Annotated in this window: 91 protein-coding genes, 19 pseudogenes, 3 riboswitches and 1 other annotated feature (1 of these 114 running past the window's edge); of the genes and pseudogenes, 29 read left to right on the top strand and 81 right to left on the bottom strand. The window is 39.9% G+C overall.

The genetic code is table 11. The features are described from left to right. The 13 genes and pseudogenes from JCM19043_RS05450 to JCM19043_RS05380 form a co-directional block, all read right to left on the bottom strand. A protein-coding gene (locus tag JCM19043_RS05450; protein WP_231631414.1) for a carbohydrate ABC transporter permease crosses the window boundary here: on the bottom strand, nucleotides 1-268 show its beginning. It extends 698 nt beyond the left edge of the window; 268 of the gene's 966 nt are visible here — the first part of the coding sequence; the start codon lies at nucleotides 266-268; the stop codon falls past the left edge of the window. A gap of 12 nt (nucleotides 269-280) precedes the next feature. Then, nucleotides 281-1,144 carry a carbohydrate ABC transporter permease gene (locus JCM19043_RS05445; protein WP_062320678.1) on the bottom strand — a complete coding sequence of 288 codons (864 nt, stop codon included), beginning with the start codon at nucleotides 1,142-1,144 and terminating at the stop codon, nucleotides 281-283. Further along, a pseudogene (locus JCM19043_RS18105) lies at nucleotides 1,145-1,671 on the bottom strand (DUF5696 domain-containing protein). Further along, nucleotides 1,668-3,404, bottom strand: coding sequence for a DUF5696 domain-containing protein (locus tag JCM19043_RS05430; protein WP_062320672.1), 1,737 nt, complete (start codon nucleotides 3,402-3,404; stop codon nucleotides 1,668-1,670). The pseudogene JCM19043_RS18105 and the gene JCM19043_RS05430 overlap by 4 nt, the downstream one beginning before the upstream one ends. Next, a complete protein-coding gene (locus tag JCM19043_RS05425) occupies nucleotides 3,397-5,418 on the bottom strand; it encodes a YIP1 family protein (protein WP_062320670.1) in 2,022 nt (673 codons plus the stop codon). The genes JCM19043_RS05430 and JCM19043_RS05425 overlap by 8 nt, the downstream gene beginning before the upstream one ends. A 12-nt stretch (nucleotides 5,419-5,430) precedes the next feature. Continuing rightward, nucleotides 5,431-6,309: a carbohydrate ABC transporter permease gene (locus JCM19043_RS05420; RefSeq protein ID WP_062320668.1), complete on the bottom strand. Its 879-nt coding sequence runs from the start codon at nucleotides 6,307-6,309 to the stop codon at nucleotides 5,431-5,433. Nucleotides 6,310-6,331: 22 nt separating this feature from the next. Further along, nucleotides 6,332-7,222 (bottom strand): carbohydrate ABC transporter permease, encoded by an 891-nt coding sequence (locus JCM19043_RS05415; RefSeq protein ID WP_062320665.1) that lies wholly within the window; start codon nucleotides 7,220-7,222, stop codon nucleotides 6,332-6,334. Further along, complete coding sequence (locus tag JCM19043_RS05410; RefSeq protein WP_062320664.1) at nucleotides 7,219-8,355, bottom strand: ABC transporter substrate-binding protein; 1,137 nt, start codon at nucleotides 8,353-8,355, stop codon at nucleotides 7,219-7,221. The genes JCM19043_RS05415 and JCM19043_RS05410 overlap by 4 nt, the downstream gene beginning before the upstream one ends. Before the next feature lie 2 nt (nucleotides 8,356-8,357). Next, nucleotides 8,358-10,142, bottom strand: coding sequence for a hypothetical protein (locus JCM19043_RS05405; RefSeq protein WP_062320661.1), 1,785 nt, complete (start codon nucleotides 10,140-10,142; stop codon nucleotides 8,358-8,360). 30 nt (nucleotides 10,143-10,172) lie between these two features. Continuing rightward, nucleotides 10,173-11,558, bottom strand: a complete 1,386-nt coding sequence (locus JCM19043_RS05400; RefSeq protein ID WP_062320658.1) for an ABC transporter substrate-binding protein — start codon at nucleotides 11,556-11,558, stop codon at nucleotides 10,173-10,175. Between the two features lie 31 nt (nucleotides 11,559-11,589). After that, nucleotides 11,590-12,411, bottom strand: coding sequence for a hypothetical protein (locus tag JCM19043_RS05395; protein WP_062320656.1), 822 nt, complete (start codon nucleotides 12,409-12,411; stop codon nucleotides 11,590-11,592). 174 nt (nucleotides 12,412-12,585) lie between these two features. Then, a pseudogene (locus JCM19043_RS05390) lies at nucleotides 12,586-13,934 on the bottom strand (beta-galactosidase). An 11-nt stretch (nucleotides 13,935-13,945) separates the two neighbouring features. Then, the gene (locus JCM19043_RS05380) at nucleotides 13,946-14,914 is read right to left on the bottom strand and encodes a LacI family DNA-binding transcriptional regulator (RefSeq protein ID WP_197274746.1); all 969 of its coding nucleotides are present in this window, start codon (nucleotides 14,912-14,914) and stop codon (nucleotides 13,946-13,948) included. 300 nt (nucleotides 14,915-15,214) lie between these two features. Here JCM19043_RS05380 and JCM19043_RS18100 point away from each other — a divergent pair, with 300 nt between their 5' ends. From JCM19043_RS18100 to JCM19043_RS18675, 6 genes are all read left to right on the top strand, one after another. After that, nucleotides 15,215-15,484: an efflux RND transporter permease subunit gene (locus tag JCM19043_RS18100; RefSeq protein ID WP_062320647.1), complete on the top strand. Its 270-nt coding sequence runs from the start codon at nucleotides 15,215-15,217 to the stop codon at nucleotides 15,482-15,484. After that, the gene (locus JCM19043_RS18095; protein WP_082394437.1) at nucleotides 15,448-16,344 is read left to right on the top strand and encodes an efflux RND transporter permease subunit; all 897 of its coding nucleotides are present in this window, start codon (nucleotides 15,448-15,450) and stop codon (nucleotides 16,342-16,344) included. The genes JCM19043_RS18100 and JCM19043_RS18095 overlap by 37 nt, the downstream gene beginning before the upstream one ends. A 20-nt stretch (nucleotides 16,345-16,364) precedes the next feature. Beyond that, nucleotides 16,365-18,242 carry an efflux RND transporter permease subunit gene (locus JCM19043_RS18090; RefSeq protein WP_062320642.1) on the top strand — a complete coding sequence of 626 codons (1,878 nt, stop codon included), beginning with the start codon at nucleotides 16,365-16,367 and terminating at the stop codon, nucleotides 18,240-18,242. Nucleotides 18,243-18,456: 214 nt separating this feature from the next. After that, nucleotides 18,457-19,539 (top strand): AI-2E family transporter, encoded by a 1,083-nt coding sequence (locus JCM19043_RS05360; protein ID WP_062320640.1) that lies wholly within the window; start codon nucleotides 18,457-18,459, stop codon nucleotides 19,537-19,539. A gap of 591 nt (nucleotides 19,540-20,130) precedes the next feature. Continuing rightward, complete coding sequence (gene recQ, locus JCM19043_RS05355; RefSeq protein ID WP_369813777.1) at nucleotides 20,131-21,885, top strand: DNA helicase RecQ; 1,755 nt, start codon at nucleotides 20,131-20,133, stop codon at nucleotides 21,883-21,885. Nucleotides 21,886-21,893: 8 nt separating this feature from the next. Continuing rightward, nucleotides 21,894-22,208 (top strand): helix-turn-helix domain-containing protein, encoded by a 315-nt coding sequence (locus JCM19043_RS18675; protein WP_369813776.1) that lies wholly within the window; start codon nucleotides 21,894-21,896, stop codon nucleotides 22,206-22,208. 62 nt (nucleotides 22,209-22,270) lie between these two features. On the opposite strand, the gene JCM19043_RS16740 is transcribed toward JCM19043_RS18675, so the two are convergent. The 12 genes and pseudogenes from JCM19043_RS16740 to cls form a co-directional block, all read right to left on the bottom strand. Further along, nucleotides 22,271-22,612 carry a hypothetical protein gene (locus JCM19043_RS16740; RefSeq protein WP_197274745.1) on the bottom strand — a complete coding sequence of 114 codons (342 nt, stop codon included), beginning with the start codon at nucleotides 22,610-22,612 and terminating at the stop codon, nucleotides 22,271-22,273. Further along, complete coding sequence (locus JCM19043_RS05345; RefSeq protein ID WP_062320635.1) at nucleotides 22,605-23,672, bottom strand: glycosyltransferase family 2 protein; 1,068 nt, start codon at nucleotides 23,670-23,672, stop codon at nucleotides 22,605-22,607. Before JCM19043_RS05345 ends, JCM19043_RS16740 begins: the two co-directional genes overlap by 8 nt. A gap of 3 nt (nucleotides 23,673-23,675) precedes the next feature. Further along, on the bottom strand, nucleotides 23,676-24,737 hold the full coding sequence (locus tag JCM19043_RS05340) for a HEAT repeat domain-containing protein (RefSeq protein WP_062320633.1): 1,062 nt from the start codon (nucleotides 24,735-24,737) through the stop codon (nucleotides 23,676-23,678). Beyond that, nucleotides 24,734-26,788, bottom strand: a complete 2,055-nt coding sequence (locus JCM19043_RS05335; protein WP_062320631.1) for a hypothetical protein — start codon at nucleotides 26,786-26,788, stop codon at nucleotides 24,734-24,736. Before JCM19043_RS05335 ends, JCM19043_RS05340 begins: the two co-directional genes overlap by 4 nt. A gap of 20 nt (nucleotides 26,789-26,808) precedes the next feature. Next, nucleotides 26,809-28,248, bottom strand: coding sequence for a CotH kinase family protein (locus tag JCM19043_RS05330; RefSeq protein ID WP_062320629.1), 1,440 nt, complete (start codon nucleotides 28,246-28,248; stop codon nucleotides 26,809-26,811). Nucleotides 28,249-28,251: 3 nt separating this feature from the next. Further along, the gene (locus JCM19043_RS05325) at nucleotides 28,252-28,929 is read right to left on the bottom strand and encodes a DUF4956 domain-containing protein (RefSeq protein ID WP_062320627.1); all 678 of its coding nucleotides are present in this window, start codon (nucleotides 28,927-28,929) and stop codon (nucleotides 28,252-28,254) included. Nucleotides 28,930-28,960: 31 nt separating this feature from the next. After that, on the bottom strand, nucleotides 28,961-29,686 hold the full coding sequence (locus JCM19043_RS05320) for a polyphosphate polymerase domain-containing protein (RefSeq protein ID WP_082394436.1): 726 nt from the start codon (nucleotides 29,684-29,686) through the stop codon (nucleotides 28,961-28,963). After that, nucleotides 29,679-30,539, bottom strand: a complete 861-nt coding sequence (locus JCM19043_RS05315; RefSeq protein WP_062320625.1) for a hypothetical protein — start codon at nucleotides 30,537-30,539, stop codon at nucleotides 29,679-29,681. The genes JCM19043_RS05320 and JCM19043_RS05315 overlap by 8 nt, the downstream gene beginning before the upstream one ends. Before the next feature lie 307 nt (nucleotides 30,540-30,846). Continuing rightward, nucleotides 30,847-32,091, bottom strand: a complete 1,245-nt coding sequence (locus tag JCM19043_RS05310; protein ID WP_062320623.1) for an aminopeptidase — start codon at nucleotides 32,089-32,091, stop codon at nucleotides 30,847-30,849. Nucleotides 32,092-32,165: 74 nt separating this feature from the next. Further along, nucleotides 32,166-32,405, bottom strand: coding sequence for a hypothetical protein (locus JCM19043_RS18670; protein WP_369813773.1), 240 nt, complete (start codon nucleotides 32,403-32,405; stop codon nucleotides 32,166-32,168). Next, entirely contained in the window at nucleotides 32,402-34,045 is a 1,644-nt protein-coding gene (locus JCM19043_RS05305) for an ABC-F family ATP-binding cassette domain-containing protein (RefSeq protein WP_369813771.1), read from the bottom strand. The genes JCM19043_RS18670 and JCM19043_RS05305 overlap by 4 nt, the downstream gene beginning before the upstream one ends. Nucleotides 34,046-34,186: 141 nt before the next feature. Next, nucleotides 34,187-35,628, bottom strand: a pseudogene (gene cls, locus JCM19043_RS05300) (cardiolipin synthase). A gap of 358 nt (nucleotides 35,629-35,986) precedes the next feature. On the opposite strand from cls, the gene JCM19043_RS05295 reads away from it, so the two are divergent. After that, nucleotides 35,987-36,997: a sugar kinase gene (locus JCM19043_RS05295; protein ID WP_062320621.1), complete on the top strand. Its 1,011-nt coding sequence runs from the start codon at nucleotides 35,987-35,989 to the stop codon at nucleotides 36,995-36,997. Nucleotides 36,998-37,208: 211 nt separating this feature from the next. Here JCM19043_RS05295 and JCM19043_RS18085 read toward each other — a convergent pair whose 3' ends face one another. The 12 genes from JCM19043_RS18085 to JCM19043_RS17355 form a co-directional block, all read right to left on the bottom strand. After that, nucleotides 37,209-38,087 (bottom strand): hypothetical protein, encoded by an 879-nt coding sequence (locus JCM19043_RS18085; protein ID WP_255349941.1) that lies wholly within the window; start codon nucleotides 38,085-38,087, stop codon nucleotides 37,209-37,211. An 8-nt stretch (nucleotides 38,088-38,095) separates the two neighbouring features. Then, nucleotides 38,096-38,650 carry a family 43 glycosylhydrolase gene (locus JCM19043_RS18080; protein WP_082394441.1) on the bottom strand — a complete coding sequence of 185 codons (555 nt, stop codon included), beginning with the start codon at nucleotides 38,648-38,650 and terminating at the stop codon, nucleotides 38,096-38,098. Between the two features lie 2 nt (nucleotides 38,651-38,652). After that, nucleotides 38,653-39,453 carry a glycosyl transferase gene (locus JCM19043_RS17385; RefSeq protein ID WP_369813780.1) on the bottom strand — a complete coding sequence of 267 codons (801 nt, stop codon included), beginning with the start codon at nucleotides 39,451-39,453 and terminating at the stop codon, nucleotides 38,653-38,655. Then, nucleotides 39,351-39,668 carry a glycosyltransferase gene (locus JCM19043_RS17380; protein WP_304438233.1) on the bottom strand — a complete coding sequence of 106 codons (318 nt, stop codon included), beginning with the start codon at nucleotides 39,666-39,668 and terminating at the stop codon, nucleotides 39,351-39,353. The genes JCM19043_RS17385 and JCM19043_RS17380 overlap by 103 nt, the downstream gene beginning before the upstream one ends. A gap of 12 nt (nucleotides 39,669-39,680) precedes the next feature. Next, a complete protein-coding gene (locus JCM19043_RS05280; protein WP_062320620.1) occupies nucleotides 39,681-40,319 on the bottom strand; it encodes a hypothetical protein in 639 nt (212 codons plus the stop codon). Nucleotides 40,320-40,507: 188 nt separating this feature from the next. Continuing rightward, nucleotides 40,508-43,366 carry a glycoside hydrolase family 3 N-terminal domain-containing protein gene (locus JCM19043_RS05275; protein WP_062320618.1) on the bottom strand — a complete coding sequence of 953 codons (2,859 nt, stop codon included), beginning with the start codon at nucleotides 43,364-43,366 and terminating at the stop codon, nucleotides 40,508-40,510. 76 nt (nucleotides 43,367-43,442) lie between these two features. Beyond that, entirely contained in the window at nucleotides 43,443-44,873 is a 1,431-nt protein-coding gene (locus JCM19043_RS17375; protein WP_231631413.1) for a glycoside hydrolase family 3 C-terminal domain-containing protein, read from the bottom strand. Then, nucleotides 44,864-45,520, bottom strand: a complete 657-nt coding sequence (locus JCM19043_RS17370) for a glycoside hydrolase family 3 protein (RefSeq protein WP_231631412.1) — start codon at nucleotides 45,518-45,520, stop codon at nucleotides 44,864-44,866. The genes JCM19043_RS17375 and JCM19043_RS17370 overlap by 10 nt, the downstream gene beginning before the upstream one ends. Continuing rightward, the gene (locus tag JCM19043_RS17365; protein WP_231631411.1) at nucleotides 45,517-45,843 is read right to left on the bottom strand and encodes a hypothetical protein; all 327 of its coding nucleotides are present in this window, start codon (nucleotides 45,841-45,843) and stop codon (nucleotides 45,517-45,519) included. The genes JCM19043_RS17370 and JCM19043_RS17365 overlap by 4 nt, the downstream gene beginning before the upstream one ends. 200 nt (nucleotides 45,844-46,043) lie before the next feature. Beyond that, nucleotides 46,044-47,351, bottom strand: a complete 1,308-nt coding sequence (locus JCM19043_RS05265; protein ID WP_062320616.1) for a GHKL domain-containing protein — start codon at nucleotides 47,349-47,351, stop codon at nucleotides 46,044-46,046. Beyond that, nucleotides 47,348-47,635, bottom strand: coding sequence for a LytTR family DNA-binding domain-containing protein (locus JCM19043_RS17360; RefSeq protein WP_231631410.1), 288 nt, complete (start codon nucleotides 47,633-47,635; stop codon nucleotides 47,348-47,350). Before JCM19043_RS17360 ends, JCM19043_RS05265 begins: the two co-directional genes overlap by 4 nt. A 22-nt stretch (nucleotides 47,636-47,657) precedes the next feature. Beyond that, the gene (locus tag JCM19043_RS17355) at nucleotides 47,658-48,059 is read right to left on the bottom strand and encodes a LytTR family DNA-binding domain-containing protein (RefSeq protein ID WP_231631409.1); all 402 of its coding nucleotides are present in this window, start codon (nucleotides 48,057-48,059) and stop codon (nucleotides 47,658-47,660) included. Nucleotides 48,060-48,289: 230 nt separating this feature from the next. Here JCM19043_RS17355 and glf point away from each other — a divergent pair. From glf to JCM19043_RS05230, 6 genes and pseudogenes are all read left to right on the top strand, one after another. Further along, nucleotides 48,290-49,395: pseudogene (gene glf, locus JCM19043_RS05255) on the top strand (UDP-galactopyranose mutase). Next, the gene (locus JCM19043_RS05250) at nucleotides 49,385-49,813 is read left to right on the top strand and encodes a NusG domain II-containing protein (protein WP_062320614.1); all 429 of its coding nucleotides are present in this window, start codon (nucleotides 49,385-49,387) and stop codon (nucleotides 49,811-49,813) included. The pseudogene glf and the gene JCM19043_RS05250 overlap by 11 nt, the downstream one beginning before the upstream one ends. A gap of 109 nt (nucleotides 49,814-49,922) precedes the next feature. Next, a riboswitch (SAM riboswitch) is annotated at nucleotides 49,923-50,027 on the top strand. 140 nt (nucleotides 50,028-50,167) lie between these two features. Then, entirely contained in the window at nucleotides 50,168-51,844 is a 1,677-nt protein-coding gene (locus tag JCM19043_RS05245) for an O-acetylhomoserine aminocarboxypropyltransferase/cysteine synthase family protein (RefSeq protein WP_062320612.1), read from the top strand. Between the two features lie 211 nt (nucleotides 51,845-52,055). Further along, entirely contained in the window at nucleotides 52,056-52,328 is a 273-nt protein-coding gene (locus JCM19043_RS05240) for a hypothetical protein (protein ID WP_062320609.1), read from the top strand. Continuing rightward, nucleotides 52,286-52,987 carry a GDSL-type esterase/lipase family protein gene (locus tag JCM19043_RS05235; protein ID WP_082394434.1) on the top strand — a complete coding sequence of 234 codons (702 nt, stop codon included), beginning with the start codon at nucleotides 52,286-52,288 and terminating at the stop codon, nucleotides 52,985-52,987. Before JCM19043_RS05240 ends, JCM19043_RS05235 begins: the two co-directional genes overlap by 43 nt. Nucleotides 52,988-53,012: 25 nt before the next feature. Continuing rightward, complete coding sequence (locus tag JCM19043_RS05230) at nucleotides 53,013-53,654, top strand: YpmS family protein (protein WP_062320605.1); 642 nt, start codon at nucleotides 53,013-53,015, stop codon at nucleotides 53,652-53,654. A gap of 178 nt (nucleotides 53,655-53,832) precedes the next feature. Here JCM19043_RS05230 and JCM19043_RS05225 read toward each other — a convergent pair whose 3' ends face one another. Continuing rightward, nucleotides 53,833-54,417 (bottom strand): hypothetical protein, encoded by a 585-nt coding sequence (locus tag JCM19043_RS05225; RefSeq protein WP_062320604.1) that lies wholly within the window; start codon nucleotides 54,415-54,417, stop codon nucleotides 53,833-53,835. A gap of 220 nt (nucleotides 54,418-54,637) precedes the next feature. Here JCM19043_RS05225 and JCM19043_RS05220 point away from each other — a divergent pair, with 220 nt between their 5' ends. Then, on the top strand, nucleotides 54,638-55,138 hold the full coding sequence (locus JCM19043_RS05220) for an AAA family ATPase (protein WP_062320602.1): 501 nt from the start codon (nucleotides 54,638-54,640) through the stop codon (nucleotides 55,136-55,138). A gap of 88 nt (nucleotides 55,139-55,226) precedes the next feature. Here JCM19043_RS05220 and JCM19043_RS05215 read toward each other — a convergent pair whose 3' ends face one another. Together JCM19043_RS05215 and JCM19043_RS05210 are read right to left on the bottom strand one after the other, a co-directional pair. After that, nucleotides 55,227-55,847 carry a DUF2628 domain-containing protein gene (locus JCM19043_RS05215; protein WP_062320600.1) on the bottom strand — a complete coding sequence of 207 codons (621 nt, stop codon included), beginning with the start codon at nucleotides 55,845-55,847 and terminating at the stop codon, nucleotides 55,227-55,229. Between the two features lie 131 nt (nucleotides 55,848-55,978). Beyond that, nucleotides 55,979-57,259 carry a helix-turn-helix transcriptional regulator gene (locus JCM19043_RS05210; protein WP_062320598.1) on the bottom strand — a complete coding sequence of 427 codons (1,281 nt, stop codon included), beginning with the start codon at nucleotides 57,257-57,259 and terminating at the stop codon, nucleotides 55,979-55,981. Between the two features lie 355 nt (nucleotides 57,260-57,614). Here JCM19043_RS05210 and JCM19043_RS05205 point away from each other — a divergent pair. Both JCM19043_RS05205 and JCM19043_RS05200 read left to right on the top strand, forming a co-directional pair. Then, a pseudogene (locus JCM19043_RS05205) lies at nucleotides 57,615-59,233 on the top strand (ABC-F family ATP-binding cassette domain-containing protein). A gap of 594 nt (nucleotides 59,234-59,827) precedes the next feature. Further along, nucleotides 59,828-61,167 (top strand): annotated as a pseudogene (locus JCM19043_RS05200) (FAD-dependent oxidoreductase). A 61-nt stretch (nucleotides 61,168-61,228) separates the two neighbouring features. On the opposite strand, the gene trpA reads toward JCM19043_RS05200, so the two are convergent. The 9 genes and pseudogenes from trpA to JCM19043_RS05160 all read right to left on the bottom strand — a co-directional run bounded on the left by trpA (nucleotide 61,229) and on the right by JCM19043_RS05160 (nucleotide 68,892). Then, nucleotides 61,229-62,008: a tryptophan synthase subunit alpha gene (gene trpA, locus JCM19043_RS05195; protein ID WP_062320596.1), complete on the bottom strand. Its 780-nt coding sequence runs from the start codon at nucleotides 62,006-62,008 to the stop codon at nucleotides 61,229-61,231. Beyond that, nucleotides 62,001-63,200 (bottom strand): tryptophan synthase subunit beta, encoded by a 1,200-nt coding sequence (gene trpB / locus JCM19043_RS05190; RefSeq protein ID WP_062320595.1) that lies wholly within the window; start codon nucleotides 63,198-63,200, stop codon nucleotides 62,001-62,003. The genes trpA and trpB overlap by 8 nt, the downstream gene beginning before the upstream one ends. Next, the gene (locus tag JCM19043_RS05185; protein WP_062320593.1) at nucleotides 63,181-63,813 is read right to left on the bottom strand and encodes a phosphoribosylanthranilate isomerase; all 633 of its coding nucleotides are present in this window, start codon (nucleotides 63,811-63,813) and stop codon (nucleotides 63,181-63,183) included. Before JCM19043_RS05185 ends, trpB begins: the two co-directional genes overlap by 20 nt. Then, nucleotides 63,806-64,567, bottom strand: coding sequence for an indole-3-glycerol phosphate synthase TrpC (gene trpC / locus JCM19043_RS05180; protein ID WP_062320591.1), 762 nt, complete (start codon nucleotides 64,565-64,567; stop codon nucleotides 63,806-63,808). The genes JCM19043_RS05185 and trpC overlap by 8 nt, the downstream gene beginning before the upstream one ends. Then, nucleotides 64,564-65,334 (bottom strand): anthranilate phosphoribosyltransferase, encoded by a 771-nt coding sequence (gene trpD, locus JCM19043_RS05175; RefSeq protein WP_369813770.1) that lies wholly within the window; start codon nucleotides 65,332-65,334, stop codon nucleotides 64,564-64,566. The genes trpC and trpD overlap by 4 nt, the downstream gene beginning before the upstream one ends. Next, on the bottom strand, nucleotides 65,331-65,588 hold the full coding sequence (locus JCM19043_RS18665) for a hypothetical protein (protein ID WP_369813769.1): 258 nt from the start codon (nucleotides 65,586-65,588) through the stop codon (nucleotides 65,331-65,333). The genes trpD and JCM19043_RS18665 overlap by 4 nt, the downstream gene beginning before the upstream one ends. Continuing rightward, nucleotides 65,585-66,172 (bottom strand): aminodeoxychorismate/anthranilate synthase component II, encoded by a 588-nt coding sequence (locus tag JCM19043_RS05170; protein ID WP_062320588.1) that lies wholly within the window; start codon nucleotides 66,170-66,172, stop codon nucleotides 65,585-65,587. The genes JCM19043_RS18665 and JCM19043_RS05170 overlap by 4 nt, the downstream gene beginning before the upstream one ends. Continuing rightward, nucleotides 66,169-67,589 (bottom strand): annotated as a pseudogene (gene trpE / locus JCM19043_RS05165) (anthranilate synthase component I). The gene JCM19043_RS05170 and the pseudogene trpE overlap by 4 nt, the downstream one beginning before the upstream one ends. Before the next feature lie 104 nt (nucleotides 67,590-67,693). Further along, nucleotides 67,694-67,914: a binding site (T-box leader), on the bottom strand. A 432-nt stretch (nucleotides 67,915-68,346) separates the two neighbouring features. Continuing rightward, on the bottom strand, nucleotides 68,347-68,892 hold the full coding sequence (locus JCM19043_RS05160) for a 3-dehydroquinate synthase II (RefSeq protein ID WP_062320587.1): 546 nt from the start codon (nucleotides 68,890-68,892) through the stop codon (nucleotides 68,347-68,349). A 114-nt stretch (nucleotides 68,893-69,006) separates the two neighbouring features. Here JCM19043_RS05160 and JCM19043_RS16290 point away from each other — a divergent pair, with 114 nt between their 5' ends. After that, nucleotides 69,007-69,153, top strand: a complete 147-nt coding sequence (locus tag JCM19043_RS16290) for a hypothetical protein (RefSeq protein ID WP_156321340.1) — start codon at nucleotides 69,007-69,009, stop codon at nucleotides 69,151-69,153. Nucleotides 69,154-69,231: 78 nt separating this feature from the next. On the opposite strand, the pseudogene JCM19043_RS05155 reads toward JCM19043_RS16290, so the two are convergent. From JCM19043_RS05155 to JCM19043_RS18070, 3 genes and pseudogenes are all read right to left on the bottom strand, one after another. Beyond that, nucleotides 69,232-70,666: pseudogene (locus tag JCM19043_RS05155) on the bottom strand (glycoside hydrolase family 1 protein). 214 nt (nucleotides 70,667-70,880) lie between these two features. Then, the gene (locus JCM19043_RS18075; protein ID WP_062320585.1) at nucleotides 70,881-71,150 is read right to left on the bottom strand and encodes a nitroreductase family protein; all 270 of its coding nucleotides are present in this window, start codon (nucleotides 71,148-71,150) and stop codon (nucleotides 70,881-70,883) included. A gap of 8 nt (nucleotides 71,151-71,158) precedes the next feature. Then, nucleotides 71,159-71,437 carry a nitroreductase family protein gene (locus tag JCM19043_RS18070; RefSeq protein ID WP_062320583.1) on the bottom strand — a complete coding sequence of 93 codons (279 nt, stop codon included), beginning with the start codon at nucleotides 71,435-71,437 and terminating at the stop codon, nucleotides 71,159-71,161. 266 nt (nucleotides 71,438-71,703) lie between these two features. Between JCM19043_RS18070 and JCM19043_RS05140 the strand changes: the two genes are divergently transcribed. The 4 genes and pseudogenes from JCM19043_RS05140 to JCM19043_RS05125 all read left to right on the top strand — a co-directional run bounded on the left by JCM19043_RS05140 (nucleotide 71,704) and on the right by JCM19043_RS05125 (nucleotide 76,486). Beyond that, entirely contained in the window at nucleotides 71,704-72,870 is a 1,167-nt protein-coding gene (locus tag JCM19043_RS05140; protein WP_062320581.1) for a galactokinase, read from the top strand. Nucleotides 72,871-72,939: 69 nt separating this feature from the next. Continuing rightward, a pseudogene (gene galE / locus JCM19043_RS05135) lies at nucleotides 72,940-73,931 on the top strand (UDP-glucose 4-epimerase GalE). A gap of 2 nt (nucleotides 73,932-73,933) precedes the next feature. Continuing rightward, a pseudogene (gene galT, locus JCM19043_RS05130) lies at nucleotides 73,934-75,408 on the top strand (UDP-glucose--hexose-1-phosphate uridylyltransferase). Nucleotides 75,409-75,518: 110 nt separating this feature from the next. After that, nucleotides 75,519-76,486 (top strand): annotated as a pseudogene (locus JCM19043_RS05125) (aldose epimerase family protein). A gap of 83 nt (nucleotides 76,487-76,569) precedes the next feature. Here JCM19043_RS05125 and JCM19043_RS05120 read toward each other — a convergent pair. The 6 genes and pseudogenes from JCM19043_RS05120 to JCM19043_RS05095 form a co-directional block, all read right to left on the bottom strand. Continuing rightward, complete coding sequence (locus JCM19043_RS05120; RefSeq protein ID WP_062320579.1) at nucleotides 76,570-77,607, bottom strand: methyl-accepting chemotaxis protein; 1,038 nt, start codon at nucleotides 77,605-77,607, stop codon at nucleotides 76,570-76,572. A 265-nt stretch (nucleotides 77,608-77,872) separates the two neighbouring features. Further along, nucleotides 77,873-78,499, bottom strand: coding sequence for a hypothetical protein (locus JCM19043_RS05115; RefSeq protein WP_062320577.1), 627 nt, complete (start codon nucleotides 78,497-78,499; stop codon nucleotides 77,873-77,875). Then, nucleotides 78,492-79,691, bottom strand: a complete 1,200-nt coding sequence (locus JCM19043_RS05110) for an ROK family transcriptional regulator (RefSeq protein ID WP_062320574.1) — start codon at nucleotides 79,689-79,691, stop codon at nucleotides 78,492-78,494. Before JCM19043_RS05110 ends, JCM19043_RS05115 begins: the two co-directional genes overlap by 8 nt. 400 nt (nucleotides 79,692-80,091) lie before the next feature. Beyond that, on the bottom strand, nucleotides 80,092-80,388 hold the full coding sequence (locus JCM19043_RS05105; RefSeq protein WP_062320572.1) for a hypothetical protein: 297 nt from the start codon (nucleotides 80,386-80,388) through the stop codon (nucleotides 80,092-80,094). A 199-nt stretch (nucleotides 80,389-80,587) separates the two neighbouring features. Next, nucleotides 80,588-82,375 carry an adenine deaminase gene (gene ade / locus JCM19043_RS05100; protein ID WP_062320570.1) on the bottom strand — a complete coding sequence of 596 codons (1,788 nt, stop codon included), beginning with the start codon at nucleotides 82,373-82,375 and terminating at the stop codon, nucleotides 80,588-80,590. Between the two features lie 185 nt (nucleotides 82,376-82,560). Continuing rightward, nucleotides 82,561-82,662, bottom strand: a riboswitch (purine riboswitch). Beyond that, a pseudogene (locus JCM19043_RS05095) lies at nucleotides 82,660-83,483 on the bottom strand (HAD family hydrolase). (Overlaps the previous riboswitch by 3 nt.) 166 nt (nucleotides 83,484-83,649) lie before the next feature. Next, nucleotides 83,650-83,754: riboswitch (TPP riboswitch) on the top strand. 25 nt (nucleotides 83,755-83,779) lie between these two features. On the opposite strand from JCM19043_RS05095, the pseudogene thiW reads away from it, so the two are divergent. Then, nucleotides 83,780-84,324 (top strand): annotated as a pseudogene (thiW, locus tag JCM19043_RS18660) (energy coupling factor transporter S component ThiW). A 50-nt stretch (nucleotides 84,325-84,374) separates the two neighbouring features. On the opposite strand, the gene JCM19043_RS05080 reads toward thiW, so the two are convergent. Together JCM19043_RS05080 and JCM19043_RS18655 are read right to left on the bottom strand one after the other, a co-directional pair. Next, nucleotides 84,375-85,397, bottom strand: coding sequence for a hemolysin family protein (locus JCM19043_RS05080; protein WP_369813768.1), 1,023 nt, complete (start codon nucleotides 85,395-85,397; stop codon nucleotides 84,375-84,377). 124 nt (nucleotides 85,398-85,521) lie between these two features. Then, the gene (locus tag JCM19043_RS18655) at nucleotides 85,522-85,743 is read right to left on the bottom strand and encodes a CNNM domain-containing protein (RefSeq protein ID WP_369813767.1); all 222 of its coding nucleotides are present in this window, start codon (nucleotides 85,741-85,743) and stop codon (nucleotides 85,522-85,524) included. Between the two features lie 282 nt (nucleotides 85,744-86,025). Between JCM19043_RS18655 and JCM19043_RS05075 the strand changes: the two genes are divergently transcribed. The 4 genes from JCM19043_RS05075 to nagB are packed head-to-tail and all read left to right on the top strand — an operon-like array spanning nucleotide 86,026 to nucleotide 88,799. After that, nucleotides 86,026-86,853, top strand: a complete 828-nt coding sequence (locus JCM19043_RS05075; RefSeq protein ID WP_062320565.1) for a MurR/RpiR family transcriptional regulator — start codon at nucleotides 86,026-86,028, stop codon at nucleotides 86,851-86,853. A gap of 16 nt (nucleotides 86,854-86,869) precedes the next feature. Continuing rightward, the gene (locus JCM19043_RS18650) at nucleotides 86,870-87,118 is read left to right on the top strand and encodes a hypothetical protein (protein ID WP_369813766.1); all 249 of its coding nucleotides are present in this window, start codon (nucleotides 86,870-86,872) and stop codon (nucleotides 87,116-87,118) included. Further along, the gene (gene nagA / locus JCM19043_RS05070; protein ID WP_369813779.1) at nucleotides 87,019-88,020 is read left to right on the top strand and encodes an N-acetylglucosamine-6-phosphate deacetylase; all 1,002 of its coding nucleotides are present in this window, start codon (nucleotides 87,019-87,021) and stop codon (nucleotides 88,018-88,020) included. The genes JCM19043_RS18650 and nagA overlap by 100 nt, the downstream gene beginning before the upstream one ends. Continuing rightward, the gene (nagB, locus tag JCM19043_RS05065; protein WP_062320563.1) at nucleotides 88,020-88,799 is read left to right on the top strand and encodes a glucosamine-6-phosphate deaminase; all 780 of its coding nucleotides are present in this window, start codon (nucleotides 88,020-88,022) and stop codon (nucleotides 88,797-88,799) included. The genes nagA and nagB overlap by 1 nt, the downstream gene beginning before the upstream one ends. Before the next feature lie 61 nt (nucleotides 88,800-88,860). Here the strand turns inward: nagB and JCM19043_RS05060 are convergent, their stop codons facing one another. After that, nucleotides 88,861-89,700, bottom strand: coding sequence for an aldo/keto reductase (locus JCM19043_RS05060; RefSeq protein ID WP_062320561.1), 840 nt, complete (start codon nucleotides 89,698-89,700; stop codon nucleotides 88,861-88,863). Nucleotides 89,701-89,812: 112 nt separating this feature from the next. Beyond that, a complete protein-coding gene (locus JCM19043_RS05055) occupies nucleotides 89,813-90,643 on the bottom strand; it encodes an aldo/keto reductase (protein ID WP_369813765.1) in 831 nt (276 codons plus the stop codon). Nucleotides 90,644-90,858: 215 nt separating this feature from the next. Here JCM19043_RS05055 and zupT point away from each other — a divergent pair. Further along, a pseudogene (gene zupT, locus JCM19043_RS05050) lies at nucleotides 90,859-91,669 on the top strand (zinc transporter ZupT). A gap of 54 nt (nucleotides 91,670-91,723) precedes the next feature. Here the strand turns inward: zupT and helD are convergent. Continuing rightward, nucleotides 91,724-94,063 carry an RNA polymerase recycling motor HelD gene (gene helD, locus JCM19043_RS05045; protein ID WP_062320557.1) on the bottom strand — a complete coding sequence of 780 codons (2,340 nt, stop codon included), beginning with the start codon at nucleotides 94,061-94,063 and terminating at the stop codon, nucleotides 91,724-91,726. A gap of 303 nt (nucleotides 94,064-94,366) precedes the next feature. Here helD and JCM19043_RS05040 point away from each other — a divergent pair, with 303 nt between their 5' ends. Next, nucleotides 94,367-95,548 carry an MFS transporter gene (locus tag JCM19043_RS05040; protein WP_062320555.1) on the top strand — a complete coding sequence of 394 codons (1,182 nt, stop codon included), beginning with the start codon at nucleotides 94,367-94,369 and terminating at the stop codon, nucleotides 95,546-95,548. A gap of 101 nt (nucleotides 95,549-95,649) precedes the next feature. On the opposite strand, the gene JCM19043_RS05035 is transcribed toward JCM19043_RS05040, so the two are convergent. Continuing rightward, complete coding sequence (locus JCM19043_RS05035) at nucleotides 95,650-96,027, bottom strand: RidA family protein (protein ID WP_062320553.1); 378 nt, start codon at nucleotides 96,025-96,027, stop codon at nucleotides 95,650-95,652. 112 nt (nucleotides 96,028-96,139) lie between these two features. Between JCM19043_RS05035 and JCM19043_RS05030 the strand changes: the two genes are divergently transcribed. Next, nucleotides 96,140-96,541 (top strand): secondary thiamine-phosphate synthase enzyme YjbQ, encoded by a 402-nt coding sequence (locus tag JCM19043_RS05030; RefSeq protein WP_062320551.1) that lies wholly within the window; start codon nucleotides 96,140-96,142, stop codon nucleotides 96,539-96,541. A 39-nt stretch (nucleotides 96,542-96,580) separates the two neighbouring features. Here the strand turns inward: JCM19043_RS05030 and JCM19043_RS05025 are convergent, their stop codons facing one another. The 17 genes and pseudogenes from JCM19043_RS05025 to argC all read right to left on the bottom strand — a co-directional run bounded on the left by JCM19043_RS05025 (nucleotide 96,581) and on the right by argC (nucleotide 115,201). Beyond that, nucleotides 96,581-96,775 (bottom strand): hypothetical protein, encoded by a 195-nt coding sequence (locus tag JCM19043_RS05025; protein WP_156321339.1) that lies wholly within the window; start codon nucleotides 96,773-96,775, stop codon nucleotides 96,581-96,583. 26 nt (nucleotides 96,776-96,801) lie between these two features. Further along, nucleotides 96,802-97,215 (bottom strand): YesL family protein, encoded by a 414-nt coding sequence (locus tag JCM19043_RS05020; protein WP_062320547.1) that lies wholly within the window; start codon nucleotides 97,213-97,215, stop codon nucleotides 96,802-96,804. Between the two features lie 136 nt (nucleotides 97,216-97,351). Beyond that, entirely contained in the window at nucleotides 97,352-98,194 is an 843-nt protein-coding gene (locus JCM19043_RS05015) for a carbohydrate ABC transporter permease (RefSeq protein ID WP_062320545.1), read from the bottom strand. A gap of 45 nt (nucleotides 98,195-98,239) precedes the next feature. Continuing rightward, nucleotides 98,240-99,156, bottom strand: a pseudogene (locus JCM19043_RS05010) (carbohydrate ABC transporter permease). Between the two features lie 181 nt (nucleotides 99,157-99,337). Beyond that, a pseudogene (locus tag JCM19043_RS05005) lies at nucleotides 99,338-100,691 on the bottom strand (sugar ABC transporter substrate-binding protein). Nucleotides 100,692-101,085: 394 nt separating this feature from the next. Further along, nucleotides 101,086-102,570, bottom strand: a complete 1,485-nt coding sequence (locus JCM19043_RS05000) for an alpha-N-arabinofuranosidase (RefSeq protein ID WP_062320543.1) — start codon at nucleotides 102,568-102,570, stop codon at nucleotides 101,086-101,088. Nucleotides 102,571-102,679: 109 nt separating this feature from the next. Continuing rightward, complete coding sequence (locus JCM19043_RS04995) at nucleotides 102,680-104,185, bottom strand: alpha-N-arabinofuranosidase (RefSeq protein WP_062320541.1); 1,506 nt, start codon at nucleotides 104,183-104,185, stop codon at nucleotides 102,680-102,682. Between the two features lie 167 nt (nucleotides 104,186-104,352). Then, nucleotides 104,353-104,793: a lipocalin-like domain-containing protein gene (locus JCM19043_RS04990; RefSeq protein WP_062320539.1), complete on the bottom strand. Its 441-nt coding sequence runs from the start codon at nucleotides 104,791-104,793 to the stop codon at nucleotides 104,353-104,355. Next, the gene (locus JCM19043_RS04985; protein ID WP_062320537.1) at nucleotides 104,787-105,659 is read right to left on the bottom strand and encodes an arabinan endo-1,5-alpha-L-arabinosidase; all 873 of its coding nucleotides are present in this window, start codon (nucleotides 105,657-105,659) and stop codon (nucleotides 104,787-104,789) included. Before JCM19043_RS04985 ends, JCM19043_RS04990 begins: the two co-directional genes overlap by 7 nt. 192 nt (nucleotides 105,660-105,851) lie before the next feature. Further along, the gene (locus tag JCM19043_RS04980) at nucleotides 105,852-106,907 is read right to left on the bottom strand and encodes a GntR family transcriptional regulator (protein ID WP_231631406.1); all 1,056 of its coding nucleotides are present in this window, start codon (nucleotides 106,905-106,907) and stop codon (nucleotides 105,852-105,854) included. Between the two features lie 237 nt (nucleotides 106,908-107,144). After that, nucleotides 107,145-108,628, bottom strand: a pseudogene (gene araA, locus JCM19043_RS04975) (L-arabinose isomerase). A gap of 48 nt (nucleotides 108,629-108,676) precedes the next feature. Continuing rightward, nucleotides 108,677-109,366 carry an L-ribulose-5-phosphate 4-epimerase gene (araD, locus tag JCM19043_RS04970; protein WP_062320535.1) on the bottom strand — a complete coding sequence of 230 codons (690 nt, stop codon included), beginning with the start codon at nucleotides 109,364-109,366 and terminating at the stop codon, nucleotides 108,677-108,679. A 360-nt stretch (nucleotides 109,367-109,726) separates the two neighbouring features. Then, nucleotides 109,727-110,721, bottom strand: a pseudogene (locus tag JCM19043_RS04965) (acryloyl-CoA reductase). A 226-nt stretch (nucleotides 110,722-110,947) separates the two neighbouring features. Then, nucleotides 110,948-112,123, bottom strand: a complete 1,176-nt coding sequence (locus tag JCM19043_RS04960) for an aspartate aminotransferase family protein (RefSeq protein ID WP_062320533.1) — start codon at nucleotides 112,121-112,123, stop codon at nucleotides 110,948-110,950. Next, nucleotides 112,116-112,904, bottom strand: coding sequence for an acetylglutamate kinase (gene argB / locus JCM19043_RS04955; protein WP_062320531.1), 789 nt, complete (start codon nucleotides 112,902-112,904; stop codon nucleotides 112,116-112,118). The genes JCM19043_RS04960 and argB overlap by 8 nt, the downstream gene beginning before the upstream one ends. 13 nt (nucleotides 112,905-112,917) lie before the next feature. Continuing rightward, nucleotides 112,918-114,139: pseudogene (gene argJ, locus JCM19043_RS04950) on the bottom strand (bifunctional glutamate N-acetyltransferase/amino-acid acetyltransferase ArgJ). A gap of 24 nt (nucleotides 114,140-114,163) precedes the next feature. Further along, complete coding sequence (gene argC / locus JCM19043_RS04945; RefSeq protein WP_062320529.1) at nucleotides 114,164-115,201, bottom strand: N-acetyl-gamma-glutamyl-phosphate reductase; 1,038 nt, start codon at nucleotides 115,199-115,201, stop codon at nucleotides 114,164-114,166. Nucleotides 115,202-115,343 lie beyond the last annotated feature (142 nt).

Here is a 115,343-nt window from a genome sequence, read left to right as displayed (position 1 = left end):
AGGCTGTTTCATAGTTTTCAAGATAAAACTGTGAAGGTAACCAAGTAATCAACGGGTTAAGTAAATCTTCTAAAGTCATGAAACTATATGACCCCATATGAATCATCGGGTAGAGATACACAAAACCAATGCCAACAAGCAAACTATAGATAAACAGACGTGTGATTATGCCTGTCTTTACATTTGACCCAAGGAGGAGATGTTTTATTCCTTGACGATAATTATGTTTCTTCGGCATTTTTTGACTAACAACTTCAATTCTTTTCAAATCTCTCACTCCTTAGCTATATTTTTTATTTGTTCTTAACGTTAGCAAACCAACAACGATAAGCAATACCAGTGCTATTACTCCAAAATAAATCCAAGATAATGCCGAAGCATATCCGAACCCTGTATTAATTTGAAACATATTACTCTGAATGTGATTTACAACAGGGTTAAGCGCAAAAATAGAATAGGTTACGACGGTATAAATAACATTGATGATAATGATTGGAGATAAACTTGGTAAAGTTACTTTCCAAAAACATTCCCAACTAGATGCCCCATCAATTTTTGCAGCCTCATATATTTGACGATCAATCTTTTGCAGCGCTGCTAAGAAAATCAATATTTGAACACCCGAAAACCATAAGATGAAAATTAGATTGTCCATCAAATAGATGATTGTTGAGTTAAAATAACTTTCGCTATTGTTTAAAATGACATTAAATATCGCATATTCCTCAATCGAGGGTATAGCGGTAACACCTTGGGCCATTAATTCCTCAATAACTGGCCCTGATGTAATAATAACCGGTAAAAAGAAGATTGTTCGAAATAGCCCTCTGAACTTAATGTTTTGATTTAACAGTAAACCAATAATGAGTGAGAATACTAAAATAATTGGTACTGAGATAAATAACTCTTCGAGATAAGTTAATAATTCTTGGGTAAATAAGGCGTCTACTGTAAAAGCATAACTGAAATTATCAAAGCCTACGTAATCAGTTACAATACCTTTAGGTGTAATTCGCACTTGTTGAAAACTCAGAAATATTGAATACCCTAAAGGGAAAACAGTAAATACCGCAAATCCAAGAAGCCAAGGAAGAATAAACGAAGTACCGATTAATTGTTTTCCGGTTTTTAGTGATACTTTCATTTATTCTTCACCTCCTTCTATAACAATAAAATCTTTCGGTGCTATACTTCTATTACCAACTGACATCTGAGAATCATTATAGTTGACGATAATAGCTGTGCCATTCGAGTATTCTACTTCAACTAATCCTGTTGCGTGTACTATTCTATTCATAATTGTTTCACCTTGGACTGGTTCTAACGCTTCAGCGATTAAGTGATAACTCATAACAATCTCATCTTTCCAGTCACTGAATTCAGAAGTATATAAATCTTTTGATCCAGAATTTATTAATAAGTTTGATGGTGCTTCCGTTAAATAATAAGATGGATAGGCACCGTATTCAATCATTCTTAAAAGGTCGTCTGTTCCGTTCGCATTAAAATTACTAAACGGAGCGTAGTAAGGGATATACCTTTTAATACTGTTTGTAAAAACGGTACGGTATCGGTAGTAAAAAAATACCCTGATGAATAAAGTGAAATATCTAGATAACGTTCTGTCGCCTTAAACAAATAATCGTTTGGCTTATATAACGCTGTCTTCATCCTTGTTGTTCAACACTTATTAACATGTCTTGCCAGATTTTTTGATGGTCCAGTCTTGTAAAGTAATCATCATTAAAATCAGAGTATAGCGTCGATGCATGAGCAATCGCTAGATGTTCTATCCCTATCGCCTCATACTCTTCTAGGTCTGAATCTAACATTTCTTTACTTTTCTCAGGGGATAAATAAACATAACGATAATCTTCATCTGTTCCATTAATTGTTTCAGCATTAATTTTGCGAGCCACATCTTGTCGAGGTGAATATCCACCTGCGTTTCTATAAGCCTTTAAATAATCGGTATGAAAATACATGGGAATATCTTTATCATCTAAAAATGCTAAAGTTTCTTCAATTTCATCATCCGAGGCAACCTTGTCCTCTACTGGGAACTTTTCTGGCAAGGCCCCCGTTAAACCTTTATCAAACCATCCTTTATATATGGTAAAAATATCTGCGACACCTTCACTCTCGAGTTGTGTCACCATTGACTGGATTGAAGTAATGGGTGTCATTTCGAATACACTATCAAAAATCAGACCCGGTTTATGTTCACTTCCTAAAAACTCTAATCTCACATCAAATTTGTCTTCTTTTTCCTCAAAAATATTTTGATCGATGAGTTTATCTTGATAAACTTTTGCTAATCCGGTATAAGAAGCTTTTTCACCTTCAACAAATGATATACGTTCTGTTATATCGAATTGATTACGGTCTTCTTGAATCGTATTGTAGCCTTCCATACTTTGATTGGTTGGCTGGAAATAACTATACCGATAATTATACCTTGCTGTTATCCAGTTGAAATCTGTTGATACACCAGCTGGATAGACAAGAAGATTTGCGTATGAGGCACCTGATTCAATCACATTAAGAAAACCATGTTGACTTACTCCATGAACTATCCCATACAAAGGTAAAGATAAGTGATTTGTTTCATTAATTACTCCTGCCTCTTCTTGTTTTTGCCTTGAAAAACCTAAGTCCTCTCCATAAAAAGCAGCGCTGAAGTGATTGCTCACCCCTGAATACTCATCCTTGAATCGCATTAATGCCCCACTGCCATCAGGTATTACCGCATAACCCGGAATCGCATCATTTTCTACAGCACCTAAGAATGGATAAGCCATAAGCGTCACTAATTTATTCTCATTTTCACTTATTTTCTCATTAGGAATATGCACGATAACATCATCATTTTCCAATGTCACTTCAATCGCAAGTGATATATCTGATGCAGCAAAATCAACGACAGCTGCAAAACCATCATCAATAAGTGATAGTGTAACTTCTGATGATTCAGACAAGATACTTTCGGTGTCACTCCCACCATCTGCAGTTTGATAATCAATAGTCAAGGCTGATTGAGCTTGATTTGTCCAAGTCGTGTTAAGGTTATATTCCTTATCTGGTGAGAGACCTGACTCGAATACGTAGCCAGATTGTTTATTTTCAACTTTAATTCCTAAAGATTCTTTTTCTACATAAAGTGCTAATTGATCGTTTTCCGCAACTTTTTCATATCCATCGTAGTTAATTGATTGTTCAATTTTTTCAACTTCTGGTTCTTTATCAGTATATTGAATTGATTCATAGCGCAATGATTGGTTTGACATCACAGGTGAAGAATCAGTGATGATAGGTTTGTCTTCATCATTTGCTAATAATGTTAGTGATAATGCGAATAAAACAAATACACCTAAACTGATCATTACCTTTTTTGACTTAAACACGTAACATCACCTCCTGAATCATCGTATAAACAAAGTTGAACACTTGGTCAAATAAAACATATAACACAAAGAAAACTAACACAGCGATAAACATAGTAAAGAATGTAAGTAAAATGTTACCGATTGTTTTTGTTACCGTAAAATCATGAACTTCTTTGATCATGATAAACAACATAACTAGTGACCAACCTACCATAACTTGTAAAGCAAAATAATAGATAAACCCTTCGTTCAGCGTTAGAATATTTGATACTATCGTAATAGGTAGAAGTAATACAAGAACTGGAGATAATGCGTATACTGTTCCAGTAAATACTTGTTTGAATCGTCCTTCACCATCTGTAATCGTACTTACCATATAGTTAGCAACAATAAATAAGCCGAATGGTAAAATTAATAAAGCTAAGTCTAATAATAGGTTTATGTCTTCTATTCGATTTGTATTAAAAATAAAGCCAGTAAATATAAACCAAATGAAGTATAAAATAACGAGTACCATAAATAATAGCGATGCTGATTGCACTGATACGCGTTTATTTTCTTTTAAGTAGTAATAACTATCAATAGGTGATTTTAAAAACTTTTTGAAATATAACAACTCATTGATCAAGCGATACTTTTTCAACCGATGATGAATACTTAAAGCTTGATTAATTTTCGTAGAACGTTTTCTTAACTTATTAAGAATAGTTTTAAGAACAAAAAGTAACGCAAGAATGAAAATAAACCATTGTAAATTTTGTTCCATCCATTGGTACCTTACTTCCCAAAAAGCATCTGAATATCCTGCACGATTATTAGCTAATCGAAATTCTTCTAACGCTTCATCGTACTGTTGCTGTTTGTATAAAGCTTCTCCTTTTGCACTATGTGCAAGACCGAATGCAGAATTTAATCGGATGACCTCATCCCAATAGGCTTCACTTTCAATGTAAAAACCATCTCCATATAGCGATAAAGCTTGGTGTAACAAACCAGTAAAAGCCGTCGGTTCGTACATTTGTATGTTTCCTTTTTCTCGGTCACTAATAAATATGCGCCCAACTGAATCAACCTCTATGCTTGTTGGTTGCTGTAGAAGACCTAATCGATTACTACCGTCATCCTTACCACCGAAAGTAAATAGTAAATTCCCGAAACGATCATATTCGTAAATTAGACCATCATTATCCACTGTGTATATATTTCCAATCAATCCTACTGTTAAATCTTTTAAGTTCGATACAGTCGAAATATCCGCTGGTAACATATTGTCACCAGCGACATTTAATTTCCTGATAACTTCCCATGAAGACCCTGACGTAACTGTATGGATTAAACCTTGATTACCTATCGATACATTGTTTGGCGCTGATGGTACACGATTAAAGAGCGATTCACGCTGAGATTGAAAAGCAAGAAGTTCTTGGATAACGTTACCAATAGAAGGCCGAGTTGTTCCTACTCCATAAAACCCTAAAAAGTCTCCAGAGGCATTCAATTGGATAATACCGTTTGTTGTCCCTTCACTGACAATATAAAGATTACCACGTCGGTCCACAGCTAATTTTTGTGGTTTGAAAGGAGTTGAGCTGCCGAATAACGGTGTATCAGGCTTCTCAAATGTCATTAATTGTTCACCCGACTGATTATATTTCACAATTATTGCTTGCTCGTAATCAGCTATAAAAATATCTTCACGATGATCGACAAATACACCTTGAGGTGATCCTAAAGAATCACGACCGTATACTTGTTCGATTTCACCAGTTGGACTAAACTTTATAACTTCACCCGTACCTGAATCAGCAACATAGACATAATCATTTTTGTCAATGTAAACATCTTCCGGTGTTTCAAAGTTGTAGTTTTTTCCAAACAATCCAATCGGTGTGTAGGCTGATTGTGTTTCAATAACGTCACCGGTTGAAGTCAATGTTTCTGTTTTATAGGCAACAGACTCATGGGCAGCTATTTGGATTGGAAACTTCACTAAGAACATCATGATACATATGAGCAAAAAAGTTTTTTTCATTAGTTTCCCCTCCTATTTAATACCTGAGTGTGCCATTGTATTCATTACTTGACTTTGTAAGATAATGAAAATAATTAAATTTGGAATGAACATTAATAATGATGCAGCAGCTGCCATACCTTGTCCTGCTACACTATTTCCTGTTTGACTAGCTAGTGTTGACATAAAGAATGCAAAAGTCTTCAAGCTTTCATCATTGACAAACAATGTTGATGTTTCAACATTATTCCACACAGCTTGAAACGATAGTATGGCAATCGTTGCTATAGCCGGTTTGACTAAAGGTAAGATTATTTTCCAATAAATAATATAGTCTGATGCACCATCCATTCTGGCTGATTCTATTAATGAATCAGGTATCTGGTCAATAAATTGTTTTACTAAAAACAAACCAACAGGCATGGCTAACAATGGCAAGATATGTGCCCAAAAACTATCCAGTAAACCGATATTATCTATTAATAAATATCTAGGAATTGCTACAGCAATTGGAACGAACATTAATGCAACTGTATTGATTTCGAAAAGAAGCGCTTTTAATTTGAACTTCTTTTTCGATAGAGCGTAAGCTGCAGCTGTACTCATAACGATCGTTAGTGCAACGACAACAACTGTTACGATGATGCTATTAAACAAATATCTTGACATTGGTACACCTGTCGTATCAGACATATTAAATAGATCTACAAAGTTGGCAAGTGTCGGTTTCTCCACAAAAAAACGTGGAGGGTATGCAAAAAGTTCATCAATAGGCTTAAATGCATGTGAAAAAATATAAACAATAGGTAGCCCCATAAAGACCATCATTGGAATTAGAAATAAAAAGAATTTAATCTGACTGCGATCAAATCTATCTGGATTAATTTTCGATCCATGAAATGATGATGCCATTTCCCTTCCCCCTTTACATTATCTAATCGTTGTCACCAAATAAACGCCACGCTAGTTTAGAGAATAAATATATAAATAGTAGTAGCAACACTGATATAGCAGCGGCATATCCCATTTCATATCGAATAAATCCATAATCTTCTATATGATTCACCATTAACTGTCCGGCATTTTGTGGTGTAGGGTTAGCACCAGAAAGTTGAACCCCTATTGCTCCGGCTTGAAAGGTTGTTACAATTGCCATCACGGCACCAAATAACATTTGTGGGCGCATAGATGGAATCGTAATATATATAATTTCTTGGAAGCGGTTTTTAATGCCGTCAATATAACCTGCTTCATAAATCTCTGAATTTATATTCAACACTCCTGAAAGCATGGCCAAAAAACCAACACCCATACTCCCCCATAACGTTACAACAATCATGATTGTCATAAGGTAATTGGGAGACTGTAAGAATTGTAAAGGTTCATAAATAACACCTAGGTTAATTAGCAATGCATTCAAGTAACCCGTTTGATCACCACTGAAAATAATTCGCCATACAACTGCCATAGCTATACCCGCCGTCATAGACGGTGAATATAAAACTAAAGCAAAAACAATTCTTGGTAACCGGGGTATTTGTGCTAACATCCATGCAAGAATAAATGATAAAATGTATCCACCTGGCCCAACAACAAGAGCGAAAATTAATGTGTTAGGTAAAACATTTCTCATAAATACATTATCCTGCGTTAGTACATTTACATAATTCTCTAAACCATTGAAGCTTGGTGGTTCTATGGCATTAAAATAAGAAAACGATAGCCCAATTGCAATTGCCACAGGAATGATAATGAATAAAGAAAACATTAGCACATATGGCATTAAAAATACGAGTGTGCTATGGTGTTTTTTTAAAAATGTCATTCTTCTAACCACCCTTCAATAAGCTCTATTGTTGGAATTCGATATGATTTGACCTTTTCTCCATCTTCGATATATCCAAATTCCTCTAATTTCCGTCTGAGTTCTCGATTGATATTGACTATACTATCATCCACTGAAGATCGTGTTATTTCACCATCGAACACAACACTATTCCATACATTACTAATTTCTCTTTCAACCATGTAAGAGTATGGTGTTTTCGGAACTTCTAACAAGTAATCCCACTGCTCCAAAATAACTTCCTTATGTTCTTCTGGCCAAGGCAATTGTTTAAATGATTCCACATTAGCTGTATTCCACATATATTCTGGACCATATAGCGTTTGTAGTGTAGCTGCAAACTCTGTTTGAGTCTCAGTTGCTCCCCACCACTTCATTAATTCCCAAGCTTCCTGTTTCTTTCCACTACCTTCAAACATCATCATCGATTGACCTGATCCGGTAGCAAATCTTTCAACCGTTCCATCTTCTTGTTCGACTCCAGGGTGTGGAGCGATATCCCACCAACCTGATATTTCTGGAGCAGCGGCGGTGAGTTGAACATACGTACCAAACTCAGCTATACCAATAGGTAAAGTCGTATACCTAAAATGGTTATAAAAGTTTGGCACTTGAAGCGGCATACTATATATGGTATTTAAATCTGTCATAAGCTGAATACCTTTGAGAGATTCTTCACTATCAATTTGAGTGCCAAATCCATCTGGGTCATATAGATCTCCACCATGTTGATATATATAAGGTGCTGTTGTCTGGAAAGGCTTAAAACCTTGTGCCCCTGCAATAGGCGTGTAATAATTCATACCAAAACGCTGCAATTCGGGCAAAATATCGATGACATCATCCCATGTACTTGGTACAGGAATATCTAAAGATTCTAAAATGTCAATCCGATAATATTGTACATAGAAGTCTTGCGTCTCAGGTAAAGCATATACACCATCGTCAACAACAAGTGGTAAAAACGCCCCTGGAGAATAATTTTGACCGACTTCCTTAAAATCCTCAAATTGACGTAAGTCTACAGCAGCACCACGTACAGCGAGTTCATAAGGTAACCAGTTGCTAATTCCTAAGGAAATATCTGGTTGTGAGTCAGCAGCATTAGCCAAGATTAATTTTGCTCATCAGGCATTAGTGAGTACTGAACTTTTATTCCTGTTTCGGGCGTAAAATACTGATCAGTCATTTGCTGCAGTAACTCTAAATATTGTCGTGGGCGATTGACCCATACCTCTAGTGTTTCGTCATCTACTTCTGATACTGAATAATCATTATTAGTAAAAGAATTAAAAAAACGTTTCACGTTATCTGACAATTTCGTAAACCAACCAGCCATAGCATTTGGTAAATCATTGTCTTCACCATGTAAATATAATTGATCTAACAGTAGTGGCTGATCTTGCAAATCAATCATAATTGTTCCTAGCATCTGTGTAGCTGAGCTAGTTCCTTCTGATAACTCGTGGATACGGTTAGGAATTTCATTTGGTTCATCTGCAAGTGATCGCAAACGGTCCGCAGCGATCCTAAGAGAGACAACCGTAGTTGTTTCATTTTCATTATTTAAAGCTAATAAGTAATCTAATTCATTCTCAAGGGCTTTTGCCCATTCTATTAGCGTATCTTCAATCTCAGGAATGTACTCGACAATATCCCAATCGCGATTCGGGTCTTGGTTATTTCCCGTTAGTTGTCTGATTGATAAAGTCAAATCTTCGATTTCTTTCATCATTTGGTCTATTGTTCTTACTACTGGTGCATACGGCGAGACATCAACTGTCATATTAACTTCGTTATTACCTTTTTCTAAATATATATAGAAAGGTTCTTCTTTACCGAAGGTTTCAATATACCATTCATCGTTTAATTCAAAAGGATAATGCTTCACTTCATCAAAAGGAACATCTCCATTTACAGATAATGTTCTAAAAACCGTATCTCCTGAAGGGTTAGATTGCATCACTTTAGCACTCAAATTATATAAACCACTTTTAGGAACATCAATATTCCATGTTACTTCTTGGCCTGGTTTAGACCATGACTCTCCACCAAACGTATTTAAGTAACCTACACCTGTTTCGTATGGTGTTACGGATGGACTGTTTGTACTGATTGGCCTAATATAAGAACTATTTTTATATGCTGGTAATTCTGCCTCTAAAATAATCGTATCATCAATTTTTTCTTCTTCCCTGTATTGTTCAAGATAATCAACATAACTAATGGCTTCTTTTTTAGATGATATAGTAATATCACCTAATAACAACTTTCCTCTTAAAGAGTTAATTTCAATAGTATTCTTTCCTTCTTCAAGTAAGAATTCCAAAGGTTCATCTTCATAATAGTTTGCATCTAAAGCATAAGTGTTGTACCACTTTTCAATAGCACTTTGTTGAGGAACGACCTGATTATCACGACGGTCTAATACAACTTCATCGCTCTGACTTTCCCAATCTACAGGAAAAACAATACGGCGACTTTCTCGATATTGATATTCACCATTGACCATAATTGCACCTTCAATAGAAACAAGCGGGTCACTTAATGGATAGTAATCAACATTCAATTGGTATAATCCTTTTTTTGGTGCATTCACTTCGATAACCGCTGATTGACTATCGCTCCATTCTAAAACATCACTATGATAACCTTCACTATTTCTTTGACTTAATAAATTCTCGTTGTTTTCTTCAACAATAAAAGCAGAGGGGGACACGCGTTGTTCAAATGAGTCAACGCGTGTAATGCTTTCTGATTGCCACTCATCACTTATAACGTGATAACCAGACTCAATAACGTCCTCTTGTAAACCTAAATCTATTTCCTCATTCGCTTTTACTGTTGTCGGAACTAACAGCAAGCCAATTACAGACCACTTTATGATTGACTTTATCATGCTTTTTCCCCCTTTGCTCCATTACATTATTTATTGAATCGATGCTTGACCTTCTTCGTATTGTTGATTCGCAAGCTCATTCATTTGGCTTACATAATCTTGGATATTCAAGTTTCCTCGGATAGCGGCATCAACAAGACCTGCCATATTTGCATTAGGATTGTCTCCCACTTCAACACCTGTTGGTGCATCCCATCTCGCTAAGTTATAACCTGGCACTGTTTTAACTGGCTCTACAACAGCTTCATCAATATTTTCATAAGCTTGACGTAAGCCTGGTGCATCAAATCTCTCGAAATATACATCCAATACTTCTTGGTCAGCTGTTACAGGCATACTTGCAATATTTAAATTCTCACTTGAATCAGCAATTTCGATTTGTTTAAGGAAACCTTCTGAACTGAATGACATCCACTTAGCTAACTCATACGCTGCTTCTGGATGCTGTGTTGCACTTGAAATACCATAGTAATCATGTGTCATAACAACACGTTCTCCTGGAATTCCGATAAAGTCCCATTCAAAATCTGATTGACTATCAAGGTGACCGGTAATCCATGTTCCATCCCACTTAATCCCAACCTGACCATTTAACCAAACTTCTTCAGGGTTTTCACCATTAAAGTTAGCTTGTTGGTCTTCTGATAACGTTTCATAAGCATAACCATTTGTTAGCATATCTTGCGCCAAATTAACCCCACTAATAAATTCATTGCTATCTAGTTGGAATGATCCATCAAGATAAGTGAACCAACCCATATCTTGATTTGCCGCAATTGGATACCAATCAGGAATAGTAAAAGGATGATTCAAACCAACTCGACCATCATTTACATCTGTTACGTCACGCACCGCCTTAACAAATTCATCAGTGGAAACTCCCATTGCTGGAGCATCTAAATTCTGCTCATTAAATAAATCTTTATTTACAAAGTAACCAAGTAAGTGTTGGCCAGCAGGTAGAGCATAAATGCCTTCACCATAAGTTACAGCATCAACAACCGCTTCAGGCACTTGAGAAAATTCTTCATCAGCAGTTGCAATATCAGAAATGTCATAAAGCCAATCATTCGCTAAACCTGTAGGGATTTGAGCTAACATGAATACATCTGGCATAACACCGCCACTTGCGGCTGCAGCTAATGAACCATTCCAATCTGATGAATCAATAGATTCATCGATTGTGACATTAATATCTTCATGCTGTTCATTAAATGCATCAACCATTAAACGATTAAGATTTTCATCTCCTTCAGCGCCAAATCCCCAACTTGCAATCGTTAGTTCTACAACTTCTTCCGATTCGTTACTATCTTCATTTGAGTCATTTCCTGCATCCTCTGACTCATCACTCCCACATGCCGCTAAGCCAAAAATAAATACAACTGATAACAACAACGTTAACCATTTTTTCATCACTCTTACACTCCCTTTTTTATTTTATATATCACTCACTATTGTGAGGTGAACACTGTTGGATGATTACCTTTGATGTATCATTAAATGTTTCTGCTAATGTGACGAAATATTGACCATGTTTCTTTTGAATATTTACACCATGTTGTTCAACAATTTCTCCATAGCTAAGTTCAATTACCATAAATTCTTCAACGAGCTTTCTATCAGCTGTTAGAACTTTTTGTCCTTTTTCAACATTATTACTTATAATTTCAACTGTTGATGAGATAATTTTTATTTGATTGTCTAATGTGATGTTTATTGGCAACATTAACCCTTTTAATGCTGGTACCTTAATATTACCTTGTTGATAAACAACCACATCATCTACTTTAATTTCAGGATATTTATCATAATGATCAAAGTTATGCAAATGAATGAAATATGCATCCTTATCAATCACTCGTAACGCACTATCAATATCATCAGTGACTTCAAGACGAGGTTGAACCCCCATTAAAACTGCCACTTTTCTAAATTCATCTTTTTTACAATTAAAGTTGAGCTGCATATGCGCTCCAAGAATCAGCATTTTAGCTTTTCCGTATTTTTGACTTAACCCACAAGCATATCCTTGATCCGTTTTACAGAAGACATCGGATTTAGAACTGTAGTGTTCCACTTTATCACATTCAATTGATTGAATATCATCTAATTCAACAAAGCTCTTAGTCTCTTTAACTTTACGAATGATAAAAGCTTGTTTCAAAACAATGCAAGGTTGTCCGATTAAATCCTCTTCTGGTATTTGTGGATATAGTAATAGCTGACCACCTCGTTCAACATAATTAAGTAGTTTTTTCCTGGACACTTTTCGCCATTCTTTTTAGTGAAAACATCCACAGTATAGGAATTTGATTCGGGTCGAGCTTCTCTTCTCTTTGAACATTAATAGCATTAAAATTTATATTATTATACTATAATCCTTTAACCATACCCTTGTAAAGATACTGGTCTGATTACTTTTGAAACGATTCAAAAATACTTAATTTTTTATTACCCTTATAGTTGATTCCGTAGTAGTCCGGATAAAACCAATGGTTAAATCGTGGTATGGCTTTGTTTGTAACAGTTCTTCTTGAAACGTTTCAATCGTATGCCCAACTTTACTAATTGTTTCATATTGTGATCTAGTTTCACCATTTAATTTAACAAGAGCCTGCCATTCGTGTCTTTCACCTAACAAACCGTATTCTTTACTATTTATTCCTGATTGAAACATATAACAGTTAACGGCATTCACACCATTCGAAATACAAAGTTTTGTCGTTAAATCAAATGTCGTTGGTTGTAATCTTGGAACATCTTTCGCTTTTCCACCTTGGAACTCTGCTGAGAATAGCGGCTGGTGTTTAGCTTGGATAGATGAGCTAAATGCATTTGCTAACACGATATCGGTATAGTTATCATAGTGTATATTCCCAATATAATAATCCCCTGCAAGCATTGTATTCTCTAACTCAGAGACTTTGAGTAATTGAGATAGCCCTATAGGATACATCGACCCACTACCCAATACATCAATTTCATGAAATCCGTGTATATTCACTACAAAAGGTACATTTATGCCATCCTCTATTGCCATTCGTTGTAATGTTAAAAGATAGTTGTAAAAATAATGTCGCATAAACTTTTGATACGCCAATTCTATTTCACTATTCTCCATTACTGTTGATATATCCTCATATTTATTGCCCAATGTAGAAGATATCAAATTATTATAAGCCTTTGAAGTTAAACAATCTTTAGCAAAGGTTTTGAAAAAATTCCATACAACTGAACTAAAATCACCCTTTTCGGTAACCCAATGAAACATTCCTACCTCATTATCTAGCTGATAAGCAATAACAGGTGCACCTTCTAAGAAATCAGAGATTACACGATTTACTTGTTTATACCATAACCGTACTTTTTCTAAATAAAGGGGGTGATTATAGCTAACAACGCGCGTTTCATGATGTAGACCAGAAATATCTCTGGCTATAATCTCTGGATAACTATCTAATAACCAAGTGGGTATACCATGATCCACTAACTCTGCCATATTATATGGACCAGGTCTAACTAGACAATACATATTAGCCTCTTTAATTAATGTTAAAAAGGTAATTAAATCTCTCTCACTTTTGGTTTCACCATTGAAATCATAAGCTCTTTCTTTGTATTCATGAAAACTCCACGGTATGTACTAATCATATTCATACCTGCTTCTTTCGCTTTCATGATACTTTGTCTCCACTGATCTTTTGGCACTCTAAAATAATGAATTTCAGCGCCAAAAGGATATATTTTCTCATTATTTATGAGTAAAGATTGATCTTTAAAAGTAATCATGTTTCACCTCCTTATGTTGAATCTCGTTCAATAAACTCCATTGGTGGTTGCATTAAATGCTTTGTATCAGAACCTGTTAGAATATCAAGCATTGCCTCAGCTACACTCTCTCCCCATTGTTTTTTATGGACGCGAACTGTCGTTATACTCGGTTGGAAATATTGTGCAATAATGATGTCATCAAAACCAACTACTGCTATGTCCGCAGGAACTGATAACCCTTTTTCTTCAATTGCTCTAATTGCACCCATTGCCATTTCATCATTTGCCGCGACAAACGCTGTCGGATAGTGATGACTGTTGTTTAAAAAAGCTCTCATTGTGTCATAACCACTGTCTTCCGTGAAGTCAGCACGTAGAATCTTGTTTAGTCCAGTTGTTAAATTATGGTTCTTAATATATGTTTTGAAAGCGTTTAGACGAGCTTCTCCATCATAAGAATCGGTTGATCCTGCTATAAAACCAATTTCTTTATGCCCCTTGTCTTCTAAATGTTTTAACGCTTGGTTGATGCCTTTTTCATTTGGAAGTAAAGCCGTATAAATATGCGGGTGCTCAATGTCTCTATCCAATACGATTAGAGGCATTTTCTCGCTAGCAACAGTTTTTAAAAGTTCTGATTCAATATGGTAATTCAAAATAATTGCGCCATCTACCAATCTTTCTGTCAACATTCGATGGCGTTCGTTAGAAGCACAGACAACTAATTCATAGCCATGACTTACCACAACATCTTGAATACCTTCTAATAACTGATTAAAAAACGGACCAGTAAAACCACTAATGAAAAGACCTATCATTTCATTTTTGCTTCTTTTTAAATTTTTAGCGTTACCGTTTGGGTGGTATCCTAATTCATTAGCTGCTTGAAGTACTTTTTTTCTAGTTGATTCTTTTATTAATTTGTTACCGTTTAGAGCATAAGAAGCCGTTGACACTCCAACATTGGCTAATTTTGCAACATCTTTTAAAGTTGTCAACATTATTCTCTCCTCTAGATTATTTTTGAAACGATTCAACTCCCTCTAAAAAAATAATTGAATCGATTCAATAAATATATTATATATTAAATTGTTAACGTTTTCAACATCTTTTTTTATTTTTAAGTCTTATTACTTTCAAATTATGCTTATTAGTTATACAATACTTATACAAAGTAGATGTGATAACGATTCGTTACATAACTATTATCATGTTGCTTTCGTCTGCTGAGTATAAGCGCTGCAAGTATCGCGCCACAACATCAGTCATATACTAAACAACGAGAAAGGATGACTTTTATGCAAACATTACTGAAATATCGGAAGATCCTTTGGATCCTCATTCTCTTACTCGTGTCTGTCGGTATCTTTACCTACATTCAATTACCGAAGCGCGATATTCCAGAGATTAATCAACCGCTTGCTTCTATCCAAGTGATTTACCCAGGTGCTGCACCTGAATCAATGGAAAAAGCCATTACGACACCACTTGAGGAGGAGTTACTCACGATTGATGGCATTGACGAGATTCAATCAGCCTCACTGAACGGCTTCGTCAATCTGACCTAGTCTTATTAGATGACGTTGATACGAATCAGCTGTATCAAAACATTAACCAAAGCGTCAGTGCAGTAAGAACGAGCTTTCCTGATGATGTGAGGGCTGTCAACATTAACACAGATTTGATTCAGTCAAATGTGGAAACCTTCCACATTGCGGCTGATAACTACGATACCTTACTGAATAATCGCGAAGCGATTCATCAGTTTGCGGATAACTTAACCGCAATCCCAGGGGTAAAATCCACAGACATCCGCGGATTACCTGGTGAAACATTGTCAGTTCAAATGGAACCAGACGCGTTAGCACGCTATCAATTACAACCAAATCAAGTCATTGAAACCATCTCGCGAACGATCGCACCTATACCACTTGGCACCGATCAAGGTGATGATACCATCCGAACATTGACTTTATCTTCTTATCAAGATTTAGATGATTTTAAAGCCACTCTTATCACCAATACAAACGGAGAAAATGTGACACTTGAAGATGTTGCTTCGATTGAGGTGATAACGGATGCGCCGTCGAGTTTAATTCACGAAGACGGACAGTCTGTCGTATCAGTCACCGTCCAAGCTGATGATGGCATTAATATTCTTAATTTAGACACACCATTAAAAGAAGCGCAAGCTGAAGCTGATACATTATTCAGCGACGATGTCACCATCAGCTCTTACTTTAGTCAATCAACGATTATTGATGAGGTTTACTCAAGTTTACTAGAATCTCTCATCATTTCATTTATCGCTGTCCTTGTGATTATGGTCCTTGGGTTACCTATAACCTCTGCCATTTTAGTTGCTCTAGCGATTCCTTTATCGATTATTATCGGTCTTATTCCACTGCCTTATAGCGGGTTGATTTAAACCAAATTTCGGTGATTGGGATGATTGTGGCGATTGGGATCTTAGTCGATGATGCGATTGTCGTCAATGATAATATTGAACGCCGCTTCTTACTTGGTGATTCACCACTTGAAGGCGTCATTAACGGCGTGAAAGAAGTACGCGTCTCAATTATCACCTCGACGTTACTCATCGTCTTTAGTTTTATCCCGTTAACGTTCTTATCAGGTAGTAACGGCGACTTTATTCGCGGCTTGCCACTGGCACTTGTGTTTACCGTACTAGCTTCTACACTGTTAGCACTCAGCTTTATGCCAGCCTTCCGCTACCAAGAACAAAAACTACGGACAAAGAAAAAACAGAGACGGTCCGGTTTACTGAACCCCGTCTTTGAAAAACTCAGCAATGTCTATGCGGATCACATCGTACCGTTTAGTTTAAGACGTCCACTCATTACGATTATCAGCGGTCTCGTTATTATGGTTGGTTTCTTAAGTCTTATTTTACTTGTCCCAATCGAGTTTTTCCCGGCGGCAGAGCGTGAGGAAGTCACAATAACGGCAACGCTCCCAGCGGGTACACCGATTGAAGAAACACAAGAGACCTTGATCGCGATCGAAGATTACTTTAAACAAACAGACGTTGTAAAAGAAACAGCGAGTTACGCCGGCGAAGGCTTACCAGGTATTTTCGGCGCGTCGATTCCAAATAGCGGTAGCAACACCGGACATGTCGTTGTCCGAATTGATCAAGATAAAACAAAAGTATTAGACTTTATTACTACGTATGAAGGAGATGTGAGAGACCAGTTCCCTGAGGTGACGATGCAACTTGAAACGATTGTTTCAGGTCCTCCTGCTTCTGCTGACGTGAGCTTAACATTAAAAGGTGAAGACTTATCCGAACTCCTTAACATATCAGAAGACATCAATGAAAAGTTAAAGGCATCAGATGACGTTTCTTTTGTCTCATCAAACTCACAGACAAAACCCTTTACTGAAATCACGATTGATGAAGAGGCAATGTTCGCTTATGGTTTCACCGAAACACAGGTCACAAGTTTAATGCAATTGGCCTCCATTGGGGCACCACTTGGTACGTTTGACGATGGTAACACTCGACTTCCGATTAACTTGAGCTATAACGATAATGACCCGAACGGTCTAGCGTTAGACAACTTAGAACTGGCGAGTTTCTCTAGTGACAGTCCTATGCCAATGATTGTCTCACTCGATCAATTCGTTGAAAAAACAACGATCGAACAAGTGAATGCGATTAATCATTTAAACGGGGACCGATTCATTTCATTTGATATTTTCACGACCGAAGATGGCGATATTTCATCGATCATAGAAGACGTGAGAAGCGACTTACCTGCAGGCTTTAGTTTATCTGAATCAGGTGAACAAGATACTCAAACCGAATTCTTCTTAGAGGTCGGTAAGTTATTCTTAGTCGTTTTATTCTTAATCTATACGACACTGACGATTCAGTTTAATTCACTCACCACACCGATTCTCATTAGTTTTACGATTCTCTTAGCCCTTAGTGGTGCGGTTGTGGGTCTATTTATCTCAGGTGAACCACTCAGTTTCTTAGGTGTCTTAGGGATTGTGGCATTAAGTGGGGTTATCGTGCGTAATGCGATTCTCTTAATTGAGTTTATTGAACAAAACCGCGACAACTATAACTCACTGACCGATGCCTTTATTGAAGCCGGTCGCTTACGTTTAAAACCAATCTTACTCACGACGCTCACATCAATGGCAGCATTAATCCCCATCATTATTACGGGAGATGTTCTATTTAAACCATTAGCTGTAGCGATTGTGTACGGTATTTTCTTTGCGACACTATTAACCCTTTTCTTAATTCCACCGCTTTACTTAGCGTTATTGAAATTAAGAAAAGAAGCGTAAAACAATCCATGATCTAACCATTGAACTACCCCCACCTAACATTCTCACGAATGTTTGAGGAAGGAGTCTTCTCGCCCTAAAACGATCAAATTTATTCCAAACGAACAGCCATAGAGGCTGTTCGTTTTATTAAGGATATCTTTACCACGTGGCACATCTCCTATGGTATGATAAGGACACATACATATTGTTTAAACAAATGGAGGAATCTTTCATGACTACACAAAAACCGTTTCGCATTTTAGTCTATCTCATCTTAATCTTTTCCCTTGTGTACTTAGTACACTTAACTGACTTTATTTTTGTTCCTATCGGTCTATTACTCGCCTCTATCGCCGTACCGATTGTCGGAGCTGGCTTATTCTTCTATATTACGAACCCGCTCGTTGATTTGTTAGAACGCTATAAAGTAAAGCGTATATTTGGCGTGTTGATCGTTTTTGCTGCGATTGGACTCGTCATCTATCTCATTAGTCTGTTTCTCATTCCACCACTCCAAGAACAAACCGCGCGACTCGTTGAAAATGTTCCAGCGATTGCGAAGTGGGTTGAAGATTTATGGGAGCTTTGGCAAAACCGTCAAGAATACTTACCCGTTGCCTTTGAAGACTCGATTCAAAATGTGATCGATAACTTAGATACGTATGCTGAACAAGTGCTAACCAACCTCTTTAGTATGATCAGTTCTGTGTTTAGCTTTTTATTCTCATTTATTATGATTCCATTCTTCCTCTTCTTTATGTTGAAAGACGGTAAGAAATTGACACCCTTTATCACGCAGTTCTTTAGTGAACAGAAAGCTAAAAGTATTGAGACGCTATTAAAAAACATTAACCAAACGTTAACATCATTTATCCAAGGACAAGTACTTGTCAGTATTTTTGTTGCGGTTATTCTTCTCATTGGTTACAGCATTGTCGGCTTAAATTATGCGCTTGTTTTAGCAATCTTTGGCTTATTTATGAATTTGATTCCGTTTATTGGCCCGTGGATTTCCGCTATTCCTGCCGTCATCATTGGGTTCTTCCAAGACCCGATGATTGGTGTGTGGACCGGCGTGATTATGCTTGTCGCACAACAAATCGAAGGTAATTTAATTTCCCCTAATATCATGGGAAAAGCATTAAATCTCCATCCTTTAACGGTCATTACGGTTATTTTAGCGGCGGGTGCGATGTTTGGCTTTATCGGTTTACTGTTTGCCGTCCCAAGTTATGCGGTCGCCAAAACGATTCTCACGCATTTGTACCGCGTTTATACGAACTCACGGCCAGTGGGACAGAAGAATATATTTTAAATCGTTAAAATTGATTAATCGATTAATCAATGTCATTTTTAAAGAGACGCTATCCGACGGCTCAATGAAACACCATTTTTAAAGACAGGCAGACATTCTCTGAATCTGTAGCGGTAAGTCATATGAATACGTGTCGATATTTAACGGGATACCCCAAGTCTTTAATAGTCTTGAACGCATCGAAAAAGAAAGTTGTAACACTTCAAATGAATAGACCAGACGGAAAATAGCACCTAATGATTTTTGGTATCTTTGCTTAAAATATTATTTATCAAGCCGTATAATCTGTTGTAGCAATTTTTAAATCAGCACAAAATACTCACGACACGTGCACTAATAGTGTACTTAGACAAAAGTTAAAGCTCAACATGGTAAAAAATCAAGAAAAGACGAGCGGCTAAATATATATTTAATTAAATGACACGGCTTTTCGTGTCATTTTTTGTTTCTCTATTCCTTTTTTTCTGTTTGATTTGTTCTGTGTATGTTTTTTCTATTATGTCATTTTGAGCACTTACGAAGAAGCTCTCTCAAACAAGCAAAATTATGTTAGTATAGACTTCTTAGAACTTTAAAAAGGAACGGTGAACGATGGCAACTTTTACAGAAAGTTTAGATATATTAAAACGTTACTTCGGTTACGATCAATTCAGACCAGGACAAGCGGAACTCATTAAGCGTAGTCTACAAAAAGAAAATAGTCTTGGCATTATGCCAACCGGTGGGGGAAAGTCACTGTGTTATCAGATTCCTGGCATGCTTGATACGGGGACTGCCCTGATTATTTCTCCACTCATTTCACTTATGAAAGACCAAGTCGATAGCCTTGAAACGATTGGGGTTAAAGCAACCTATATCAACAGTACCCTCACGAAAGATGACTACATTGAGCGGATGAATAATATGCGCCGCGGGGTCTATGACTTTATTTATATTGCCCCTGAACGATTTGATCATGACGGCTTTTTTAGTGCGGCCAGTCAGTTAAACATTAGTTTCATTGCCTTTGATGAAGCGCACTGTATTTCGCAGTGGGGACATGATTTTAGACCGAGTTATCGGTCAATTGTTGAACGCATCAAACAACTGCCGAAGGTACCGTATGTGATGGCCCTCACCGCCACCGCTACACCTGAAGTCATTCGCGATATTCAATTGTTGTTACATATTACAGATGAGAATACGATTAATACTGGGTTTAAACGCGATAACTTACATTTCCACTTGTTAAAGGGGCAAGACAAGCAAACCTTTATTAAAGATTATGTCACTAATCACGCTAATGACTCTGGGATTATTTACTGTCCAACGCGTAAGACGGTTGAACTTGTGCACGGCATGCTCTTAAAAAAAGGCGTGAAAGTCGCGTATTATCATGCGGGCCTTAGTGAAACAAAGCGGGTAAAAGAACAAAATAAATTTATTGCCGATGAAGCGATGGTCATGGTGGCGACCAATGCCTTTGGAATGGGAATCGATAAATCGAACGTGAGGTTCGTCATTCATCATTCGATGCCGATGAACATCGAATCGTATTACCAAGAAGCCGGACGCGCGGGTCGAGACGGGGAACCGAGTGATTGTGTTCTGTTGTTTTCACCACAAGATATTCAGTTGCAGAAATTCTTAATTGAACAGTCGAACTTAGATGATGATAAAAAACAACAAGAGTACAAAAAACTCCAAAGTATGACAAGTTATTGTTATACCGATCAATGTCTTGTCCGTTATATGTTACAGTACTTTAAAGACACACACGCCTATGATGACTGCGAGATGTGTACCAATTGCACATCAGGCACCGAAAAAATCGACCGTACCGTCGATGCTCAAAAAGTGCTGTCTTGTGTGATGCGGATGAATCAACGGTTTGGTGCGACCCTTACCGCCAAGGTGTTAAAAGGTTCCAAAGACCAAAAGATAAAACAATTTAATTTTGAGACATTATCCACCTATAGCTTGATGAAACATCTAACCGAAAAACAGATCACGCAGTTTATTCACTTACTCGTCGCTGAAGGCTACCTCGAAACGGGAGATCAGCGCTTTCCAGTCCTGTCTTTAACGCAAAAAGGCGTGGATGTATTAAAAAACAAAGAAAAAGTATGGCTGCGTGAAGCGGTGATGAAAGAAGCTGAGGTTAAGGACTATAATGCTTCTCTATTTGAAACATTCCGTAACATTAGAAAAGCGATCAGTGAAGAAGAAAATGTCCCACCTTACGTCATTTTCTCTGATGCAACTTTACGTGATATGGCCAGACACTTACCCGAGACGAAACAAGCAATGCTACAAATTAAAGGGTCGGTGAACGGAAATTTGACCAATACGGTGACCTTTTCTTAGCGGCGATTATGAAAGACACGAGCGATTTAAAAAGTCATGAACTGACGTTACACTACTATAAACAAGACATCGTCCCAGAGAAAATTGCGAAGATGCGGAACATTAAACTTGAAACGGTTTACGACCATCTTCTGACAGCTTATGAAGACGGTGAAGCAATTGATTTTAATGGCCTATTAGACGAAGAAGTAGAAGCGCATATTTTGGAAGCCTATGAAGAAGTAGGTGAAGCCAGGCTTAAGGCGATTAAAGATATGGTGTATGACGAGGTAGAGTACTGGATGATTAAACTCACACTCGCAAAAGTTGGTGTATTGGATTAAAATAACAAACCACCGGATGTCAACAGTCATCACTTTGACATCCGGTGGTTTTCTTTTTTAGCTTATACATTTGTTTGCTTTACGCGCTTAATCGAACCCCAACTCTTACCTTTTTTATTATAGCCGATGAACGATGTCACCCGAACAAATGATAGTAAATAACGATAAAAAGCATTCTCAAAAGTAACCATCACAAGAGCTTTTATAATATCAAGCACATGTAATTTCACCCCTTGAGTAAAGACACGTTGAAAGAAAGCCGTTAATGATAAAATGATCCCAAAACCTGTATAAATCAAGAACAATTCAAGCATATACGGCACATTAAGTAGACCGAAAAAGTAGGCAATAGCAATCGTAACAATACCGAATACTTCTATAAAAGGCGCTAATAACTCAAACACCCAGTGATACATATAAGACACAAAGCCCACCGGCTTTTTGATAAACCGGGTAAACATTTCTGGGTAGGAGATGAGCGACTGGAATAAGCCTAAATACCAGCGGCGTCTTTGTCTCATAATATCTTTTACCGACAGGTGCCTGAGACCAACAAATAGCTTCAGGGTGATACTTCACTTTATATGGCCGATTATTATTCAACATAAACGTATGCAGTCGCATCACAAGCTCCATATCTTCCCCAATCGTATCGGTCCGGTAACCCCCTGTTGATAAGACAACATCTTTTCTAAATAAGCCGAAGGCCCCTGAGATAATTAAATTACCACTAAATTGATCGAGTAAGATCCGGGAGGCTAAGAAAGAACGGTCATATTCGACAACTTGCATGCCGATGATCGGTTGCCAAGGCATATGATAATCCAACACTTCCCCATCGGTCATCTTCACACATTGGGCAATTCTAACCATCCCACCTACCGCAATGACACTTTCATCAGCAAGAACGGGCTGAATAATCTTTTCAAGCGCATTCTTTTGAAGCAATGAATCGGCATCAAGGGTCACGAAATATGGGTAGCGACTAGCATTAATGCCAACATTTAAAGCGTCGCCTTTTCCACCGTTTTCTTTACGAATCAACATAATTTTTATGCCATTAATTTTTGCTTCATACACCGCATCAATCGCTTTTGTTCGTAATTTCCGCTGAATCGGTCGATCGGTCTGGTGGAATCGAAACGCCCGCAAGAGTTCATCGGTCGTTTCGTCCGCCGATCCATCATCCACAATAATGATCTCATACAGTTTATAGTCTAAATTGAGTAAACTCTTCACACTATCAACAATGGTAATTTCTTCGTTATACGCTGGCATAATCACCGAAACGGGTAAATAATAATCATGTTTTAATTCATTATTAAGCCGCATCATACGGTCTTTATCATAGAGACGAATGGCGCCAAACAAGACCGAGAGAAATAAATACGTTGTATACAACACCATATAGCCGATAAAGAATATCGCCACGCCGTTCATGAATTGTTGAACGATGAGATTCATACGTTACCCTCCTTCCGTTTCAAGATAATACCTGAGCATCGCACGAGCATATCGGTCATGTCCTGTCAATATATCCATTAAGTCATCAATCGTGACGTCTGTCTTAAGCAGTGACCGACTAGCGTTACGTCTGACAAACCAATTGGGATCTGACACTGCCGTTTTCAACGCTTGAATCACATCATCGCAACCATACTCAGCTAACACATCCGCTGCGACAATACGCTTTTCATCTTGCGGTGCTTTTATCGCCGCTAAGAGATGCGCTTTCACCTGTTCTGTGGGATACTTTTTAAAATAACGGTACAATTTCAATTCAACTTCTAACGGGACTTTCTTCTCTTTAAGCCAGTCGGCAAATTTTTGTTGATAGTCACTTGTTTCATAGGTGATAAAACCAATCACCCCTAATAGAATAGATTCACTAAAGCTGTGACGTTTATTAAACAGTTGTTCCATCAATAGCTGTTTGTCATAAGGATAGCGCATTAAGCCATCTTGAATCAGCTTTTGATGGTGGTCGATATGCTGGCGGGACAATGTTTCATACGCTTTCGTAATCCACTCTGGATTGTTTTGTTGATACAAAGCTTTTAAGACATTTTCTCTTAAATAGACGTTTGGTTCATCTAAATAATGAAACAGGGTGCGGTAGATGACCTCATCTTGCCATACCCCGCCGGCATGACTCGCCACAAAATAACTAAAGTAAGCTTTCTCCATATCATCACGCTTCTCATAATAGGTGGCCAGCTGCTTGATGACTGGTTCAACTGCGCGCTTATAGTCTGTAACTTCTTCATGGTCTTGAAAACTAAATAACGCATCATGATACGCCGTTAAATGGTTCACATGTTTCAACTTATCAATCAAATACGTTCGGTGCTTCTCGGCTAGGGGGCGATGTTCGTGAATGATGTTTAATTGTTTTTCAATTATTTGCTTAAACAACACGACGCGTTTTTTAAAGGTACGCCGGCGATAATATTGATACATAATATAACCCACGGTAAACAGCATAATTAATAAACAAATAAAGAAATAAATATAGGTGACAACAATCATTCATCTTCACCTCCCCAGTAGCTTTTTACTCGTTCGTAACTCGGCTTGACGACCTCTTCAACAGCAACATCACCCGATAAAGGATCCAGCGGTACCCAAACAGAATCGGTTGTAACACCGTTACTTGTCATCATACTTAAATGAAAACCATCAATAGGCACCGGTTCAACACCATAGTGCGTGTAATAATCATCGTGTACGGTTGGTTTAAGTGGATCGTACATATTTAAGAGACCGTATGGAATTCTTAGTTCAACTTGATCTTCCCCTAAATAAATATCTGTCTCGGCACCTTCCCCATTTAAGACGAGTGGATACACATCCTTAAAGGTGTACGGATACGTATACGATGTCGCATTTTCTTCAGTGATTTTCGGATTTCTTTCCGCGACTTTAAACCGTTCAAATCCTAGAGGTGCTTTCGGTAGCTCGACGTAAGGGTTGACACCATTCACTCTTTCTAAAAACTGTTGCCGTGATGCTTGATAATTTTCAATAACGCGCATCACCCCTCCTTGTCCTGGGAGAATACCTAAGAAAAATTCAATCGGCTCAGTTAATGTTGCGTCTATTTGGTTAATGCTTGTTGTTCCTAGTCCCGGATGTAAATCAAAACCAAAGTAGAGCGGGGCATTTAACTGAATGGCGTCAGAGTTAACTAGGATATAAAGATAGCCATGGTCTCTGGTTACTTTTATCGTGTTATTATTTGTCTCGCTTACCATCTCTACATCTTCCCAATCTATTTCGTCACCATCCATCGTCATTAAGACGTCTTCACGGTAAGGGCGGTAGCCAATGAGACCGTAATGTTGATTGGGCGTTAAGACATCTGAGAACTCATGAATGCTTTGAAGGTCATACATAAAGGCCGTTGTTAGATTTCTTCGGTCCCACACATCTTGGAAGGATCGAATAATCGTACCATTAAATCCACTCTCTTGAAACATGGTTAGTCCCTCGATTAATTGATCACCTTGATTATAGTCTTGGTTAATATACGTCTCACTCGGGTAACCAAAGCTACTCATAATAACCGGCATATCATGGGCATCATTTAACTCACGTAAATAATCATGGATGGTCACTCTACTTGAATCTGTTTCAATAAACTGTAGCGCTTCTTCTGGCCATTCTTCATAGCTATAGCTTGCGAATAAGCCTGAAAGATGTTCATCTGTAGATAAAAGATGATCCATCGTAAAGTGATTAATTTTACCGATTTGTTGTTTAATATGTGACGGGTATTCAAATGGATCCATTACAAAGGTGCTGTTTACAGCAATGGGTCGCTGCGTTCGATACTTATTTGATTCATAACGCAACATGTCATCAACGAGTGCAGCCATGAGCTTTTCAAAAGATGTTGCTTCAGGCACCGTTTGGATATAATCACCATTAAAACGGGTGTCATCTTCGTTTAAAGTATGATCTAAATAACTAATCATATCTTGATTCCACTCATCACCAATCAAGTAACCAATCACATAAGGTGACACATCAAAACGATAGAAACCACTTCCTCTTTGATCATTGGTGAATATAAGATTTCTCCCGTGAATGATATCAATCACATCTCGCGCATCTTCCTTCAATAAGGAATAAAACCGCATCCTTTCACTGTTTTCATCTCCATTTACTTCATCGTAAGAGACACGGATTCCTTGAATTAAATAAAGCGGATTATCACGGGCTTCGTTGTAATCGTATAGCGCATTATAGAAGGTCGCATTCATCACGGTCGATACACGAATCGTATTCGCACCCATATCGTTAATCATGTCAAACCAATCTTGCCACTTCTCTTCTTCAATAGGAAAATCTGTCCCACGATGCGGTCCATAGCTACTATCTAACTCCACTCCTTTTATTTCAAAGGCCTTATCCCCCTCTTTATCTCGCGCAAAGAATTGTTGATCTGCCGTATAAAAAGGGGTGGTGATCTCACCTTCTGATAGAAAGGCGACGTAGATGCCTTCAACGAAGTATAAGTAAAGACCAATAAAGATCAGCACGGACACACCGATCGCTATCATTAAAAATCGCTTCATTTATAGTCCCCCTTTCTTCGTTATTTGATAGAATGAAAGTTATGTCTGGATGGGTGACTGTATTGATTTAACACATGGATATGTTCATCCAGCCACTTACTACGGGCAAATAAATAATCTTCCATCTGAGAAAGTGCCGATTCATATGATGTTGGATTACGCTCAATCGGCTGTAAAAAGTCATCCGTATTATACTGACTTAAATCAAAATATAATCCCCAGCGGGCATTATTACGTGTGACAGCTTCTCCAAGATAGTCAACACTATCATCAATCAAACGCTTTAATCGGTCATCACTCAGTTTAGACGCTCTTAACACATGGTAACGATCAATCAACCCTTCCACAAAGCGTTCCTCAATCAACAGTTGCTCAAAAAGAGGCGCTTCGACTAAAGAAAAACCTGTTTCATCAAAGGTGACTTCTTGGTAGTTATTTAAGCTGTTATTGAAATCCCATACAACAGGTGTCAACTTCCCTCGTAAATTCCGGTAAAAATAGGTGGAATAGTAACCAGCATCAACATTACGAAAGAGTTCATTGATAATAAAGTAATCGTAAAAAGCCGTATCATCCACCCAGTTTTTGTAGTCATTTTTTTCTGTTGCATATGGAATTTGATACAACTGCTTTGTCAGTTTTGAATAATCTTCATTAACGAATTTGAAGCGTTCTTCTGAATATTGTTGATCGGTTGGATACGTGAGTTCTGTCGCCGACGGGTAAACACGGTAAGTGTCGACTAAAAAATCATTGAGTGGAAATTCTAACTTTTCTGCACGATCAATCTCTACAATATAACTGGTCATCGGACTATTTGGTTCAGGTGTTGGGATATCAACGCGCCCTTCACCTTTTGATACCGTTTCCATCATAAGATAAACCCCTTCATAAGACCCGTCAATAAATAACTCAATAAATCTGACGTCTGGGGCATAGGGCATCAGTTCTCCAGATAGATTCATGGCGAGATAGTTTCTCAGCAGCGTTCGGTCAAGCGCTGGTCCATGTAGTGCCCAGTTATTATCCGCCTCCATTCCAAACACTTGAAGTGCCCGTTCGTTGCTGTTATCATCGACAAATGACAGCGCATAAGATTTCTTTTCAAACAGTCGCGAAGAGTTCCCGCGCACACGAAGCAGGGCTTGTGACGTTGTTGGTTTTTCATCGAATAAGGTGACATCGACTGTAATCTCTGATAAACCATCTTCTGATAACTGAATATGTCGTGCAGGTGTAAGAATGACAGCGCCCGGGATACGCTGATTATTTGTTGTGACCGATACGACCGGTAAATGCGTTGTAAACTGGGTGTTATCTAACGGTACACGACGTTCTTCTTTTGGTTGTTCATGTTGATACACCCGGTTGTAATACTGTTCCGATTGAATGAATGAAACACCTATAGCTAAACTAATGATCATCACCGGTACGAGTAAATAGATGATACGCGCTTTCATGAGTTATCCACTAATTTCATCCGACTGCGCCACAACATTAACATATTCAATCCCCCCTAATTTATAAAGGAGCTCTGTAATGGTTTTGTCTTTTTTACTTTCTAATTTATATTCTTTTTGAGACAATTCATAAATCCATTCAATCGATTTTTCGGTAGTATTTTTCACTCGAAGCACCGCTTTTTTATTAAATTGCTTAAAGATCGTTCCTTCCACTTGCATTTCAGCTTGTCGCTCCGCTTTTACAATAATCAACATCCGATTGTTGTTTTTCACTCGTCCGAGCAAGAGCAACACGATAAAGACAACAGCGGAACCAATCGTTGCGACTAAATAGTCACCCGATCCACACCCAATCCCAACAATAATTGCCCAAAAGATATACGTGGTATCCCGTGAATCTTTAATCGCCGTTCTAAAACGTACGATCGAGAGTGCCCCCACCATACCGAGAGATAAAGCAATGTTATTACCGATGACGGTCATAACCGTTGCTGTTAAAATCGTCAAAGTAATTAAGGACACATTAAACTTTCGACTATAGGCGGTCCCAACATGGGTATACCAATACGAAATATAAATCGCAATAGCCAAAGCTGTCGCCATTAAAATATTAATTAAAATATCATTTAAACTTAAATTAGGGGACTGCTCCGCTAATTGATAAAGAAAGTCACGCATCGTTTGTCCACTCCTTTTTTTATGTTACGTCTTATTTTTCTAACTGATAATCTTTACTTATTTTACGACTCATACTGTATTTACTGACCGATAATTGAGCTGATTCCAGTGGAATGAGTAAGTCTTTAATATATTGGAGTAAAAAGCCATTGTACTTCACTTCTAATACAACATAGCTGTCATCGATTAATGGTGTTTCAATTAACGTTTCATCAAACAGACTAAAATCGCTTTCTGACCCACGGATTTTTTGATCAAAGGTGACACGAATTTGATTTTCTTTCGCGATAAACGCATCCCGTTCATAAGTCACAACCGATTTTGGACGGTACACATGCGTCATCATCATTTGGTAACAATCGAGTAAGAACGGGTGTTGTTTCTCAAGCAGCAGGCTATAGTTACCCGCAATCAGTTGTTCTCCCTCTTCCTTCGTCAATTTATACGACGTTTTTTGTTGATAAGGGCCTTCTTTTTTCTTTAATTCAAGTAAACAGTAATTCGGATCATGCATATACGTCCGTAATCTTAACTTGCGTCGTAATTCAACCCCGTCTTCCTTCTCATGATAATCTCGGTCATCAATCGAATCAAAGTATAAGGAACGAATCGTATAACCCTCGCCTTTTTTACCTTCATAAGGATTGTTTAAACTGTGTTTATCACGCGTCATAATCTTAGCGATATTGTGTCTTAAAAGGTAGTACTGCTTAAGATTAAGCAAATATTTCTTCTCTTCACGGTACACATTATTCATATCCAACCACCTCCTTCAGTGCCGTCAAATCATGAAAGGCACCGTAAATGTCTTGATTCGAAAAATTTTCTATGATGGTATCTAAGTTATTGTGAGCCGCCGTTAATCCTTCTTCGTAGTAAGTATTGCGTTCTGTCAGTCCATACTCACCTGGTGGTTTGAATTCGTAAATGGTTGTGATTGGTAGCCCAATAGATTCCGCAAGTGCTGCTTCATATATCATATGTTCAATTTCATCATCTCGATAATAATTCATTATCGCTAATTCTGTCGCTGCTTCTGTTATTAAGAATTCTAATACTTGCTTATAGCCTCTTGTATCATAAAAGTAGGGCACGACCGTAATCATCTCCAAATCATGTGCGGTTAAATACGTATAAAGCGCACGCATATTGGCCATAAAGCTCAGCTGGAGCGTTTCATCGTCCCAGTCAAAGTCATCGAGTAAATATGGTTCAACATCGACGACCAGCCCTTTCAATTGCTGATCAACTTGTAATTGCTTGTTAATCGTGATGATACGCCGAGCTTCTTCAATTAAACTAGCCGCTCCACCTTCACGTGCCCACTCGGGTGTACCAATCAACTGGTAGACAGCCATTTCACTGCCCATGTCTTCAAGAAACAACTGGATGTCTGTGACCGACAAATCGCTAGAAAACGATTGAAACAGTCGTTTGATCTCATACTGATGAAGGAAATCCGCTGTATCCTCCCCCTTATCGATTACCGTTTCTTTATCCCACGAAAAAATAGCGATGTTCGGCTCTTGTTGATCATTTGTGACATATAACCAGACACCTATGATGAATACGACAATGACGATCAGTTTAATTAGATCATCCTCAATCACTCACCTCCCTTAACTCAGCTGACACGCAGTGTGACACGATAGGGCTACTCTTAAAAAAAACCGCCCTAAACAGCTAGGACGGTTGCGCCACCTGCTCGTTATCTACCAGGCACCCATTTAAAGTAGATAAGTCTTCACACCTTAAGTAAAACCTTTAGTTCATTAAAAAAATAATCATTTATTTATACCCGCTTTTTCACATAGTGAACCCTTTTAAAGACAAAAAACGAGAAATTTCTTTATTATTTAAAAAACCACCACCCATTCACATGTTTGGGTGGTGGTTAACATAACGCATGAGACGTTCTTAGTTATTCATTCCAGGCAGTGCCCATTCTCCTTTACGGAAGACGGCTTCTGTTTCACCATTTTCTAATACACCATCAATATCTAACTCAGCTGAGCCAATCATAAAGTCAACATGCGTCAAGCTATCATTCACACCGTGTGCGTCAAGTTCTTCATCTGACATTTTCGCCCCACCTTCCATATTGGTTGGATAAGCTTTACCTAAGGCGATGTGACAAGACGCATTTTCATCATACAGTGTGTTATAGAAAATCAGACCTGATTGTGAAATAGGTGAATGATGCGGTACGAGCGCAATCTCACCAAGACGCTTCGCGCCTTCATCGGTATCAAGTAAATGTTTTAATGTGTCATAACCCGTTTCTGCTTCAAAGTCTGTGACTTTGCCGTCTTTGAACGTAAGTTTAAAGTGATCAATCATGTTGCCACCGTAAATCAGTGGCTTCGTGCTTGTGACAACCCCGTCAACGTGGTATTTATCCGGCATCGTAAACACTTCTTCTGTCGGCATATTCGGGTTAAAGTGACGGCCTTCTTCTGTATACGCCCCGCCACCTTTCCAAATGTGGCCTTTCGGTAAGCCGAACGTAATATCCGTACCTGGTGCCGTAAATTTAAGTGACGTATATTTTTTATCATTTAAAATTTTATGGGCCGCTTTAAGTGTTGCATTGTGCTCATCCCATGCTTTAATTGGGTCTTCTGTATTCACACGGACAATGTTAAAGATTTGTTCCCACAGTAATTCTTTTGCTGTTTCAGCATCTTTACCTGGGAAGATCTTCATTGCCCAGTCATTGGTTGGAATCGAGATGATTGACCAAGCAATTTTATCATTCATCGTATATTTGCGGAATGCTTTCATCGCCTCAGCACTCGCTTTTGTCGCTTTAGCCACGCGACTAGGGTCAACATCTTTTAATAGATCTGGGTTTGTTGAACGGACCGATAATAAAGCCACATCATCTTCTGCATAGTATAAGTATTTATCAACGAGCCACTGAGGAACCGTTGTTAAAGCTTCTTCTGCCGCATGTAAGTAACGTTGTAACGTGATCTCATCATCTTGCCAGTTAATCACGACATCTTTCGCTCCAAGCTCATAAGCTTTCTTCACAAGTGTTCGGGTAAAATCAACGCCTTCAATTGATGAGTTAATCATTAATACTTGATTCTCTTTTAAGTTGACACCTGTTTTTAGCGCGAGTTCCGCGTATTTTTCTAACATTTGTTGTTCTGCCATTTGTTTTCCCTCCAAATATAATCTAGGTTACTCCACGTCTATTATACACAAACACTTTCCATTGTTGAAATAATCTATTTTTCTAATGACTCAACCAGTAATGATAATTCTTCCCAGCGTTCCATCTTTTCTTCTAAAGCCATTTCAAGCGCAAGTTGTTCATCATAAGCGAGCCTGACCTTTTCACTATCACTCCCTGCATCAATAACGGCTTGTTTTTTTTCTTCAATTTTATCTTCAAGCGCACCAATCTCATCTTCAATCGTTTGCCATTCTTTTTGTTCATTATACGACAATTTCTTTTTCTTCTTCACGGGGCTGATGGTTCTTTATTCATGACTTTTTGTTCTTTTTTATCTTCTTTGCGCTCGGCCAAGTAGTCACTATAATCCCCGTAAAAGGTGTCGATGATACCATCATCAGTAAAAACAAATAATTGATCAGCCGTGCGGTCTAAAAAGTAACGGTCGTGAGACACACTGATGACAACGCCTGGAAACTCATCTAAATAGTTTTCTAAGATAGCCAGAGTCTCGGTATCTAAATCATTGGTCGGCTCATCGAGTAGTAACACATTCGGTTCCTGCATTAAGACATGTAGGAGATAAAGTCTACGCTTTTCGCCACCTGAAAGCCGGCGGATAAACGTCTGTTGGTCACCTCGACTAAAGAGGAAGCGTTCGAGCATTTGTTCAGCGGTAATGACTTGGTCATCTTTCGTATGAATGACGTCAGCCGTCTTTCTGATATAGTCAATAATTTTTAAATCTTCATCCATCTCCGAGTGGTCTTGCGTGTAGTAGCCAATCTTGACTGTTTCACCCACACGAATCTCACCCGCATCAGGCAGCATTCGCCCCGCCAACATATTGAGTAAGGTTGATTTACCACTCCCGTTTTTACCGACGATACCAATCCGGTCATCTGGCTTAATTAAGAAGCTAAATGGTTGAAACAATGCTTCTCCCTCAAAGCTTTTGGTTACGTCCGTTAACTCAAAGACTTCATCGCCGAGACGCGTCCCCCGCAAGTTCAACTCTACTTCTCGTTGTTTCTGTTCAAAGGTCTGTTTTTTCATCTCTAAAACACGGTCAATGCGCGCTTTTTGTTTCGTCGTCCGTGCTTTAACTCCCGCTTTTAACCAAGCGATTTCTTTCTTTAAGATGTTTTGGTGCTTTTGTTTACTTTGTTCAGCCAGTTCTAAACGCTCAGCTTTTTTCTCTAAATACGTTTCATAGTTACCAACATAACGGTACATCTGCCCTTTATCTAGTTCATAGATGCGATTCGTCACCCGGTTTAAGAAATAACGGTCGTGAGTGACGATAATGAGCGCACCTTTATAGCTCGGTAAATATTGTTCTAACCACTCAATCGAATCATGATCGAGATGGTTGGTCGGCTCATCTAATATGAGTAGATCTGCCGGTTGAATGAGTGCCTTTGCCAGAGCGACCCGCTTTTTCTGACCACCAGAAAGGGCATGAATCGTTTGATGATAGTCATGAATACCGAGCTTTGATAGAATGGTTTTCGCCTGTGTTTCGTGATCCCAGGCATTTTCTCTATCCATTCGTTCTTGTGCTCGTTGAAACACTTTTAGTTTTTGTTCACTTAACGGATCTTGTTCTAAACTGCTCCGTGCTTGTTCATATTGATGCAGCGTTTTGATCAGTGGCAAATCCCCCATGTAGATTTCATCTAAGACCGTCAGGTCTTCTTTTAGTTCCGCTTCTTGAGCTAAGTAACTCACGGTGAAATCTTTCGGATGTTTTAACTCCCCGAAGTCTGCGTCTTCTTTTTTACTCATGATTTTTAAGAAGGTCGACTTGCCTGTTCCGTTAACACCGACGAGGCCAATCCGTTCTCCGGTTTCGATTGAAAAGCTCACCCCATCGAGTAAGACTTTTTCACCGAACGCTTTATGTAATTGATGTGCTGATAGAATCTCCATAATAGTCTCCTTTTTCACGTATCACTACTGTTAAGTATAGTATAACTTGAGTCAGTTAAACAAGAAAAAACACAGCACCAAAGCGTTAAGGCTGTGTTTTTTCCAATGAGCTTATTGATCTATCCATTTAAAAAGTGCTACTTATAGAATTGGCGAAATTAACCTTGCGACGGATTCTTTAAAGCGAATCCAAGTTGAACGTTTTTTATAATCTTCCAGTGAGAGCGTGTAACATTCCTTCATGTCCCGTTCATATTGTTTAAGGAGTTGACGTGCCACTTGTTCACTGTACATAAACGCATTCACTTCAAAGTTTAACCGGAAACTACGCACATCAATGTTGGCGGTACCGACACTTGAAAGTTTCCCATCAACGACAATCGTCTTCGCATGAAGAAAGCCGTTTTCATAAATATGGATTTTAGCCCCTGCTTCTAACATATTTCCTACATAAGAATACGTTGCCCAGTAAACAAACGGGTGATCGGGCTTATTCGGAATCATGATCCGAACGTCAATCCCAGACAGTGACGCAATGCGAACCGCATCGGCCAGTGATTCGTCAGGAATGAAGTAAGGCGTTTGAATGTAGACATATTCTTCTGCTTCCATGATCATCTTAATGTAGCCATACTTAATCTGTTCCCAATCATTATCCGGTCCGCTTGAAACAATCTGCATCCCGACATTCCCTTTTGGTGTTGCTGTGTAGTAGACAGGATCGTATTGAAGCACACGCTCCTTTGATGCTTGGTTCCAGTCTAAAATAAATCGGGTTTGCATATTTCGCACCGCTTCACCAACAACGCGCAAGTGCGTATCACGCCAGTAACCAAACTTTCGTGACTTTCCTAAGTATTCATCGCCAATATTAAACCCGCCGATGTAACCAATCCGGCCGTCAATAATGGCGAGCTTACGGTGGTTGCGGTGATTAATTTTAAAGTTCAATTTAGGAATGATTGACGGGAAAAAAGCTTCAACATGTACACCCGCATCTTTAAGGGCCTTAATATATTTTCTGCTGAGCGTCTGGCGCCCATGTCATCATATAAGAATCTAACTTCTAATCCTTTTTTCGCACGGTCAATGAGCGCATCAGCAATCTTCCACCCAAGTTCGTCACTACGTACAATATAATACACTAAATGGACGTGATGCTTCGCATGTTTAATATCAAATAAGAGCTGATCAAACTTTTCTTTACCGTCGCTAAAAATCTTCACATCGTTATGTTGGGTTAGAATCGCATCATTGTTACGTAAATGTAGATAAAATAAGTCTTTATGATGGCGGTATCCCTTTTGAATCGGAAATGAATTTTCTTCAAGTAACTGTAACTGATTCTGGGCTGCCTTTTTGACACCTAACTTACTTTTATTATCCCAAATAAATAGTTTCGTGTTACTGAGCTTACGTCCAAAGATTAAATACAAAATAAAGCCCGCGATAGGGATAAAGGTTAAAACGAGTAACCATGCCCATGTCGATGTAGGATTTTTACGCTCTAAGAAGACAATCGTGAAGGCTAATACAATATTAAAAACTAATAGGGCCCCAAGTAAAAATGTAGGGACTGTCATTTCCTCACCTCTTTTCTTTCATATCCATAATATAGCATACCTAGGCTAACTCATGCACTTTTCTAGGTAACAGATACGAAAACCATGTGAAAAGTCATGGTTCACCACTCATTATTTAGGCCTCTTTATCTAGAAATTGACTCGTCTTATTCATTATTATATGTTATTCCCCTTCATGACATGAGTTAGGCAGGCAAACGATCAAAATTGATTAAAAAAGTTAAAAACGCACCTTTAACGTTATTGCTTTCTTTCACTATTTATAATAAGATACTAGTATACATGAAAACGCATGCAATAATAAACATAGCTTGTTCACATCACTTTAATACTACAACTCAATAAAGGAGCGACTAGAATGGCAAACGTCTTAACATTAGGTGAGATTCTACTCAGACTCTCAACACCGACAGGCACACGATTATCCACCGCAAAACAACTTGATTTAAATTACGGTGGGGCCGAAGCAAACACGGCCATCTCTTTAGCTATTTTCGGACACGAGACAACTTTTATCACCCGCTTACCCGATCATGCTCTCACAATCGGTATGATGCGTTACTTAAAAGGACTTGGGGTGAACACAAATAACATCATTAAAGGAGGGAAAAAGGTAGGCAGTTACTTTTTAGATGTGGGGGTCGGACAGCGTGCTTCAGAAGTCATCTATGACCGGGCAGGTTCTGCCTTTAGTGAACTAACAGAAAGCATGATAGATTTAGATACCGCAATCGATGGTTATGACTTGATTCATCTAACTGGTATTACACCGGCCTTATCACAATCTTTACAAGGCTTCACCCTTAAACTAATGAAAAAAGCAAACGAAAAAAATATCCCTATTAGCTTTGACTTTAACTTCAGACAAACACTCTGGTCTAAAGAACAAGCGCGTTCATTTTTCACTGAAGCGATGCCGTATCTGACCCACGTGTCACTTAGCCCGTGGGATATGACCCATCTTCTCGGCTACGATGACTTATCTCTATCAAATCGTCATGAAGATACACTCAACACGTGCTACAAACGTTTAATCGCTGATTATCCAAATATCCAAACGGTGTATGCGACAAAACGCCTCAGTCCATCAGCTTCTAAAAATGATTTAACCGGGTATTTCTATACAAACGGCACGCTTTTCTCATCTGAGACGTATACGATTGACCCGATTATTGACCGCGTCGGCGGTGGCGATGCTTTTGCATCTGGTATTTTACACGGGATCTTATCTCAATTTGAACCAGACAAAACGGTCACCTTTGCGACACAAGCATCGGTATTGAAACACTATATCTCAGGAGATGCGAACCTTGTTACCGAACAAGATGTGCTTGATGTGATGGCACACGGAGCGCAGATTAAGCGGTAAGTTAAATAGACACACGCACTTAATTGTCGTTTAGTACCATGTTAGTATAAACAAAAACACCGTTAAATCAAGCTTTCGATCCTCTTGATTTGACGGTGCTTATTTATTGAGCCATTTTGATTCACACTATCTAAGTCAATAATGCCGATTGGAAAATTAAACAAGTTACGCTATCGTTTTATTAAAAAATCCAGTTATAACGTTACACATATTAACTCAATTCAAATGATAAAAAATCCAACACTCCTTCCCCTATAAACATAAAATATAGCGCTACTATACCTTCAACATTTTCTAATTCTCTAGACGAAAACCAAGAAAATTCCTCACATGATTTCACATCAATTGCCGTCATTTGTTTACCATTTAGTTCCGTACTAACGAGGATTTTTCCATTCATTTTAGATTTTACCTTTATTGCTAGCTTATTTAAGTTCATCATGTTAAAGTACTTAAATCCAACCACACTTCCATCATGCATATTCGCAATATATTGGATAGGTCTGTCCTCGCCGTCTTGTTTTGTTTCTGTTATATAAGGCTGTCGATATTTGTTTAAAATCGCCCATGGACGGTAACGATTCGCACCTTTATCTGACATAAGTACACTAGCGATTCTCGCCTCATATTCACCTTGACCTAATAACGGTCCATTATTTAATCCACAGCTTGTCATCTCCACTTGATCAATCGAGCCATTTGAATTAATGGTTATTTTCTCTGCACATGCTTGACGTGAAAACATATGACCATTGGTATGTCGGTGATAAAACACATACCATTGATTGTTTATTTCGACTAAACTGCCATGGTTATTGCCATAATAATATTCTGCTTGTCTGTCTTGTTGGTCAACGTCTATATTACCGTTACTAATGATCGTGCCACCAAAAACGAAATCTCGATCAGGATAATCACTGATGGCATAACAGAGTTCGTGTTCATGAATCGATGAATAGATAAAGTAATAGCGCTCACCCATCTTTCTCATCGAACTCGCCTCGAAAAACGCGTGATTGTTAAAGCTTGTATCTTTAGCGTCAGAGACTTGAGGCACGATTAATGCCGGACCTGATTTAACCGTCAGCATATCTTTTTCTAACTCAAAAACATACGCACCAACATCCGTCTGCCTTTTGATAACAGCCTTAAAGGTGAGGTTTTCTTTGGTGCAAATCCTGAATAGAGGTACACGCGTTCATCGTCAACAAATATGCCCGGATCAAATTGAAAGACATCGCCTGTTTGTTTGCCGACAATGTTACCGTCAGGATATTTTACGTGCCCGTAAAATTCAAAAGGTCCCGTAGGTGTTTCGCTTTTGGCGACAGACATGACACCAGAAAAACCTAATGTATAGTAGAGATAATACTGTCCATCAGGTCCTTTCGCGATATCTGGCGCAAACATATTCTTTTTTCCTGTTTTGTTGTGTGGATCTTGATTCTTTTTGTATATGATACCCTCATATCGCCAACTTGCTAAATCATCGATTGGGGCAGACCACGTCACATAATCATTCTCACAAAAGGCTTTGCCATTAAACTGATCATGTGAACCATAAACATACACACGGTCACCAAATACATACGGCTCTCCATCAGGTATATACTCATCACTTGGAAGGTAAGGATTAAACGCTTGTTTCTTCATCATTAATTAAACCCAATCACTTTTTGCGAGATCTTATAAGCCATGACACTAATCATTCGCCCGACTTTACCCGGTAGATTAATCAACCTGCCCATCAATCCATATTTAAGATTGACGTATAGCTCAACATTTTCTTGTTTCACATAACGCATGAGTTCACGCTTTTTCCGTAAGTTTTCTTTCGTGCCTGATTTAATCAATAAAATAGCGGAAATTACCGTGACAATTTCTAAGTGTTTCAACATGTAATCGCGTAACCGTTCATTGTGTATCGTATCTAAATCAATCGCCTCTAACATCAAATGATTAACTTTAAGTTGCTGATCAATTCGGCGAATCATCACACTTTCATTGACTGATTGATCACTTCTACCAATGAAATATCGGTAGAAGTCAACATCAAGATAAAACAACCGTGTGGCATGAGGGAGCGGTGTGTAGACATACAGATTATCAACATAAAACGTATGCTTTGGCAACGTCAGATTCGCTTCTCGTAATAGATTTGTCCGGTAAATCATCGCATGCATCATCATGAATTGCCCTTTTTTAAACGGTTTAACCTCATCCCATGAAAATATTTTATCTTTTGGTAACACGTTGTCATAACGCATCACTTTACGATACTTACTTCCTTGTTTCTCATAAACAAAATTACTGATGAGTAAATCAATCGTCCCGGTCGTTCCAGAAAATGTCTTTAGTGTGTCAAGTAGTTTAAGGTAAGCCCTAGTATCGACCCAGTCATCGCTATCGACGACTTTAAAATAAAGACCCGTCGCATGTTTAAGACCGGTGTTAATCGCCTCACCATGTCCGCCGTTTGCTTGATGGATAGCCGTAACGACCCTGGATACTTGGCTGCATAGTGAGTCGCAATCGCTTCTGTTTCATCAGTTGAACCATCGTTAATGAGCAGAATCTCAACATCTTCTCCACCTACCACAAGTGATTCAATCGCGTAGTGCATATAACTTTCCGAGTTGTAGCAAGGAATAATAATAGATAATAGTTTCATACAATCACAACCTTATCTTTCTTTTGTTTCTTCAGGTACTTGTTTAAAGATAATTTTAAAGATTGGATAAAAGACCCAGAATGAAATGGCCGCATTAATCACCATTGTAATAATATCAGCGAGCGTCTCTCCTGTTTGCCCTAAGCCCCATGTATTCATGAATAGGTCGTAAATCGGTGCCTTATAAAACCCTTGTGCTGCGGCTGCGCCGATCGTGATTAAGATATACGCAATTACATACCAAAACGCCGCCACCCATGGATTCGTATTCGATTTAAAGGTAATATTTCGCTGAGCAAAGAAGTTAATAATCTGTGCCACCGCAATACTAATTTGAACCGCTAAAAAGTAAGCTAAACCGCCACCTCCGCCGTCAGCTAAAGCACCAGCTGGGTAGTCAAAAATATAATAGGCACTACCATCCACACTCTGACCGACTTGCCAGATTTGAAAATCGGTAAAAATTAAGGCTGTATCCGCAAACCAACTTCTTAACAACGGCATTAACACAATCTGTAAGACCGTCACACCATTACTCAATAAGAAAAACACGAGAAACTGCGCGGTATTTGGATGGTTTTCTTTAAAATTCGTCCAAAACTGAAGTGGCTTTGCCCCTTCTTTCTCTTTTTTAATGTAGTCAGCACTCATTTTACTGCTCCTTTGTTGTATAAGTCTAGTATTTTTTAAATAACTTGCATCCCTGTCGTTCACTTTTAGATCACACACTTATTGACATTGGCCATGTCTCGTATGATGACCTATAGTTTGATTAATTTTTTAGCGGCACTCAATTGAGTACCGCTAAATGAGCTGATAAATATAGTTAGCTAATTAAATTAAGCAACGTCTCGTTTTTTACTGTTTTTGAATACAAAGTAGAAAGCTAATACAATGGCTAGGCCAATAAGAATATTGACATAGATAGAAATTGTCACCCATTGCGGTGTTTCATCACTCATACCTGCATCCATCGCGCGACTATTTGCTGTTGTGTAAAGAATATTTTTAGAGGCGTCTCTAAGTGCCCACTGCGTATCAATGCCCGTAGCATCAAACTCAGGTACACCATAAGGTGCAACACCCGTAAGCAATAAGTCATTACCATTTCTAATCGCTTGTTGTGCACTCATATAAGGTGTGTCATCAATAATATACATATCGGTAATAACTGTCCCTTTAAAGCCCCACTCATTACGTAATACTTCGTTTAATAAACCATTGCTGGCACCGGCCCAAGTCGTTCCGATACTGTTAAAGGCAGACATCGCTCCCATAGCGCCACCTTCTTTTACAGCAAGTTCAAATGGTTCTAAATAAATTTCACGAATGGCTTGTTCATGACTCCAAGTTAAGACGCCTAATTGACGATTTTTTTCTTGGTCATTGAGCGCAAAGTGTTTCATATAAACAACGCCACCATTATCTTGGTACCCTTTGATCGCATTTGCCGCCATTTTACCTGAAAGTAATGGATCTTCAGAATAATACTCAAAGTTACGTCCGGCAAATCCCGTACGGTGAAGGTTAATACCAGGCGCATACCATCCTGTTACGCCATACACTTCTGCTTCAGCTCCAATGGCTTGTCCCATTTCTTCAGCAAGCACAAGGTTCCACGTGGAGGCTACCATCACTTGTGACGGGAATGGAATCCCTGATGCTCCAGTAGCAGATACAAACGAACTAATACCCGCTGGTCCATCATAATCTACTGTCCCTGGTTTTTCTACAGATTCTAATTCAACGGTTTTATAACCACCATTTAATACAAGTGATTCCATATCTTCAACGGATAGTTGATTTAAAAGTTCTTCCCAGCGTTCATCGTCATAATCTACACCGGTAAACTCCTCTAATGTCAATCCGTTGTCTTCTCCAGTTATCGGTGCTTCATCGTGTTCACGCTCAGTAATATCATAACGCACATCATTGACCATGCTTATAAAGGCTTCATCTACTAGTGTTCCTTTTACTTCAACGACGTCGCCTTCTTCTGTCGTAATCTCAAATACGTCGTTTTGATTTACTTCATCGATATTTTCAAATCCGTTTTCTCTAGACAGATACGTTTCAATACTGCCTTCTCCTGTCACATCTTCATCAAATTGATTGGTTGCCACTTGTTGATCTGTTTCACGAGCTGTTTCATCAAAGACTGTTTCACTGAGTGTTTTTGAACTTACATCAGCGATTTTTTCATGTGAGTTACGCATTAACATTAAGTCATACTCACCAGATTCTAAAACATATGCCCCATTGTCGCTATAGACTTTGTTTGAATCGTATGAAGCCATATCATCTACGTTAAATGACAAGGTCACAACTTGTGATGCACCTGGTTCAATCACGTCTGTCTTCACAAATGCGCCAAGGTCAACAACTGATTTTTCAATATTGCCTGTGTAAGGCGCTGAATAATAGAGTTGAACAACATCTTTTCCGGCCATTTCTCCCGTATTGGTTACTTCAACGTCAACCGTCACTTCTGAGTCATCCCATACGAGTGAACCAGACACGACTTCTTGTTCGAAAGTCGTATAGCTTAACCCATGTCCAAAGGGATACATAACTTTTTGTTCGTAATTGATGGCCCCTTCTGCAGCTGCCGTTTCATAATAACGGTAACCAACGTAAATACCTTCGGCATAATTAATATACTTAAGTGGTACATTCTCTTGATCATAAGCTTGTGAGAAGCTACCATCTGAATTTTCTACAACATAGCTAAAGTCACCAAAGTTTTTAGCTGCCGGTGCATCAAATAAATCTGTCGCATATAGATCAACCGTGCGACCTGATGGGTTGATTGTACCTGCAAGCACTTTTCCTAATGAACCAAAACCACTTTGTCCTGGTCCAGCAATATTAATAACACTCTTCACTTGTTCATACTCTCTTGTCCAGTCTAATTCAAACGTATTAGCACTGTTCACAACAACGATAATATTATCAAAGTTGGCTGTAACAACTTCAACCATATCTCTTTCTCTGTTACTGAGTTCTAAATAGTGTTTATCTGGATCTAGATCATCTTCATTCCCGAATTTTTGTCCTGCCCCAAACATCCCCGCATCAGGATCAAATGTATCAGGACCATCAAGGACATCTGGTAAGTCAGCGCCTTCTCCACCTGAACGAGAAATGAAGATGACAGCTGTGTCTGAAAATTCTTTTGCTTGATTGATTCTGTCTTCAGTGTAAAAGTCACTAGCGACAGGTTCTGGAACAGACCAATCCTGGCCATCCATAAGTACAAGCGGTCTTTCAATGCCTGTTGCTACATAATCATCATATAACGATTGATTCACTTCAATACCCGCATCTTTAAATCCATCTAAAGGCGTAATAGCTGTAGAGGCATCTGTGCCACCTGAACCTGTACCACCATAGATAGGATTAGTAAAACTCCAACCAAATACGTTTACTTTTGCCCCATCTGCTAATGGAAGGGCATTATCATCATTTTGTAATAAAATAATACCTTCATCCGCGATTTTTTCTGCTACTTCTTTAGATTCATCTCTTACGGCGACGGCTTCTGGACTAGTAATATCTAGCTCATCAAAGTACGCTGTAATGACATCTGAATAATAATTTAGAGCAATATTGGCACCAATGACAATGATCACTAACACCGATAATATCGTACTCCATACCGTTCGAAACTTTTTCTTACTCATTTTTTTCTTTTCCATTTCTGTATAGCCTCCTTAGATATATGTGTATAGGAAGTAAATGAGCTATTTAAAAGCTAATGATAATAGCTTTACTTCATTTTTTAAGTTGTTTTCGACCTTTGACTACTTCTTTGATGCCTTTAAAGAACTGACCATTAATCGCCGTTAACATCCCGTCAACCATCGGCATATTAATTGCTCCACCCGTCATTCTGGCATAACCTCTAAACGGCATATGATACACCGACATCATAATCAAGTTCGCCGTCTCACGCTTACCCATCTTCCAAAGGAAAGTATGCGCGAAAGTCACCAGACGGTAACTGAATCGTCCAATCCAACCTTTCGAATAGCGACACTGACTAATCGTGTCATTATAGCCTAATGGTTGTGATCTGTCCCAAGTTGATTTTGGAATCGGTCTTCCAATCAAGGCTTCAAATGCCGCATCACTGATCTCACGTATGTTGCCTGTATAATAAGGCGCTAACACTTTTTCATCATATGGATGGGCATTGACTGATCCTTCAATGTCTATCGTCGTCATTAACTGAATCGTCTCACTAGATGACGCAATCATGAGTTGATACGTGCCCGCTTCTTTTTCCCACTTATTCGTGCTGACGTTAAAGTATCTAAACGTATAGTCATCAAAATCAATCGTGACTTCTTTTGTTTCATTCGGGAATAAATGGACTTTCTTAAACCCTTTAAGCTCTTTATTCGGTCTAAAGATCCGACTCGATTCTTTTCCAACATAGAGTTGAACGACTTCTTTTCCAGCCACGCCACCCGTATTGGTTAATTTGACCGTGACACCGGTATCAGTAACGGATACATCTTCATACTTAAAGGTCGTATAACTTAGGCCATAACCATAAGGGAACCTAACGTTAACATCCGCTGAATCATAGTAACGATAACCGATAAATGGACCTTCACGATACTCAACACTCACTTCTTTACCTGGGAAGTAGTGATACGTTGGTGTATCTTCGTAGCGAATCGGGTAGGACTCTGATAATTTCCCTGACGGGTTTGTTTTCCCTGTTAAAATATTCAGCATCGCCTTAGCCCCTGCTTGACCACTTAAATACCCGTGGACAAGACCTTTCACGTCATCAACAAACGGTAATTCCACGGCCGAACCACATGAAAGCACCACGACAATGTTCGGATTCACAGTCTTTACTGCTTGGACTAAGTCAAGTTGATTTGAAGGAATCTTCATATCACTTCGATCAAGGCCTTCCGCTTCTGTTACTTCATCAAGACCTAAATAGAGTAAAATCACATCAGCTTCTTTGGCAAGTTGCTGCGCTTGTTTAAGTTTCTTCTGATCTTTTTTCCCGTAACGATTAAAGCCTGGCGCATAACCGACAACATCTAAATCGTATCGTTTAACCGCTTCCAATGTTGTTTCAAGTTCAGTCGGATTAACAACCGATGAACCGGCCCCTTGATAACGCGGGGTATAAGCAAAGTCACCAATGATCGCGAGCTTTTCTGTTTTCTTTAACGGCAAAATATTGCCTCGTTTTTTAATAAGACGATAGACTCTTCTGCCACCTTCTCAGCGAAAGCGTGATGACCTTTTACGTCAATTGTTGCTTTGTCTCTGGCTAGTGCTTCGTTTGTTGTTAACATTAACTCTAAGAGTCGATCAACGGCCGTATCTAAGATTTCCTCTTCGATCACGCCTGTTTGTACAGCCTTTATAATGTCTTGGACTGTCTCACCATTGGCCGTTGGCATTTCAAGCTCATTTCCTGCGATTAAGCCTTTCACTCGGTCATTACTACCGCCCCAGTCGGTGACAACGACACCATCAAAGCCAAATTCCTCACGTAAAATCTCTTGCATGAGGTGTCGATGTTCATTTGTGTAGTCACCGTTTAACTTATTGTAAGACGACATTACCGTCTTCACATCACCTTCTTTGATGGCGATTTCAAAAGCGGTTAAGTATATTTCACGTAACGTACGTTCATCCACAATCGTATCAATCGACATCCGGCGTTCTTCTTGATTGTTCACCGCAAAGTGTTTCACACAAGCAGAGACCCCTTGAGACTGAATCCCGCGAATGTAGGCCGCTGATAATTTGCCGGCTTGATAAGGATCTTCACTGAAATATTCGAAATTACGCCCACATAGCGGATTTCGTTTCATGTTAATACCAGGCCAAGCAGCACATTAACGCCTTGTGCATGTGCTTCTCTACCGAGATGTTCCCCGATTTTTTCACCGAGTTCGGTATCCCAGCTATTAGCTACTGTTGCAGCAGTTGGAAAACACGTCGCTGGAACGCTTTCATTTAATCCTAAGTGATCGGCAGCGGCCGCTTGCTTTCTAATCCCGTGCGGGCCATCCGCAAGAAAGATACTGTCAACACCTAAGCGTGCAATGCTTTCTGTTTCCCAGAAGTTTTTCCCTGACATCAACGATGCCTTTTCTTCGAGTGTCATTTGTTCAACTAATTGTTTATGTTTCATCTCTTTTCCCTCTTTTTATATCTCGTATTTTCACCTGCCATTTGTACACCTTAACGTTAAAGCATGTTCAACATGATGGTTATAATTTAACATGAATTTAAGTAAGCGCTTATCATTCTTCATGAACGTCACGTTTTTTTACATAAACGACATCTAAGTGCCCATAGAAAAAGACTATTCGCCGTTGAATAGTCTTGTCATCATACTGTATGTGGTAATAAAATCATCAGTTTAAACCAGTGGTTCTTCTCGCTAATCTGTACCGTACCGCCGTACTTTTCGACCGCATGTCTGATACTTTTGATTCCGTAACCATGGGCTTGTTTATTCTTCTTTGTTGTAGACGGTAAGCCGTCTTGATAACGCAAGGCACCTTCAAAATAGTTTTCAACTTGAATCATCGTAAACTGGTGTTGTTTTTTAAGTAACACATGAATCAGACGTTTGTCACTATCCTTTACCTTACACTCATATTCAATCGCATTGTCTAAAGCATTACCAAAAATGGTGACAATATCTTTTACATCCATTTCATTTAATAACTGTCCGTCCGCGACAGCTGTCAACGTGATGTTGTTTTTTAAGCAGTTCATATGTTTCATCGTCAAGAGTGTATCAAGCACGTGATGCCCGGTTTTATGTTGGGCTTCAAACATCTTTATCTCATCTTGCATCTCATCGATAAACGCTTCTCGTTTATCAGGATCTGTTTCTGCTTTTAGGGCAATCAGTTGGTGTTTTAAATCATGGTATTTGAAGTTAATAAGATCGATACTTTCCTTTGACTGTTGGTACTGGGTATATTGATATTTAAAAATGTTTTGCATCGCTTCCAGTTCATGTTTAACTCTTAGTTCATTTAATTGAACGTGATAAGCAAATAGAATCGCAAAACCTCCGAGGTCTACGAGTGTGCGAATATTTAAAATCTCCGTCGTATACTGTCCGCTAAAAGGTGTTCGCACCGAAACAAAGCTTAGATTACTAATAAAGAAAACAGCCACCCCAATCGTCGCACTTGACCAAAACTCGCGTGGCTTTATGCCTAACACACCGTCTTTTGGGATGTGTTGTCTTTCGAGAAACCAAATAAGAAAAAACAAAAGAAGATACGTTGTGATTAATAAGCTCACACTTAACATTGAATAAGCGGATTCGTTTCTTAACAAATAAAAATGTAACTGCCAATGGAATGAAGCAACGAGCTCTGCGGCGACAAAAGCTTTAACGACAAAATAACCAGCTTCATACATGGATACCTCTGTCGTTGTATAGATAAATAGCCACATCATCATCACCGCAAGTGCCATGCTTGGAATCCAGAAATAAATCGGTAAATCACCCGTTACCATTAAAAATGATGCTTGGATGACTAAAGCCCCTAGCATGATGCTGATAAGTTTTCCGCCAGTATAATGACGTTTTAACATACTCATATAGACAACACACGCAAGCCACTCAGATAAAGCTGTAAATAAACGCGGAATCTCTGGAAATAGATCGTTCATATCGATTGGTCTCCCCAATGTTTAGTGAGCGTGTCTAGAAAGCCTTTTTTCTTCGTTCGACCCATCGGTAATTCTGTTGTTTTCATGACGACAAACGGATCATTAATTCCTTGAACGTAGTTAAGATTAACCATAAACCCTTTATGTATCCGGTAAAAACCGTCACCTTTTAATACTTCCTCATAATGTTTAATCGCCCCCGTTGATTCAATGATCCCGTCTATCGTATGAAAGAGGAGTTGATGACCTTGGCTCTCAATATAATAGAGATCTTTTAGTTCCAATCTTACGACGCCACCTTTTACTTTAATGGTGATAAAGCGACTTTTTTTTAAGCTCAAGACGTTCAAGCGCTTTGAGTAGCCGTTCTTTAAAGGCAAAATAATTGATCGGCTTTAAAACATAATCAAGGGCATCGACCGCGTAGCCTTTAATCGCATATTGGGTCATATTCGTAATAAAGATAATAATCACGTGTTGATCAACTTTTCTAATTTCTTCTGCGACCGTCATCCCATCCATTAAAGGCATTTGAATATCCAAGAAGATAATATCAAACTGGGAAGTATAGTGATCAATAAACTGATCACCATCGGTATAGATTGACCACTCCAGCGGCTGATGTTGTTCTTCTTTGAATGTCGTTAAAAACGCTTCCAATTGTTCGTGGTACAATGTTTCATCTTCAACGATTGCCACCTTTACCATTTCCCCGTCACTCCTTTTGTCTTACGTTATAAGGACTCTCCCTAACGATAGGGGACGAATCTATCCTTTACAATTTTAGATTGATAGGTGATAATTTACACCATAAACATTAAAGGTTCAACTCCATTAGAGCCCAATCGCCTTTAAGTATAGCACACCCATTTTTTAAAATACCAGCCTTCCTTTTTTCTTCTCTAGTAAAATATAAACATGTAAGGGGTCTTAATATGATGTATGATTATTTAATTGTTGGCGCCGGACTTTTTGGCGCTGTGTTTAGTTATGAAGCAACAAAACAAGGGAAAACTTGCCTGGTGATTGATAAACGTCACCATATCGGTGGGAATATCTATACAGAAAAACAAGCCGGGATTGATGTCCATAAATACGGCGCGCACATTTTCCATACGAATAGTAAAAAGATTTGGGATTATGTGAATCAATTCGCAGCATTCAACCGATTTACTAATACTCCCATCGCTAATTATCACGGGGACATTTATAACCTCCCCTTCAACATGAACACCTTTCATCAATTATGGGGTGTGGTAACACCTGATGAGGCGAAAGAAGTCATCGAACGTCAGAAACAACAAGCAGGTGTAACTCATCCAACCAACTTAGAAGAACAAGCGATCTCACTTGTTGGTACGGATATTTATGAAAAACTGATCAAAGGCTATACCGAAAAACAATGGGGTCGACTTGCGACGGAACTTCCAGCGTTTATTATTAAGCGCCTGCCAGTGAGATTTACGTACGATAACAATTATTTCAATGATCGTTATCAAGGTATTCCAACGGAAGGCTATACCCACATTATTGAACAGATGCTTGAAAAATCTGACGTTAGACTCGGTATTGATTTTTTTGATGATAAAGATCACTATCAACAACTGGCTAAAAAGACGGTCTTTACTGGGATGATTGATCAGTACTTTGATTACGTCGATGGCACCCTTGACTACCGGAGTTTACGGTTTGAAACAGAACTAAAGCCCATCAGTAACTACCAAGGAAACGCCGTTGTGAATTATACTGATTCGGACACACCTTATACGCGCATCATTGAACATAAACATTTTAATTTTGGGACGCAACCTGACACGATCATCACCAAAGAATATCCAAGTGATTGAAAAAGGGGGATGAGCCGTATTATCCTATCAACGATGAGAAAAATAATGCCCTCTATCTAAAATATAAACAACGCGCCGAAAAAGAAACGAACGTGATCTTTGGTGGTAGACTCGCGACGTATAAATATTATGACATGCACCAAGTGATTGGGGCCGCTCTTGAAACGGCTGAAAGGGCGTTAAGCCATGACCAATAAGTCGCTTCGTCAAGTAAAAAGCATTCTCACAATCAGTGATGCTTTTGTCATCTTGATGTTACTGATCATTTCTTTTACGCCACTCGCGATCTTTCACTACAGCTATGCCCAGTCGGCAGATGATACCGTCGTCGCTTATATCTCTATTGATGGCGAAATCGTTGATGAATTTATTTTAAGTGATACGACACCACATGAGCTAAAAACTTATTATCCTGCGGGGAATCAATACAACATCATTGAAGTTGATGAGACGCGGATTCGGGTAAAAGAAGATAATTCACCCGACCAAATCGCGGTGAAAACCGGTTGGATCTCGCGTCCTGGTGAGACGAGTATTTGTTTGCCACATAGACTCATGATTGAGATTAGAGGAGAGGCAAATACTGATACACCTACCGATATTAATGCGTACTAACAGGACATATAAGTTTATACACTTAAATCGATAAAAAATTTAAGAAATTCTAACTTATCACTTGACGAACGGGATGAAGTTCACTATAATCCATACTAACAACTTAAAACTCTTATTACGAGTGGCTGAGGGAATAGGCCCTGCGACGCCCAGCAACCCCTGCATAGGCAGAAAGGTGCTAAATCCTACAGATGTGACATCTGAGAGATAAGAGGAGGACATGTGCGGTTACAACACCCTCTTCTTATTTTTCAAAGAAGTGGGTGTTTTTTGTTTCACCCTCAACTTATCGCATCCGTGTCGTTTCTATATTCAGAATAAACAAATTTTTTATATTCTAAGGAGGAATTACTTATGACCCACAATCCCTTTCACATTCAAGGTGCCGAAACACAACTCATTCACGCCGGCCAACAGACCGACCCTACTACCGGTGCTGTTGCTGTTCCGATTTACCAAACCACCGCTTTTTCATTTAAAGACACCGAACATGCGCAAAATCTTTTCGCATTAAAAGAACCTGGCAACATTTATTCAAGGATTATGAATCCCACCGTTGATGCGTTTGAACAGCGCATCGCTGCATTAGAAGACGGCGTGGCCGCTGTTGGTGTTGCCTCTGGTATGTCAGCGATCACACTCGCTATTTTGAATGTCGCCGAAGCAGGGGATGAAATCATTACCGATAGTAACCTTTACGGTGGGACATATAATTTATTCGAGCGCACGTTACCGAAATACGGCATTAAGGTGATCTTCGTTGATGGAACTGATCCACAAAACTTTGAACAAGCCATCACCGCCAAAACAAAAGCGATTTTCGCTGAAACGATCACGAACCCATCACTCAACGTTTTTGACATTGAAGCGGTCAGTGATATCGCTCATAGCTATGACGTCCCACTCATTATTGATAACACGTTTGCAACGCCATATGGGGCTAAACCACTCACCTTTGGTGCGGATATCGTCGTTCACTCAGCGACGAAATGGATTGGTGGTCACGGAACTACCATGGGTGGGGTTGTCGTTGATGGTGGTCGTTTCAACTGGAATAATGCCCGCTTTAAAGGCTTTACTGAACCGGATGAGTCGTATCACGGCATTCGTTACGGCATTGACGCAGGCCCAGCAGCGTTTGCGATTAAATTACGCGTGCAACTGTTACGTGACATCGGTCCGTCACTTAGCCCACAAAATGCCTTTAACTTACTTCAAGGATTAGAAACATTAAACTTACGCATTAAGCGTTACCATGACAATACGAAGCGCGTCGCAGATTATTTAAACAACCACCCTCAAGTCGAATGGGTGAACTATCCAGGGAATGCCGATCATCCAGGATATGCGCTAGCGAATAAATATCTGATTGATTATTACGGCTCGGTCATTACTTTTGGTATTAAAGGTGACCGCGAGACCGGCCGACAAGTGATTGACCATGTGAACTTGTTCTATCATGTCGCGAATGTCGGTGATGCCAAGTCGCTAATCATCCATCCAGCGTCAACGACGCATCAACAGTTATCAGCTGAAGGGTTAGAACAAGCAGGCGTCTCGGAACAATTAATCCGTCTTTCCATTGGACTTGAAACGTCTCACGATATTATTGCTGACTTAGATCAAGCGATCGCTAAAGCAACGGAGACAACACCAACGCTAACACCTTCTACAGAGGATGCGATCTATTGGGCGCTTCATTCCCCGTTCGCACGTGAAGAGGGCCTCCGTCCAAAAGAAATTGTCGTCGTTGGTGATCCTACTCAACACGGTTGCTTAAAGAAAATTAAAAAATTAGGCTTCCATTATAAAACGTTCGACGAACAAGCAGAGATTATTGATATACTCTTTGTGACCGAACCTAATCAGCTAACAGACATTCCTGCCCACGCGAAAATCGTCTGGTTTAAAACAAAAGAAGATTATCAGGTACTAAAACAACAAGCTTTAGCTAACAATCAAGTCATTGTTGAAGGTGCGTGTCTCTTTGGTACGGCTAATAAAATCCGGTTAAATCCGCGTCGTGACTAGTACAAATATCTAGCGTTTTTCATACTTTCGACACCCTTTGATGAGCTTGAGCTGTCACTTTGACTGCTCAAGCTATTTTTCTTGTCATTTTTTGTCTATCTGGTTATTGAAACGTCTTATCAAGACTACTATAATAGAAAAGCAATCTTGTTTTAAAATCTGTTTTAAGGGAATATTATCAAAAGAACTTTTCTTTAAGGATGGATGTCTTATGAGTAATCATCGTAAAAAAGTACTCCTTATTATATTAGTCGGTCTCATCGTGGCGGGTAGTATCGCTTTCTTTATCTTTCGACCCCTGCCCATCTACGAAACGACCTCTATTCAACCAGAAGAGGAAAATATTACGACGGTCATTAACCAAGTCGATGAAAAAGATGAAGAAGTACAATCAAATGCGACTGATTTGTCACTCGACTTAAAAACAGCTGTAGAAGAAACATTAAGAATTTTCACACGGACCGATGTGAAATTACCGCCCTAGGCGATTCACTTACTCAGGGTGTCGGTGATGAAACAAATAGTGAAGGCTATATCGGTGTGTTGAAAGGTTACTTTGATCAAACGGACACACGCGTAGCTATTAATAACTTCGGAAAGCGTGGGAACCGGACGGATCAATTACTCACTCGCCTTACAGAGGAAGAAGCGATCATTGATTCCGTTGAAGAGGCCGATTTTATCCTCGTCACGATTGGTGCCAATGATTTAATGCAAGTAGTGAAAAACAACGCACTAAATCTCAACCTTGATGTGTTTAACGAAGAAGAACAAGCCTTTAAGACACGTCTCACTGACATTTTCGAGATGATTAATGATTATAACCCGGACGCAGAGATTTATTTGCTCGGTTTTTTCAATCCGTTTCTCGGCTACTTTGATAATGTCATTGCTTTAAATGAAATCTTGACTTCTTGGAATCAAACTGGTAAGGAAGTGATTGAATCGTATTCGAATGGGCATCACATCGATTTATATGATTTATTTGCCCTCAAAGATATTTCGCTGTTAGCCGATGACAACTTCCACCCCAATAAAACAGGCTACACCTTAATTGGGGCACGGGTATACAACTACCTTAAACAGGATATTGACACATTAACGAGCGAGTTAAGCTCAAATAATGTATCACCAGAATCCTAACAAAGAAAGCTTGTAGAATGGACTGATGATTGTGAAAGAAAGTTTTATCAACTCAATAAAGAAAATGACGACATGGCACCGCCGCTTTATCTTACTAGCTCTCATTAACGGCGTCTTGATTGTCACCTTGTTCGTATTTCTCCTCCTCACACCTCCTGTGTCTGATGCTTTACCTGATCCAACGTATCAGGAGGAATTAGGGGCAAAGTTCACAGTAGAAACGACAAAAAGCGATCTAAATGATTTAATTAATACGTATATAAATCAAGTACTGAAAACAAACCAGGCTAATTTTGATGTTATTGTGGATAACGATATTCAACTGAATGGGGAACTATACGCGTTCGGCGTGCCTATTCCACTTCGAGTGACGATGGACCCGGTCGTCATGGACAACGGGGATATCGTGCTAAAAATGAACACACTCTCACTCGGATTACTCGACCTACCACGCGGACGCATTCTCCATTACATTAATCGCCAAGTAGAAACGCCAGACTGGCTTTATTTTGATTCAGAAAATGAACAAATCTATTTAGCCGTAACGTCTATTGAAATTGACAGCAACCTTCGCTTTAGAGTTGATGCGCTTGATCTATCAACGGATTCTATTATCTTTACCTTCACCGTTCCAAAAAGTGGCGTTGATACTACTACAAATGAATAATCTTTAACAAACACTACAGCAGCCGCTTAACATTACGGCTGCTTTTTTCATCTATATTTAAGTCGCTTTAGCATATAAAAAACCAACCTGAAAGTGACAGATTGGTTTTGGTATAAGAAATATAATAGCAGGCCTTGATGTTCATTCATAAAAAGTAAGTGTTAACCCGACTAATTTTTCAACTCATACGAAAGAATGAGCGAATCGGTAAACGAAATCTTCGTTTCTTGTCATCTAAATTTAAATAATTTTTTAGTGTGCCCATATAGACAAGATCTAACTTATCCCATTGCCTCAAATCATCTGGGCGCGTTAAGCCTGCGCGTTTATCTCTCGGATACAAATCAATTTCTTGAAGCATCGTCGCGACAAACTGTGAACAAAAATAAGCATGCGTGCGTTTTACTTCATAATTAATAAAGAAACCGAATAATCCAATAAAATTATAGCGGTATAAGTGCTGCATCGACTCAATCATTTGTAAGTGTTGGCGCAAGGCTAAATATTGGTCATTAGAAATCTCTAGCTCATATACGGCACACATCGATTGATTAAAAAAAGGTTCTGTCACAGCTTCTCTCACAAACCCACCAATAAACGGATTGTAAGGGCGTTTACGACCAAAGCTATAGACTTCACTCAAATCTTTATCGAAGGCAATCGAGACATGATTCAGATTCGTTTTTGTATATAAATCAATCGCCTTAGATAATAATGTTCCTGTCGATAAGAATAGTAAATAGATCGTGCGTGTCTCTTTCATAGTTGCCCCCTTTCCTTTCTTACTACTTAGACACAACCAACAAGTAAAAAGTTACATCGCACACAATAAAAGAAGTCAAGGATTGATATAGTGACCTCTATCGTGTATTCTCAGTATAGCATGAAATAATCAAAAAAAGTCTTTTTCATACAATTTTCCAGTCAACAAATCATGTATCTGTTCGACACCAATAATGAATAGTAGACAGGAGGAAAAACCTATGCAGCGGATCCTTATTCTCGGTAGCCCTGGGACAGGTAAAAGTACACTCGCACGGGAACTGAGTCACCATCTTCAGCTCCCCCTTTATCATTTAGACCAATTTTTCTTTGAAGCACATTGGGTCATTAATGAACCAGCCTTCAAACAAAAACTTCACGACGTTCTTCATGAAGACCGCTGGATTATCGACGGAAATTATGCCGCTTCTCTACCCCAGCGATTATCACGGGCTGACACGGTCATTTACTTAGACTATCCGACTCCTATTGCCTTATCCGGTATTATTAAACGCTACTGGCGTTATAAACATACGACAAGACCAGATATGGCACCAGGGTGCCTAGAACAACTCAAACCTTCATTCCTTTGGTACGTCCTGACCTTTAAACGAAAGAAAAGAAAACAAACATTTGCGAGCCTAACAGCGACTCAAATCCCCGTCTATTTCTTTCATTCGCGTAAAGAAACAGCGACCTTTATCCGAACGCTAACAAACTAAAGATTACTTATTTCGACTGTGTTTGTTTGCGCTCTATCCATAACTCCCGATTTCCGATAGCTCTTTAACACGTAGAAAGTCATCACACCTAAAAACCAAAGATGATCGTTGATAGACCGGCATACGACAAAAGTAAGATGATGGCGACTACCACGCCAGTCCCACTAACGCCTCCGCGTTCGCGGTAATCTGCTTGAGATAAATCATCATGTTGAAATTCAGCCAATTTTTGTCTTACATGCCGGTAATATAAGGCATTCCCTTTCATCCCCAAGTAGAAATAGAGCACAAGGGGAAGCAAGGTACTAAGAAAGAAAAGACTCGTCACGGCTGCGACAAAATCCATTAAGAAAAACACACCAATGAGAATTAATAATTCTCGGTACATCTTCCGGTAACCGAGCCAAAACAACCCGACAAAAAAGCTCGCCCAGTTCCAACCTGCGTTTACATCCGGTTGAGATGCGACCGACCACTTTTGGTCATAAAAGTGATAACGGGTATCAACAAAAGCCTGCCAAGGCTCTTCTTTGTGTTCGGCATCTTGATGTTTTTCAGACCGATTGACAGTCAATCCATCATTAATTTTATCGTCTTGTTGGTCTTTTGAGACGTTGTCGTCTCTAAAATAGTCTTGTATATTCAAGCCACACGTCGGACAAAAGACTGCCGCGTTTGGTGCTTCATTTCCACAGTTTGGACAAAACATTGACGTCACTCCTTTGTTTTTTTCCAGTTTAACATAAGCCTGTGCTAGCTACAGAAATTTCTTTTATTAAACTCGATGGACACCCCAGTCGTCAGTTGTCTAAATGAAAAACCCCCTTACATAAGGAGGCTTTACTTATTATCTTTATTTTGAATATCAACCATCGCTTGATGAGCTTCCGCATAGTATTCTGCGGCGAGTTTATACTTGCGGTTATTGTAATAATAATCACCTAGTAGTCTAACATACCCAGCATAAGCAATATATAATTTGCGTGATTTAAAGTACGGAATCACTTCTTTCACGAGTAGTTTTTCGAAGTTTTGCGTGAAACCATATAACGCAAAGCGCAGTACTTTTACTTGATAGACATAGCGCGGGGGCATATCTTTTTCTGATTTTAATAATGTCTCTGCTTTTGTTAACCAGTCTTTCGCAAGGTCTGGTTTTTCATATTGAATATACGTCTTCACATGACCGAGTATCGCAATTAGTTCCTGAAGACTAAATTGATGCTTCACTAAATCATAGGCTTTTGCATAGTAGCGTATAGCTTGAGTTGACATGTTTAAGTCATGGAACAATTCACCAATCGCTTCATAGACCCGAAACAGAATCGTATCACTCGATAACCGTTTACCTAAGCCTTCCGCTAATTCAAATTGTTTTAGCGCTTCATCCATTTCTCTAATCCGTTTATAGTTCACACCTTTTAAAATATGACACTTGGCTGCCCGTTCTAATCGGTAATGATCGCGATAATAAACAAGCGACCGTTCTGAATAAACAGAGGCATGATAAGAATAATGTAACACCGTTGCGGTTTTAGCCACGTGGTAAATTAAATCATAGTACTCTTCACTTTCCTCTTTGAAAATATCACTATAGATTCTTTCTGCTTCTTGAAAGTGTAAGAACGCTTTCTCGTAACTCGACTCCAAGTATTCAAAATGGGCTTTAAATTTTAACCAATAATATTGTTCTTTTTCAGAAAAATATTTTTGATCTTGTTTTAAGAGCTTTAGTTTGCGTTTAGCTTTATCTTTTTGTTTAGTCAACACAAAATAATAGAGCGTATGTAGCTTGACTAACCAGAACAGATCAGCATCAATCACTTTTTCAATTTTCGTTTGAATGTCTTGATACAAATCATGGGCTAAGACGAGATCGCACTTTAGTAAACTTTCCATCCAGCGCATCACTTGGCTAGCGATATCTTCATCAATCACCTTTTCCGGACTAATTCCTAGACGTTCGCACAATTTCTTAACCGCTTCCGGATTTGGATCAGCGGCATTACGTTCGATTTTTGAAAGATAAGAGACTGAGACAATCCCTTTTGCGAGTTCCTCTTGTGTTAAGTTGTATTTGATACGAAAATATTTTATTTTTTCTCCGATACCATCTGACATAGCTTCACCCCTTATCTTTCCTTATTTTACACAAATTTATGACTTTAGTCACCATTTATTTGGAACATTTTTAGATTTGTTCTCGAAAATCGATTGTTTTTATTACTCATCACGCTTAAAAATCGGTAATTTATACTAATTGCGATAATCCCCACCTATTTTTAACCATAAACAGCCAAGTTATTCCCCTTTCCTCATCTCTAGACAGACCATCACACGCACTCATCCTTGTCATTTTTTCTTCATTATATGTCGAATCCACATTCCTTTTTTATATTTGAGCTAATAATATTGACTAACAGACGGGAATCATCTAAAGTAGGCTCTATGAGCTTAATGATGGAGGAATGCACGGATGTTACAAGCAACAAATGTAAGTTTACGGTTTGGAGATAAAAAGTTATTTGAAGATGTGAATATTAAATTCACACCAGGCAATTGTTATGGATTGATCGGGGCGAATGGTGCCGGCAAATCAACGTTTCTAAAAGTCCTCTCGGGTGAAGTTGACCCTCAAAGCGGTCATGTCTCACTCGGTAAAGATGAACGGTTAGCCGTCTTGAAGCAGGATCACTTTGCTTATGAGAGTTACCCAGTGACTGAAACGGTCATTATGGGACATAAACGTCTTCACGAAGTGATGAAAGAAAAAGATGCTATTTACGCAAAAGACCCGTTCACAGAAGATGATGGCATGAAAGCTGCTGAACTTGAAGGTGAGTTTGCGGAAATGAACGGTTGGGAAGCTGAATCAGATGCGCAAATTTTATTAAAAGGTCTTGGTATTCATGAAGACTTACACGATAAATTGATGAGTGATTTATCCGGTTCAGAAAAAGTGAAGGTATTACTTGCCCAAGCGCTATTTGGTAGTCCTGATATTTTACTATTAGATGAGCCAACCAACCACTTGGACATCCAAGCGATTCAGTGGTTAGAAGAATTCTTAATTAATTTTGAGAACACGGTCATTGTCGTTTCGCACGATCGTCACTTCTTAAATAAAGTCTGTACGCATATTGCCGATGTTGATTTCGGTAAAATTGCGTTGTATGTTGGTAACTATGACTTCTGGTACGAATCAAGTCAACTTGCCCTACAAATGGCACAAGATCAAAATAAGAAAAAAGAAGAAAAAATTAAGGAACTACAAAACTTTATCGCACGCTTTAGCGCAAACGCATCGAAGTCAAAACAAGCGACTTCTCGTAAAAAGATGTTAGATAATATTTCACTTGAAGATATTAAACCATCGTCTCGCCGCTACCTTATGTGGCCTTTAAACCAGAGCGCGAGATCGGTAATGACCTACTAAAAGTGGAAAACTTATCAAAAACGGTTGAGGGTGTCAAAGTATTAGATAACGTCAGTTTCACCTTAAATCGAGACGATAAAGTCGCCTTTGTGGGTAAAAATGAACTCGCAAAATCAACGTTGTTTGATATTTTAATGGGTAAACAAGAAGCTGATAGTGGCACGTTCACTTGGGGTGTAACGACCTCACAAGCTTACTTACCGAAAGACAACAGCGAATTCTTTGAAAATAATGACCTGACACTTGTTGAATGGTTACGTCAATATTCTCCAGAAGATCAAACAGAAACCTTTTTACGTGGTTTCCTTGGCCGGATGTTATTTAGCGGTGAAGAAGCGTTAAAGAAAGCAAAAGTGTTATCTGGTGGAGAGAAAGTACGTTGTATGCTGTCGAAAATGATGCTGTCAAGCGCCAACGTGTTAGTCCTTGATGAACCGACAAACCACTTAGACTTAGAATCTATCACAAGTGTGAATAACGGCTTAATTAACTTTAAAGGTTCACTTTTATTCACCTCACATGACCACCAGTTTATCAACAGTATCGCGAATCGTCTGATTGAAATCACACCACAAGGTGTCATCGATAAAGAGATGAGCTATGATGAATATGTGACCGATCAAAAACTACAAAAACAAATTGCCGCAATGTATGCGTAAATCAATAAAGAGCCTTCGGGCTCTTTTTTTGTGACTATCGCTTTTTCAAATAACTCTCCCCGCTTTTTCTTCACAACTACTCACTCCTGTTTCATGTTCACTGAACGCGCCGTTAGCTTTAATTAATCTCAGTCCTTTACTTTCTTCCTATGACTTAATATAGATATTAACGGGATATACTAGGATGAACACTACCCTTTTTTTACTATTCATTGATCCAGCCGCATAGTTTTTCTAATAACGGGTATATGAATACTAATGCAGATTTTATTGTTTTCCGATTTGCGTTCATTTCCTTTTTTTACTTATATTGTGAACAAAACAACAGATGAATTTATGAAATTTTTGTGAATTTTTAAGTAGGCGGTGATTCAAACGTTGCTATATCAACCTTTTAAAAAATAGTTTGTGAAAACATGTTCAAACTCTTGTCACATTTTAAACAAAGTAGTATAATAAGTTTGTAAAAGAAATCACAAACACTTCCCCTCACGTTTTGTAGGAGGGTTTAGTTTTTCTAACGTTTGTGATTAAACATACAAGTCTCATACATTTACACTAAATAACACGATTAAATTATTGGAGGAATGGAAAATGAAAGTTGCAGTAATTGGATGTACACACGCAGGAACAGCCGCTATTAAAAACACATTAGAGTTATACCCGGATGCTGAGATTCATGTGTTCGAACGTAATGACAACGTCTCTTTCCTATCTTGTGGGATTGCTCTTTATGTTGGTGGCGTCGTAGATGATGCGCAATCACTTTTTTATGCATCAGTAGAAGGATTTGAAGATAAAGGCGTCCACATGCATATGGAACATGAAGTTGTGACGGTTGATGTCGAACAAAAACAACTCGAAGCGAAAGATTTAAAAACAGATGAATTCACGATTCATAGCTATGATAAACTGATTGTCACAACCGGTTCTTGGCCAATTACCCCACCCTTCCCTGGTCTTGACTTAGAGAACGTTGTTTTATGTAAAAACTATGATCACGCAAAAGAAATTATCCGTCGTTCAGAAGACGTACAAAAAGTAACGGTTGTTGGCGGTGGCTATATCGGGGTTGAACTCGTTGAGGCGTTTGAGGAAAATGGCAAAGACGTAACATTAATCGATGCGGAAACACGTATTTTAAATCGTTACCTTGACCAAGATTTTACTGACCCAGTTGAAGCAACCTTACGCGAAAAAGGCGTGGAATTGCGTCTACAAGAACTCGTGAAAAGCTTTGAAGGTACAGATAAAGTTGAACGCGTCGTAACCGATAAAGGCGAAGTAGAAGCTGAACTTGTTGTGTTATGTATCGGATTCCGTCCAAACACCGATCTATTTAAAGATCAATTAAACATGTTACCAAATGGTGCGATTGTTATTGATGAATATATGCAAACAAGCGCAAAAGACGTCTACGCAGCAGGTGACTGCTGTGCGGTGCCTTATAACCCAACGAAAAAAGCGCAATACATTCCACTTGCGACAAACGCCGTAAGAATGGGGACACTTGTGCACAAAACTTAGTAAAACCTACATTGAAGCACCCTGGTACACAAGGGACGTCAGGTCTTAAGTTGTACAACCATCACCTTGGTTCATCAGGCCTCACTGAAGGTGCTGCTAAAATGAATGACATGGAAATTGGCGTTGCTTACTATGAAGATACGTATCGCCCAGATTTCATGCCAGACAACAGTATCATTAAATTAAAACTTGTTTATGATAAAAACACTCACCGTGTTCTAGGTGCCCAAGTTATCTCAGATACTGATTTAACACAAGTCGTCAATACTGTCTCAGTTGCGATTTCTCGTGACATGACGATTGAAGAATTAGCTCTAACAGACTTCTTCTTCCAACCACACTTCAATAAGCCGGTTAACTACTTAAACCAAGTAGCACTTAATGCGATGGCAAACGAAGTAAAATAACGTTAACCCTACACATGCAAAAACAAGCGTCCTATTAATGGGCGCTTGTTTTTTAGTTTGGTTATGTTGATTGTTTACTTGCTTCTATCATAGCTTTAATGATCGCTCGATCCCCTTCGTGGAAGGCTTTCACGATCCGACTTCCAACAACAACCCCATCACAATGACCAGATAACATCTTCACTTGTTCTTCTGATGAGACCCCAAATCCAGCTAACACAGGTGTATTCGCACCATTTTTTAAATGCGCCAAATACTGATGCACTCGGTCTGTGAACGTTTGACGTTCTCCAGTTGTACCTGTGACTGTGACGGCATATAAAAAGCCTTCTGTTCGTTTTTTTAGTTCTTCTTGACGTGTGGTTGGACTCGTAAGAGCGACGAGTCGAATGAGCGCTATATCGTGTTGTGTCAATATATCCGTGATCATTTGTTCTTCTTCCATCGGTAAGTCAGGAATAATTAAACCGCTGACACCCGCGTCAACACAAGCCTTGGCAAAAGCTTCAATCCCGTAACGATAGACGGGGTTCATATACGTCATTAATATGATTGGCATATTTCTTTCTTTTGACACTTTTAATGTATCAAACACGCCTTGAACCGTTGCGCCACTCTTAAGGGCACGAATACCTGCTTCTTGAATCGTTTCCCCGTCCGCAACAGGATCAGAAAACGGGAGACCGAGTTCAATCGCACTAGCGCCACACGTTTCTAAAAACTGAATCCGTTCGTTTAAAGCATCTAATCCTCCGTCACCCGCCATAATATAGGGCACAAATAATTTATCTCCCCGAGCGAGAATTTCCTTAAACCGTGCATCTAGTCGTTGTTTACTCATCACTTTGACCTCCTAATACCGCCTTCACTGTCTCAACATCTTTATCCCCGCGTCCCGATAAACAGACGACGATGGATTGATCTTCTGTCATCGCTTGAGCGAGCTCAGGTAAATAACCAATCGCATGGGCGCTCTCAAGTGCCGGAATAATGCCTTCAGTTTCAGACAAGAGCTTAAGCCCAAATAGCGCATCTTGATCGGTCGCTGAGACATACTCGACCCGGTTAATATCTTTTAAATGGGCGTGCTCTGGTCCAATGCCTGGGTAATCGAGTCCGGCCGAGATCGAGTCTGCTTCCGTGATTTGACCATCGTCATCTTGGAGTAAGTACGTCATCGTTCCGTGTAAGACACCGACACGACCACCGGTGAGTGTTGCGGCATGCTTACCTGTTGATATACCGTGGCCCCCTGCTTCGACACCATACATCTTAACCGACGCATCATCCACAAACGGATAAAACATCCCCATCGCATTACTCCCGCCTCCGATACAAGCGATGAGCGCGTCAGGTAATCTGCCGGTTTTCTCGTTAAATTGTTGTTTCGTCTCCCGCCCAATCATACTTTGAAAATCTCTCACGATTTGCGGGAACGGGTGCGGACCGACCACGGAACCGATAATGTAGTGGGTATCTTCGACATGACTGACCCAGTAACGTAGCGCTTCGTTCACCGCATCTTTTAACGTGGCACTTCCATGATGAACCGCTTCTACTTTTGCCCCAAGAAGTTCCATCCGGAATACATTGAGTTTTTGGCGCTTTATATCTTCTGCGCCCATAAAGACAATGCATTCGAGACCAAGTAAGGCACATGCGGTGGCGGTTGCTACCCCGTGTTGGCCGGCGCCTGTTTCAGCGACAACTTTTTTCTTCCCCATATGTTTCGTGAGTAACGCTTGACCAAGGGCGTTATTGATTTTATGCGCCCCCGTATGATTCAAATCTTCACGTTTTAAATAAATCTTGGCCCCACCAAGTTTTTTGGTTAGGCGCTCGGCGTAGTAAAGAGGTGTCTCTCTTCCGACATAGTCCTTTAAATAATAGTGAAACGTCTCCAAAAAGTCTGGGTCATTCTTGACCTCATTATAAGCTTCTTCTAATTCAAGGACCGCTGGCATGAGCGTTTCCGGGACAAACCTTCCGCCGAATTGACCGAAATGCCCCGTTTCATTTGGTTGTTGATACATGTTTTCCCCTACCCTTCGCTTTGTCGATAAATGCTGTTATTTTATGATGATTTTTTTTTCCCTCTGTCTCTACACCACTGGAAACATCAAAGCCACTGACATTGTTTAGTTGTTTCGCAGCGTTAAGGTTATCCACGGTTAACCCTCCCGCAAGGAGAACGGGTGTATGAAGGTCAATATCTGTTAACCACGTCCAGTCAAAACTTTCTCCTGAACCTGGTAAGGCACCATCAACGAGTAAATAGTCACAAACACCGTCATAAGCTTTGAGCTGTTTGACATCGTCCGCCGTTTGTAACTTTAACGCTTTTATACAAGGGACGTGATAGGTGCGAAGTTCAGCTGGTGTTTCGCTGCCGTGAAGCTGTACATAATCAAGACCAATATCGCTTGCGATTTTTTCGACTGTGTCTTTTGGACAATCGACAAATACGCCCACCGTTTTAATAGATGTTTCGAGTGAACGAATAAGCGTTTTGGCTACGTCCGGTGTGACTTGACGTTTACTTTCCGCAAACACAAAACCGATAAAGTCCGCACCACCTTGTTCAACCACTTGAGCCGTCTCGATATCTGTCACCCCACAAATTTTCACTAAAGGTGCCTTATTCATGAAGAAACGCCCCAATCATCTGTTTTGGATCGTGTGTCATTAACGTTTCACCGACCAACACACCACTTGCTCCGGCACGCTTTACTGTTAAAACATCCGCGACTTCTTTCATCCCACTTTCACTAATGATGTTGACGCCGTTTAAATCAACAGCTTTCATTAAGTCAAGCGTTTGATTGATCGATGTCGTAAATGTTTTTAGATTACGGTTATTTATCCCAATCAAAGGACATCCCAGTGCCAAGGCTGCCATTAGTTCTTCTTTGTCATGGACTTCAACTAACACTTCTAAACCAAGCCCAGTCGCATAGTGATACAAGTCCCTTAGCTCTTGATCTGTCAGCGCACTGACTATGAGTAAGACCACATCGGCTCCTGACTGATAGGCGAGGTCAAGTTGAATAGGATCAATAATAAATTCTTTATTTAAGACAGGAATGTTGACCACTTGTTTAACTGCCACTAAATCATCCATCGAACCTTTAAAATACTCGCGATCAGTTAACACCGAAATCATCCCTGCCCCGTATTGCTCATACGTCTTCGCCTGGGTGACCGGGTCTAATGTGTCATTAATAATCCCCTTTGAGGGCGACGCACGTTTAAACTCAGCTATCACTTGAAAAGGCGCTGTGTTAAATTGGTTAAGAAAAGAGACAAGTGGTGCTGTCCGCTCCCTGTTCGGATCCAGTGTTTGTTTCAATGTGTTCACTTCTTGTTTTTTCGTTTCAATGATCTCGGTTAAAATACTCACTTTGCCACCTCTTTTTGCTTTTTACTAAAAGCAATCATCGTTTCTAGTTTTTTGAGCGCATGGCCTTCATCAATGCTTTGTTTCGCAAGAGCGACACCTTCTTTTACGGTTTGTGCTGTGCCATCCGCAAAAATCGCCAGAGCTGCATTGAGTAATACCGTGTCCCGGTGAGGTCCTGGCTCACCTTCGAGGACGCGTCTTAAGATGTCGGCATTCTCTAATGCATCTCCTCCTCTAATCTCACTTGCTTCAGCGTAACTTAAGCCAACATCTTCTGGTGAAATCGTAAAGGGTAACAGTTCGCCGCTTTCAACTAATACCCCGTGTGTCTCCCCGTGAAGCGCCGCTTCATCCATATAGTCCGGGCCATTAATGACGACGGCCCGCTTTCTTCCGAGTTGATGAAGCGTAGCGCCCATCTCCATTAATAAATCACGTCGATAAATACCGACAAGTTGTGTCGTTAATTCAACTGGGTTTGTTAGGGGGCCAATCAAATTGAAAATCGTTGGTATACCGAGTGCCCGTCTAATGCCGGTCACTTGTTTCATCTTCGGATGGACGTTTTGCGCAAATAAGAAAGCGATATCGTTTAATTTTAGTAATGCATACGTCTGGTCTGGGCTTAGGTTAATGTCGACACCGAGCGCTTCTAAGACGTCCGCACTCCCGGTCTTACTGGAAATACTACGGTTTCCATGTTTGGAGACGGTAATCCCAGCACCCGCAACGACAAAGGCACTCGTGGTGGAAATATTAAAACTCATCGAACCATCCCACCAGTCCCGCAGTTATCCATCGCTTTCGGTAAGTCCTCTGGTAGTAAAACGGCTTGTTCTCTAATGACATTGACAAGACCCGTCAGTTCTGAGACCGCTTCTTTTTTATGTTTAAGACCAATCAAGAAACCACCAACAGCGGCGGGGTCAGTAGATGCGTCAAACATTAATCTTGTCGCTTGTTCCATTTCTGTGATGGTTAAATCTTCACCTCGAGTAATCTTCTCTAAGTAAGGTTTCATTGGTCGGTCTCCTTTCTAATGGTCTGAAAGAAATTGTTCAATAACGTATGCCCATCGGTTGTCCCAATTGATTCTGGATGAAACTGCATCCCGTAAATCGGTAACGTCTTATGTTTTAAAGCCATGATCTCATCATCGTCAGTTGAACGGGCCGTGATCGTTAAACAATCAGGGAAATCTTTTTCAATCGCCACGAGTGAGTGATAACGCATCACGTTTATCTCAGGTGGTAAGCCGGTAAATAAGTCCTCACCATGATGGGTAATCACTGACTGTTTCCCGTGTTTCACATGTTTCGCATGGCTCACCACACCTCCGAAGACTTCGGTAATCGCTTGATGACCAAGACAAATACCCAGTATCGGATACTTGTCACCGAGTGTGTCAATCACGTCTAAACAAATACCAGAATCTTTTGGTGTTCCAGGACCAGGTGAAAGAATAATCGCTTCTGGGTTTAATTGATTAATTTCTTCTAACGTCATGGCATCGTTACGAACAACCTGAACGTCTTCACCTAATTCACTCATATATTGAAACAAGTTATACGTAAACGAATCATAATTATCGATCAGTAACATCATCGTTTAAACACCTCCACTAACGATTTCGCTTTATTTAATGTTTCTTCATATTCACTTAATGGATCAGAGTCATAAACAATCCCAGCACCGGCTTGCACGTAAGCCTGGTGGTCTTTGACAACCATCGTCCGAATCGAGAGAGCAAGATCTAAGTCTCCGTTCATATTAATGTAGCCACACGCCCCGCTATAGACACCACGTTTTTTCGTTTCAAACTGATTGATCAACTGCATCGCTTTAATCTTCGGTGCCCCTGAGACCGTACCAGCCGGTAAGGTAGCTGTTAGTGCATCGAGACTATCCATTGACGCGTCAAGCGTAGCTCGTACTTCTGAGACGATATGCATCACATGTTCATAGCGCTCAATCATCATAAATTTCGGTAAACTGATCGAGTGGACTTTGGCAATCCGGCGAGATCATTCCGACTTAAGTCCACCAACATTTTATGTTCTGCCCGCTCTTTTTCATCGGCTAAAAGCTCTTCGGCGAGCTTGTCATCTTCAACAGTTGTCTGTCCTCTTTTTCTTGTTCCAGCGATGGGATTTGTCACAACGTCCCGCCCGCGGACTTGAATCAAGCTCTCCGGTGAGGTGCCAAGAACCACATACGGACCAAACTGAATGTAATACATGTACGGCGATGGATTACTGATACGTAATTTCCGATACAGTTCAAACGGATCTTCGGTATAATCGGCAACAAGCCGCTGCGACAACACGATTTGAAAAATATCTCCGTCAATGATATGTTGTTTTGCTTCATTCACTTTATCCATAAACGCTTGTTTTGACAGCGTTGGTTTAAAGGTGATCTGTAAGTCATGATCTTTTTTCACATCATGCGCTTGTCTAATTTCTTCCTCAAGCTTATCTAATGATTCGACTAACGCCACCTCATCACGGTCTTCGGTTAAGTCAACCGCAATTAACGTCACGGTTTGATTTTTATGGTCAAAGACGATGACTTCTTGATAAAACAACAAGTGAACATCAGGCATATCAAGTTCATCTTCAAGGACTACTCCAATGTCTTCATAGCCTCTGATCACGTCATAACCGATATACCCAATCGCTCCGCCGTAAAATAAATACGGTAAGCCTAAGTCAACCCGCGGGATTTCTCTTTTCACGATCTCAATCGGTAAAGTATCTGTCTCTTTCGTCTTCTCACCTGTCCGGTGATTGATCACGGTCACTGTTTTCTCTTCACCAATCACTTCTTTAAACGGTGATTGCCCGATAAAGGAATAACGCCCCTTTTCCCCGTGACCGAGTGAACTTTCTAAAATAAACTTTTTCTCACCTTTCATCTGTTGATACACCGAAATCGGTGTGAGAACGTCCCCTGTAAATGTCCGTGTTTTAAATCGCAATCGTTTCTCCTCCTTTTTCTTCTCGCCTTCATCTCTACTCACTCAACTGATTTCGCTAACGTCACAACATTTTTAACTCACTGCCTTATTAATAGTCGCTATTTAAATTGGGATAAAAATATCCCTTATCCATCACAAAGAATAGATAAGGGGACGATTTATAAAAACCGCGGTACCACCGCCTGTTTAGAGAATATAGTCTCTACACTTAGTTGATAACGGAGCATCACTCCGGCTAGTGAGCTACTTAGTGGTTCACTCCTGCACTCAAAAGGCCATTCATCACGGGGTTATTACTGATTCACACCATCCATCAGCTCTCTTTATAATAACCACCGTCACTACTTATCTTTTTCCTCGATTTTTATATTCTGTTGTTTTGTATGTGTCCTTTTTTACCTCATGTTCGTCTACTGACACATGTGACTTCATTTAAAATTAAAAAGAGGGCCTCGTCCAAAAAGGACGAGTTCCCTCGTTATGCCACCTTAATAAAAAGTCAGACCGATCAGCCTGTGTTTTGTGGTAACGGCAAAACAACTCCCGTTAAAGCCTACTCTATACAACGTATATTTCGGTTTAATGCTTCGAAAAGCCCATTCATCTTATCGCTCACCACTGGTTCGCAGCACCACCAGCTCTCTTTAGATCAGCTTGATAAAACTACTCTTCTTTTCTTCATCGCGCATCATTTTTTAAGTTACAACTATCTTAGTATGAACCGGACCGTTTGTCAACAAAGAATAGTGAATTTTCTAAAAATTAATCCATCCCTCTATTCTTACCTTCTGTCCCACACTTATATTTCAGTAATGACTTCTTCAATCCGCTCACCTAAATGGCGTCCAGGTTGATCACGTCTCACGGTTAAGGAATCCCCCACAGTTAATTGTTGGGCCTGTACCGCGGTTTTGTCCGCTGACAGTAAATAGACACTATCCGCATCTTGAACGGTGACCGATATGACTTGTTCCTCTGTTTCCAGCTCAATTCTTAGAAACGGACGGTACTCTTTTTTCACGCGGCCAACCGTGACAAGTCGCTCTGTTTCTGGTCCTTTAACCATCAGTGCGTCACCTGGTGTGACTTCTGCGAGATACGTCGTTTTATTCTCATCTTTTACGAGGTAATGATGATAGGCCCCAGCATTAATACGAAAAGGGCGTTTGGGGTACGTGTCTGTTTCGCGATTTTCCGCAAGAGCTAAGCAATAGCCACTCCCCGTATTCCCAATCCAGACACCTTCAAGTGGGTCGAGTTCATCAATGAAGTCAAGACACACTCGCAGTCCTTCACCAATCGATGTTATTTTTGTAACCTTTCCTGTCGTCACTGCGTCACTCATAGTAAGACACCCTTTCTGTATAGTAACATCATTAAATTGGAAACAGTTTTTACTTTTCAATCTCTATCTTAACATATACAATAAGAAGGGAATTTAATTTAGGGGGAAAAAGCGGTGCGTCAAGGTTTATTCGTATTGTTTTTAATGTTAATACTCGCATTTTTTGTGATTGGTTATCAATCAGAACAGCACCAAGAGTCACATGAAGATTCATCTGTCATTGTCTCAACTGGAACCATCACAGTATCACCATATGTATAAATTAAGAGGCAGGTCAATGTTGACCTGCCTCTTAATTTACATTCTATTAAACTACCTTACATATTCCAATCATTAACCTTACTCTTCTAATCCGTTACGTTCAATAATGTCTTTATACCAATAATAACTCTTCTTTTTAATCCGTCGTAAATCTTTTGGTCCCTCTTCATCACGGTTGACATAAACAAAACCGTAACGTTTCTGATACCCGTTCAGCCAGCTGAGTAAGTCAGTAAATGACCACGTACAATAACCTAATACCGTCACCCCATCACTGATCGCATCTTGTATGGCTGCGACGTGTTTTTTAAGGAAATCAATCCGGTAGTCATCATTCACAACATCACCGTCTTCTAACGTATCAAACGCACCAAGCCCATTTTCCGTAATGAGTACCGGTAAGTGGTAGCGACTTTCAATCCGTCTTAGAGCGACCCGTAACCCGTCCGGGTCAATCGTCCAGTCCCAATCCGTCGTTTCTAAGTAGGATTTTGTACTTGTTTAAACAATCCTTCTGTCCCGGATTCTTGTTGGGTCCCTTTCTTACCCGTCGTATTCATTTCTGCTTCTCCTACCCCGTCTAGCGGGTTATGTTTGATCGTGGCAGTTTGATAATAATTTAAGCCCATAAAGTCAGGTTTAGCCGAGGCTAACAACTGAAAGTCACCCGGTTCAATCGTCGGCGCAAGACCGTGTTTCTCTAAATAGTTCCAGATGACTTGTGGATAACGACCAAAGGCATACACATCCATCCACCAATGCGCATTTAAACTTTCAGCATTTTCCTGTGCGATGATATGTTTAGGATCAGCATCGTATGGATACGTTGGTGAGTAGGCAAAACTCGGACCAATCTGACCGTCTGGTACGAGCTTATGGAAACTGTTGATCACCGTCGCATTCGCTAAGTTCGCGATATGATTGGCTTCATACATCCGTTTTAAATCTTTTACACCCGGTGGATGTAGGGCTTTTTGATAGCCAAGACCGACAAAGATATTTTGTTCATTTAACGTGACCCAATATTTCACCCGGTCCCCGTACCGCTTAAAAAGTGTCTGGCAATACGCATCAAAGTCTTTAATAATCTCGCGTGATTCCCAAGCGCCATAAGCGTCCATCAGGCTTGTGGGACGTCCCAGTGATACACGGTAATAACGGGTTCAATATGATAGTGAAGTAACAGGTCAATCAGTTTATCATAAAAGATAAGTCCTTGTTCATTCACGTCGCCATTGCCTTCTGGATAAATCCGTGACCAAGCGATAGAAAAGCGATACGCTTTTAAACCTTGTTCATGCATCAGTTTAACGTCTTCCTCAAAGCGATTGTAATGATCGACCGCAATGTCGCCATTGGTATCTTTAAAGGTCGTACCAGGAATTTTCGTATACACGTCCCAAACCGATGGGCCTTTGCCATCCGCATCATGGGCGCCTTCAATTTGGTAAGCCGCTGACGCTGAACCCCATAAGAAATCAGCAGGAAACGGTGTTTTTGTTTGATGTTGCATCGATATTGCCTCCTCTTGTCGTGATAAATATCATTCATGATAATAAGTCATCATGATTGAAGAAAAAACATGTCATAATATCAACGTTTTAAGTAAAAAAATCTCTCAATTACTTAAAATCATCTCATTAATTATAACTTAATCCAAACGAAAGACAAAGTCAACCGAAAAAGAAGCGTATCACTATCATGATCACGCTTCTTGTCGGTTATTTTTAATTTAATTCAGTGATGCGGGTATCAAGATCCATTCGCGGCATCGCTCTTGGAACTTTTTTAGGGTAACCGAGTTGAATCATCCCGACGAACTTCTCACCTGGTTTCACACCAATCAGTTCACGGAACGCTTCTGTATCTGTCAGTGGCCCTGTTTTCCAAATCATACCGAGACCTTTTTCCCAGCCAATTAAACTTAAGTTATGAATAATCAAGCTCGTTGAGGCATAGTCTTCTTGACGGCGTTTTAACTCATGGCTTTCATTCATAAACACCATCACATAAACCGGGACTTGGCTAAATGTCCCGTAGCTTTGTTGAATGCGCGGTCTTTATCTTCTCCCGTTTTACCACGCGCCATAAAGTCTCCCGCTAAATTAGCCAGTTGTTCTTTCGTCTCGCCGGTAATAATCGTAAAGCGCCAAGGTTGTGTCATTTTATGATTCGGTACCCAGACGGACGTTTTTAGCATCTCTTTTACTAAGTCAATGCTGACAGGTTTATCTTCAAATAATGAGACTGACCGTCTCTCTTTAATGAGTGTTTCAATATCCATCTTCATCCCCACTTTCTTTATGGTTTCATCGTCATTATAGCAGAGACTGTTTGAAAAATCAGTTAACTTGCTTAGAGTGTGACGCAACGTCAGTCCATTTTTGCGAGTCATATCCTGCCTTCTTTTGATAGAACTTTCTATAAAAAAAAGCGCTAGCCCGTTGCATTTAAAGAGACGCCGTGATATGATAATGATAGTTAATAAATTAATTTAATTAAGTTTTACGGATAGTCTTATTACTCACATTTGAAAGGAATGAACGAAACATGAACACACACACATTAGTCAACACATTTGAACACATTTTTGGCGAGGGCGGGGACATCCGTACCTTTTTCGCCCCTGGTCGCATCAATCTGATCGGTGAACATACCGATTATAATGGAGGGTATGTCTTCCCTGCCTCTATTTCTTTTGGTACCTATGCTGTTGCTCGTAAGCGGGATGACAACGTCTTACGCTTTTACTCCATGAATTTTGAAGACCTTGGCATAATCACCAGTTCATTAGCTGACTTAAGCTATAATAAGGCGGATAACTGGGCCAACTACCCCAAAGGTATGACGGAAGCTTTTAACACCCATGGGTATACCGTTGATTCAGGATTTGACGTTCTTTACTTCGGTAACATTCCAAACGGCGCTGGTCTTTCTTCTTCTGCTTCTATTGAAATAGCGACAGGCGTCTTACTTGAAACATTGTTTAATCTCACGATTGATCGTGTGGAGATGGTCAAACTCGGTCAATATGTTGAAAACCATTATATTGGTGTTAACAGCGGGATCATGGATCAATTTGCGATTGGCATGGGTAAAGACAAGCATGCGATTCTACTCGACTGTCATACGCTCGACTATGAATACGCTCCCGTTGAACTCGGAGAATATGTTATTATGATTATGAACACAAATAAACGCCGTGAGCTAGCCGATTCAAAATATAACGAGCGTCGCAGTGAATGTGAAAGTGCCTTAAAGGACTTACAGAAAGAACTCGACATTAACAGTCTTGGAGATCTGTCAGTTGAGGACTTCGACGAATATAAACATTTGATCAGTGATGAGACAAAACAAAAACGTGCCCGTCATGCCGTTTATGAGAACGCTCGCACAAAAGAAGCGTTTACTAAACTACATGATAAAGACTTAGTCGCGTTTGGTCAGTTACTCAACGACTCACATACCTCACTGCGTGATGACTATGAAGTTACCGGACTTGAACTAGATACACTACAAGAAGCTGCCGTCCAACAAAAAGGTGTGCTCGGCGCTAGAATGACTGGGGCTGGATTTGGTGGATGTGCGATTGCGCTCGTTGAAAAAGCAGAAGTAGATGCATTTAAACAAAACGTAGAAAAAATGCACACAGACAAAATCGGCTACGCACCAACATTCTATGAAGCTACGATTGGCGACGGCGCAAAAGCTTTGTAAGAACATCTTAATGAATAATAAGCACATGAAATTTAATGACTAACTGAATGATTTTAAGGAGGCAAACACATGAATATTTTAGTATTAGGCGGAGCGGGTATATCGGGTCTCATGCCGTTTATCAATTAGTTGAACAAGGCCATAACGTGAGTGTGGTCGATAATTTACAAACCGGTCACAAGGACGCCATCCATCAAGATGCAGATTTTTTTGAAGGCGATATTCGCGACTTAACCTTTATGACCGATGTCTTAACAAAACAAAACATTGAGGCTGTGATTCACTTTGCGGCGAACTCTCTTGTTGGGGAGTCAATGGAGAACCCATTAAAATATTTTGACAACAACGTTTATGGAACCCAAGTCGTGCTTCAAGCCATGCAAACAGCCGGTGTTAAAAACATTGTTTTCTCTTCAACAGCGGCGACTTACGGCGAACCAAAACAGGTACCAATCACAGAAGATATGCCAACGGTACCAACCAATACGTACGGTGAAACAAAATTAACGATGGAGAAAATGATGCATTGGTGTGAAAAAGCCTACGGCATCCGTTACGTTTCCCTGCGTTACTTTAACGTTGCTGGCGCAAGAGACGATGCGGCGATTGGTGAAGACCATGACCCAGAAACACACTTGATTCCGATTGTGTTACAAGTCGCACTAGACCAGCGTGAACATATTACGATTTACGGTGACGACTATCCAACCGCAGATGGGACATGTATTCGTGACTACATTCATGTTGAAGACTTAATCGATGCTCATATTTTAGCGGTTAAATATTTATTAGACGGTGGCGACAGCAATATCTTTAACTTAGGCTCATCTGTTGGCTTCTCGGTCAAGGAAATCGTTGATGCCGCTCGCTCTGTCACTGGACATCCGATTGAAGCAAAAATCGGTGAACGTCGTGCGGGTGACCCATCCACGTTAATCGCTTCAAGCGATAAAGCAAAACAAATCCTTGGCTGGTCACCGAAACGCACGGAAATCAATCGTATTTTAGCCGACGCATGGCGCTGGCACCAAGCTCATCCACACGGCTACGAGGAGGCATAAAGATGGTCACACACTACATTGAACGCTTGATTGATTTAGCGATTGACACCGAGTTAATCACCGCACGCGACCGCATTTATGCACGTAACCAAATACTCGGTCTATTAGACTTACAGACCTTTACTGCACCAGCTGACACATTAACTGAAGGAACCATTCCTGATTGTCTAAAAGCGTTACTAGATGATGCCGTCACGCGCGGCGTCATCAGTGACGCGCTAGATGAGCGTGAACAACTCGACGCAAAAATAATGGATACCTTCCTTTCTAAACCGACAGAAATTAATGCGACATTTAAACAGCTCTATGATGAAGATCCGACAAAAGCGACCGATTACTTTTATGCGCTCAGTCAAAACAGTCATTATATCCAAACCGAGCGCATTGCAAAGAACATTCAATATGAACGTCAAACGTCATTTGGTAAGGTAGATATTACGATTAACTTATCCAAACCTGAAAAAGATCCCAACCAAATTAAACGGGAACGTGAAATGAAACAAGACGTGAAATATCCACAATGCTTACTTTGCATCGAAAATGAAGGCTATCCGGGGCGCACGGGACACCCTGCCCGTTCGAATCACCGCGTAATCGATGTGGATTTAGGCGGCGAACAGTGTACTTCCAGTATTCACCGTACGTGTATTACAATGAGCACAGTATCGTCTTTTGTGAAGAGCATCGTCCGATGGTCATTAGTGAATCCACATTCACCCGACTACTCAGCTTTGTCGAACAATTCCCGCACTACTTTATTGGGTCAAATGCGGATTTACCGATTGTTGGGGGAAGTATTTTAAGTCATGATCATTACCAAGCGGGACGTTATTCATTTGGGATGACAGAAGCCGATGATTTATTCAGCTTTACCCTTGATCAATTCCCTGAGATTGACGCGTCTGTCGTCAATTGGCCGATGTCAGTCATTCGTCTGAAACACGAAGATAAAGCACCACTGATTAAAGCGGGGGCTCATATTTTAGACACGTGGCGTGACTACAGCGATGAAGCGGCAGATATTTTAGCTTATACTGACGAAACACCACACAATACGATTACGCCGATTGCGCGCATGCGTAACGGACACTATGAACTCGACTTAGTCTTACGTAACAACCGGACAACGGATGAACATCCAGATGGATTGTTCCACCCACATCAAGATGTGCACCATATTAAGAAAGAAAATATCGGTTTAATTGAAGTGATGGGACTTGCCGTCTTACCTCCACGTTTAAAGCCAGAACTTGATGAAATGAAGGCTTATCTATTAGGTTCAGAAACGATTAAAGATCATCATAAAGCTTGGGCTGATGAGCTCAAACAATCTGAAACCATCACAAAAGATAACGTTGATGCGGTCGTTGATCAAGCTTTAGCTGAAAAATTTGTCCGTGTCTTACAGGATTCTGGGGTGTTTAAGTCGAATAATACAGGTATGGAAGGATTTAAACGCTTTTTAGCACGCCTTTAAACACCATACACTCACAAGAATAAGGAGGGATTGCATTGGCAATAACAACAAAACCTGTAGAGGTTGAAGGTCACGACTGGCATCTCTACACATTGACAAACAAAAATAATATGTCCGTCAGCTTTTTAGATTACGGTGGGATTATCACTGAAATCATTACACCAAATAAAGCCGGGGTTCAAGAGAACGTCGTGCTCGGTTACCGTGACTATGCCGGTTATTTAAACAATAAGACGTATTTTGGTGCCTTAATTGGACGTGTCGCTGGGCGCATTGAAAACAGTACCTTTGTCCTTAACGGAGACACGTATCACGTTCCTGAAGTCGAAAATGGCCACAGTCTACACGGTGGACCAGGCGGGCTTCATACCCAGGTGTTTGAAGTTGAAACACTCGAACATGCCTCAAGTACAGAAGCTGTTCTATATTACACGAGTAAAGACGGTGACCAAGCTACCCCGGTACGGTGACGTATAAAATCAGCTACGTTTTAGCTGACAATAATACGTTCACGATTCGTTATGAAGCTGTTAGTACAAAGGACACCGTGCTTACCATCACCAATCATAGTTACTTTAACTTATCGGGTAACTTAAAAGAGACGATTCTTGATCATGAAATTACACTTGACTCTGGACAGTTCGTTGAACTGGATGATGAGCTCATCCCAACCGGAAAGATTTTACCGGTATCAGGGACAACCTTTGATTTCACTCAAGGACGGACAGTCCGCGGTGCTGTTGATTCAACGGACCCACAAAATAAATTAGCGTTACAAGGCTATGATCATTACTTTATCTTTGACCATAGTAAAGATGACGTCGTCGTCGTAAAAGACCCTAAGAGTGGACGCAAACTTACCGTTCAAACTGATCAACCCGGTATGGTGATGTATACATCGAATGCCCTTGATGATTCGTTAACGTTAAAAGAACAACCATCTCAAAAATATTTGGGTGTCTGTCTCGAAACGCAAAGTTCACCAGCGTCACTTGTACATGATGGTTTCCCATCCATTTTCCTTCCGAAAAATGAGGTCTATCGTTCAAAGACAACATTCGCCTTTGAAACAGAATAACACCTAGAAAAAGCCACTCAACAACCGTTGAGTGGCTATTATACTCTTACATCCTTTTTACAGTCTTCTTAACTTTTTCTCTATTAACTCACATATGCTTTTTCTCGTATGCTTATGTCTTCACTACTTGAATGAAGAGGTTCGGCGATGACGACAAACCACCCCTTCCCCTCATAATGATTGTAGCCACTTGTTTCACAGTAGCTATACAACGTATCGTCTTCAATAACGTAGCCTTTTTTTGCCCCGTCATCTAGCACCCGTGACACTACTCTTAGGCAGGTGACATCTTTTTTAAAAATATCGGTCGCATCACGTGAAGCAATCACTTGTTTATCATTATTTATCACGTATAAGTTAGTTCGATTGCCAAATGTCATCGCGCTAATAATCTCTAATATATAGTCCCAGTTAAAGCGTGTCGTAAAGACCCCCACCATCGTATCCCCATCATAAATAGGCGCCGCAAACACCATCGTTTCACATTCAAGTGTCTTTGATGTGTATAAATCACTGACATATACCTTACCTGTTTCTCTCACGTACTGAAACCATTCTCTCCCGCTAAAATCATCCGTTTTGGCAACGTTCATATCCACATTTGCGACCCGCTTACCTGCGATATCAACAATCATTAAATCATGATAGACTTCATAGATCCGGTGAATGTCTATAAGCAAGGCTTGTGCTTCCTGTCTAGCGGTCGCGGTTTGTTCTTTCGCCGCATGTTTAACAGACTCAAATGTTGCCCAAGCTTGAACGTCACAGTGACGCTCAAATAAATTTCGGTCAATCTTATCAATCGTGTCAAACGCCATATCTGTCGTCCGAAGCGCAATTATATGATTGGCCCGCTCTTCGATCCGACCGATGATTTGTTTACTTTCACCACTTAGTTCCAGCGTTGCCTCTGCAAACGTCTTAATCTCTTTTGCGACAACACTAAATCCTTTTCCTGCTTCATTTGCACGAGCGGCTTCAATTCCTGCGTTTAACGCCAAAATATGTGACTGTTTTGACAGTGTTTCCAGTGACGTCATCACCTCATGTATGCGGTGACTTTCTGCTTTTAACTGTTGCATTAATACCGACATATTTTCATCTTTAAGAAAGGCTTCCATTATCAACACCCTTTTTTATCCTTTTCAACATAGTAGCACAGTCGACCTTTCATCTACTAGACTTTATACTCAGATTGATTAAAGAAGTATTGATACCATCTCACCATGAGATAGAACCGTTCATATAGAACGGGTTGTTCTTTTTCGTTCGTATATATTTTTTATTCGCGAAAAAAGATGGCTGCTCCACCGAAGTAGAACAGGCATCTTTGATTATCATACACATATAAAGCTGTTTTCACATGATCGTCATTCACATACCTTCTTACTCATAAGGGCCGGCGTACACTTTCCAAATCCCGTCTTGTCTACGTAATTCAGCGACATGGGTCGCACTAAAGAGTTCGAACCTCACACTCATTTTCACGATATCTTTATCGGTACGTGATTGAATCTCGTCCACATGGAGGTCATAAAAGTAGCGAAAATCTAGTGCCGTTTCTAAGTACTCACGAAACAGTTCTTCTTGGTAATAGGCCTGTAAGTCAGTGAAATCATCAAATGATCCGTCATTATATAGAATCGATGTACTGACACCATCTTCTCCAGTTACGAGACTATGCAAAAAGACGACGAACATTTCATCTGAAGTGAAGGACTCAAAGTGAGTCAGGTCATTTGTCTCAAGAAATGCCTGGTAATGTCCGCGTGCTTCTTCATCCAATTGTTCAATATAAGAGAAATTTTGTGGCCGCTGTAACTGTTGAATCGATGCGCGCAGGGCTTGATTATCACGCGTCAGCTCAGCAATTGTTTCTTCCTGTTCTGATAGTTGTGCTTGTAAGGCCTGGGTCCTATCGGTCTGAGTTTCATCTTCACTACATCCTGAGAGGATGAGTGATATAACAATAAACACCGTTAAATAACTGACTATGTGCGTAAACTTAAACATCGATCTCACCGTTTCGCTTAAACAATTCCACGAGAATAAGCGCGACCGCTCCTAAGGCTGAGGCATTATCCCCTAGTTTTGAGACAAGAATAGGCGTGTCTTTTGCTTGGGCGGTGAGTGCACGGCTTGCTACGGTGCGCTGGATTTCAGGTAATAAATACTTACTTGCCTTCATTACACCACCGTTTAATAACACCCGGTCAGGATTAATCGTATGAATGACATTGGTAAGACCAACCCCAATTGCCTCAGCTGTCTCCGTTAACAAATGCTGACTAAAGGCATCACCTTGTTCCGCTGCTTGATACAAGTCATAAGCTGTTGGTGATTGGTGCGTTAATAGCGTATCTGCACCTGCTTTTATTGCCTGTTCGGCCCGCTTTTGAATCGCTTCGCCTGAAACGATTGTCTGCAGACAACCTCTATTCCCACAAGTACATACATCTCCATGTAAATCAATCGTCATATGACCAATCTCACCAGCAATATGGGCTTTCCCGCGGTACAGTTCATCATCAATCACAACCCCAGCGCCGACACCACTACCAATATTGACTGCGAGTAAGTTATTGATGCCTTTGCCTTCACCAAACCACGTTTCTGCAAGCGCAAGTGCTCGGGCATCATTTTCAACTTGTACCACGAGATCAAAATGCCCCGTTAACACATCTTTTACTGGAATGTCACGTAAGTTTAAGTTAGGTGCATACAACCCCACTCCGCGCTCAGCATCAACAACCCCGTGCATGGCCACACCGATACCGATCAATTGATCCATATACGACGCATTGCGATTAATTAACCCATCGGTTTCTTCAATCAATAACTGTAAATACGCCTCTTTTGATATTCCCACTGGGACATCTGTCTTTGCGGTATCGATCATGTCTGCTTGTAGATTGGTTAAGACAATCGTCACATCTCGCGGACCAGCATCAATACCGATCACATAAAAAGCCTCATGATCAACGACGAGTAAGGTTGGCTTGCGCCCGCCTTTTGACTCGCCTTGCGCACTTTCTTTGACGATTTGTTGTTCAATGAGCTCTTTCACAATCGTCCCTACCGTTGGTGGGGTAAGTTTAATATCTTTCGCAATTTCCGCTCGAGAAATCGGGCCATCATTCAATATTTTATTTAAAATTAACGATTTATTTAATCGCTTCATCGCTTGAAAACTTCCGCGTTTCATTATTTTTCCTCCAACTGCCAACTCGACTTGGTATATTCGCACTTCATTAAAATAATTCACTATCTAAATTATCATTTTACCATGTACAGACACGCTTTAAAAGTTATCTTCACGATTGTTTGTGTCAAGTTGTTCTCGACAAGAATAATGATTGGACGCGTTTACTTTATATCATTCCATCAAACTTCTTATATGTGATCTTAAATATAGGCTAACACATAATAGATGATGACAAGTTCATGCTATCAATAGCATGAAGTCCCTAGCTACTTATGTACCTAACGATATAGATTACAAAGGTTGAACTTTTTTAAACCATCTAAAAAACCAGATGACCTACAAGGCCACCTGGTATATTAGGTCAGTAAAAGCACACCCACGATTTAACAGCGAAATTACCTTAATCAAGAAACTTATCTAGGTAGATATTTTGATTGGAGATTTCTTTTAGTGAATTTGTTTCTTCATCGAATTCTAAAACAATCAGATCACCATAATTACCTGAATTAACGTCAGCACTAAATAAGACGATTTTGTTTTCGCTCAAGTTAACCATTTCTAAGCTACCGTTGATCGAGACAGTGTCTAGAGGAGTCGTATTAACATAAACAATAGGATCTTTCGTCAATACAATAAGTAAAGTAATCGACAGTAAAATGATCATGCACGCATTTAACAGTTTCCATTTCAGCTCCATTTGTACCTCCCATTATTTACGCTTGAAATTTTTACAACCAAGTGTAAATTTATTTATATAATTTATAAATATTGCTAAATTAATTATACAAATGCAAATAGGAAATTTCAACTAGGTTTAAAAATGATTATACCATACTTAACACAGATATTTCCTTTAGCTTATATTTTGCAGATGCTTCTCTTATGGTTTGACCAGCTTAACACTCTTCTGAACAAATGGTCTCAATCAAGCTAAACGTCGTCACATCAACTAACCCGCGGTTACTAATACGAATATCCGGAATAACCGGTAACGCAATCAATGAAAACGTCATAAACGGCGCATGAAGGGGTGACCCTAAACGCACCCAACCAGCTTTTAAGCCTTCTACCTGACGAAGCAAGTCCGCTTCTTTTAAATCTGACATGAGCCCAGCGATTGGCAGCGGCACAGAGGCGATGACTTCACCGTCTAATACACACACCATCCCGCCACCGATATCAGATAAATAATTGGCTGCCACAGCCATATCACTTTCACTCACACCCATCACGAGTAAGTTATGACTATCATGCGCAACAGTTGAAGCGACAGCTCCGCGCTTAATGTGAAAACCGGTCACAAATTGATTGGAGATTTGCCCCGTCTTGTGGTGACGATCAATACAACTCAGTTTAATCACATCTTGGCTAAGATCGCTTTCGACGATACCATTGTTGATTGGTAACTCAACAACTTTTTTCTTCGTTCGCGCACTGTTTTCAATGACTTCAATCGCGTTGATATTTACTGATTGCTGGTGAGTGGTGTTAAAGTAAAAGTCCTCTGCCGTTAATACTTTCCCAACATTCACAGACTGATAATAATGCTTTGGATAGACAAAGGCAGGTGTCTCTTTAATTAATTGAGTTTCCTTAACAATCTGGTTTCCTTTCACAAATACATCTGTAATATCCATTGATGTTAAGTCATCAAGTAAAATAATATCGGCCACTTTCCCTGGTGTTAAACTACCGTAGTCATCGTCTAGTTTAAAATACCGTGCAGTATTGAGTGTCGCTAATTTGATAGCTGTCACAGGATCGACACCTTCTTCAATGGCTCGTCTCACCACATGGTTGATTTGCCCTTGATTAATCAGTGTTTCAGGATAAATATCATCGGTCACAAGCATCAAGTGATCCGTTTCAATTTGATCTTCTGTGATCACTTTAATCACTTCCTTAACATCCTGCCACGCCGAACCTTCTCGAATCATCACGGTCATCCCGAAACGTAGTTTTTCAAGTGCCGCTTCTTTTGTGACTGTCTCATGACATGACGTGACGCCACTTAATAGATAGCTCGTTAAGTCTTCGATCGTTCCTTCAGGAAAGTGCCCAGTTGGTTGATAACCTTGTTTTAACGTCGCTTCAATCTCACCAATCATCTTCTCATCTCGATGAATCACTCCGGGATAATTCATTACTTCACCTAAACCAACGACACCATCCCACATTAAACCTTCTTCAACATCTTCAACTGAAATCTTTGCGCCCGCATCTTCTAATCCATCGGTCGCTGGTACACAAGAAGGAAACGTTGTAAACACATGAATCGGCGCATTTCTCCCTTCTTCATGCATACGTTTCACCCCTTCAATTCCAAAGACATTCGCCATTTCATGTGGGTCCATAAAGACAGCTGTTGTGCCTTTTTTTACGGCCGCTTCACTAAACCCGGTGACCGAAAACATCGTACTCTCGACATGCATATGCCCATCCATTAATCCAGGTGCGATATACTTTCCTGTCGCATTTACTACTAAAGTCGCTTCACCAATCATCTGACTAGCGTCTCCGATAAAGGCAATCCGTTCATCCTTCATTGCCACATCAATGCCTTCAATTAATTCACCTGTCACCACATTAACCAAGGTTCCATTTGTTATAACCGTATCGGCATAAGCCTTACCTTGAACAACATCCATTAACTGCTTACTGACTTTATATAGTGGTTTTACCATCCTATAACTCCCCTTTAATTTGATATTTTTGTGTATTACGTCTGTTTATTCATGTTGATTCTTTTCTAGTTTTCTTACTTCTTACTTCTCTTCAGCACTTTATGATCTTTGACTTTCTATTTTGCTTTGTATTTGGCTAAAGAAAAAACACCGCAGGTGTACCCATCGATTGGATACACCTGTGGTGTTAAACATACAATCGATGTAGTCCAGTGATTTACGGTCACTCAGGTAGAAACGCTTACGCCAATTCATAAGCTTATACATCTTCCATTATTTGTTTATCATGACGACAAAATATGTGTGTTTAAGTAATCACTAACCCCGTTTTCATCATTTGTCAACCGCGTCACATCATCGGTCATCGCTTTTAATTCATCAGGAGCATTTTTCATCGCGACACTAAAACCGGCATATTCAAACATCGGCACGTCATTAAAGCTATCACCCATTACTAAAATATCCGCTGGGTCGATATTGAGTTTCGTTAAAACAGCTTGAATGCCTGTCGCTTTATTTTTCTCTGTCACCATAATTTCAACATTTGCGGGTGTTGAAGAAGAGGTTGAGAACGGATAACGTGCATGAATCTCGTTTAATCGCGCTTTCCACTGATCTAGCTTAGAGGCATCTTTACTAAAACAATAAAACTTTGAGTAACCAATATCTTTCACCTCATCAACCCAGGTAATGCCACCACCAATCGCTTCAACACGCTCATTCCATTCACTACCTAAAATATCAGCTGGTTTCTCACCTGAAATTTCCGCTTTTAACATCGCTTGGTCTTGTTTTAACGCAACACCTTCACCTGTCGTTGGGAAGACTTCATAATAGATATTTAGCTCACGAGCGGCCGCGATGACGTCTTTCACAAGTGGAAAATCAAGCGTATGTTGGAAAAGTAATTCTTCTCCTAAATAACCCGTCATGCCATTTGAACTAATAATCCCGTCAACTTCAAATCCAACGGTGCCCGGGTTAAAATCTCACTTTGCCCACGACCCGTCGCGATAAAGACCGGTATGTCTTTCGCTCTGACTTGTTGAATTGTCGTCATCGTTTCTTCGCTGACATAATTATCTTCACGTAATAACGTTCCATCCATGTCTAAAAAAATCGCTTTTGGTTGTCTCATCTTTATCCCTCCGCATCGATATTAAGAATCAGTATAGCATGAATTACACGTCTGTGCGATACATACACAATGTCTCAATTTTCAGTCGATTATTTACCGTGACTATGTTAAAGTGAAGTCAAACATCATACTTTTAAAAGACTACTAGGGGTGCCCACATAGCTGAGAGAAAACACATGTTTTTGACCCTTATTGACCTGATCTAGTTCGTACTAGCGGAGGGAAGTAGTAACGTCAGGTCTTGTCTTTTATCGTATATTACCACGATGAAAGGAGGCTATTTTTTTATGTTTAAAACCCGCATTTTGACAGAAACTGCGATTTTTATCGCCATTGGTGTCATTGGTTCGACTTTTTTAGCGATAAGCTTCGGTCCTTATCGCGCGCTGTTTATTCAACATCTATTGAATGTCATCATCGCTGTCTTTTACGGGACTCAACGGGCGGTGACCGTCAGTTTCACTGTTGCCTTACTGCGAAACTTGTTGGGAATCGGGACGCTATTTGCTTTTCCTGGCGGGATGATTGGCGCTTGTTTCGCTGGCTATGTTACCGGATGAAACCGTCCATTTACGCCGCTGCTTTGGGCGAGGTCATCGGAACCGGTCTGATTGCGGCAATTGTCTCACGCCAAATCAGTCAGTTACTGACAGGCGAGTTGTTACCGTTATTCTTTTTTGTGCCTGGTTTCTTGATCAGCAGTGCCACTGGGGCGTTAATAGCTATCTTGTTGTATGTAAAAAAAGGCGCCTTGTTGCAACGTGTATTTAAACGCGCACCAACAGCCCACATAAACGCTCGCAACGAGTAAATATACGAAAAAGCCAAGCCCTTTAATTAAATGGGGCTTGGCTTTTTCTATTAGGATTCATCATTGATTGTTTCTTTTTCTTCCTTGCCTTCGTGATGAATATGCGAAGATTGTTCTTGGTCTACTTTCACATATACTTCCTCAATCCGCTTATCAGACACAGACAAAATATCAAACTGAACGTTTTGATAATGAATCGGTTCTTTATAATGGTTATCCGGGATTGACCCGATATAGTCGGTAAGAAAACCATTCAGTGTTTCAAATTCATCAACCGGTAACTCTAGACCGAATAGATGATTTAAATCGATTAAATGAATGGTCCCCTTAACGGTTGCTTCATGATGGGAATGCTTCAATACCTCATCGTCATCAACACTACGTCCGTGCTCACTAGAAATCTCTCCGATAATTTCTTCAATAAGATCTTCTAGTGTGACTAAACCATCGGTTCCGCCATACTCATCAACAATAATGGCCATGTGGATGTTCTCCCTCTGCATATCTGTTAATAAAGTATCAATTGATTGATGCTCCATCACAAAATATGGTTTACGCATAATATCGGCTAAATTAAACTGGGTTTTATCCGCCTCTATCATGACAATTAAGTCTTTTGTATGCAGGACACCAATAATTTCATCTAAGTCTTCTTTATAGACTGGGAAACGCGTATAACGATGTTCTTTAATCATCTCAATCACTTCTTCAAATGATGACTCGACATCAATCGCTTCAATTTCGGTGCGGTGCGTCATAATATCTGAAACGTCTTTATCATTGAATTCAAAGATATTATGAATCAGACGCTTTTCACTCGATTCAATCGTACCTTTTTCATCACCAATATCCACCATCATTCTAATTTCTTCTTCTGTCACATCTTCGTCTTCGTCATTAGGATCGACGCCAAATAACCGTGAGACCGTATTGGTTGAAAAGTTTAAAATCCTTACGACGGGTAAACTAACCTTAAATAATAAGGTAATCGGCTTGACCGCAAAATTCGCGACCTTCTCTTTTCGTTTCAACGCGACTTGTTTTGGTACAAGTTCACCGAACACTAACGTCATATATGACAAAATGATTGTCACAATAACTAAACTTAGCGTCTCAAGTACATTTAAAGATAACGGTAAAAACCTCTGAGTGCCACGGCTAGCGGCTCACTAAATACATCCGCCGCGAACGCACTTGCTAAGAAACCCGCAAGCGTAATCCCAATTTGAATCGTCGCGAGGAATCTCCCGGTTGTGACAGCAGTTTATCAAGTGCTTGGGCAGTTTTATCGCCTCGTTCCGCCATTCGTTTTACTTTATTATCATTCAATGATACTAACGCAATTTCTGATGCTGCAAAAAAGGCGTTCAGTGAGATTAAAATCACCAACGCTACAACAGCTATTCCCATGGTTGTCATCCACTCCTAATTTAATAATCTAATTCTTAGTATAACGAATCTTTTCCTGCTTGTCTTTTATTTCTCCTTAAGAAGGAATGAACACTTAGTTTAAACGGACTAATTATCACCTATTTTCATACTCACTACAGTAAAGTATTCACCGAAGCATCGATAACCAAACCTCTATCACTTTAAAAAAGAATAAACATCCCCTGTTTTGATTATTAACTATCATTTTTAAAATTATATTTGATAGTTAACTATCATTTTGGTATAATGATCATAAGAAAGGGTGATGATATGGAAGATTACACATCCATTCCCGCTTCCCGGCGGTTGGAATTGTTAAAAAATCAATTCACCAAATCAGAATTCAAGTTATATGAGTATATTTTGGCCCACTTAGATTTAGTTGTTTACCACTCGCTCTCGGAGCTCAGTGAACAAGCTAAAGTTGCCGAAGCCACGAGTTTGCGATTTTTTAAAAAGTTACATTATAGCGGCTTTCAGGCGTTTAAATTTGACCTTGCGAAAGAACAACCCATCGATGACTCAAAAGAAACCGATATGTATACCCGTGTAAAAAACGAGATGATTGACTCTATCGAGACCAATCACGATCTATTGAATCAATCTCAACTACAGAACGTGGCAAAACTTCTTGATGAGAAAACAGAGAGCGTGATTTTTGCCATCGGTGCCTCAGGCATTGCGGCGCTTGATTTTCAAAACCAACTGATGCGCGTCGGTAAAAATATCGATGTCGTCACCGATACCCATACACAAATTATGCGCGCAGCCAATGCGACAGCCGACACGCTGTTAATGGCGATCAGCTTAAGCGGTAGCACAAAGTCGCTGATTGAAAGTACCGCTATCGCCAAAAAGAAAGGGGCACATGTGGTCAGTTTGACTGGTTTTTTAAAATCACCTCTCACGAAAGTGAGTGATGACACGATCCTAACCCATGTGAAAGAGCATCCGTTAGAACGCGGGACGCTCTCAGGTAAAGTTGCTCAACTGTTTGTGATTGATGCCTTATGCATGACCTATATTCAGCTTCATAAAGCGGAAGCAAAAACGCGACGAGAAGAAATTACCGCCTTTACTGCGGATAAACTCTATTAGAAAGGATGTTTTGTCTATGTATATTAAAGATGCCCGACTATATTTACCGAATGAGACCCTCACCGGTGACTTAGTCATTAAAGACGGGAAAATTACTGCCATTTTAACATCTGCCATATCGATGACTCAGATGATGCGATCATTGACGCACGCGGCTTATCCGTCATCCCTGGCTTTATTGATAGCCATATTCACGGAGCGAATGGATATGATGCGATGGATGATGATCCAAAAGCTATTTCAGAAATGGCTAAACATCTCGTGAAAGAAGGGACGACGTCGTTTCTTGCGACAACCATGACTGAAAGTGTGGAGGCGATTGAGAAAGCCTTAATTCACGCTAAGAATACCGATACAGCTGTTCAGACAGCTGAACTACTCGGTGTCCATTTAGAAGGACCATTTGTGAATGTCGTAAAAAAAGGCGCGCAGCCTGAGCAACATATTATAAAGCCTGACCTTGACTTATTTAAACGTTGGCAAACGCTTAGTGGCAACAAAATTAAAACAGTCACAATGGCACCTGAAGAAGACACAGACGGCGCCTTTGTTAAAGCGTTAAGAGAAACTGGCGTCAACGTTTCAATGGGACACACCGATGTCTCATTCGAAGAAGCCAAACAAGCGACTAAATATGGGGTCAATCAAGTGACTCACTTATGTAATCAAATGAACGGGATTCATCACCGTGATGTCGGATTAGTTGGGGCGAGCTTCTTACTGCCACACTTACAGCTCGAACTGATTTCAGACGGGATTCACGTGTCTCCAGAGATGTTACAACTGATTTACAATAACGTCGGCAGTGATCGATTAATGTTAATTACCGATGCGATGCGCGCAAAAGGGATGGAAGATGGCACTTACACCCTTGGTGGTCAAACCGTGCACGTAAAAAACAACAAAGCCACACTGGATGATGGCACACTCGCAGGTAGTGTTCTACCAATGATTGATGCCGCTAAACGTATGCTTGATTTAGACGGGACGACGCTTGAAGATATTATCCAAATGGCTTCTGTCAATCCAGCTCGTCAGCTTGGAGTCTTTGACCGTAAAGGTTCAATAGAAGTAGGTAAAGATGCCGATCTGTTAATCATCGATCAAGATTTACACTTACACAAAACCATCACCAAAGGTGTGGTAGCATATGAGGGGGATTTCTAATGAATATTATTGTTTGTCAAAATTATGACCATTTAAGTGACTATGCGAAAGACTTAGTGATTAACACTATCAACAACAACGACAAGCCAGTTCTTGGCCTGGCGACTGGTTCAACACCAGAAGGTATGTATCAGGCGCTTATTAAAGCTTATCAAGAAAAACACGTGTCATTTAAAGATGTCACGACATTTAACTTAGACGAATATATCGGATTGGGTAAAGAAGATCCGAATAGTTATCACCACTTTATGGATGAACACTTGTTTAACCATGTTGATATTGATCAAAATGAAACGTTTGTCCCACCCGGCAATACTGATAATCACGAACAAGCATGTCTTGACTATGAACAAAACATGCACCGTCATGGCGACATTGACTTGCAAGTCCTTGGTCTTGGTGTTAACGGTCATATCGGTTTTAACGAACCTGGTACGCCGTTTGATACAAGAACACACGTCATTGAACTTGACGAGTCAACGCGTGTTGCCAATGCTCGTTTCTTTGATTCGATTGATGACGTACCAACACATGCTATTACGATGGGAATTGAGACGATTATGGAAAGTAAACAAATCGTTCTACTTGCTTCTGGCGACAGTAAAAAAGAAGCCGTTCAACGCCTTGTAAATGGCGAAGAAACACCTGATTTCCCTGCATCTATTTTACACCGTCATAACAACGTGACCGTCATTTTAGACCGTGACGCTGCTAGCTACTATCGGTTGAGCAAATTGATCAGGTTGTTGGACCTAAATAATCACGTCATTTTAATGTGACATAGATAAAAACGCTCCCTTAGGTAATCACACCTAAGGGAGCGTTTGTCTTCTTACATAGTTATCGTTTATTGAATGTAGATGGGTCAGGCCCTACCCGTTCATCTTTATTTAGCTGATTTATCTTCTTCATTTCATCATGTGTCAATTCAAAATCAAATACATCCGCATTCTCTTTCATTCGGTGGACCTTTGTTGATTTTGGAATTGTTACGACGCCACTTTGAATATCCCAGCGCACGAGTACTTGAGCGACTGATTTATTATGATGGGCCGCAATTTCTTTTAAAACGTCATTATCGAAAAGTTGACCTTGTTTAAGCGGGGACCATGCTTCTACTTGAATGTTATGGTCACGACAGAAATGTCGTAATGGTTCTTGTGTTAAGTGCGGGTGAAACTCCACTTGATTCACCATCGGTGTAATGTCAGACCCTTGAATCAATGTTTTTAAATGTTCCTCTTTAAAGTTGCTCACACCAATCGCTCGCACTTTCTTTTCTTGATACAATTTTTCAAACGCCCGCCACGTCTCTTCGTATAAATTCGCCTCTGGCACCGGCCAGTGAATGAGATATAAATCAAGGTAATCCAGTCCTAAACGTTCTAACGTTGCTTCAAACGCCTTTAACGTTGAGTCATATCCTTGGTCAGCGTTCCATAGTTTTGATGTGATGAATAATTCTTCTCTTGGGACATCGACCGCTTTTAGTGCTTCGCCAACGCCAGTTTCATTGCCATAGACACTTGCCGTATCAATGCTGCGGTAACCACTCTCAATCGCATCAATGACGGCTTGTTTTACTTCAGGTCCATCTTCTACTTTAAAGACACCAAGACCGACCCACGGCATTTCTACACCGTTAGCTAGCTTTGTCGTACTCGTTAAATCTTTTAACATAAAAAATCCTCCTTATAACGATTGTTCCTCATCTTTTTTGGTCTGTCTCATTTTCACTCATAGTTATTGTTTACCCGAAATCACCCGGTATTAAAAGTCTATGTGTTAGACTTTACGCATTTAATTCTTCTGGGTTCGGTCCTGTCCGGTCACCATTATGCAACGCATCGATCTGTGCCATCTCTCGTTCTGATAAGGTAAAGTCAAAAATATCTGCATTTTCCTCAATCCGACTTTTGTTTACGGACTTGGGGATGGTTAAGATACCGTGTTGATAATCCCAGCGTAAAATCACTTGGGCAACTGACTTTTTATGCGCTTTGGCGATTTCGGTTAACGAATCAACCTCAAACAGATCGCCACGTTTAAGCGGAGACCATGCTTGGACTTTGATGCCTTCTGCTTGACAGTAATCACGTAAGGTCTGTTGATTTAAATGTGGGTGACATTCGACTTGATTAACCATCGGTAAAACCTTCGCGGTTGTTTTTAAATCTTCTAAATGATTGATATTGAAGTTACTCACGCCAATCGCCCGTACTTTCTTGTCTTCATACAGTTTCTCAAGCGCACGCCACGTGTCTTTAAATTTATCTTGTTTTGGCATCGGCCAGTGAATGAGATATAAATCAAGATAATCAAAGCCAAGTTTGTCTAATGTCGTATCAAAAGCTTTTAATGTCTCCTCGTATCCCTGGTCAGTGTTCCACACTTTTGACGTGACAAAAATATCCTCGCGATCAATACCTGACTGTCTCACGGCCGCACCAACGGCTTGTTCATTATCGTATAAACTCGCGGTATCAATTAAGCGATACCCCGACTTAATCGCATACGTGATAGCTTCCATGCCTTGTTGTTCATCAGGAATTTTATACACACCTAAGCCAAACACTGGCATCTTTATACCATTATGTAATTCAGTTGTTTCTTGTAGTGTCATCATATGTCCTCCTTTATTGTTAGTTTCAGTATAGCGCTTACTTTCTTTAGATTCTAATATTTTAACTTATGAGTCATTTTTTGTTCATTAACGCTTGCATCTTTAAAAATAAGCGTTTATAATTTGGATAAGATTAATTTTGCCCTAACGCAACTTTTTAGAGTGAGAGACACTTTATGTGAAATAATTATGAGTTTGAAAGCGAGGACAAGCCATTGGACAACCTATTATTAGCATTTGGTTTAACATTATTCGCTGGTCTTGCGACCGGTATTGGAAGTATTTTAGCGTTTTTCACATCAACAACGAACACTAAATTTTTATCTTATTCACTCGGTTTTTCAGCCGGGGTCATGATTTACGTTTCCATGATTGAAATTTTCCCGAAAGCCCAAGAATCATTGACTATTGAATTCGGCGAAAACTCGGGGCATGGTATACCGTTTTAGGGTTCTTTGGTGGGATGTTGTTAATTACACTGATTGATAAATTCATTCCGAAGCAAGGTAACCCCCACGAAATCCGCCGCGTAGAAGATATGGATGAAAAAGAAGCAGAGAAAGCTAAACAACAAGGCCATTTAATGAAAATGGGAACCTTCACTGCCTTGGCCATTGCGATTCACAACTTCCCAGAAGGCATCGCGACTTTTACCGCCACCTTGCAGGACCCGGGCCTCGGTATTCCGATTGCGATTGCGATCGCCATCCACAATATCCCCGAAGGAATTGCAATTTCTGTGCCGATTTATTTTGCGACTGGGAGTAAGAAGAAAGCATTTAAACTGTCATTTCTCTCAGGTCTTGCTGAACCAGCTGGTGCTATTATCGCCTACTTCCTTCTCATGCCTTTTCTATCTGACGGGTTATTTGGAATTATTTTTGCGGCCGTGGCAGGGATTATGGTGTTTATCTCACTTGATGAGTTACTGCCCGCTGCGAAAAGTATGATGAGACCCATAAATCGATTTATGGTCTTGTCGCTGGTATGATTGTGATGGCTCTTAGTTTATTATTGCTTATGTAAAAAGCGCCCCAGAAGTCATCATGACTTTTGGGACGCTTTTTTCGTATAAACGGTTTAGGCATCGCCTTTTTTCGGCGCATGAATTTCCATAATTTTATGGTGTTGGTAGGTTGACGGGTCAACATCGTTTAACCAAGGGGCTACCGTTTGGTGACTCACAAGTGTTAAGGCATGCATCGCACGCGTCGAAGCTGTATAGAGTAAATACTGGTCGAGCTCGGTAGAGTAATGATGCTTTGAAGCGTCATAAACAATCACCGCATCAAACTCAATCCCTTTGGCTAAATAGACAGGTAACACTTTAATGCCTGGTTCAAATTCATGTGTTTCTACCGTCACCAGATTCGCCCCTAAGCTGTGAAGGTCCAGCCATTCAGTCACTTTCTTTGCTTCTTGTTTTGTTTTAGTGATGACCGCGAGTTGTTCATAGCCTTTCACACGAAACGCCCGTAACTCATCCTGAATTTTATACATCATCATCTGTTCGGTTTCCACTTCAAAAATGTTTGGTTTATCACCTTGTCTGACGAATGGTTCAATCGTGTAATCATCTTGTTTGGCTAGTCCTTTTGAGAAGTTCACAAGCTGCTCAGTCGCACGATAACTCTTATTTAATGTTAATACATCCGCATCCGTTAAGCTCTTTAACACATGATCATCGTTTAATCCATGTAAGTATAACGTTTGATGCACATCACCTAATAAGGTCATTTGGCTATTAGGATAAATCCGCTTCAAATATGCCAGTTGGAACAATGAATAATCTTGCGCCTCATCTAAAATCACATGTTGGATTGAGCCACGTTCATCAAAACCCAGACAGACTTTTTCAAAATAAAGAAACGGCGTCGCATCTTCATACGTTAGGAAATTATCACTTAACTGTTGTTGGGTTTCTTGTCTGACTTGATTAAATAACGCATCTGTCTCATCAACGTGATCAAACAGTCGCATATACGTCCGTTTCGTATCAACAAACTGAAGCCGTTTGATTTTATTTCGCAGTGGTTTAAATAATTTATTGATCAATCGCAATTTTAAAATTTGTTGTTCCCGTTCCGCATGATTAAACCAATCCATCGTATCTTGTTCACGCTCAATTTGTTCATAGGCTGCCTGATAATCATCAATATCTAATAACTCTAATTCATCCTCTAACCAATCGGCATCCATTAATTGCTTTTGTTCTTCTTTTAATGACGATAAAATAAAATCACGCAATTGGTGTAACCTCACTTGAACCGACTCGTTTTGGTCCATCTTGTAAAAATAACGGGTTAATTCTTGTTTAGACACAATCACATGGTCACGAAAGCGAATATTACGAAACGCAAGACCGCGATGTTTTAACTCCTCTAAATAGCGATCGACTTTTTCCTTAAAAGCGAGTGATGCTTTATACTGCATGTTTACTTGTCTCATCTCTGTCACTTTTCCTGTCAGTAAGGTTTCTAATTGATCAAAAGGTGTTTCAATCACAAAGCGGCGACCAAGCTCTTGTTCTAGGTAATGATAAAAAGTGACTTGTTCGACTTGGTCTTCCCCGAGTTCAGGTAACACACGTGAGACATACGTATGGAATAACGGATTCGGTGAAAAGAGCAACATTTGTTCCGCCGTTAATTCCCCGCGGAACCGGTAGAGTAAGTAAGCAATCCGCTGCAAAGCTGCTGAGGTCTTCCCGCTTCCAGCGACACCTTGGACGATTAAGTCTTTCTTTTTTTCATGGCGAATAATTTTATTTTGTTCTTGTTGGATAGTGGCGACAATATTTTTCATCGTTGTATCTGCCGTTTCTCCGAGCACTTGTTGTAAGAGTCCGTCCCCAATCGTGAGACCGGTATCAAACATGCCTTCAAGTTCCCCGCGCTTCACCACATATTGACGCTTTAATGTCATGTCGCCCGTAATCGTTTCATCGATTGCTTGATACTGACTCGCACCAGGTGGATAGTCATAGTACATCGAGGCAATCGGGGCACGCCAGTCATAAACATAGAAGTCTTCTTCATTATTCTTTAAAAGTGACGATGTCCCAATATAAATCGGTTCTGCCTCACTTTCCCCGCTCTCCTTAAAATCAATCCGACCGAAATAGGGCTGATCATAAAGCCGGCTTAATTGTTTAAAAGTATGATCTTGTTGGTCATGGTGACGTTCACGCTCTGATAAGAATTCTGCCTGTTGTTTCAAACTCGCTTGTGTCTCAATCGCATCATCCATTTCCGTTAAATTGACGGTGACATCTTCAAAAAATTCTTTCCGTAAATCTAACACATCAGTCCGAATACGTTTGACACGCTTCATTAATTTATTCAGACGGTTTTTAATGACGGTTTTCACCTCATGAAACCGTTCCTGTTCTTCTTCAAATGATTGATTGTGTTCTGTCATTGTGGTTCTCCCCTTTGATGTATCTGTTGCTACGTATATGTACCCTTCATTGTAGAAGATTATGCGCGAAAACACTAGTACGTAACCTCAAATCATTGATAAATACCGTTAAAATCTGTTCGATAGACGACAAACCTAAAAAGTAAGCGATCACAGTCATTTTTCTGGGCAAATCCCTTCCAAAAGGATAGAAATTCCGGTATGCTAATTAATTAGAGCAACGAAATAATTTTACCGAAAGCATTCAGAAAGAAGGGAATTATCATCAATCAAGAACAACAGGTAACAAAAAACGTCAGCATCATGTGGTTTGCGAACTTTTTTATTGCCGGAAGCATTACGATGGTCCAACCATTTCTATCCTTATATATTGACACGTTAGGTAACTTTTCTGACGAATACGTCCAAACGTGGTCAGGTATTATTTTTAGTATCACATTTGTGAGCGCCTTTTTATTCTCACCTCTTTGGGGGAAGATTGGCGACCGGATTGGGCGTAAGCCGATTCTAGTCGTCTTCGCTTTTGGTCTCGGCTTATCGCTATTATTAATGGGCTTTGTGACGTCGATTATCCAACTGTTTTTCTTGCGCTTATTTATGGGGGTCTTTACCGGATTTATCTCGTTATCTCAAGCCTTAATCTCGACCCAAACATCTAAGCGCGTCGCCGGTAAAGTGCTCGGCACACTTCAGACTGGAAGTATTACCGGCACATTAATGGGACCACTTCTAGGCGGGATCTTAGCCGATTTATTTGGTTATCAGTCGACGTTTAAATGGCTGAGTTTAGTGTTATTTATCTCGAGTTTACTCGTCCTCTTTGGGATTAAAGAATTTAAAGTACAAGAAGATTCAGCGATTGATCAGACGCGTTATTCGTCACGTCAAGTACTCCTTCACATTTTACGCCAGCCCGTCTTACTGTTGATTATGTTGATGTCGATGATTGTTCAAATTGCGAACTTCAGCATTCAACCTATTTTGCCGTTATTTATCGGTGAAATACACGGGAGTGTGAATCTTGCCTTTTTCTCAGGTCTTGCTTTTTCTGCTTCTGGACTCGGTAATTTACTGTTTTCACGACGCATTGGACGTTTAGGCGATCATTACGGTTATGTTAAGTTGTTAACGATGATGTTGATCCTCGCCGCCGTTGTCTATTTCCCTGGCGGTTTTGTGACGTCTTTATGGCAACTGATTATTTTACGTTTCTTAATGGGGATCTTTATTGGTGGGGTTATTCCACTACGGATTGCCTATATTAGACAAGCGGCACCGATTGAAATGCAGGGGGAAGTGTTAGGTTATAATACGAGCTTACGCTTTTTTGGAAACATGATTGGTCCGATGCTTGGGGCTGCGATTAGCGCAAGCTTAGGTTATTCCGCTGTCTTTTTATCGACCGCGAGTTTACTGATGATTAGCGCACTCATTATGATTTATGCGATGAAACGTCATCCAGAGTATGCGGTCAATAGCTTATAGCGCAATAAAAGCAAATAGCTAAAGATTATCAGACAAATAAGCCTGTCAGCTGACAGGCTTATTTAATATCTTCACGATGTTTATTCATGACATTATCGTCATTATTTCTTTACAATCGCATCCACTTCAACTTTAACGCCTTTAGGTAACTTTGACACTTCAACGGTTGCGCGTGCTGGGTACGGGGCATTTAAAAATAGGCGATAGGTGTCATTAAGTGCTTGAAAGTCATTTAAATCGGTTACATAAATCGTGAACTTTACGACATGATCGAGCGTTACTTTCGCTTGTTCACAAATAGCCTGTAAGTTTTTCATGACTTGTTTTGTTTGTTCCACAATACCTCCCTCAACGACTTCCATCGTCTCTGGGTCTAATGGGATTTGACCTGAAATAAAGATTAAATCACCGATATCTATTGCTTGTGAATAAGGGCCAATCGCTTGTGGTGCGTTATCTGTTTGAATTTCTTTTTTCAATCGACTCATCCTCTCGTCAGTATTCCTTAAATTTTAACATAATTCAGTTAATTTGGTATACTATCTGTAACATATATTTTAAAATCATTTACTAAACGAGAGGAGGATAACTATGTTTCAAACATTCTCACTTCCAACGCATCATCATAGCGAAATGATTGAGATAACCGATACGATTGAGCAATACTTAAAAGACGCAAGTGTTCGCGACGGGATTGTGATTGTGTCTAGTGCGCATACAACAGCTGGTATCACGGTCAATGAAAATGCTGATCCTGATGTGAAATCCGACTTTTTAAGGCGCCTTGATGAGGTGTATCCTTGGGAACACTCACTTGACCGACATATGGAAGGCAATACCGCCGCTCACTTAAAGACAAGTACCGTCGGCCATAGTCAGACGATTGTCATTGATAACGGTAGACTTATCCTTGGGACGTGGCAAGGGATTTACTTTTGTGAATTTGACGGACCAAGACAGCGTACGTATCATGTGAAAGTGATACAAGGTTAAAAAATCCCCATCTCAAGTTAATGTTGAGATGGGGATTTTTTAGGATGATGGAGACGTCTTTTTTAACAACGGCTCTGCTTTTTCAATACGAACGATACTTAACCAATTGATGCCAATGGCCATCATGACTACGAGTAATAAAGCAATCATCACGGTAAATTCAACAGTTAAAATCCCGACAATCACTAACCATACGACCATTAAAACCGTCGTAAGTGGCTTTGTGACCGTCATTACAAACGTTAGGATCATATAATTTTTCACCGATAACTCAAACCGAGAAAAGAGTGGAAAAATTGCAGTAACATCCCAATATACACGAGTGTAAGCGCTGATACACCGACAAGTAAAGCTGTAGCTGCAGGGTGATTTATTCTAATTAAAAAATTGAAATCAAGATATAGAAACAATCCGACAACACCAAAAATTAATCCAATACAATTGGCGGAGACAAACGCTTGTTTAAACTCATAGGCATAAGCTTTAAACACATGTGCGATCTCTTCATTACGAATCATTTGGCGAATCAACTGATTCATCGCTGCAGTGGCTGGCATGATGCCAAAAACAATCCCACCCAACAGCGTAAATAACACCCACAACGTATTGATGTAGATTAATTTCACTAGTTTATCTAGTACAGACATCATTGTTTCTGCCCAGTTGGATGCCATATCGCTTCCTCTCCTTCCTCTAAGATGTTGCATATTTCTCACTACTTGTCACTGATTATTTACGATGAAACACACGAGGTCGATCGTTCATACATCTTGAACACAACGATCGTTGTTATCTTCACGTCTACGCGTATCAACCTTTTACACCTGAAATAGCAATAGATTCAATAATTTGTTTCTGGAACACAAGGAAAATAACGAGCATCGGTAATAAGGCAATAATCGATGCAGCCATAATTAATGGATAATCTGTTTGAATTGCATAGGTCGCATTAAAGTTTGCAATAACTAATTGAATCGTTAGTTTGTCTGGTGAATTCAAATAGATAATCGGCGCTAAATAGTCATTCCAAACAGCCATAAACCAAAGAATGAACTGAGCAGCAATCGCCGGCTTAATAAGTGGGACAATGATTCGGATGAAAATTCCAAAAAACGATGTGCCATCTATTTTTGCCGCTTCAATTACCGCATTAGGGACATTAATTAAGTATTGTCTTAAGAAGAAAACCATCACAATGTTCCCAAATATAGGCGGGATGATCAACGGTAGTAATGTATCAACCCAACCAATGCTCGCAAACATTGAGAATTGAGGAATCATTAAACTTGGATACGGGATCATCATCGCCGATAATAGTAACAAGAAAATCATATTTTTATTTTTGAGTCGTAGTTTCGCAAAGGCAAAGGCCGCTAAACTTGATGTAAATGACCCAACGATTGTTACAGATAAAGAAATAATCAAACTGTTTTTAATCCCTGAAAGTAACGGACCTGCTTCCCAAATCTCTTTATACTTAGAGAAATCAAAGACTTCTGGAATCCATACGGGCGGTAAAGCAAACACATCTGACTTTTCTTTTACTGATGTCGATAACATCCATAGGAGGGGCGCAATCATCACAACGGCCCCGATACAAAGGATCGTAAATATAAGTATATTAAATAGTTTATTCTTTTTTGCTTCTGTCACTTTTCTCACCTCAACTTATCTTTATCACTTTTCCGCTCAATATGCTTAGTCAATTTCAAATGACGATCGATCATTTAATTTAAATTGGATCAAGGTAACAATGAAAATAATCGCCCCTAACACAACAGACATGGCAGATGCATAACCCATCTGTAAATTATCAAAGGCTTTACGCCAAATATAAAACACAACAGTGGCTGAACTAAATTCCGGTCCACCAGTTGGTGTCATGATGTTAATTTCAGTAAACATTTGCGCACCATTAATAATGTTTGTAATGACAAGAAAGAACGTTACTGGTTTAACCATTGGCCACGTGATGTGGATGAACTTTTTAAACTTATTTGCTCCATCTAAATCGGCTGATTCATAATACATCTTCGGTACACTTTGCAGTGCCGCCAGATAAAGCAACATCGAATAACCGAGTCCTTTCCAAACGGTCATAATAATCAACGCAGGTTTGACTGTATCTTTATTTTGTAGCCAGTTTGGTCCGTCAATACCAATTAAGTCTAAGAATTGATTGACCAAGCCATAATCACCGTTATAAGCCCATTGCCATAAGACAGAAATCGCTGCAAGCGATGAAACCACAGGAATATAGTAAATAACACGGAAAGCTGTTGTGCCAGGGATTTTACGATTCAATCCCATCGCCAGTAATAGCGAAAGTAATAAGCCAATTGGAATCCCTAACATCATAAAGAACGTATTAAATAATGATTTCATAAAATAATCATCTGTTAATAGTTTGTATAATTACTCAACCCAACAAAATTCATCGTCCCTAAACCATTCCAATTGGTAAACGATGCATAGATTGAGAAGAAAAATGGATACAATACAAATATCAAGTAACCGACAAGGGGTGATAAAATAAAGAGCATAGCTGCTCGTGATTCTTTTTTATATAATTTTGATTTTCTTGGTTTATCTGTTGCGGCTAATTTCGTTGCCATAGTTTCTCACCTCAAATTCATTAAAGTACTGATGCCTCCCATGATAATAAGCAAAGCTTTCTTATTTACCAAAAAGATTTGCTTAGGATCAGGAAAGTTATCACATCAATTACTGATTATAAGGATTAATGGGGGAAGAGACCATACTATCTTCTCTTTCCCCATTAAACATTTTAACTGGTTATTTAGATTGGTTCTCTAATTCAATCGCATTATCTAAATACTCTTGCATTTTTGGTTGAACTTCTTTTACATACTCCGCTGCTGTTTTATCACCATCTAAAACTGGTTGAACATTTGTAAAGAAGTAATCATACCACTCAGCATTATACGTGTTATTGGCCGGTAATGCGCGGCCATAATCTTCAACGATTTGAAGATACTCTTCTTTATTGGCTGGCATACTTGAATCATCCGCTGCCCAATCAGCTGCCATATCTTTTAAGTTAGGAATTTGAATACGCGCATCTACAAGCGCTTGTTGGCCTTCTTCAGATGCCGTTAAGTAATACACTAACTCTGTGGCTAAGTCTGGGTGAGAGGTTGACTGAGCAACCGCAATACCTAAAGTACCAACCCATGTGGCTGACTCGCCTGTTTGACCTGCCGGGTAAGGAATAACATCATATTCAAAATCTAATTCCGTATCAAATGTCGCTAAGTCCCAAGGAGCTACTGAAGAACGCTAATTGACCTTGCATCCAACGTTGGTACGTATCTAACGTTTGTGCATCTTCAATTGATGGCGTAATTTCATATTTCAACTGGTGATCAGCAAACCATTGTAAAGCTTCCGCAAATTCTGGTGTGTCTACTGTTACTTTTGTTTGTGTATCATCAATAAATCTTCCACCGTTACTCCATACGAAAGATTGCAGTACCCAGTTAATATTAAAGCCAGTACCGTATTGATCAATCTCACCATCACCATCAGTATCTTTTGTTAACACTTGGTTCACTTCAATAAATTCATCCCAAGTCATTGGTTCATCTTTATCTGGTAATTCTAATCCTGCTTCTTCAAACATTGTCTTGTTGTAACCTAATGAGAACGGTCCAACATCTTTTGGCATCGCATAAATGGACCCTTGCCCTTGTGTTTCACCATCAAATCGGTAACTATCCACACCATATTGCCAAATATTATCTAAATTAATTTTATCATTACTTTCTACATACTCTGTTAAGTCAAGTAAAATATTACTATGAGCGTAAGATCTTAACTCACCCGGCGCAATATAAAAAACATCCGGTACTTGATTACCTGTAATCGCTGCTTTCAATTTCGTCGCATATTGATCAGCTGCCGTTACAATCATTTCAACTTCTACACCTGGATTTTGTTCTTCAAAAGCATCAATGGCTTTTTGATAAGCTTTTTCCTCTTCTGTTCCACCACGGAACATAAATGTTAGCTTCTTCGTTCCATCGCCAGAATCATCACTACCTTCTGAACTACTTCCCCCCGCACAGGCGCTTAATAATAAAGCTGCACTAACGAGTAACATCATTAACACACGTAAAGAATTTTTCATTTTCTATACCTCCAGTTTTTCGTTAATCTCTGTTATTAACAAATTATAAGCGCTTTCATTTGACTAAAATAATAACTGCTTTTCGTCAATATCCTGAACTAATTTGTCAATAACTCTTTAAAACAACTATATTATAGTTGTTCGTACATGTCAATAGACTATCATGATTCTTTTCTATTTATCATGCGAATATCTTATGGAAACGCCGTTAAATATAGCTTGATGTCAGAAATAAAGCCATTTATAACATATTATCGTCAAAGTCGTTCGTATAACTAAAACGTTTATAACTTATCCAAAACGCTTGCTAAGACGTTTGTTTGATTAACCTTTTTATTAACCACTCGTTTTTTCTTTCAAATAAAAACAAGCCTATCGCTAGGCTTGTTTTTTATTATGACGCTTGAATAGTTAATAAGACAACAGACATAGGTGGTAATGATACATTTATTCCACCATCTATCTCTTTAAAGTCAGTAAAGGCTGTTGGCGTGACTTTTTCTGGTTCATCAAAAGTATTATGATGATGCATGTCAGTGGAAGTAATGACTTCACCTATAACATTTTTATAATCCAGACCACGCACGTGTAAATCGAGTGTAGCTTCGTCTGTTCGCGAAGCATTTGTTAGTGTGATATTAACTGTACCGTCTTCTTGTTTAGAAGCCGATCCGTTCACTTGTGGATAGTTGATGCCATCTGCTTCTAAAGAGGTGGTATCAATATCCAAGCTTACGCGTTCACTGTCTTGGTGAACGGTGTACATTTTAAAGACATGGTACGTCGGTGTTAATAACATTTGATCACCTTCAGTTAATACCATGGATTGAATGACGTTAACCATTTGAGCGATATTTGCCATCTTAATCCGATCATTGTGATTATTAAAGATATTTAAAGAAATACCTGCAATGAGCGCATCTCTTACCGTGTTCTGTTGATACAAGAAGCCAGGATTGGTGCCTGGTTCAACATCATACCAAGCGCCCCACTCATCGACAATCATCGCGATGCGTTTTTCAGGATCATATTTATCCATAATGGTCGCATGCTTATCGATTAGTGTTTCGATATGGTAAGCTTTCTGCATGGAAATATCCCACTCCGCTTCGTCGAAGCGGACCGCGTCACCCTTATTCCAAAAACCACCTGGGTGCACATAGTAGTGGAAGCTTAAGCCATCCATAAACGGTGCCGCTTCGCGCATCAATACTTCTGTCCAATTAAAATCAGCCACATTTGCGCCACCCGCAATTTTATAAATCTTATTCTCGCCATAATTTCTCACATACGTTTGGAACTGACGATACAAATCAGCATAAAACTCAGGGCGCATGTTACCACCACAACCCCAGTTTTCATTACCAACACCAAAATATTTCACACGCCATGGCAAGGCTTGGCCATTTTCCTTACGCCAGTTCGCCATAGGTGACTCGCCATCAAATGTCATATATTCAACCCACTCAGACATTTCTTGAACGGTACCTGAACCAACATTGCCGTTGATATATGGTTCAGCTCCTAACATCTCACAAAGAGCCATGAATTCATGTGTGCCAAAGTGATTGTTCTCAACTAACCCACCCCAGTGCGTATTGACCATACGTTTTCTTTTTTCTCTTGGACCCACACCATCTTTCCAGTGGTATTCATCCGCAAAACAACCACCCGGCCAGCGTAACACTGGAATTTTTAACTCTTTTAGTGCATGTAGAACATCATTTCTAATCCCTTTTGTATTTTCAATGGCACTATCTTCTCCGACCCATAGCCCTTCATAAATACAACGACCTAAGTGTTCGGCAAACTGTCCATAAATATTTTTATCAATGATGCCTTTTGTGACATCCGCATTAATGACTGCACGATGTGTCATACTCTCACCTCATCTAATATATTTACTATCCTCGTTTAAGTACGTCTTGATTTAGTTTTGGTACTTATTGATTAATTGTTTATTACTACTATGGCATGTTTATTTAATGTTATTTTCTCAAACGAATCACATTCCATGACGTTTTCTTCAGTTGCGCTGATAACTGACCTAATTCAAACGTTGTCGCATTGTTAAGCGATGGTTTAACTGCTTCATGGGCCATCGTATTAACAGCTTTCACATCATCATGGTAAAGTTCAATATGTTCGACAAGCTTGTACCCTTCAAAGCTACGTAAGTCAATGTCTAATGGCATCGCATCCGTCAGGTGCTTATTTACAATAAAGATAGTCAATGCTTCTTCTTCCTCGTTATGAACAGCCGCCGCATCTAAATACGGCACATCAGTAAAGTCTTTTGAATCATACTTTGGCACGTTAAGAATCGGTTTAAGCGAGACACCGCGACCGAAGACCGATGTATGCATATAAGGATAAAAAATCGTCTGTTTAAAGCTACCGCCACCGTTTTCTGTCATAATTGGTGCAATCACGTTGACGAGTTGTGCCATCGCCGCCATCTTCACCCGATCCGCATGTTGAAGGAACGTAATTAACATACTACCAACGAGTAAGGCGTCTTCAAAATTATAGTGATCTTCTAATTGGGGCGGGGCAATTGACCATGGTTCAATTTGTTGGTCTTGTTCATTAGAATGATACCAAACGTTCCACTCATCAAAACTTAAGTTGATTGTCTTTTTACTGCGATGCTTTGCTTTAATATAATCACACGTAGCCGTCACTGTTTTAATGAAGTGGTCCATATCTAAGTTTTTCGCTAAGTAGTTAGCCGTATCATTTGAGCGGTTACCGTAATATTGATGAAGCGAAATATAATCGACTGTGTCATAACTTAAATCAAGCGTCGTTGCTTCATATTCAGGGAAGGTGGGCATATTCGTATTCGAACTTCCACAGGCAACGAGCTCAATATCTGGATCAACGAGTTTCATCGCTTTTCCTGTTTCATTCGCCAAACGACCATATTCATAGGCTGTTTTATGTCCGACTTGCCACGGCCCATCCATTTCATTCCCTAAACACCACGTTTTAATATTGTGAGGTTGTTCATAACCATGCTTTCTGCGCAAGTCACTATAATACGTCCCACTTGGGTGATTGGTGTATTCAATTAAGTTTCTTGCCGCATCAATCCCTCTTGTCCCGAGATTAACTGCCATCATCACATCAGCATTGACTTTCTTTGCCCAATCGACGAATTCATTTGTGCCTACTTCATTTGTTTCAATCGTTCGCCAAGCAAGCTCTAATCTGCGGGGACGGTCTTCTTTTGGTCCAACCCCATCTTCCCAGTTATAAGCGGACACCATATTCCCACCAGGATATCGGACAATCGGTACGTTTAATTCTTTTACTAAATCAATCACATCTTGCCTAAACCCTTGTTCATCACTATTGGGATGATCTGGTTCATAAATGCCGCCATACACGGCACGTCCTAAATGTTCAATAAACGAACCATAAATCCGTTTATCCACTTCTGCAATCTTAAAATGTTGATCAAGTGTCATTGTTGCTTTCATTTTCACCATCTTCACCTCTCCTATTCAGTTCAACTCTTGTGTACAAATGTTTAATTAATTCTTTTTAAAACACATTTGTACGTATAGGTATATTTAGTATAAAGTTTTTAGTAACCGTTTTCAATAGATAAACTTTATCTTTTGTGTCAGTTACTAAAGAATCCCGTTCATGTTTTTTACTTACCAGTTATTTTCTTTCCCATCGTCACAACACCTTTATGATTATACCCGGCAAATACAATCGTCTCACACCAACGCTCCCAGTCCCAACCTGCGCTCACTTTACCATCTAGCACCTCATCACTTAAATGGACTTTGACACTGTTTTTGGTCGGTTTCACAATAAAACGCGGCCGGTCTTTTGGTTCGGTGAGTGCGACTTGATAAGCAAGGTCTTGATCATGGTTAGTCGGATCAATCCGAACGAATTCCCACTGACCTTGTAGGTCATGGTCTTTGATCTCACGATTATCTTCACCCGCGAATCGTTCGGGCGATACGAGTGGCCATCCTTCATCGGACCATAAAATCTTTCTGATATGGACGTAGTGGACATGTTTATTCACCGGTTCTCTCACGTGGTGACAGACAAAATAATCGTCACTATCTTTTAGCACAGAATTATGCCCTGGCGCGAGCAACCTTCCCCGTCACTAAACTTATAGCTACCGAGTACTTTCATGCCAATCTCGTCTTGATTGCCTTCAATGTCTGTGAGCTCTTTTCCATTGTAGTCTGTATAAGGCCCGGTAATTGATTTGGAACGTCCAATACGAATATTGTAATCTGCAAATAATGAGTCATAAGAGACAAATAAATAGTAGTAATCAAACACGTCATTATAAATAATGTAGGGCCCTTCTAACGCACGGTCGACGGATGTATGACGTTTAGCGATCAGTGTGCCCGGTCCAGGCGTTTTAAATTTTCCTGTCTTCGGCTCTATTTCATTGACATAAAGCCCTCCGAAAAATGATCCAAACACCATATAAACTTGCCCTTCTGGGGTAAAGGTAATATTCGGATCAATCGCATTGGGACCCTCTGTCCCTCTCACTGATTTATAAACAAGTCCCAAATCTTCATACGGCCCCGTCACAGAATCACTTACCGCGACACCGATAAACGATTGTGTTTTACCAAATTGGCTAGCCGCGTAATACAAATAGAACTTTCCATTCATTTTAACAACCTCTGGAGCCCAAAGACCGTTTGCCTCAGTCCAATTATACGCCTCACGTGGTACACCATCACTAAAGGCACGGCCGACAAAGGTCCAATGTATTAAGTCCGGTGATTGTCTAATCTGAATCCCCGCTTTAACATGATCTTTTCCTCCTGTATCGGTTGAAAAGACATAATACATCTCACCTTCTTTAATAATCGCCGGGTCATGTGCACCGTAACTGCCCCACTTTGTTTCATCTTTCATCACATCAGGATCAAACGGTGTATCTTTTGGTAAGTAGTCTTTCTTTATCAACTACATCAGCCCCTCTACTATTGTAAATATTTATGCCAAGTATTTTTTGAAACGCTTTCATTTCGCGTGTAAAAATAGCCGCAACACGAGTTACGGCTATATGAAGCTATAGAAATACTCAAAACAAAGATTAATGTTTCGGTTTGGTCGTTGATGAACGTTCCACGAGTACAGGTTCAAATACGACCGATTCTACCGGTTCTTCTTTCTTTTTCTGCGTGCACTTTGGTCCTTGACTAAATCTAGGATCATCTTAGCCGCTACTTCCCCTAACTCACTTTGCGGGTGTTTCACTGTCGTTAATTTTACTTCCGACACTTCCGCAAGGAAGGAATCGTCAAAACCGATGATCGATAAATCGTCAGGCACCGATAACCCTTTCTCACGTACAACATCGAGTAACGCAATCGCAAGCTCATCATTATAACAGACTAAACCTGTCGGACGTTCCTTTTCTGGTAAAGCTAATAACTTTTCAAGTTCTGTTTGCGGATGATGGTATTTACCTTCCGTACTGTAAAGAATGATATTGTTTGGATTGATACTCAGACCATTTTTACGGTGAGCTTTTAAATACCCCTTCATCCGTTTCGAACCTTGTCCATCATCATTTTTAAAGAACCCAACGATATTCGTATGACCAAGTTCAATTAAGTGTTCGGTTTGAAGCAAACCACCCTGTTCATCATTTAACGTAATACTTAACGGCTCAAGTTCATCATAAAAAGAGTTAATCATAATATAAGGAATATTTTGACGCTCCAAGTTTAAATAATAATTAATGTTCGGATTACTGATCGCACTTTTTGTCGGTTCGACAATGACGCCATCAAAATGTTGCGTTAAGATTTTTTCTAAGAACCGACGCTCATTATCATGGTCGTTATTCGTACTAAATAAACTCACATGATAACCTTGTTGGCTAAGATAAGACTCAGCTCCGCGAATAATCGATGGGAAAATATAATCTGAAATGTACGTCGTTATAATCGCAATGTTCTTTTGGTTTTTTACTAATTTAGACTCATCCTCTTTGGAGCGATCCGCACAAAATGTTCCTGCACCTTGTTCACGGTATAACCACCCTTGATTAACTAACTCACCAATCGCTAAGCGCACTGTGTGACGGCTGACACCGAATTGTTTCATTAATTCACTTTCTGAACTAATTTTCTGATGAGGTTGAAATGTGCCATCTAAAATCTTTGATTTAATTGCTTGTTTGACAATACTGTATTTTGTCTGCATAAGTTACACCTCTTACATTCTTTTGACTTATTAATCTCTTTCTAGTTTAACACAAACTCATCTGGAATTAGTCAGAAATGCGACAAAATGATGGAGTTTTTAATAAGATGTTAACAACTTCCAGTAGTTTTGTTGTTTGAGGAAACATACGGATATGCTTCCTCTCTAACAAAACAACATAAAAGGGGGTAAGAGATCCGCGGGGGACGTGATCTCTTTTATATGATAACCAGCATATTAGCGGAAAATAGCTTCATTCCATTTCAATTCATTTCTGAATTGACGTAAGTTCAAATCTTTACCGATAACAACCACTTCAATATCTGTCATTTCCGCAAAATCAACCAACTGTTCGGTTGTTACGGTAAATGATAGCGCGGTATGGTGAGCCCCACCGGCATAAATCCATGCGGCTGTTGCCTCACTTAAATTCGGTTCAGGCTTCCATAATACTTTGGCAACCGGTAAGTGTGGTGTCTCAATTTTCGGTTGTTCTGCTTTAATCTCACTGATGACTAAACGATAACGGCCACCTAATTCGATTAATGAGGCATTGATCGCATCGCCTCCTTGACCATCAAATACGAGTCGAGCTGGGTCTTCTTTGCCACCAATACCAAGTGGATTCACCACAATTTTTGGTTTTGTCGCGCTGACTGTCGGGCAAATTTCTAACATATGTGAGCCAAGAATCATTTCATTACCCGGTTCTAAGTGATACGTATAATCTTCCATGAACGTTGTCGCTTTATTATCAGACATAATTTTCATTAAACGAACTAACGCAGCCGTACGCCAGTCACCTTCACCCGCAAAACCATAGCCTTCAGCCATGAGACGCTGACAAGCAAGTCCTGGTAATTGCTTCATCCCGTGTAAGTCTTCGAAGTTTGTTGTAAAGGCATTATAATTACCTTTACTAAGGAACGATTTTAACGCCAGTTCCACTTTCGCTTGATAGCGAATCGACTCATACACATCGCCTTTTTCTTTCACTGCTTCAGGTAAGTCATACATGGTTTCATATTCTTTATACAGAGCGTTAAGCGCCTCATCTGAGACTTGATTGATTTCTTCAACTAAATCACCGATGCGTAGTAATCAACCGTCCAACCGAATTTAATTTGCGCTTCGATTTTATCGCCATCTGTTACGGCAACGTTACGCATGTTGTCACCAAAGCGTGCGACTCGGATATTTGTGCCTTCTTTTACGCCAATCGCAACGTTCATCCACGCGGCGATTTGTTTTAAAATGTCTTCATTTTTCCAATGACCCACAATCACTTTACGACCTAGACCTAAACGTGTACCGATAAAGCCATACTCGCGATCTCCGTGAGCCGCTTGATTTGTGTTCATAAAGTCCATATCAATGGAACCCCAAGGGATATCACGGTTATATTGCGTATGGAAATGTAGCAGCGGTGTTTGAAGTGCTTTTAACCCAGCGATCCAAGATTTTGCTGGCGAGAACGTGTGCATCCAAGTAATAACCCCGGCACATTCTTTACTGTTATTTGCATCGAGTGCTAACTGATGAATACTATCAGCTGTTGTCACTACCTCTTTAAATTCTACCTTAAATGGTAAAATACCTGACGCATTCAATCCATCGACGACAACTTTTGAATTATCAGCCACCTCAATTAATGTTTCCTCGCCGTATAACGGCTGACTACCTGTCACAAACCAAAAAGTGTACGGTTTTGTTTTTAACATGGTTCATTCCTCCAATAAGTGTTTAATGATATGTTGCTTTTTCGTTAATTAATTCTGCCCGTAATAGGCATTTTTTCCGTGTTTGCGTAAATAATGTTTATCTAGTAACGTCTGTTGCATATCTTTTGTATCCGGATTAATTTGATACGTTCTAAGAGCCATTTTGGCGACTTCTTCTAACACGACAGCGTTATGTACCGCTTCTTCTGGGTCTTTCCCCCAGTTAAATGGCGCATGTGAGTGCACGAGTACACTCGGTACCATAAGTGGATCACAATACTTAAATGTCTCTACAATGACGTGACCTGTTTCTTTTTCATACTCACCTTTAATTTCTTCTTCAGTCATCCGACGCGTACAGGGAATCTCACCATAGAAGTAATCACCGTGTGTTGTGCCAAGTGCCGGGACGGCGCAACCTGCCTGAGCCCAACTTGTTGCCCAAGGGGAATGCGTATGGACGACACCACCGATGCCTTCAAAGTTTTTATAGAGCACTAAGTGTGTCGGCGTATCTGATGAAGGTTTTTTATCTCCTTCAACGACATTGCCATCTAAGTCTACGACAACTAAGTCATCGACGGTCATCTCGCTATAAGGCACACCACTTGGCTTAATCACCACAAGACCCGAATCTTTATCGTAACCGCTTACATTGCCCCATGTAAACGTCACTAAACCATGTTTAGGCAAGTCAAGGTTTGCTTTTAACACTTGTTCTTTTAATGCCTCTAACATCTTTCCATCAACACCTTCCTAAGTTTAAATCCTTGTACGGATGTTTAATACCACACTCTTATAGTAATATAATTCGTACGTACAATCAAGAAAGAATCCTTAAATATTTTAAAAAACTTTAAAAAACCCACTAAAACCTTTAATTAACAAGGTTTTAGTGGGTTTTGCTTTTTTGTTTTTATTGATTATTAATCTGATTTTCAACCTTTTTCAGACAAGTGATTAAAGAAAAATATCAACATATTAACCAATAAGTATAGATGTGAATTACTTTATTTATCGGTTAAACGAATGGAATAAGCTGTTTTCACTTAAATTACCGTACAGGCACACAAACAGACCCTTTAAAAATGACTCCACTTACACCAATGCCACAACATAGCGACCTTTTGCCCCACCGGAAAGAATGCGCGGGAGTTTATCACTTAATTCTTCTAAAATAATGACGTCGTGACCAATTTGGTTAAATTGGTCATCGGTTAATTTATAATCAGTAGCTAGACGGTGCCACATCGCTTTTCGTGTAGCGATTGGACAATAGACGGAATCAATGCCAGCCAAGTGAATACCGCGTAATATAAACGGATAAACCGTGGCTGGTACTTTGACACCTGCGGTTAAACCACTAAGACTAACCGTACCGTTATACGTAACTTTAGTGAGCACGCGCGATAAGACCTCACCACCGGCAACTTCAACCGCCCCAGCATACTGTTCACGGTCTAGTACGCGTGGTTTTTCATTCATAAACGTTTCTCGGTCAACGATTGACTCTGCCCAAGTGACATTAACCAATCATGCATCTCACTTTTTCCTGTCATCGCCGCAACGCGGTAACCTAAATTTTTCAATATGGCCGTTGAAATCGAGCCAACCCCACCTGTTGCGCCGGTCACAAGTACCGGAAGTGCTTGATCCATTTGATGTTGTTCTAATTGATCAACAGAGAGCGCCGCCGTTAAGCCTGCCGTCCCTAAAATCATCGCTTGTTTTAATGTTAGGCCATCTGGCAAGGGTACGACCCACTCGGCTTTGACGCGTTGGTACTCACTGAATCCACCATCATGACTCACACCTAGTTCATAACTTGTCACAATGACCTTATCCCCCTCTGTAAAGCGGTCATCAATCGATTCAACGACCTCACCCGCTAAATCAATACCAGGTGTAAACGGGTATTGTTTCACGATAGGTGACTTCGTCATATTCGCCATCGCATCTTTATAGTTAATCCCTGAGTAATGTACTTTAACTAAGACTTCTCCTTCTGGTAAATCTGTTTCTGTTAGAGTTTGCACTGAACCGATGATTTCATCATTGATTTGTTCTAGACGGTAAGCTTTAAATGTTTTCATTGTTTCTCCTCTTTTCATCATTTATCTTTACTTATAGTGACTCTCATTGTGCTCAGTTTCACTTTATCACTTGCGACCTTCATATATTACGTTATCCTTTAGCTAGCGACAATACTTCAACAACTTTTATTACAGGCATAAAAACAACTCATATAGGAGATTCCCCATATAAGTTGATATTAACCGTTATTTTTATCTAATAATAACACCGACAAAATTGCTTCCTTCACACGAAGAGATCATGAATCACGCGGAGCGCTTTATGCATTTCTTCTTCTGTCGTCGTTAATGGTGGCAGAATTCTTAACACATTTGGCCCAGCCATCACAAAGAGTGTCTGCATCTCTTCCCTTGCTTTATTCACATAATCAATTGCCGGTTCAGTTAGTTCTAAACCAATTAAAAACCCACTCGCACGAACGATCTTAATCGTTGAATTTGCCTCTTTTATTTGGTTTAGTCCCGTAATGAAGTCATTGGCCTTTTGTTTAACCTCTGATAAAAAACCTGGTGCTAATACGGCTTGTAAGGTGGCAAGACCCGCCGTTGTCACAATCGGATTCCCACCAAAGGTCGATCCGTGTGTGCCTTTTGAGAAAGCTTTCGCGACGTCGTGTTTAGCGAGCACGGCACCAATAGGAAAGCCAGAGGCTAAACCTTTAGCGGACGTTAAAATATCTGGTTCAAATCCGTATTGTTCATATAAGTAAAGCGTACCGGTCCGGCCGACGCCAGTCTGAATCTCGTCAACAATGACTAATACACCCGCTTGTTGGCATGTTGTCACTAATTGCTCGACCCATTCTTTTTCCGCAGGAATGACCCCACCCTCACCTTGAGTCAGCTCCAACATGACCGCCGCTGTCTCGTCGTGGATTAAATCATCAAGAGCGTCGACATCGTTATAAGGCAAATATCGAAACCCTGGCATATGCGGGGTAAACCCGTCTTGAATTTTTTCTTGACCGGTCGCCTTTAAAGTTGCGAGTGTTCGGCCGTGGAACGATTGTTTAAACGTCACAATCTCAAAACGGTGGTTCTTTTTTATTTTTTGATGATAACGCCTTGCGAGCTTAATCGCGCCTTCATTTGCTTCAGCTCCGCTGTTACCAAAAAACACTTGATCAAACACGGTATTTTCCGTTAGTAGCTTGGCTAATTGTTCTTGTGGTTGAATATGATAAAGGTTAGACACGTGCCACAAACTGTTTAATTGTTGTTCAACCGCTTGTTGAACACTCGGCGGCCTATGACCGAGATTACACGTCGCAATTCCTGCGGTATAATCTAAATACTTTATCCCTGCTTCGTCATAGACATATGACCCCTCGCCGTACGTTAACGTAATCGGAAAGCGGCCGTATGTTTCCATAACTGGGTCAATCATTGTTAGGTTAGACATAAGACACCTCGCTTAATGTAATTCGTGTTCCCACAGCTTCTCCAGCAATAAATTGATGGATAGCCTTTTCCTCTAAGCCACTAACAATCGCTACTTCTGGCACACCTTTTTCTAAGGCAGCGAGCGCCGATTGGACTTTCGGTATCATCCCGCCATAAATTGTCCCCTCTTCAATTAATGCCTCAATCTCTTTTGGACTTAAGTGATGTAAGACGTGATCAGCTTTTTTCACACCTGGAATATCACTAATAAAAAGAAGCGGTGCTGATAAACTCTCAGCAATGGCAGCGGCAACCATATCAGCATTCACATTATATCGCTGGGCATCATCTCCAAGCGCTAAGGGCGAAATCACCGGAATATATCCGTTGGTCGTTAACGTTGTTAAAAAGTCATGATTCACAGCTGTCACTTCACCAACATAACCGATGTGAGAAGCTTTCTTTACCGGGGTTGCTTTAAGTAAGCCACCGTCCACACCGCTAACCCCCATCACTTTGGTGTTGAACTGCGAAAGTTTACGCACGATTTGTTTATTGACAGCCCCACTTAAGACCATTTCAACAACATCTAGTACTTCGTTCGTTGTTACTCTTAAGCCATCGATAAAGGTTGATGTGACATTTAATTGTTTTAATTTTGACGAGATCATTGGCCCACCGCCGTGCACGATTACTGGCGCGATACCATGCGATTCTTTTAGCGAACCAAGCATCTTAAAGAATGATTCCGGTAACTCATCGACAATACTGCCACCACATTTAAACACAATCGTCTGCATCAAAAATCCCCCTTTACGTCCGGTAAGACGCATTGATTCTGACATACTCATAACTTAAATCACAACCCCAACCGTAGGCTTCGCCTGGTCCATCACCGACATTCACATCAATGGAAACGTCCGTTTGTTGTAAATATTGTTTGGCCTCTTCTTCACTAAACGACACAGGTACACCGTGATTGACAACGGTGATCTCCCCTAACTTCACACTCACCTGATTCGGATCAATTGGTTCGCCGCTATAACCAACGGCGGTAATAATCCGGCCCCAATTCGCATCGGCGCCGTGGATGGCTGTTTTTACTAAGTTAGATGAAATGACAGCTTTGCCAATCTTTTGCGCACTTTCATCATGAGCGGTTCCACTCACATGAACTTCAATTAATTTTGTTGCCCCTTCACCGTCTCGTGCAATTTCTTTCGCTAGTGTTTGACAGACGAAGGTGAGAGCTTGTTCAAATAACGGATAATCTTTATGAGCCGTATTTAGCGGGGTATGGTCTTGCTTGCCGTTCGCAAGTACGAGAACCATATCATTGGTTGACGTATCCCCATCAACGGTAATCATATTAAATGATTGATTTGTAATGGCCTTTAATGATTGATCAAGGGCAGCTTTTTCAATAGTGGCATCTGTCGTAATAAAGCTCAGCATCGTGGCCATATTTGGATTAATCATGCCAGAACCCTTCGCCGCTCCAGCAATCGTAACGGTTTTACCTTCAATGTCAATCTGAACACAGGCACGTTTTTCTTTTGTATCTGTCGTAAGAATAGCTGTTTCAAACATATCACTCGTTTGCGCGGCTCTATCCATCTGGCAATACCGGCCGTAATTTTGTCCATCGGTAATAACTCACCAATGACACCAGTCGAGGCTACTGCCACATGATGCTTTTTTACGCCAAACTTCTTACTCATTAAGTCCCGCATTATCAGGCATCTTTGTCTCCTTGCTCACCCGTACAAGCATTTGCCACTCCTGAATTAACAATCAGTGCTTGAATCTTGCCGTCTACCTTAATACTGTCTTGTGTCACCTTAAGTGGTGCCGCTTGAAAACTATTTAACGTATAAACCCCCGCCGCGACAGCTGGCACGTCTGAATATAGCCAAGCTAAATCGAGTTTCCTTTTTCTAATACCGGCATGTAACCCACCGGCTTCAAACCCCTTTGGTGTAGCGATGTCGCCGTTTTCTAATATCGTCATCTCTTTTTTTAATGTCGTCATCATCATGCTCATCCCCTCTCAGTCGAATTATGGATACAGTGGACTAAGGTTCAGTCCTTCTGTTTCATCTAAACCGTATAAAAGATTCATATTTTGAATCGCTTGTCCTGAAGCACCCTTCACTAAATTATCGATCACCGATACAATAATTAGGCGCTGTGTCCTTTCATCAACCGTTATGTGTAGATCACAATAATTAGAGCCATACACCTGTTTTGTTTCCGGTAAACTGTGACCCGGTTTCACCCGGACAAAGGCGCGATCTCGATAGAACGATTGATAAAGTTCCCTTATAGCCTCTTCACTTATTGCTTCTGTTAAATTCACATACATCGTTACCAAAATCCCGCGCGTCATCGGCACAATATGAGGCGTAAAATTAATAAAGATTGATTTTTCAGTTTTTTCAGATAAAAAACGTTCGATTTCTGGCGTATGCTTATGAGACCCGACTGCATAAGCACGTGTATTTTCATTCATCTCAGCATAGTGTACGCCTTGGGAAAGCGAGCGACCCGCGCCTGACACCCCTGTCTTCCCGTCTACAATAATAGAGTTACGATCAATAAACGCTTGATCAATGACCGGGAGTAACCCGAGTAGTGTGGCGGTTGGATAGCAGCCTGGATTAGCGATTAACTGCGCGTCTTTAATTTTATCTCGATACACATCAGCTAAACCGTAGACGGCTTGATTCAAATACGCTTTGCTCGCGGTCGTTTTGTTGTACCACGCTTCATAGACCGCTGGGTCAGCTAAACGAAAGTCACCAGATAAATCAATGATTTTAACCTCTGTCTCTAATAAGGCGGGCACCCATTTATGACTAACGGCCGGTGGTGTCGCAAAAAATAAGACATCGACATGTCGCGCGACATGTTCAACCGTTAATTCTTCCATTGCGACGTCAATGATTGTATCAAGGTGCGGATAGACGTCACTAATGTTTGTTCCTTGTTTTGATTGCGAATAAAGATACATCTTCTCCACTGCTTGGTGGTTGGTTAAAAAGCGCATCAATTCAATCGCACCGTAACCTGTCCCTCCAACAATACCTACGTTCATTTATGTTTCCCCCTCTATCTTTCCGTTCCTCTTTGTGATTAATTATTATACTGTATTATGTATGTTTATACAACCTTTTTCATGATATTACTGTATAAAAGTTATTTTAATGAATATTTATTCGAATTTCACGTATAAATCA

It is taken from the genome of Halolactibacillus sp. JCM 19043 (assembly GCF_001310395.1).
Lineage (GTDB): Bacteria > Bacillota > Bacilli > Bacillales > Amphibacillaceae > Halolactibacillus > Halolactibacillus miurensis.
Note: the sequence above shows the minus strand (reverse complement) of the source record. Positions and strands in the feature narration are given on the sequence as shown.

Coding starts and splice junctions, on each gene's coding strand:
- JCM19043_RS05445 (WP_062320678.1), bottom strand. CDS start 1,144: ATGAAAGTATCACTAAAAACCGGAAAACAATTAATCGGTACTTCGTTT.
- JCM19043_RS05425 (WP_062320670.1), bottom strand. CDS start 5,418: ATGAAAAAAACTTTTTTGCTCATATGTATCATGATGTTCTTAGTGAAG.
- JCM19043_RS05420 (WP_062320668.1), bottom strand. CDS start 6,309: ATGGCATCATCATTTCATGGATCGAAAATTAATCCAGATAGATTTGAT.
- JCM19043_RS05415 (WP_062320665.1), bottom strand. CDS start 7,222: ATGACATTTTTAAAAAAACACCATAGCACACTCGTATTTTTAATGCCA.
- JCM19043_RS05405 (WP_062320661.1), bottom strand. CDS start 10,142: ATGATAAAGTCAATCATAAAGTGGTCTGTAATTGGCTTGCTGTTAGTT.
- JCM19043_RS05400 (WP_062320658.1), bottom strand. CDS start 11,558: ATGAAAAAATGGTTAACGTTGTTGTTATCAGTTGTATTTATTTTTGGC.
- JCM19043_RS18100 (WP_062320647.1), top strand. CDS start 15,215: ATGCAAACATTACTGAAATATCGGAAGATCCTTTGGATCCTCATTCTC.
- JCM19043_RS18090 (WP_062320642.1), top strand. CDS start 16,365: ATGATTGTGGCGATTGGGATCTTAGTCGATGATGCGATTGTCGTCAAT.
- JCM19043_RS05360 (WP_062320640.1), top strand. CDS start 18,457: ATGACTACACAAAAACCGTTTCGCATTTTAGTCTATCTCATCTTAATC.
- recQ (WP_369813777.1), top strand. CDS start 20,131: ATGGCAACTTTTACAGAAAGTTTAGATATATTAAAACGTTACTTCGGT.
- JCM19043_RS18675 (WP_369813776.1), top strand. CDS start 21,894: ATGAAAGACACGAGCGATTTAAAAAGTCATGAACTGACGTTACACTAC.
- JCM19043_RS05345 (WP_062320635.1), bottom strand. CDS start 23,672: ATGAATCTCATCGTTCAACAATTCATGAACGGCGTGGCGATATTCTTT.
- JCM19043_RS05340 (WP_062320633.1), bottom strand. CDS start 24,737: ATGATTGTTGTCACCTATATTTATTTCTTTATTTGTTTATTAATTATG.
- JCM19043_RS05335 (WP_062320631.1), bottom strand. CDS start 26,788: ATGAAGCGATTTTTAATGATAGCGATCGGTGTGTCCGTGCTGATCTTT.
- JCM19043_RS05330 (WP_062320629.1), bottom strand. CDS start 28,248: ATGAAAGCGCGTATCATCTATTTACTCGTACCGGTGATGATCATTAGT.
- JCM19043_RS05325 (WP_062320627.1), bottom strand. CDS start 28,929: ATGCGTGACTTTCTTTATCAATTAGCGGAGCAGTCCCCTAATTTAAGT.
- JCM19043_RS05320 (WP_082394436.1), bottom strand. CDS start 29,686: ATGAATAATGTGTACCGTGAAGAGAAGAAATATTTGCTTAATCTTAAG.
- JCM19043_RS05310 (WP_062320623.1), bottom strand. CDS start 32,091: ATGGCAGAACAACAAATGTTAGAAAAATACGCGGAACTCGCGCTAAAA.
- JCM19043_RS05305 (WP_369813771.1), bottom strand. CDS start 34,045: ATGGAGATTCTATCAGCACATCAATTACATAAAGCGTTCGGTGAAAAA.
- JCM19043_RS05295 (WP_062320621.1), top strand. CDS start 35,987: ATGGCAAACGTCTTAACATTAGGTGAGATTCTACTCAGACTCTCAACA.
- JCM19043_RS18085 (WP_255349941.1), bottom strand. CDS start 38,087: ATGCTGACGGTTAAATCAGGTCCGGCATTAATCGTGCCTCAAGTCTCT.
- JCM19043_RS18080 (WP_082394441.1), bottom strand. CDS start 38,650: ATGAAGAAACAAGCGTTTAATCCTTACCTTCCAAGTGATGAGTATATA.
- JCM19043_RS17380 (WP_304438233.1), bottom strand. CDS start 39,668: ATGAAACTATTATCTATTATTATTCCTTGCTACAACTCGGAAAGTTAT.
- JCM19043_RS05280 (WP_062320620.1), bottom strand. CDS start 40,319: ATGAGTGCTGACTACATTAAAAAAGAGAAAGAAGGGGCAAAGCCACTT.
- JCM19043_RS05275 (WP_062320618.1), bottom strand. CDS start 43,366: ATGGAAAAGAAAAAAATGAGTAAGAAAAAGTTTCGAACGGTATGGAGT.
- JCM19043_RS17370 (WP_231631412.1), bottom strand. CDS start 45,520: ATGAAACGAAATCCGCTATGTGGGCGTAATTTCGAATATTTCAGTGAA.
- JCM19043_RS17365 (WP_231631411.1), bottom strand. CDS start 45,843: ATGAAACATAAACAATTAGTTGAACAAATGACACTCGAAGAAAAGGCA.
- JCM19043_RS05265 (WP_062320616.1), bottom strand. CDS start 47,351: ATGAACGATCTATTTCCAGAGATTCCGCGTTTATTTACAGCTTTATCT.
- JCM19043_RS17355 (WP_231631409.1), bottom strand. CDS start 48,059: ATGGTAAAGGTGGCAATCGTTGAAGATGAAACATTGTACCACGAACAA.
- JCM19043_RS05250 (WP_062320614.1), top strand. CDS start 49,385: ATGACCAATAAGTCGCTTCGTCAAGTAAAAAGCATTCTCACAATCAGT.
- JCM19043_RS05245 (WP_062320612.1), top strand. CDS start 50,168: ATGACCCACAATCCCTTTCACATTCAAGGTGCCGAAACACAACTCATT.
- JCM19043_RS05240 (WP_062320609.1), top strand. CDS start 52,056: ATGAGTAATCATCGTAAAAAAGTACTCCTTATTATATTAGTCGGTCTC.
- JCM19043_RS05230 (WP_062320605.1), top strand. CDS start 53,013: ATGATTGTGAAAGAAAGTTTTATCAACTCAATAAAGAAAATGACGACA.
- JCM19043_RS05225 (WP_062320604.1), bottom strand. CDS start 54,417: ATGAAAGAGACACGCACGATCTATTTACTATTCTTATCGACAGGAACA.
- JCM19043_RS05220 (WP_062320602.1), top strand. CDS start 54,638: ATGCAGCGGATCCTTATTCTCGGTAGCCCTGGGACAGGTAAAAGTACA.
- JCM19043_RS05215 (WP_062320600.1), bottom strand. CDS start 55,847: ATGTTTTGTCCAAACTGTGGAAATGAAGCACCAAACGCGGCAGTCTTT.
- JCM19043_RS05210 (WP_062320598.1), bottom strand. CDS start 57,259: ATGTCAGATGGTATCGGAGAAAAAATAAAATATTTTCGTATCAAATAC.
- trpA (WP_062320596.1), bottom strand. CDS start 62,008: ATGAGTAAACAACGACTAGATGCACGGTTTAAGGAAATTCTCGCTCGG.
- trpB (WP_062320595.1), bottom strand. CDS start 63,200: ATGTATCAACAACCAAATGAAACGGGGCATTTCGGTCAATTCGGCGGA.
- JCM19043_RS05185 (WP_062320593.1), bottom strand. CDS start 63,813: ATGAATAAGGCACCTTTAGTGAAAATTTGTGGGGTGACAGATATCGAG.
- trpD (WP_369813770.1), bottom strand. CDS start 65,334: ATGAGTTTTAATATTTCCACCACGAGTGCCTTTGTCGTTGCGGGTGCT.
- JCM19043_RS18665 (WP_369813769.1), bottom strand. CDS start 65,588: ATGAAACCTTACTTAGAGAAGATTACTCGAGGTGAAGATTTAACCATC.
- JCM19043_RS05170 (WP_062320588.1), bottom strand. CDS start 66,172: ATGATGTTACTGATCGATAATTATGATTCGTTTACGTATAACTTGTTT.
- JCM19043_RS05160 (WP_062320587.1), bottom strand. CDS start 68,892: ATGAGTGACGCAGTGACGACAGGAAAGGTTACAAAAATAACATCGATT.
- JCM19043_RS18075 (WP_062320585.1), bottom strand. CDS start 71,150: ATGAATGAAAGCCATGAGTTAAAACGCCGTCAAGAAGACTATGCCTCA.
- JCM19043_RS18070 (WP_062320583.1), bottom strand. CDS start 71,437: ATGGATATTGAAACACTCATTAAAGAGAGACGGTCAGTCTCATTATTT.
- JCM19043_RS05140 (WP_062320581.1), top strand. CDS start 71,704: ATGAACACACACACATTAGTCAACACATTTGAACACATTTTTGGCGAG.
- JCM19043_RS05120 (WP_062320579.1), bottom strand. CDS start 77,607: ATGGAAGCCTTTCTTAAAGATGAAAATATGTCGGTATTAATGCAACAG.
- JCM19043_RS05115 (WP_062320577.1), bottom strand. CDS start 78,499: ATGTTTAAGTTTACGCACATAGTCAGTTATTTAACGGTGTTTATTGTT.
- JCM19043_RS05110 (WP_062320574.1), bottom strand. CDS start 79,691: ATGAAACGCGGAAGTTTTCAAGCGATGAAGCGATTAAATAAATCGTTA.
- JCM19043_RS05105 (WP_062320572.1), bottom strand. CDS start 80,388: ATGGAGCTGAAATGGAAACTGTTAAATGCGTGCATGATCATTTTACTG.
- ade (WP_062320570.1), bottom strand. CDS start 82,375: ATGGTAAAACCACTATATAAAGTCAGTAAGCAGTTAATGGATGTTGTT.
- JCM19043_RS05080 (WP_369813768.1), bottom strand. CDS start 85,397: ATGACGTTAGTGTTCGGTGAACTTGTACCAAAACAAGTCGCGTTGAAA.
- JCM19043_RS18655 (WP_369813767.1), bottom strand. CDS start 85,743: ATGACAACCATGGGAATAGCTGTTGTAGCGTTGGTGATTTTAATCTCA.
- JCM19043_RS05075 (WP_062320565.1), top strand. CDS start 86,026: ATGGAAGATTACACATCCATTCCCGCTTCCCGGCGGTTGGAATTGTTA.
- JCM19043_RS18650 (WP_369813766.1), top strand. CDS start 86,870: ATGTATATTAAAGATGCCCGACTATATTTACCGAATGAGACCCTCACC.
- nagB (WP_062320563.1), top strand. CDS start 88,020: ATGAATATTATTGTTTGTCAAAATTATGACCATTTAAGTGACTATGCG.
- JCM19043_RS05060 (WP_062320561.1), bottom strand. CDS start 89,700: ATGTTAAAAGATTTAACGAGTACGACAAAGCTAGCTAACGGTGTAGAA.
- JCM19043_RS05055 (WP_369813765.1), bottom strand. CDS start 90,643: ATGACACTACAAGAAACAACTGAATTACATAATGGTATAAAGATGCCA.
- helD (WP_062320557.1), bottom strand. CDS start 94,063: ATGACAGAACACAATCAATCATTTGAAGAAGAACAGGAACGGTTTCAT.
- JCM19043_RS05040 (WP_062320555.1), top strand. CDS start 94,367: ATGTGGTTTGCGAACTTTTTTATTGCCGGAAGCATTACGATGGTCCAA.
- JCM19043_RS05030 (WP_062320551.1), top strand. CDS start 96,140: ATGTTTCAAACATTCTCACTTCCAACGCATCATCATAGCGAAATGATT.
- JCM19043_RS05025 (WP_156321339.1), bottom strand. CDS start 96,775: ATGACGGTCACAAAGCCACTTACGACGGTTTTAATGGTCGTATGGTTA.
- JCM19043_RS05020 (WP_062320547.1), bottom strand. CDS start 97,215: ATGGCATCCAACTGGGCAGAAACAATGATGTCTGTACTAGATAAACTA.
- JCM19043_RS05000 (WP_062320543.1), bottom strand. CDS start 102,570: ATGACACATCGTGCAGTCATTAATGCGGATGTCACAAAAGGCATCATT.
- JCM19043_RS04995 (WP_062320541.1), bottom strand. CDS start 104,185: ATGGTGAAAATGAAAGCAACAATGACACTTGATCAACATTTTAAGATT.
- JCM19043_RS04980 (WP_231631406.1), bottom strand. CDS start 106,907: ATGCAGACAAAATACAGTATTGTCAAACAAGCAATTAAATCAAAGATT.
- araD (WP_062320535.1), bottom strand. CDS start 109,366: ATGTTAGAGGCATTAAAAGAACAAGTGTTAAAAGCAAACCTTGACTTG.
- JCM19043_RS04960 (WP_062320533.1), bottom strand. CDS start 112,123: ATGTCTAACCTAACAATGATTGACCCAGTTATGGAAACATACGGCCGC.
- argB (WP_062320531.1), bottom strand. CDS start 112,904: ATGCAGACGATTGTGTTTAAATGTGGTGGCAGTATTGTCGATGAGTTA.
- argC (WP_062320529.1), bottom strand. CDS start 115,201: ATGAACGTAGGTATTGTTGGAGGGACAGGTTACGGTGCGATTGAATTG.